General features: G+C 65.7%; 104 protein-coding genes, 2 tRNA genes, 1 other RNA gene and 1 pseudogene (2 of these 108 running past the window's edge). 60 read left to right on the top strand and 48 right to left on the bottom strand.

Annotated features, from left to right (window positions below):
• The 4 genes from NV382_RS14700 to NV382_RS14685 all read left to right on the top strand — a co-directional run.
• Positions 1-10 carry the 3' end of a DUF1810 domain-containing protein gene (locus tag NV382_RS14700; RefSeq protein ID WP_260597467.1) on the top strand. It extends 407 nt beyond the left edge of the window, so 10 of the gene's 417 nt are visible here — the last part of the coding sequence; the start codon falls outside the window, past its left edge; it ends in the stop codon at positions 8-10.
• Positions 11-66: 56 nt separating this feature from the next.
• Positions 67-516, top strand: a complete 450-nt coding sequence (locus NV382_RS14695) for a pyridoxamine 5'-phosphate oxidase family protein (protein WP_260597466.1) — start codon at positions 67-69, stop codon at positions 514-516.
• A gap of 82 nt (positions 517-598) precedes the next feature.
• The gene (locus NV382_RS14690; protein WP_260597465.1) at positions 599-1,300 is read left to right on the top strand and encodes an HAD family hydrolase; all 702 of its coding nucleotides are present in this window, start codon (positions 599-601) and stop codon (positions 1,298-1,300) included.
• A gap of 47 nt (positions 1,301-1,347) precedes the next feature.
• Positions 1,348-2,091, top strand: coding sequence for a phosphocholine cytidylyltransferase family protein (locus NV382_RS14685; protein ID WP_260597464.1), 744 nt, complete (start codon positions 1,348-1,350; stop codon positions 2,089-2,091).
• On the opposite strand, the gene NV382_RS14680 is transcribed toward NV382_RS14685, so the two are convergent.
• From NV382_RS14680 to NV382_RS14670, 3 genes are all read right to left on the bottom strand, one after another.
• Positions 2,088-2,525, bottom strand: a complete 438-nt coding sequence (locus NV382_RS14680) for an HIT family protein (protein WP_260597463.1) — start codon at positions 2,523-2,525, stop codon at positions 2,088-2,090. The two genes, NV382_RS14685 and NV382_RS14680, sit on opposite strands and share 4 nt — an antisense overlap.
• Before the next feature lies 1 nt (position 2,526).
• Positions 2,527-3,639 (bottom strand): CDP-alcohol phosphatidyltransferase family protein, encoded by a 1,113-nt coding sequence (locus NV382_RS14675; RefSeq protein ID WP_260597462.1) that lies wholly within the window; start codon positions 3,637-3,639, stop codon positions 2,527-2,529.
• Between the two features lie 369 nt (positions 3,640-4,008).
• Entirely contained in the window at positions 4,009-6,027 is a 2,019-nt protein-coding gene (locus NV382_RS14670; RefSeq protein ID WP_260597461.1) for a TonB-dependent receptor plug domain-containing protein, read from the bottom strand.
• Positions 6,028-6,164: 137 nt separating this feature from the next.
• On the opposite strand from NV382_RS14670, the gene NV382_RS14665 reads away from it, so the two are divergent.
• Positions 6,165-7,397, top strand: coding sequence for an NAD(P)/FAD-dependent oxidoreductase (locus NV382_RS14665; protein ID WP_260597460.1), 1,233 nt, complete (start codon positions 6,165-6,167; stop codon positions 7,395-7,397).
• 543 nt (positions 7,398-7,940) lie between these two features.
• A complete protein-coding gene (locus NV382_RS14660) occupies positions 7,941-8,858 on the top strand; it encodes a M48 family metalloprotease (RefSeq protein WP_260597459.1) in 918 nt (305 codons plus the stop codon).
• On the opposite strand, the gene NV382_RS14655 is transcribed toward NV382_RS14660, so the two are convergent.
• The 5 genes from NV382_RS14655 to NV382_RS14635 form a co-directional block, all read right to left on the bottom strand.
• On the bottom strand, positions 8,855-9,511 hold the full coding sequence (locus tag NV382_RS14655; protein ID WP_260597458.1) for a L,D-transpeptidase: 657 nt from the start codon (positions 9,509-9,511) through the stop codon (positions 8,855-8,857). The genes NV382_RS14660 and NV382_RS14655 overlap by 4 nt on opposite strands.
• Before the next feature lie 8 nt (positions 9,512-9,519).
• Positions 9,520-12,066, bottom strand: coding sequence for a two-partner secretion domain-containing protein (locus NV382_RS14650; RefSeq protein WP_260597457.1), 2,547 nt, complete (start codon positions 12,064-12,066; stop codon positions 9,520-9,522).
• A 52-nt stretch (positions 12,067-12,118) separates the two neighbouring features.
• Positions 12,119-13,783: a ShlB/FhaC/HecB family hemolysin secretion/activation protein gene (locus NV382_RS14645; protein WP_260597456.1), complete on the bottom strand. Its 1,665-nt coding sequence runs from the start codon at positions 13,781-13,783 to the stop codon at positions 12,119-12,121.
• Between the two features lie 509 nt (positions 13,784-14,292).
• Positions 14,293-15,342 carry a glycosyltransferase family 2 protein gene (locus NV382_RS14640; RefSeq protein ID WP_260597455.1) on the bottom strand — a complete coding sequence of 350 codons (1,050 nt, stop codon included), beginning with the start codon at positions 15,340-15,342 and terminating at the stop codon, positions 14,293-14,295.
• Entirely contained in the window at positions 15,339-17,846 is a 2,508-nt protein-coding gene (locus NV382_RS14635) for a DegT/DnrJ/EryC1/StrS family aminotransferase (protein ID WP_260597454.1), read from the bottom strand. Before NV382_RS14635 ends, NV382_RS14640 begins: the two co-directional genes overlap by 4 nt.
• A gap of 139 nt (positions 17,847-17,985) precedes the next feature.
• Here NV382_RS14635 and NV382_RS14630 point away from each other — a divergent pair, with 139 nt between their 5' ends.
• Positions 17,986-18,486, top strand: a complete 501-nt coding sequence (locus NV382_RS14630) for a YybH family protein (RefSeq protein ID WP_260597453.1) — start codon at positions 17,986-17,988, stop codon at positions 18,484-18,486.
• On the opposite strand, the gene NV382_RS14625 is transcribed toward NV382_RS14630, so the two are convergent.
• Positions 18,446-19,558 (bottom strand): alpha/beta fold hydrolase, encoded by a 1,113-nt coding sequence (locus tag NV382_RS14625; RefSeq protein WP_260597452.1) that lies wholly within the window; start codon positions 19,556-19,558, stop codon positions 18,446-18,448. The genes NV382_RS14630 and NV382_RS14625 overlap by 41 nt on opposite strands.
• Before the next feature lie 90 nt (positions 19,559-19,648).
• Positions 19,649-20,443, bottom strand: a complete 795-nt coding sequence (gene xth / locus NV382_RS14620) for an exodeoxyribonuclease III (protein WP_260597451.1) — start codon at positions 20,441-20,443, stop codon at positions 19,649-19,651.
• A 114-nt stretch (positions 20,444-20,557) separates the two neighbouring features.
• Here xth and NV382_RS14615 point away from each other — a divergent pair, with 114 nt between their 5' ends.
• From NV382_RS14615 to NV382_RS14540, 16 genes are all read left to right on the top strand, one after another.
• Positions 20,558-21,589 (top strand): potassium channel family protein, encoded by a 1,032-nt coding sequence (locus NV382_RS14615; protein ID WP_260597450.1) that lies wholly within the window; start codon positions 20,558-20,560, stop codon positions 21,587-21,589.
• A gap of 135 nt (positions 21,590-21,724) precedes the next feature.
• Positions 21,725-22,453: a 4-hydroxy-tetrahydrodipicolinate reductase gene (dapB, locus tag NV382_RS14610; protein ID WP_260597449.1), complete on the top strand. Its 729-nt coding sequence runs from the start codon at positions 21,725-21,727 to the stop codon at positions 22,451-22,453.
• Positions 22,454-22,466: 13 nt separating this feature from the next.
• Positions 22,467-23,141, top strand: a complete 675-nt coding sequence (gene nth, locus NV382_RS14605; protein ID WP_260597448.1) for an endonuclease III — start codon at positions 22,467-22,469, stop codon at positions 23,139-23,141.
• Positions 23,142-23,186: 45 nt separating this feature from the next.
• Positions 23,187-23,263, top strand: a tRNA-Arg gene (locus NV382_RS14600).
• Positions 23,264-23,814: 551 nt separating this feature from the next.
• Positions 23,815-24,552: a hypothetical protein gene (locus tag NV382_RS14595; RefSeq protein ID WP_260597447.1), complete on the top strand. Its 738-nt coding sequence runs from the start codon at positions 23,815-23,817 to the stop codon at positions 24,550-24,552.
• Between the two features lie 563 nt (positions 24,553-25,115).
• Positions 25,116-25,367 carry a hypothetical protein gene (locus tag NV382_RS14590; RefSeq protein ID WP_260597446.1) on the top strand — a complete coding sequence of 84 codons (252 nt, stop codon included), beginning with the start codon at positions 25,116-25,118 and terminating at the stop codon, positions 25,365-25,367.
• Entirely contained in the window at positions 25,364-25,561 is a 198-nt protein-coding gene (locus NV382_RS14585) for a hypothetical protein (RefSeq protein WP_260597445.1), read from the top strand. Before NV382_RS14590 ends, NV382_RS14585 begins: the two co-directional genes overlap by 4 nt.
• On the top strand, positions 25,558-25,980 hold the full coding sequence (locus NV382_RS14580; RefSeq protein ID WP_260597444.1) for a hypothetical protein: 423 nt from the start codon (positions 25,558-25,560) through the stop codon (positions 25,978-25,980). Before NV382_RS14585 ends, NV382_RS14580 begins: the two co-directional genes overlap by 4 nt.
• A gap of 61 nt (positions 25,981-26,041) precedes the next feature.
• A complete protein-coding gene (locus tag NV382_RS14575) occupies positions 26,042-27,280 on the top strand; it encodes a phage major capsid protein (RefSeq protein WP_260600430.1) in 1,239 nt (412 codons plus the stop codon).
• A 238-nt stretch (positions 27,281-27,518) separates the two neighbouring features.
• Complete coding sequence (locus NV382_RS14570; protein ID WP_260597443.1) at positions 27,519-28,124, top strand: HK97 gp10 family phage protein; 606 nt, start codon at positions 27,519-27,521, stop codon at positions 28,122-28,124.
• A 314-nt stretch (positions 28,125-28,438) separates the two neighbouring features.
• Positions 28,439-30,313 carry an AAA family ATPase gene (locus NV382_RS14565; RefSeq protein ID WP_260597442.1) on the top strand — a complete coding sequence of 625 codons (1,875 nt, stop codon included), beginning with the start codon at positions 28,439-28,441 and terminating at the stop codon, positions 30,311-30,313.
• Complete coding sequence (locus NV382_RS14560) at positions 30,314-30,670, top strand: LexA family protein (protein WP_260597441.1); 357 nt, start codon at positions 30,314-30,316, stop codon at positions 30,668-30,670.
• A gap of 447 nt (positions 30,671-31,117) precedes the next feature.
• Positions 31,118-31,474: a hypothetical protein gene (locus NV382_RS14555; RefSeq protein ID WP_260597440.1), complete on the top strand. Its 357-nt coding sequence runs from the start codon at positions 31,118-31,120 to the stop codon at positions 31,472-31,474.
• Entirely contained in the window at positions 31,471-31,653 is a 183-nt protein-coding gene (locus NV382_RS14550; protein ID WP_260597439.1) for a hypothetical protein, read from the top strand. The genes NV382_RS14555 and NV382_RS14550 overlap by 4 nt, the downstream gene beginning before the upstream one ends.
• Positions 31,654-31,734: 81 nt before the next feature.
• Positions 31,735-32,397, top strand: coding sequence for a hypothetical protein (locus tag NV382_RS14545; RefSeq protein WP_260597438.1), 663 nt, complete (start codon positions 31,735-31,737; stop codon positions 32,395-32,397).
• 172 nt (positions 32,398-32,569) lie between these two features.
• Positions 32,570-33,640, top strand: coding sequence for a tyrosine-type recombinase/integrase (locus tag NV382_RS14540; RefSeq protein WP_260597437.1), 1,071 nt, complete (start codon positions 32,570-32,572; stop codon positions 33,638-33,640).
• Positions 33,641-34,364: 724 nt separating this feature from the next.
• Here NV382_RS14540 and NV382_RS14535 read toward each other — a convergent pair.
• Positions 34,365-34,618: pseudogene (locus NV382_RS14535) on the bottom strand (hypothetical protein).
• A 98-nt stretch (positions 34,619-34,716) separates the two neighbouring features.
• Positions 34,717-35,133 (bottom strand): MerC domain-containing protein, encoded by a 417-nt coding sequence (locus NV382_RS14530; RefSeq protein ID WP_260597436.1) that lies wholly within the window; start codon positions 35,131-35,133, stop codon positions 34,717-34,719.
• Between the two features lie 189 nt (positions 35,134-35,322).
• Here NV382_RS14530 and NV382_RS14525 point away from each other — a divergent pair, with 189 nt between their 5' ends.
• From NV382_RS14525 to NV382_RS14505, 5 genes are read left to right on the top strand one after another with little or no spacing between them, the layout of a single operon-like run.
• Positions 35,323-37,479, top strand: coding sequence for a TonB-dependent siderophore receptor (locus NV382_RS14525; protein ID WP_260597435.1), 2,157 nt, complete (start codon positions 35,323-35,325; stop codon positions 37,477-37,479).
• A gap of 14 nt (positions 37,480-37,493) precedes the next feature.
• Positions 37,494-38,912 (top strand): DUF3526 domain-containing protein, encoded by a 1,419-nt coding sequence (locus tag NV382_RS14520; protein WP_260597434.1) that lies wholly within the window; start codon positions 37,494-37,496, stop codon positions 38,910-38,912.
• Entirely contained in the window at positions 38,909-40,315 is a 1,407-nt protein-coding gene (locus NV382_RS14515) for a DUF3526 domain-containing protein (protein WP_260597433.1), read from the top strand. Before NV382_RS14520 ends, NV382_RS14515 begins: the two co-directional genes overlap by 4 nt.
• A 12-nt stretch (positions 40,316-40,327) precedes the next feature.
• Positions 40,328-41,044 (top strand): ABC transporter ATP-binding protein, encoded by a 717-nt coding sequence (locus tag NV382_RS14510; protein WP_260597432.1) that lies wholly within the window; start codon positions 40,328-40,330, stop codon positions 41,042-41,044.
• Positions 41,045-41,058: 14 nt separating this feature from the next.
• On the top strand, positions 41,059-41,760 hold the full coding sequence (locus NV382_RS14505; protein WP_260597431.1) for an energy transducer TonB: 702 nt from the start codon (positions 41,059-41,061) through the stop codon (positions 41,758-41,760).
• 336 nt (positions 41,761-42,096) lie between these two features.
• On the opposite strand, the gene NV382_RS14500 is transcribed toward NV382_RS14505, so the two are convergent.
• Together NV382_RS14500 and NV382_RS14495 are read right to left on the bottom strand one after the other, a co-directional pair.
• Complete coding sequence (locus NV382_RS14500; protein ID WP_260597430.1) at positions 42,097-42,885, bottom strand: class I SAM-dependent methyltransferase; 789 nt, start codon at positions 42,883-42,885, stop codon at positions 42,097-42,099.
• 282 nt (positions 42,886-43,167) lie between these two features.
• The gene (locus NV382_RS14495; protein ID WP_260597429.1) at positions 43,168-43,488 is read right to left on the bottom strand and encodes a metalloregulator ArsR/SmtB family transcription factor; all 321 of its coding nucleotides are present in this window, start codon (positions 43,486-43,488) and stop codon (positions 43,168-43,170) included.
• Positions 43,489-43,570: 82 nt separating this feature from the next.
• On the opposite strand from NV382_RS14495, the gene NV382_RS14490 reads away from it, so the two are divergent.
• From NV382_RS14490 to NV382_RS14480, 3 genes are read left to right on the top strand one after another with little or no spacing between them, the layout of a single operon-like run.
• Positions 43,571-44,536, top strand: a complete 966-nt coding sequence (locus NV382_RS14490; protein ID WP_260597428.1) for an acyl-CoA desaturase — start codon at positions 43,571-43,573, stop codon at positions 44,534-44,536.
• On the top strand, positions 44,533-45,054 hold the full coding sequence (locus NV382_RS14485) for a hypothetical protein (RefSeq protein WP_260597427.1): 522 nt from the start codon (positions 44,533-44,535) through the stop codon (positions 45,052-45,054). Before NV382_RS14490 ends, NV382_RS14485 begins: the two co-directional genes overlap by 4 nt.
• A gap of 12 nt (positions 45,055-45,066) precedes the next feature.
• Complete coding sequence (locus NV382_RS14480) at positions 45,067-45,894, top strand: SRPBCC family protein (protein WP_260597426.1); 828 nt, start codon at positions 45,067-45,069, stop codon at positions 45,892-45,894.
• A 132-nt stretch (positions 45,895-46,026) separates the two neighbouring features.
• On the opposite strand, the gene NV382_RS19605 is transcribed toward NV382_RS14480, so the two are convergent.
• Together NV382_RS19605 and NV382_RS14465 are read right to left on the bottom strand one after the other, a co-directional pair.
• Positions 46,027-46,593 (bottom strand): thermonuclease family protein, encoded by a 567-nt coding sequence (locus tag NV382_RS19605; RefSeq protein ID WP_312026747.1) that lies wholly within the window; start codon positions 46,591-46,593, stop codon positions 46,027-46,029.
• A 315-nt stretch (positions 46,594-46,908) separates the two neighbouring features.
• Positions 46,909-47,679 (bottom strand): helix-turn-helix domain-containing protein, encoded by a 771-nt coding sequence (locus NV382_RS14465; RefSeq protein WP_260597425.1) that lies wholly within the window; start codon positions 47,677-47,679, stop codon positions 46,909-46,911.
• Positions 47,680-47,849: 170 nt separating this feature from the next.
• Here NV382_RS14465 and NV382_RS14460 point away from each other — a divergent pair, with 170 nt between their 5' ends.
• Positions 47,850-49,976: a marine proteobacterial sortase target protein gene (locus NV382_RS14460; protein ID WP_260597424.1), complete on the top strand. Its 2,127-nt coding sequence runs from the start codon at positions 47,850-47,852 to the stop codon at positions 49,974-49,976.
• Positions 49,973-50,566, top strand: coding sequence for a class GN sortase (locus NV382_RS14455; protein ID WP_260597423.1), 594 nt, complete (start codon positions 49,973-49,975; stop codon positions 50,564-50,566). The genes NV382_RS14460 and NV382_RS14455 overlap by 4 nt, the downstream gene beginning before the upstream one ends.
• A 183-nt stretch (positions 50,567-50,749) precedes the next feature.
• Here NV382_RS14455 and NV382_RS14450 read toward each other — a convergent pair whose 3' ends face one another.
• On the bottom strand, positions 50,750-51,142 hold the full coding sequence (locus NV382_RS14450) for a hypothetical protein (protein WP_260597422.1): 393 nt from the start codon (positions 51,140-51,142) through the stop codon (positions 50,750-50,752).
• A 759-nt stretch (positions 51,143-51,901) separates the two neighbouring features.
• Complete coding sequence (locus tag NV382_RS14445) at positions 51,902-52,210, bottom strand: ribosomal protein L7/L12 (protein WP_260597421.1); 309 nt, start codon at positions 52,208-52,210, stop codon at positions 51,902-51,904.
• 324 nt (positions 52,211-52,534) lie between these two features.
• Between NV382_RS14445 and NV382_RS14440 the strand changes: the two genes are divergently transcribed.
• Positions 52,535-53,557, top strand: coding sequence for an IS110 family RNA-guided transposase (locus NV382_RS14440; protein ID WP_260597420.1), 1,023 nt, complete (start codon positions 52,535-52,537; stop codon positions 53,555-53,557).
• Between the two features lie 337 nt (positions 53,558-53,894).
• On the opposite strand, the gene NV382_RS14435 is transcribed toward NV382_RS14440, so the two are convergent.
• Positions 53,895-54,800 carry a LysR family transcriptional regulator gene (locus NV382_RS14435; protein ID WP_260597419.1) on the bottom strand — a complete coding sequence of 302 codons (906 nt, stop codon included), beginning with the start codon at positions 54,798-54,800 and terminating at the stop codon, positions 53,895-53,897.
• Between the two features lie 111 nt (positions 54,801-54,911).
• On the opposite strand from NV382_RS14435, the gene NV382_RS14430 reads away from it, so the two are divergent.
• Positions 54,912-55,571 (top strand): SDR family oxidoreductase, encoded by a 660-nt coding sequence (locus NV382_RS14430; protein ID WP_260597418.1) that lies wholly within the window; start codon positions 54,912-54,914, stop codon positions 55,569-55,571.
• On the opposite strand, the gene NV382_RS14425 is transcribed toward NV382_RS14430, so the two are convergent.
• Positions 55,500-56,003, bottom strand: a complete 504-nt coding sequence (locus tag NV382_RS14425; RefSeq protein ID WP_260597417.1) for an RNA polymerase sigma factor — start codon at positions 56,001-56,003, stop codon at positions 55,500-55,502. The genes NV382_RS14430 and NV382_RS14425 overlap by 72 nt on opposite strands.
• Before the next feature lie 532 nt (positions 56,004-56,535).
• Between NV382_RS14425 and NV382_RS14420 the strand changes: the two genes are divergently transcribed.
• The 4 genes from NV382_RS14420 to NV382_RS19600 all read left to right on the top strand — a co-directional run bounded on the left by NV382_RS14420 (position 56,536) and on the right by NV382_RS19600 (position 59,643).
• Positions 56,536-56,898 (top strand): thiol-disulfide oxidoreductase DCC family protein, encoded by a 363-nt coding sequence (locus tag NV382_RS14420; protein ID WP_260597416.1) that lies wholly within the window; start codon positions 56,536-56,538, stop codon positions 56,896-56,898.
• Complete coding sequence (locus NV382_RS14415) at positions 56,895-57,389, top strand: DUF427 domain-containing protein (protein ID WP_260597415.1); 495 nt, start codon at positions 56,895-56,897, stop codon at positions 57,387-57,389. The genes NV382_RS14420 and NV382_RS14415 overlap by 4 nt, the downstream gene beginning before the upstream one ends.
• A gap of 16 nt (positions 57,390-57,405) precedes the next feature.
• Complete coding sequence (locus NV382_RS14410) at positions 57,406-58,749, top strand: ABC1 kinase family protein (RefSeq protein WP_260597414.1); 1,344 nt, start codon at positions 57,406-57,408, stop codon at positions 58,747-58,749.
• Between the two features lie 75 nt (positions 58,750-58,824).
• Positions 58,825-59,643, top strand: coding sequence for a cell wall hydrolase (locus NV382_RS19600; protein ID WP_312026746.1), 819 nt, complete (start codon positions 58,825-58,827; stop codon positions 59,641-59,643).
• Between the two features lie 64 nt (positions 59,644-59,707).
• On the opposite strand, the gene NV382_RS14400 is transcribed toward NV382_RS19600, so the two are convergent.
• From NV382_RS14400 to NV382_RS14385, 4 genes are all read right to left on the bottom strand, one after another.
• On the bottom strand, positions 59,708-60,511 hold the full coding sequence (locus tag NV382_RS14400; protein ID WP_260597413.1) for a SirB1 family protein: 804 nt from the start codon (positions 60,509-60,511) through the stop codon (positions 59,708-59,710).
• 80 nt (positions 60,512-60,591) lie between these two features.
• On the bottom strand, positions 60,592-61,548 hold the full coding sequence (locus NV382_RS14395; protein WP_260597412.1) for a DUF808 domain-containing protein: 957 nt from the start codon (positions 61,546-61,548) through the stop codon (positions 60,592-60,594).
• Positions 61,549-61,879: 331 nt separating this feature from the next.
• Positions 61,880-62,854 (bottom strand): cation diffusion facilitator family transporter, encoded by a 975-nt coding sequence (locus NV382_RS14390; protein WP_260597411.1) that lies wholly within the window; start codon positions 62,852-62,854, stop codon positions 61,880-61,882.
• A 103-nt stretch (positions 62,855-62,957) separates the two neighbouring features.
• Positions 62,958-63,611: a hypothetical protein gene (locus tag NV382_RS14385; RefSeq protein ID WP_260597410.1), complete on the bottom strand. Its 654-nt coding sequence runs from the start codon at positions 63,609-63,611 to the stop codon at positions 62,958-62,960.
• 218 nt (positions 63,612-63,829) lie between these two features.
• Here NV382_RS14385 and hrpB point away from each other — a divergent pair, with 218 nt between their 5' ends.
• Positions 63,830-66,364 carry an ATP-dependent helicase HrpB gene (gene hrpB / locus NV382_RS14380; protein WP_260600428.1) on the top strand — a complete coding sequence of 845 codons (2,535 nt, stop codon included), beginning with the start codon at positions 63,830-63,832 and terminating at the stop codon, positions 66,362-66,364.
• Between the two features lie 28 nt (positions 66,365-66,392).
• Positions 66,393-66,674: an ETC complex I subunit gene (locus tag NV382_RS14375; RefSeq protein ID WP_260597409.1), complete on the top strand. Its 282-nt coding sequence runs from the start codon at positions 66,393-66,395 to the stop codon at positions 66,672-66,674.
• Positions 66,675-66,916: 242 nt separating this feature from the next.
• Here NV382_RS14375 and NV382_RS14370 read toward each other — a convergent pair whose 3' ends face one another.
• From NV382_RS14370 to NV382_RS14355, 4 genes are all read right to left on the bottom strand, one after another.
• Positions 66,917-67,462, bottom strand: coding sequence for an NUDIX hydrolase (locus NV382_RS14370; protein WP_260597408.1), 546 nt, complete (start codon positions 67,460-67,462; stop codon positions 66,917-66,919).
• Positions 67,459-68,130, bottom strand: a complete 672-nt coding sequence (locus NV382_RS14365) for a TPM domain-containing protein (protein ID WP_260597407.1) — start codon at positions 68,128-68,130, stop codon at positions 67,459-67,461. Before NV382_RS14365 ends, NV382_RS14370 begins: the two co-directional genes overlap by 4 nt.
• Positions 68,130-69,026 (bottom strand): TPM domain-containing protein, encoded by an 897-nt coding sequence (locus NV382_RS14360; protein ID WP_260597406.1) that lies wholly within the window; start codon positions 69,024-69,026, stop codon positions 68,130-68,132. The genes NV382_RS14365 and NV382_RS14360 overlap by 1 nt, the downstream gene beginning before the upstream one ends.
• Before the next feature lie 73 nt (positions 69,027-69,099).
• Positions 69,100-69,684, bottom strand: a complete 585-nt coding sequence (locus NV382_RS14355) for a LemA family protein (RefSeq protein WP_260597405.1) — start codon at positions 69,682-69,684, stop codon at positions 69,100-69,102.
• 82 nt (positions 69,685-69,766) lie between these two features.
• Between NV382_RS14355 and mscL the strand changes: the two genes are divergently transcribed.
• Positions 69,767-70,204: a large conductance mechanosensitive channel protein MscL gene (gene mscL, locus NV382_RS14350; RefSeq protein WP_260597404.1), complete on the top strand. Its 438-nt coding sequence runs from the start codon at positions 69,767-69,769 to the stop codon at positions 70,202-70,204.
• An 84-nt stretch (positions 70,205-70,288) separates the two neighbouring features.
• On the opposite strand, the gene NV382_RS14345 is transcribed toward mscL, so the two are convergent.
• Positions 70,289-70,720, bottom strand: a complete 432-nt coding sequence (locus NV382_RS14345; protein WP_260597403.1) for an RrF2 family transcriptional regulator — start codon at positions 70,718-70,720, stop codon at positions 70,289-70,291.
• A gap of 42 nt (positions 70,721-70,762) precedes the next feature.
• On the opposite strand from NV382_RS14345, the gene ssrA reads away from it, so the two are divergent.
• Positions 70,763-71,114: a transfer-messenger RNA gene (gene ssrA, locus NV382_RS14340) on the top strand.
• 378 nt (positions 71,115-71,492) lie between these two features.
• Here ssrA and NV382_RS14335 read toward each other — a convergent pair.
• Positions 71,493-72,449, bottom strand: a complete 957-nt coding sequence (locus NV382_RS14335; protein WP_260597402.1) for a bile acid:sodium symporter family protein — start codon at positions 72,447-72,449, stop codon at positions 71,493-71,495.
• Positions 72,450-72,523: 74 nt separating this feature from the next.
• Between NV382_RS14335 and NV382_RS14330 the strand changes: the two genes are divergently transcribed.
• Positions 72,524-74,362: a DUF885 domain-containing protein gene (locus tag NV382_RS14330; protein WP_260597401.1), complete on the top strand. Its 1,839-nt coding sequence runs from the start codon at positions 72,524-72,526 to the stop codon at positions 74,360-74,362.
• Between the two features lie 227 nt (positions 74,363-74,589).
• On the opposite strand, the gene rfbA is transcribed toward NV382_RS14330, so the two are convergent.
• Genes rfbA through rfbB form a run of 3 tightly spaced genes read right to left on the bottom strand, consistent with a single transcriptional unit; the run spans position 74,590 to position 77,414 of the window.
• Positions 74,590-75,456: a glucose-1-phosphate thymidylyltransferase RfbA gene (gene rfbA, locus NV382_RS14325; RefSeq protein ID WP_260597400.1), complete on the bottom strand. Its 867-nt coding sequence runs from the start codon at positions 75,454-75,456 to the stop codon at positions 74,590-74,592.
• 3 nt (positions 75,457-75,459) lie between these two features.
• Complete coding sequence (gene rfbD / locus NV382_RS14320) at positions 75,460-76,356, bottom strand: dTDP-4-dehydrorhamnose reductase (RefSeq protein ID WP_260597399.1); 897 nt, start codon at positions 76,354-76,356, stop codon at positions 75,460-75,462.
• A complete protein-coding gene (gene rfbB / locus NV382_RS14315) occupies positions 76,353-77,414 on the bottom strand; it encodes a dTDP-glucose 4,6-dehydratase (protein WP_260597398.1) in 1,062 nt (353 codons plus the stop codon). The genes rfbD and rfbB overlap by 4 nt, the downstream gene beginning before the upstream one ends.
• Positions 77,415-77,588: 174 nt before the next feature.
• Between rfbB and NV382_RS14310 the strand changes: the two genes are divergently transcribed.
• Genes NV382_RS14310 through NV382_RS14300 form a run of 3 tightly spaced genes read left to right on the top strand, consistent with a single transcriptional unit; the run spans position 77,589 to position 79,948 of the window.
• Positions 77,589-78,155, top strand: a complete 567-nt coding sequence (locus NV382_RS14310) for a glycoside hydrolase family 16 protein (RefSeq protein WP_260597397.1) — start codon at positions 77,589-77,591, stop codon at positions 78,153-78,155.
• The gene (locus NV382_RS14305; protein ID WP_335342359.1) at positions 78,136-78,381 is read left to right on the top strand and encodes a glycoside hydrolase family 16 protein; all 246 of its coding nucleotides are present in this window, start codon (positions 78,136-78,138) and stop codon (positions 78,379-78,381) included. Before NV382_RS14310 ends, NV382_RS14305 begins: the two co-directional genes overlap by 20 nt.
• Before the next feature lie 46 nt (positions 78,382-78,427).
• Complete coding sequence (locus NV382_RS14300) at positions 78,428-79,948, top strand: cation:proton antiporter (RefSeq protein ID WP_260597396.1); 1,521 nt, start codon at positions 78,428-78,430, stop codon at positions 79,946-79,948.
• 152 nt (positions 79,949-80,100) lie between these two features.
• Here NV382_RS14300 and cyoD read toward each other — a convergent pair whose 3' ends face one another.
• The 4 genes from cyoD to cyoA are packed head-to-tail and all read right to left on the bottom strand — an operon-like array spanning position 80,101 to position 84,051.
• Positions 80,101-80,484 (bottom strand): cytochrome o ubiquinol oxidase subunit IV, encoded by a 384-nt coding sequence (gene cyoD / locus NV382_RS14295; protein ID WP_260597395.1) that lies wholly within the window; start codon positions 80,482-80,484, stop codon positions 80,101-80,103.
• Positions 80,481-81,122 carry a cytochrome o ubiquinol oxidase subunit III gene (gene cyoC, locus NV382_RS14290; protein ID WP_260597394.1) on the bottom strand — a complete coding sequence of 214 codons (642 nt, stop codon included), beginning with the start codon at positions 81,120-81,122 and terminating at the stop codon, positions 80,481-80,483. The genes cyoD and cyoC overlap by 4 nt, the downstream gene beginning before the upstream one ends.
• Positions 81,119-83,191 carry a cytochrome o ubiquinol oxidase subunit I gene (gene cyoB, locus NV382_RS14285; RefSeq protein WP_312026745.1) on the bottom strand — a complete coding sequence of 691 codons (2,073 nt, stop codon included), beginning with the start codon at positions 83,189-83,191 and terminating at the stop codon, positions 81,119-81,121. The genes cyoC and cyoB overlap by 4 nt, the downstream gene beginning before the upstream one ends.
• Positions 83,188-84,051: a ubiquinol oxidase subunit II gene (gene cyoA / locus NV382_RS14280; protein WP_260597393.1), complete on the bottom strand. Its 864-nt coding sequence runs from the start codon at positions 84,049-84,051 to the stop codon at positions 83,188-83,190. Before cyoA ends, cyoB begins: the two co-directional genes overlap by 4 nt.
• A 538-nt stretch (positions 84,052-84,589) precedes the next feature.
• On the opposite strand from cyoA, the gene thiD reads away from it, so the two are divergent.
• The 10 genes from thiD to NV382_RS14230 all read left to right on the top strand — a co-directional run bounded on the left by thiD (position 84,590) and on the right by NV382_RS14230 (position 94,423).
• Complete coding sequence (thiD, locus tag NV382_RS14275) at positions 84,590-85,465, top strand: bifunctional hydroxymethylpyrimidine kinase/phosphomethylpyrimidine kinase (protein ID WP_260597392.1); 876 nt, start codon at positions 84,590-84,592, stop codon at positions 85,463-85,465.
• On the top strand, positions 85,452-86,048 hold the full coding sequence (locus tag NV382_RS14270; RefSeq protein ID WP_260597391.1) for a ribonuclease HII: 597 nt from the start codon (positions 85,452-85,454) through the stop codon (positions 86,046-86,048). Before thiD ends, NV382_RS14270 begins: the two co-directional genes overlap by 14 nt.
• A 183-nt stretch (positions 86,049-86,231) precedes the next feature.
• The gene (locus NV382_RS14265; protein WP_312026744.1) at positions 86,232-87,359 is read left to right on the top strand and encodes a site-specific DNA-methyltransferase; all 1,128 of its coding nucleotides are present in this window, start codon (positions 86,232-86,234) and stop codon (positions 87,357-87,359) included.
• A gap of 123 nt (positions 87,360-87,482) precedes the next feature.
• Complete coding sequence (gene folP / locus NV382_RS14260; RefSeq protein ID WP_260597390.1) at positions 87,483-88,553, top strand: dihydropteroate synthase; 1,071 nt, start codon at positions 87,483-87,485, stop codon at positions 88,551-88,553.
• A gap of 1 nt (position 88,554) precedes the next feature.
• Complete coding sequence (locus tag NV382_RS14255; protein ID WP_260597389.1) at positions 88,555-89,259, top strand: response regulator transcription factor; 705 nt, start codon at positions 88,555-88,557, stop codon at positions 89,257-89,259.
• Complete coding sequence (locus NV382_RS14250) at positions 89,250-90,785, top strand: sensor histidine kinase (RefSeq protein WP_260597388.1); 1,536 nt, start codon at positions 89,250-89,252, stop codon at positions 90,783-90,785. Before NV382_RS14255 ends, NV382_RS14250 begins: the two co-directional genes overlap by 10 nt.
• The gene (folK, locus tag NV382_RS14245; RefSeq protein WP_260597387.1) at positions 90,782-91,297 is read left to right on the top strand and encodes a 2-amino-4-hydroxy-6-hydroxymethyldihydropteridine diphosphokinase; all 516 of its coding nucleotides are present in this window, start codon (positions 90,782-90,784) and stop codon (positions 91,295-91,297) included. The genes NV382_RS14250 and folK overlap by 4 nt, the downstream gene beginning before the upstream one ends.
• 16 nt (positions 91,298-91,313) lie before the next feature.
• Positions 91,314-91,389 (top strand) — tRNA-Lys (locus NV382_RS14240).
• A 16-nt stretch (positions 91,390-91,405) separates the two neighbouring features.
• Positions 91,406-92,173 (top strand): phosphatase PAP2 family protein, encoded by a 768-nt coding sequence (locus NV382_RS14235; protein WP_260597386.1) that lies wholly within the window; start codon positions 91,406-91,408, stop codon positions 92,171-92,173.
• Positions 92,174-92,299: 126 nt separating this feature from the next.
• Positions 92,300-94,423: a TonB-dependent receptor gene (locus NV382_RS14230; RefSeq protein ID WP_260597385.1), complete on the top strand. Its 2,124-nt coding sequence runs from the start codon at positions 92,300-92,302 to the stop codon at positions 94,421-94,423.
• Between the two features lie 96 nt (positions 94,424-94,519).
• On the opposite strand, the gene NV382_RS14225 is transcribed toward NV382_RS14230, so the two are convergent.
• Together NV382_RS14225 and NV382_RS14220 are read right to left on the bottom strand one after the other, a co-directional pair.
• Positions 94,520-95,521, bottom strand: coding sequence for a threonine aldolase family protein (locus tag NV382_RS14225; protein ID WP_260597384.1), 1,002 nt, complete (start codon positions 95,519-95,521; stop codon positions 94,520-94,522).
• Between the two features lie 163 nt (positions 95,522-95,684).
• On the bottom strand, positions 95,685-97,826 hold the full coding sequence (locus tag NV382_RS14220; protein ID WP_260597383.1) for a transglycosylase domain-containing protein: 2,142 nt from the start codon (positions 97,824-97,826) through the stop codon (positions 95,685-95,687).
• Between the two features lie 121 nt (positions 97,827-97,947).
• On the opposite strand from NV382_RS14220, the gene NV382_RS14215 reads away from it, so the two are divergent.
• Positions 97,948-98,964, top strand: coding sequence for a LacI family DNA-binding transcriptional regulator (locus NV382_RS14215; RefSeq protein WP_260597382.1), 1,017 nt, complete (start codon positions 97,948-97,950; stop codon positions 98,962-98,964).
• Between the two features lie 2 nt (positions 98,965-98,966).
• Here the strand turns inward: NV382_RS14215 and NV382_RS14210 are convergent, their stop codons facing one another.
• From NV382_RS14210 to NV382_RS14180, 7 genes are all read right to left on the bottom strand, one after another.
• Positions 98,967-99,995 carry a sensor histidine kinase gene (locus NV382_RS14210; RefSeq protein WP_260597381.1) on the bottom strand — a complete coding sequence of 343 codons (1,029 nt, stop codon included), beginning with the start codon at positions 99,993-99,995 and terminating at the stop codon, positions 98,967-98,969.
• Complete coding sequence (locus NV382_RS14205; RefSeq protein WP_260597380.1) at positions 99,992-100,435, bottom strand: response regulator; 444 nt, start codon at positions 100,433-100,435, stop codon at positions 99,992-99,994. The genes NV382_RS14210 and NV382_RS14205 overlap by 4 nt, the downstream gene beginning before the upstream one ends.
• On the bottom strand, positions 100,432-101,940 hold the full coding sequence (locus NV382_RS14200; RefSeq protein WP_260597379.1) for a sensor histidine kinase: 1,509 nt from the start codon (positions 101,938-101,940) through the stop codon (positions 100,432-100,434). Before NV382_RS14200 ends, NV382_RS14205 begins: the two co-directional genes overlap by 4 nt.
• A 57-nt stretch (positions 101,941-101,997) precedes the next feature.
• Positions 101,998-102,768: a 3'-5' exonuclease gene (locus NV382_RS14195; RefSeq protein ID WP_260597378.1), complete on the bottom strand. Its 771-nt coding sequence runs from the start codon at positions 102,766-102,768 to the stop codon at positions 101,998-102,000.
• Positions 102,769-103,103: 335 nt separating this feature from the next.
• Positions 103,104-104,486, bottom strand: a complete 1,383-nt coding sequence (gene pgmG / locus NV382_RS14190) for a phosphoglucomutase/phosphomannomutase PgmG (protein ID WP_260597377.1) — start codon at positions 104,484-104,486, stop codon at positions 103,104-103,106.
• A 99-nt stretch (positions 104,487-104,585) separates the two neighbouring features.
• On the bottom strand, positions 104,586-104,834 hold the full coding sequence (locus NV382_RS14185; RefSeq protein ID WP_260597376.1) for a J domain-containing protein: 249 nt from the start codon (positions 104,832-104,834) through the stop codon (positions 104,586-104,588).
• Positions 104,834-105,655 (bottom strand): division plane positioning ATPase MipZ, encoded by an 822-nt coding sequence (locus tag NV382_RS14180; protein ID WP_260597375.1) that lies wholly within the window; start codon positions 105,653-105,655, stop codon positions 104,834-104,836. The genes NV382_RS14185 and NV382_RS14180 overlap by 1 nt, the downstream gene beginning before the upstream one ends.
• Before the next feature lie 90 nt (positions 105,656-105,745).
• Between NV382_RS14180 and panC the strand changes: the two genes are divergently transcribed.
• Positions 105,746-106,588, top strand: coding sequence for a pantoate--beta-alanine ligase (gene panC / locus NV382_RS14175; RefSeq protein WP_260597374.1), 843 nt, complete (start codon positions 105,746-105,748; stop codon positions 106,586-106,588).
• Between the two features lie 80 nt (positions 106,589-106,668).
• A complete protein-coding gene (locus NV382_RS14170) occupies positions 106,669-106,965 on the top strand; it encodes a hypothetical protein (RefSeq protein ID WP_260597373.1) in 297 nt (98 codons plus the stop codon).
• A gap of 141 nt (positions 106,966-107,106) precedes the next feature.
• On the opposite strand, the gene topA is transcribed toward NV382_RS14170, so the two are convergent.
• Positions 107,107-109,710, bottom strand: coding sequence for a type I DNA topoisomerase (topA, locus tag NV382_RS14165; RefSeq protein WP_260597372.1), 2,604 nt, complete (start codon positions 109,708-109,710; stop codon positions 107,107-107,109).
• A gap of 94 nt (positions 109,711-109,804) precedes the next feature.
• Positions 109,805-112,991, bottom strand: the 3' portion of a protein-coding gene (locus NV382_RS14160) for a polysaccharide deacetylase family protein (protein ID WP_260597371.1). Its footprint extends 167 nt past the window's final position; only the last 3,187 of its 3,354 coding nucleotides appear in the window; the start codon falls outside the window, past its right edge; its stop codon occupies positions 109,805-109,807.

The following is a 112,991-nucleotide window of genomic DNA, read 5'->3' as shown; positions in this document are numbered from 1 at the left end:
CGCACGCTGAGCGGGAGCGATCCGGGCGGTTGGTCGTTGGGCTGTACGATCCCAAGGAGAAATACGATGCCAAAGACCCTGAACGAGATCGCCGAGGCGATGAAGGACATCGATTTCTGCATGCTGTCGACGCACACCGAGGGTGGTGCGATCGGGTCGCGGCCGATGAGCAACAACCGCGACGTGGAATATGACGGCGACAGCTGGTATTTCACGAGCGACGACACGCGGACCGTGCATGACGTGACCGCCAACCCGCAGGTCAGTCTCGCATTCCAGGCCAAGTCCGGGCTGCTCGGCATGCGGCCGTTCTTCGTCTCGATCGAAGGAACGGCGGCGGTTATCCGCGACAAGGCGCAGTTCGCCGAGCATTGGACGTCCGAGTTGGAGCGGTGGTTTCCGGAAGGTGTCGATACGCCGGGGCTGGTGCTGGTCAAGGTCACCGGCAAGCGCGCGCATTATTGGGATGGCGAGGACGAGGGCGAGATCGTGCTGAAGACGGGTGTCGCTGGCTGATCGAGGGCCGCTGGGTCGCCCGTTACATGGCAGGTGGCCCAGCATCGTTTTCCCGCCGCAATTCGCGCATAATGCAGCCGACATGACGCCGGTGACGCTTATCTCCGTGTTCGACGTGGATCGCACGCTCACCCGGCTGCCCACCTACACCTTGTTCCTGCTGCGCTCGGCGCTGCGCAACAATCCGCTGCGGTTGCTGCTGCTGCCGGCGCTTATTCCGGTCGCCTTGCTGAACGCGGCCGAGATCCTGACTCGCCGGCAGATGAAGATGGCGATGCACGCGGTGTTGCTCGGGCGACGCATTCCCGCGGGAACCGCGACCAGCCTGGCAGACACGTTCGCGCGGCACATCCATGCGCGCGGTCTGCTCCCCGAGGCAGTGCGGCGGATCGGCCGCGAACAAGCCGAGGGGCGGCGCGTCATCCTGGCGACCGCGGCGCCGGAACTCTATGCCCGCCCGCTGGCGGGGTTGCTGGACATCGACGATGTCGTGGCGACTCGCTGCACCTGGCAGGATGGCGATCTGCTCGCCACGATCCAGGGCGAAAACTGCTATGGCCCGGCCAAGCGCGACATGCTGGACGCCTATCTTGCGGAACATGGCCTGCCGCGAGAGGCGGTGCATATCCGCTTCTTTTCGGACCATGCGTCGGACCTGCCGATGTTCGACTGGGTGGATGAACCGATCGCGGTCAATCCGTCCGCCGCACTGACGGCGATTGCCAAGGCGCGCGGCTGGCCGCAGTTTGATTGGACCTCGAACCGGGTCCGTGCGAACGCCTGAACGCCGAAATGCTCCTGGCACTGCTTGATGGGACGAATGAGAATACGATGATCGAACACGCGATTTTGCTGAGCGCCGGCCAGGGCTCGCGCCTGCTGCCGCTGACCGCCGAACAGCCCAAGTGCCTGATCGACTTTTCCGGCCGCACGCTGATCGAGTGGCAGATCGAGATGCTCGCGCGGCAGGGGATCAAGCACATCCATGTCGTCACCGGCTTCATGGACGCGATGGTCGAGGCGGTGCTCGCCGGCATCGACGACCCGCGCGTGAAGGTGACCACCTTGTTCAACCCGTTCTACAAGGTGGCCGACAATCTGGGGTCATGCTGGATCGCGCGCACCGCGATGGAGGGCGACTTCCTGATCCTCAACGGCGACACCCTGGTGTCCGAAGCAATCGTCGAGCGGGTACAGCAGGGCTCCGCCTGGCCGATCACCGTGACGGTCGATGTGAAGCCCGATTATGACAGCGACGATATGAAGGTCGCGCGCAATGGCGATCGGCTGATGCGGATCGGCAAGACACTGACGGCAGACGAGTCGAATGCCGAGTCGATTGGTTTGCTCGCCTTTCGCGGCGAAGGCGCCGGCCTGTTCCGCGAAGCCGTGCGCGCGGCGATGCGCACGCCCGAGGGCGTGCAGCATTGGTATCTGAAGGTCGTGGACCAGCTTGCCGCGACGGGCAAGGTCGGCACGGTGTCGATCGAAGGGCTCGATTGGGCCGAGGTCGACTTCCTCAACGACATCCAGATCGCGCGGGCGCTGACCGACAAGTGGGTCACGCAGGGTTAGCCCTGCGCGACGAAGAACCCCTTCAGCCAATCGACCAATGCGGCGAGTTCATCGCCTGCCAGTGGGATCGCCGCGCCGAGATCGGGCACTTTCGGCCAGCCCGCGTCGGGGAAGGACCGCCCGTTCCAATCGCGCTGCCCGTCGTAGCGGGGCACGACGTGGAAATGCACTTCGCGGTCGGCCATCATCAGCATCAAATAGTTGATCTGGGCGTAGTCCACCGCCTGGCGCAGCGCGATCTCGATCGCCTTCGTCACAGTCGCCAATTCGGCATGCGCGCCCGGCGGCAGGTCGGAGAATGCGGTGGCCTGCGATCGTGCGGCCAGCACCAGGCTGCCCAAGGTAGGCTGGGCGGGGCGGGCAAGCACGACCCAATGATCGAAGCTGCACAGCAAGGTGCCGGGCCAGCCGAATTTCTCGATCGTCGCGTTCATGTCATGCTTCCGCGAGCCAGGAGGTGATCGTGCCGCCGCGGGCCTTGAGCGCCATTGCCTGGACCAGCCGGACCAGGTGGATCAGGCAACTCACCACCGTCCAGATCGCCACGGCGACCAGGCCGAGATCGGGGCGGGCGAACAGCGTGGAGACGAACAGGATCACCATGTTGGGGTTGCGCCGCGCGGTGATGAGGCGGAAGCGGCTGTCGAAGCGGCGCCAGACGTGGATGTGCATCATGCCGTTCTGACGCATGAACACGCCCTCGATAATGCGCTGCACGACATAGCCGCCCACGATCGCCGCCATGATCCAGGCGAATGCCGTGTTGGACAGCGCCAGCCCCCAATGCACCAGCCCGGTACCCCAGAACCAGAACCAGAAGGGCGGATGGACGATGTCGATGCCGTGATCGAAGATGTTGCCGATCGAGGTGGAGGTGACGGTGCAGCGGGCAAGCTTCCCGTCCACCGTGTCCAACACCATGAACACCAGCCCCAGCGCCATCCCGAGCCAGTAGCGGCCATCGGCAAAGGCGAAGGTGGCCACGACGCAGAAGATCGCGCCCACCGCAGTCACCATGTTGGGTGTGATGCCGAGCCGCGCGCAGATCCGCGTCAGCCACAGCGCCCATTCGGGCCACAGATATTTGGTTAGCAGGTCGGTGACGCCCTTATAGGCACCGAAATAGCTCGCCCGCTCGACCGCCGAACGCGTGTCGGGCGTGAGCGGCATGAGGAACGGCGTCTCGCGCTTGCGCAGCGCCTTGTTCTCGATCGTCGGGCCATCTTCGAAGGCGAGGACGTCCAGCCCGGAACTTTCATCCGCAGTGAGCGCGCGACCGTGCAGCATGGCGTCGCGCAGCTTGCCCGATTCCGCGGCATCGCGCGCATGCCCGAGCGCGGGGACGCCACCGAGCGTCAACACCAGGCCCGGGTGCGCGGCGACATGCTTCATCCAGGACGGATCGAAGGCGAAGGCGGCGTTGGCGAGGATGGTTGCCGGGGTATCTATCGCCAGGGCGTTGCCGGCGGCGATGCGGCGGACGCGTTCCGCCATCGTCAGCCCCCAGAGCGGGGTGGGGTTCGTGCCGACGCTTTCGACGCGGGACATTACATGCGCTTCATCCATGCGCGCGGGCTTAGCATTGCTTGGTTGATCTGCAAGTTGTGGTGCGCTTGCTTGAGGCGGGCCGTCACCCCGGGCTTGTTCCGGGGTCCACCGAGCGGCTTGCGGTGCGATAGTGCGTTGAGGGCAGAGTTTGCGGGACGGCGGACCCCGGAACAGGTCGGCAACTATCCCTTCAAACATGGTTGGTCATCCCCGCGAAGGCGGGGATCCATAGTGGCAGGCTTAGCGGTTAAATGCAGACGTTCGAGTATATGGATCCCCGCCTGCGCGGGGATGACGGCGAATTACTTGTTCGAGCCGTACAACTGCCGAACAGGTCCGGCGTGACGGGGAGGGTGACGGAGGCGCGCACTAGTTCACCCGCACGCCGATCCACAGCGTGCGCGGTGTGCCGAGATCGATCGAGCCTGCCTGGTTGCGGGTGACGACGGTCTCGTCGAAGACGTTTTCGGCGCGGCCGACCAGCGAGAGATGCTTCATCACCGGCACCCGCACGACCGCATCGACGGTCAAGGCGTCGGGGAGGACATCGGTCTCGAGATCGTCTTCATACTGCTTGCCGACATAGCGTACGGTGCCCGACAACGACCAATCCTGCTGCGGCGTCCAGCCCAAGGTGGCGCTGGCGGCGTGGCGCGGGCTCTGGGACGGGGTGAAGCCATCAAGCGCGCCCTCGTCGCGCACGTGCGAGTCGCTGAACGCGTAGGAGGCATCGAAGAATATCGGTCCACGCACGATGCCGGCCGTGATCTCCACACCTTTGGCGACCACCGCATCGACGTTGCGCCGCTCGCGGATGTTGGTGCCGATGGTGACGTTGGCGATGGCGCCTTCGAGCCGGTTGTAGAAGGCAGTGACGCCGATCCGCACCCCCGTGGCCGGCGTGAAATCGACCCCGCCCTCGACGCCGCGCAGCTTTTCCAGGCCGAGGTCGGGGTTGGCATTGGTGGTGACGGGGAAGACGACGAAGGGACGGTAGAGCTCGTTCAAGGTCGGCAGGCGAAAGCCGGTATAGCCGGCGACGCGGAGTGCCACCGCATCACTGGCCTGGAACAATGCGCCGGCGCGGCCCGTCGCCTCCGCCCCGTCGCGGTCGGCGAATCGCTGGCTGCTCGCCGCCAGCGCACCGGCGGCGTTCCGTTCGGTGAAGAAGCCGTCGCTGATCGTCCAGCGATCACCGCGCACGCCGCCGGTCAGGATCAGCTTGCCGATCGTCCAGTCGTCCTCGACGAAAAGGCCGGTGGTGCTCGTCCGGCCACCGGCGTTGCGCCGGGCGGTGACCAGGCCGGTGGTGGTGCTGTAGGCATCCTCGAACAATTCGCCGTCGGCAATGCGCGCGTCGATGCCGATGCGCAGCACATGATTCGGGCTGATCGGCGGCCGGATCTCGATCTTGCCCCCGGTCCCGGTCGACGGCGTGTTGCGCTGGTCTAGCGTCAGGCGGAAATTGGTGCTGCTGATCACCTTGTTGGTGAAGTTGCGCGCCTGGACATAGGCCAGCGCATCGACCTGCCACGCGCCGCGGTGGACGAGCCGGATGCTGGCATCCTCACCCTCCGACGAACTGTCCGCGCCCTTGAAGCGGAGCGTGCGATCGTCGCCGAACACCAGGCCACGGAACTGCACCTCCGTCTCGGCATCGATCGGGGCGACGGCGCGCAGGCCGGCGGACCAATCGCGGTACCGCCCGCGTGATGTGGCGGCGACGCGCTGATTGTCGGGCGTGGTGAAGAAGCCATCGCCACGTTCGAACCGGCCCGACAGCGTGGCATATCCATCGCCGAGATCGGGCGACACGGCGCCGGCCACGCTCATCGCGTCGTTGCTGCCATAGAGGGCGCTGCCCGAATTATTCGGCAGATCGGCCCGCGTCGCGCTGACCAATTCGACCGTTCCCGCCACCGCACCGGCGCCGAACGGCCCTGCCCCGCCGCCGCGGGTGATCCGCACGCCCGACAGCCGATCGCCCGACAAGGCGGTAAACGGGATGTAGCCGAAGAAAGGATCGGCCAGCGGCACGCCGTCGAGCAGGACGAGCGCGCGGCTGGAGGCGTTGCCGCCCAACGCGCGCAGCGTGACGCCCTGCGCCGAAGGGTTGGCCGAGCGGCTGTCCGAGCGGCGGAATTGCTGGAAGCCGGCGACATCCTTCAGCACGTTCTCGACCCGGTCGGAGGCTTCGTCGGTCAGCCGCTCGCGATCGATGATCGACGATCCATAAGCCGGCGTGCCGGGCGGCAGTGGCAGCCCGGTACCCAGCACGACGATGTCCGGCCCGATCTGCGGCTCCGTCTGCGGCGGGGCCGCATCCTGTGCAAATGCGACCGCCGGCAGCATCAGGGCGACGAGGGGTAGTGCGAGGATGTGGCGCATTGTCTTGAAACCGATGATGGGAGGAGGAGCCGGCGCCCGCCCCTTAGCCGTAAATGCCCCGCCATGTTGGAAAAAGGGGATTTACCCGCGCGCAGGCGCTAGGAGCGCGGCTGCAGGCAAGCGAGAGAAGGGCAAGGATGGACAGCAGGTTCGACGTTCTGATCGTAGGCAGCGGCCATGCCGGTGCACAGGCGGCGATCGCGCTGCGCCAGGGGAAGTTCGACGGCACGATCGCGATCGTCGGCGACGAGCCCGAATTGCCCTACGAACGGCCGCCGCTGTCGAAGGAATATCTTGCCGGCGACAAGCCGTTCGAGCGGCTGCTGATCCGGCCAGCCGCCTTCTGGGCGGAGCGCGCGGTGGCGATGCTGCCCGGGCGGCGCGTGGTCGCGGTCGATGCGGCGGCGCGGGCAGTGACGCTCGAGGATGGCGGCACGATCGGTTATGGCGAGCTCATCTGGGCGGCGGGCGGCGCGCCGCGGCGGCTGGTCTGCGCCGGGCACGATTTGGCCGGGGTGCACACGGTGCGCAACCGCGCCGATGTCGATCGCATGATGGCCGAACTGCCGGCGGCCCGGTACGCCGTGGTGATCGGCGGCGGTTATATCGGCCTGGAGGCCGCGGCGGTGATGACCAAGCTTGGCAAGCATGTGCGCCTGCTGGAAGCGCTGGACCGCGTGCTGGCGCGCGTGGCCGGCGAGCCGCTGTCGCGTTTCTACGAGGCCGAACACCGGGCGCATGGTGTCGACGTGCGGCTGGGGGCAATGGTTTCCTGCATCGAAGGCGATGGCAGCCGCGTGACCGGCGTTCGGCTGGCCGATGGCGAACTGCTCCCGGCGGATCTGGTGGTCGTCGGCATCGGCATCGTGCCTGCGGTCGAGCCGTTGCTGGCGGCGGGTGCCGTAGGGGGCAACGGCGTGTCGGTGGATGGCCAGTGCCGCACCACCCTGCCCCATGTCTTTGCCGTCGGCGATTGCGCGCTCCACGCCAACCGCTTTGCCGAGGGCGCCGATGTTCGCATCGAATCGGTTCAGAACGCCAATGACCAGGCGAGCGTCGCATCCAAGACCATTCTCGGCCAGGCGGTGGCCTATTACGCCGTGCCGTGGTTCTGGTCCAACCAATATGATCTGAAGCTGCAGACCGTGGGCCTGTCGACCGGGTTCGATGCGACCGTTTTGCGCGGCGATCCTGGGGCGCGGAGTTTTTCGGTCGTCTATCTCAAGCAGGGCCGCGTGATCGCGCTCGATTGCGTGAACGCGACCAAGGATTTCGTGCAGGGGCGCAAGCTGGTGCTGGAGCGGGTTGTGGCGGAGGTCGCGCCGCTTGCGGATGTTGCGCGCCCGCTGGCCGGGCTCGTGCGCGGGTGAGGCTGGGGTCGGGCGCTTGCCCCGCGTTAGCTGATAAGGATCGGCATTAGCCAAGCCGGCACCCCGGACCTGTTCGGTGATTGTACCGCTTAGACATGTACTACCACGTCATCCCCGCGCAGGCGGGGATCCATACCGGTTTGCTTTCCGCCTGAAGTCCTGACCCCCGAGTTTATGGATCCCCGCCTGCGCGGGGATGACGAATTATGCTCGAACGGGATAGTTGCCGACCGGCGCCGGGGTCCACCAAGCGGCTTTCGATGGGGATCGTACTTGAAGGCAGAGCATGCGCCACGGTGGACCCCGGAACTAGTCCGGGGTGACGTTCTGGGGTGAATGGGCTGAACAAGGCACGTTCGAGCGCTTTATGATTAACAACACGTTACATCGTGTCGCAGCGGCACAGCCCGAATTTACAGCGGCGCGCCCGGTTACGAGGCGCCGAGAACTACCGTAACGTTAGGAATGCGTTTACCATTTCCTGTAGCTTCCGCGATTCTCGTCGGGCGTGCCGTCTTCTATTGTAGACATGCCGTACTTGCCTTGGTCGCGTTGACCTGGAGTGGCTCGGCTGCCGCATCTTCCCCGAACCGGTTCGACAATCTGCGCATCCAGCAGGCCCGGGTAGCGAGTGTCGCGTACAAGCTCGCCATCGCGAACCGACCGCTTTGCCGCGCGGCGGCGGCGCCGCAGGCCGGGTTCATGCCGCACGATCTCGCGCAATATGCGCCCCTCGACCGCCCGGGCGCGGCAAACGCTTATGAGCTGGGGTCGCGGATCGGGGTGATGGCGGTGGCAGGCAGCAGTCCGGCGGCGAACGCCGGATTGCGCGCGGGGGATCAGTTGGAGGCGGTGAACGGCCGGCCGCTCGCCACCGTCGTTACTCCGGAGGGTGCGCCAACCATGGCATTCGTGGACCAGGCACGGCGGGTCATCGATGAAGAGCTGCGCCACGGGGCCGTTACGCTCAGCGTCATCTCAGGGGGAATGCGGCGGGACATACACTTCACGGGGGCGCTAGGGTGTCCGTCCGACGTCCAGCTCGTTCCCGGTGCGGACGTGAACGCCTGGGCCGATGGCGCGCGCGTGATGGTGACCGACGCGATCGTTGCGCGGTGCCCGAGCGATGACGATCTCGCTTTGGTGATCGCGCATGAACTGGCGCACAACCTGCTGCATCACCGCCGACGGCTGGCGCTGGCCGGGGTCTCGGAAAACACGTTGCTGCCGGTCTCGTCGGTCGGCCTGGCGGCGGTGCGGGCAGCGGAGGTGGAGGCGGATTCCTACGCCGTGCGCATGACGGGTGCCGCGGGGTACGATCTGGGTGGGGCCGCGTCGTTCATGGCCGGCTTGCTCAAGACCAATGGCATGGCAGGGGCGCTTGCCTCGACCCATCCCGAGGCAAGGCAGCGGCTGGCCTTGCTGACGGCGGCGATCGCGCGGACGTCTGCGCTGCGCTAGTTGCTTGCCGGCACCGGCAGGACGGCGCGCAGCGGCTTGGTTTCCGGCAGGATGTAGACGATGCCGACCGTGCCGGTGAAGGCGGGCATGACAACCTTGTCGTAGAAGGGCGCCGGCACGTTGATGCAGCCAAAGGAGATACGATTGTCGAGCGGGGTGGCGGAGGCTAGCCGCCCGGCGCGATTGTCCTTGGGATTGCCGACGATCACGCGGTGCAGCGACAGCGCGGCATCGTAATCGATCCACAAGATGTCCTGTTCGAAATCGTGGCCGAGCGAGGCCTGGAAGCGGCCGGCGGGTGTCGTGCGCTCCTGCGGCGTGATCGTGGCGAGCTTGCGCTGGCCGATGCCGGGCACGCTGTCGTCGCCATGGCTGATGCCGAGCAACGCGGCCGACGCGCCGAGCAGGCGGCCGGCGGAATCGAACATGAAGACCTTCGCCGCGACCTTGTCGATGACGGCGAACGGCAGGCGCTGGGCATCGCCCGCCACCGCCCATGCGGCAACATCCCGCACGTCGCCCGAGGCCGCTTCGCCGCGGAAATCGGCGCCGCTTTGAGCGGCAACGGCCGACGGCCCCGCAACCGGCGCTGATTGCGCCGCCACGGGGCCGGAGATCGACAACAAGGCGCCGAGTAACGCGGTGCTCAGCATGCGTGGCCTCAATGGCGCGCCTGCTTGCGCGGATAGACCGGGACGGCGGGCGCGGGCAGGAACGCGTTACCCTGACGGGTCGGGCTGACCCGATCGACCGGGCGTTCGTCCACCGCCTGCGCCTGCTCGACCGGCACAGGCAGCAAGGAGACTTGCTGCGCCGTCGGCACGAACACGCCCGTACCGATGACCGCGAGCTGCGGCAGCGCCGCGATGCCGACCACGGCCGGTGCGATCCCGACCAGCGGGCGTGACGCCGGGCCGACCGGCGCGGGGACCACGACCACTGGCACTTCGACCGGCGGGATCAGGATCGGCACGTCGACCGGAGGCACCACGACGACCGGCGGGATCTCGGCGACAGGCGGCACCACGACGACGGGGGGCACTTCGACTGGCGGTATGACGACAACCGGGGGAACCTCGACCGGTGGCACTTCGACCGGGGGTATGACGACGACGGGCGGTACTTCGACCGGGGGTATCACGACGACCGGCGGCACTTCCTCCGGGGGAGTTACCACCACGGGAGGCACCTCGACCGGCGGCACCACCACGACGGGCGGCACGACGACCACCGGGGCGGCCGTGATCGTGCCGGTCGTTGCCTGTGTCGTGACGCAGCACGATCCGGCGAGCGCATATTGCCCGGCATTGGGGCCGCCCAGCGTATAGCCGCTATAGGAGATGGCGATGCCCGTGCCGGCCTCGGCCTGCGCGAACGTGGCGGTGGCATTCGGGCCGGCGACCAAGGTCACGCCGTCGGGCAATCCGGACGTCGCGGTCGTGTTGAACCCGGTGAGCACCGCATTGGTCGTGCCGTCGGCAACGCGGTCGCCGTTCGGGAAGAGCAGCATGCGCTGCGTCAGCGCGGCGCCTTCGGTCAGCACGAAGTTGGTCGAAAAGTCAGTCGGCGCGGCATAGGAGACCGGGTTGTAGTTGATCGTCACCGGTGCCGCCGTGACGGTGGTCGGTGGCGCGAGCGGCGCGAAGATGATCGTGCCGCCGCCGACACCCGGCCCGACGCCCGAGGCGCCGGCGATCAGCTGCAGCCCGACCGGCAGGCCGAGGCTCTGCGCCGGGATAGTGCTCCCGCGCGTCAGCGTCACCGCGTCGTCGATGTGCACGTCGTGCCCGGCGCACAAAGTGATGTTGCCGTCGGTCGTGGTGATTGCATGGTAGACGAAGATGTCGCGGCCGGCGTTCAGCAATACGCTGCCGTTGGTGGTCGTGATCGGCGCATTGACGTTGATGTCGCGGCCGCAGCACACCACGACATTGCCGTTGGTGGCGGTGATCGCGGCATCGATGTTGACGTCGCGATTGCCGTTCATGGTCAGCGTCGTCGGCGTGCCCGACGCGGTCCAGGCGACCGCATCGTTGACGAAGATGTCGCCGACGCCGCCGGTATTGTCGCCCGGCACCGGCAATGTGCTGATGACGACGCTGTTCGTCACCAGCTGCGCCGACAGGGTTGCGCCCGAAATGTTGCCGCCGGTCGCGGCGATGGTGAAGTCGGCCGGATCGATCAGCCAGGTGCCGGTGGCGCCGGTCGCGGCCGCCGTCGTCACCCGGATGCCGTCGGCGATGTTGACGGTGGCGGCGGACGTCTCGACGAAGCCGCCATTGCCGCCGCTCGGCGCGCTGGCATCGAGCACGCCAGCGGCATTGACCGTGCCGCTCTGCATGTCGCCGAGCAGCACGATCCGCCCATTGCGATTGTCGAGCGTGCGCGCTTCGATCACGCCGGTATTGTTGACGACGGTGCGCAGCAATTGCCCGGCGGCCTGCGCGGTGAGCAGCACGTGCCCACCATCGGCGCGGATCATCCCGCCATTGCTGACCAGGGCGTTGACCGCGCCCTTGTCGATCGTGACGTTGAGCAGCCCGTCGCCGGCAACGTCCAGCGTGACGCCCTGCCCGGCGGCAAGCGCCACCGTGCCGAGCCGGGCGACGATCGTGCCCTGGTTGCTGACGTCGGCGCCGAGCAGCGCGACATAGCCGCCGTCAGCCGCAGTGATCGACCCGCGGTTGAGCACCGCCGCGCCGCTCGTGCCGCTGAAATTGTACCGGCCGGCCATGAAGTCGGCGTCGGTCAGGTTCAGCGTGGAGGCGACCAGCCCGCCGACATTGACCTGCGCGGACTGCCCGAACAACACGCCGTTGGGATTGACCAGGAAGACCCGACCATTGGCGTTCAAGTTCCCGAGAATCACCGAGGGGTCGCTGCCGATGACCCGGTTGAGCGCGACCGACTGGGCGTTCGGCTGGCGGAAGGTGACGCTGTTGCCCTGCGCGATGCCGAAGGCATCCCAGTTGATTGCCGCGGCCTGGCTCGACTGATCGATCGTCACCGTGCCTGCGCCGTTGGATATGGTGGCGGCGCCCGCCGTCACGGTGCCGCCGCTCGGCAGGCTCTGCGCGTGTGCGGACGCGAGCGCCAGCGATCCGCCGAGACCCAGCAGGACGAGCCTGGCGAAGCCGGCCAGCGCCGTCGAGCCGGACAGGCGGATGCGGCTACGGGTGGCGGAATGAGTGTTGCGGGTGTTGATCATGCTGACGGTCCTTGCGTGCGGTACGGTACGGCGCGGGGGTGCGCCGCGGCCGTCAGAAAAGTTTGACGATCTGGAACCAGAAGCGGCCCTTGTGATCGGGGCCGGAGGTCACGCGCTGGTCGCCGAGCCGGTGCGCATAGCTGCCCTTCAGCAGGAAGCCCTCGGGCGCCGCCCAGCTGAGCCCGCCGCCGACGCCGCTCCGGTTTGCGTGATTGGAGCCGGTGAACCACGCATCGTGCGCATATTGCACCTCGCCCACATCGACGAAGGCGATCGCCTGTAGCTGGCCGGGGAAGCTGTCGACCCAGCGGCTGAGCGTCAGCCGTGCCTCGGCGGTGGCGATATAGCCCTGGTCGCCATAGGATTCGCCTTCGGGATAGGCGCGGACACCGTAGGCGCCGCCCAGTTCCATCTGCTCGGACGTATCGAGATTGTCGAATGCGAGCTGCCCGCGGATCGAGCCGTAGAGCGACAGCGGGCCACTGACCGTCTGCAGCCGGGCCGCAGCGAAATCGAACTTGCCGAAGCCGCCATCGCGCCGCGCGGTAAGCGCGTCGATCGCGCGTTCCAGCGGGCTTTCGATGTCGAAGTCGCCATAGCTGAAGCCGCCCGACACGTTGGTCCAGCCACCGCCGCCGAAATCATCGTGCGAATCGCCGGACAGGCCGATCGTCGCGACGCGGCTCTTCTTGTTGGAACGCGACGAGACGAGGCCGATCCGATCCTCGAACCATTTCGCCTCGAGCGACCCGATCGCGTAGAGATTGACGTCGCGCGAGCGGACCAGCGGGTAGCTGGCATAGACGCTGGCAATGTCCGCCGTGCCATCCGCATCCAGCCCCTTGAATTCACGTCCCAGCTCGTAGCGGATGTGCGAATAGGCGACGCCGAGCGTCAGGTTGGCGATCGGCGCCTGATAGGCGACGCGGCCATAAGCAAGCCCGCCGGTCGAGGCCAGGATGCGCAGGCTCAGCAGGTCGCCGTCGCCCATGGGATTGTTGATGTTGACCGTGCCACCCGCCCGATAGGTGCCGGTATAGCGGTTGCCGGCATTGTCGGCCTCTATGTTGCCGCTGATCAGACGGCCAGGTGTGAGTTCGACCGCGAGGTCCGAGGTGCCGACGATGCTGCCGGGCGCAAGCGTCGAGCGAACCGTGCTGCCGGGAAGATCGGACAGCAACAGCAAGCGGCGCTCCAGCGGGGCGGCCGTGACGATGTCGCCGCTATCGATACCCTTCAGGATGCCTTTGGCGACGCCGCTCGACCGGCCGGTATCCGGGCTGAGCGCAACCTTGCCATAGCGCCCTTCGATGACCGCGATGGTCACCGATCCGCCGCTGATTTCCTGCGCGGGAAGATAGGCCTGGGCCAGGAAGTAGCCGCGCTGATGATAGAAAGCCGAAATGCGCGCGGCCATCGCGCGCAAGTCCGACAGGCTGCGCTCCTGCCCTGGCGCGAAGCCGGCCGCATCGCGTAGCGCCGCGGCGTCGAACACGGTCGCCCCGGTCACGGTCAGCGCATCGATGCGGACGGTGGCACCCGGCGGCCCGGCATCGGGCTGCTCCGGCACCGGCTGGACTTGAAGATCCAGCGGCGCGCGCGGCGCCTGCGGCGTGGGCGGGATCTGCTGCAGCTGCGCACCGGCATTGGTGGACTGCGCATAAGCGGCTGGCGCGACCGTCAGCAGCGCGGCCGAGATGATTCCTGTTTTCAGCACTATTGCCTCGATAATCGGCCGCGAAATGGAAACGCCGGCGACCACCCGCAGCGAGCAGAGGAAGCAAGTAGCTGATGTTTTTCGGATGCTTATTTGGTTTTGAGCACCGATATTCGAAATCTTCTTCATCGAAGAATTACCGGTACGGCCTTAATTAAGCAATAATATTTGAAATATTCTTGAACGAATACAGACATTTCCCATGTCGTATTGATTTTTACAAAGAACCATTACGGGTTTTTATCGACAATGTTGCGGCGGATCATCAGACGGCATGGATCATCATCTTTGATAGCCTGGCCCTTCTGGATTTTTGGTCCCGAGCGCGCGCGGTAGGTGATTGTACCGCTCGGACATGATCCACCACGTCATCCCCGCGCAGGCGGGGATGACGGACTATGATCGAGAGGGCAGCCGCCGACCATGTCCGGGAATTACGCTGCTACCGCCGCAGTCCGCGCCGGAATTACCCTGATTCCACCCTTGGTCGTGCCGGAAGCGTTGCGCGCTTAGGTTCGGGCTGCCCGCCGCCGGACTGCCCGCACGCCGCCGATAACCTGGCTCGCGACCAGATCGACCGTACGGCCAAGCGCCAGCGGCGTCGGCCGGCTGCGCAACGCGTGATGCAGCAACAGCGTGCCCGAGCGAACGCCGGTCCGGCACAGTCGCCACCAGAGTTGGCCGATCGCGCGATCGACCGCGTCCAATGCCGCGGATTCGTGGGGCACACGCCCAAATTCGGTGCGCAGCATGGCGATCCCGGCGAACAAGGCGTTGAGCGTTTCGATATTCGGCACGGGTTCGCCCGCCATCACATGGCGCACCAGCAATGGCGCAATGTCGATCGCGTCGCCCAGCAGCGCACGATGCCGCTCGCGCAGCAGCAGTTCGGCATTGGCGCGCATGATGTGGTTGTAGACCTTCGACGCGCCGCCCGCATGGCAGCGGTACAGCAGCAGCACCTCGTCGATCTGCGCCACCCGCCCATAAGCGCGGATGCGGTGGTAGAAGTCGAAATCCTCGACATAGCGCATGATTGGTCGCTCGAACGGCTCCAGCCGGCGTGCTTCATCGGCGCGGAACATGACCGACGACCAGGCGATCGGGTTGCGCAGCAGCATCAGCCAGTCGATCATGACCGGCGCCAGCGGCCGGGGCCAATTGCCCGCGACGCGCCGCCCGTCGATCAGATAGTCGGCGGCACTGCTGACCAGCACCGTGCCCGGATCGGCATCCAGAAACGCCACTTGGCGGGCGAAGCGATCGGGCAGGCAGATATCGTCCTGGTCCAGCCCGGCGACATAGCGCCCGCGCGCTTCGACAAAGGCCCGGTTGCGCGCCACCACCGGCCCGCCATTCTCGGTCGAGCGGATCACGCGGATGCGCGGATCGCCGATGCGCTCCAGCACGGCGACGCTGTCGTCGCCCGAGCAATCGTCCACCGCGATCAGCTCCCAGTCGGCGAGCGTCTCCGCGCGCAGGCTGGCGATCGTCTCGGGCAGCAAGGCGGCACCGTCATAGACCGCCATGATCACCGAGACGGTCGGGCGATCGGTCACGCGACCGCCCGCACCGGCGCGTCGAGCAATTGATCGACGATCATCTGGCCGATATCGTTCTGCCACAGCCACAGGCCATTGGCCTTGCCGCCGAAGCTCGATTCGCCGCCGAGCTTGCCGTCGGGAAGATGGCCCGATGCCAGACCCAGCCCGAACACGCCGGGCACGGGATTGCTGGCCATGTCGATCACGCGACATTGCTGATCCACCAGCCGCGGCCGTCCCGGGGCGTGCGCCGCCAAGGCGATCACGCTGCCCTCGACATCGAACAACGGCAAGGCGCGGGAGCGATAGCCGAGCGCGCCGATGACGACGTCCGCCGCGTGCAGCTCGGCCCGGACAGCGGCATCGTCCTCACCCGTTATCTGCCTGAGCGCCAGTCGCGGATCGGACGCGCGACCGCCGACGCCCAGCATGCGCAGCACGAGTTCGCGTGCCTCCAGCCGGAAGCCGGCCAACCGGTACACGAAGCCCGATACCGGGCAGATGTCCTCCGGCCCAAAGTCGGTGAAGCCATCGTCGTGCGCTTCCTCGGCCGAGCGATAGAAGGGTCGTAGCGGCCGGCGATGATATACCGCCAGCGCACCCGCACCGAGCGGCAGCGCCGGCGCTGCCTTCAGGATCAGGGCAGCCGCCGCCATCGCGCTGGTCGATCCGCCGAGGATCGCGATGCGCGGCGCCCGCTTGTCCGCGATGCGCTCGCGGAGCCGATCGAGCCCGCCGATCTTGAGGAAAGCGTCGCCCAGCATCAGCCGCTCGCCGGCAAGCTCGCCGACCGTGGCGCCGGCGAGCTGCTCGGCCGCGACATGCTCGCGCGTCTGGTAGCCTCCGGTGGCGATCACCAGCCGCGCGGTGCGCATCACCCGCTCCTCGCCAGTCAGCAGGTTGCGCACCCGCGCCGCCCACAGCCCGTCCTTCGTCCGGCGTGCGTCGACCACCTCGCTGCGCGTCGCGACGATGCCGCCATTGCCGGCAACGATCGCGCCCAGTTCGGCCCCGGTCGCCTCCAGCAGCGGCGTGGCGCGCGCCAGTGGCACGCCGAGCCGGCCGATATGCAGTGCCACTTCCTGCGCGCCGTGATGTCGCGTCAGCGCCGCGAGCCCCTCATGCCGATTGTCCTTCACCGCGGTCAGGAACGTCTCGGCCGTGCTGTCCGAGGTGATCGCATAGCTGCCGATTTGCCCGCGCCCGAGCACCGCGTCGCGTTCGACCACGGCCAGGCCGCTGCGCGCCAGGGCGGTCAGCGACCCCGATTTGCTCGCCGCGGTCAGCAAGGCGGTGCCCGCAGGGCCCCCGCCGACGATCAACGCGCCATGCACCCCCTGCCCGCGCCGCTCCCGGCTCAGGCCGCTCAACCCCGACCGCGCGCACGCATCGATCAGCGCGCCGCACACATGCTCGACGTCCGTCACGGTCATGCCGTCGGTCACCGGCAGCGACAGGATACGCCCGGCGACATCGTCGCTCGCCGGCAACGCGTCGAACACGCTGTGCGCGCGGAACCAGGGCTGTTCGGCCAGATGCGGGCTGAAATAATGCGCCGCGCCGATCTGCTTTTCGGCCAGCATGGCAATGATCGCGCGGCGATGCCCGGCAAAGGCCCGTGGCAGCAGCAGCGACTGGAATTGCAATGCGGGCCGGCTGCCGCGCAGGTGCTGGAGCTGGAAACCGCGCTCGGAGGCAAAACCACCCAGGATCGATCGATAGGCGGCATCCAGCGTCATGCGGTGTGCCGCGACCGCCTCTATCTCCGCCAGCTTGGCCGTGGCGGCGAGCCCCAGCACTTCCGGCAGTTTCGCGTTGATCCCCGGCCCCTTGGCGGATCGTCCGCCATCGAAGCCGAAATTGCTCATCCGACGCAGCGCTTCGATCAGCTGCGCGTCGCCCGAATGGATCAGCCCACCCTCGGCCGTCGCGAACACCTTGGTCGCATGCATCGAATAGACGATCGCGAACGGCGCTCCCGCCCCGAATTGGCCGCCATCAGAGTCGAGCGCACCGAGCGACGCTGCCGCATCCACGACGACACCCACGCCGCGCTCGGCATAAGCGCGATAGCGGGCCAGATCGATGCCCATCCCGAACGCGGCATAGGGCACCACCACGGCAATCCGGTCGCCATAGCGCTCGAACGCCTTGGCCTCTTCCGCGGCGCTCGCTGCCCAGTCATCCGGATCGATGTCGCACAGCAAGGGCGTCAAGCCGGCCCATTGCGCGGCATGGGCCGTGGCGGCGAAGGTGAAGCTCGGGATCAGCGCGAACGCCCCCGTCCCCGCGCGCGGCCCTGCCGCGTGGCGGATCGCCAGCATCAGGCCGAGCGTCGCATTGCCGACCGCCAGGCAATCGCCCGCACCGCCGAACAGCCGCGCCGTCGCCTTGGCCTCGAACCCGCGCACCACTGGCCCGCCATTCGAGTAGATCCCGCGCGCCTCGATCGCACGCAGTCCCTCGGTCATGTCGCTCAGACGCGGCGGACGCGGTGCGATCAGCGGCAATCGATCCATCTCATCCCGGTTCCCGAAGCCCGACATGCGGACGTAACGGCACCGAGGATGCCAACGTTCGCCTTCTATTTGGTAAACGGGGCATACCGGGCGGAGTCGACGCTTGATCTTCGATGGCAGATGGCGCCTGATCCGCCGCATGAAGATCATGAAGTGCGTCATGGCTGCAGTGTCGCTTACCGCTGCGATGCCCTCCCAGGCCGGCCCCGTCGAGGATCGTGCGGCGATCCTGCAGATGATTGCGCAGATGGAGCGATCCTGGAACAGGGGCGATTTCAAGGGCTATATGGCGGGCTTCAAGAATCCCGACGTCGTCTTCGTCTCGGGCGGCAAGTTTCAGGATGGCTGGCAGGGTACGCTCGATCACTATGTACGCGATTACGGCGCGTCGCCGGCCACGCGCGGCACGCTGCACTTCTACGACATGAAGGTCGACATGCTATCGAACGATGCGGCGATGCTCGTCGGCCGCTATCATCTCGACCGGGCGGGACGCTCGACCGAGGGTGTGAATACCCGATTGTTCCGCAAGGTCGACGGGCGCTGGCGCATCACGCTGAACCACGTCTCCGCCTATGATCTGCCAGCCACCCCGGCTGCTACTCCGCTGGCGCCTCGGTCTGCGCCAGCAGGTCGGTGAGATCGCCCTTCCAGTTAACCGCCCAGGTATGGGTGCCATGGCCGTGCGTGTCGGCCGTTTCGGGCACCAGGCGGAAGCGCGCCTTCTTCATCTGCCGCACGGCTTGCGCGGGGTAATCCAGATTGTGCGGGTTGATGAAATCGTCCGCCGAGTTGATCCAGACGAGCGGCGCGGTGATGCGGCCGAGCTTTGCCGAGGGATCGTAGGTGCGCGAGGCATCGACCTGGTAGATCAGGTCGTTAGCGTCGAGCTGCTGGATCGCCTTAGCGACGCGGTCCCGCGCAAAGGCGGCGGCTTTGTCGCGATCAGGATAGAGCGCCTGCAGATTGAGCGGCGCCGCGCCGGCGATGAACAAGGCGGTCTGCGCGGTGCGCAAACCCTGCAGCGGCTGCGCCTTGTACGCGCCACCGGCCCAGGCCGGATCGGCCTTGATGCCGTCGATCAGCAGTTGCCGCCACATGCGGTTCAGCCCGGCGATCGCCACCGGCTCGCACCCGAGCGGCATCAAGGCTCGGGCGAAATCGGGATGCGTTTCGCCCCACATGAGGCCGTGCATGCACCCCATCGACGTGCCCATGATCAGCCGCATGCGCCGAATGCCGAGCCCGTCGTGTAGCAGGCGATATTGCGCCTCGACCATGTCGCTATAATCGTACCGCGGAAAGCGCATCCGCAGCCCGTCCGAGGGCTTGGAGGATTTGCCGTGCCCGATGCCGTCGGGCAGAATGATCCAGTAGCGGCGGATATCGAGCGGCTGCCCCGGCCCGTACAGTTCGTCGGCGAATTGCGGCGCCAAGAATTGCCGGCCGCTGCCGCCGGTGCCATGCAGGACCATTACCGCATTGTCGATCTCACCGCGCGCGTTGCGGTGCGGCTTGCCCAGCGTCGAATAATGGATGCGCAGCGTGGGCAGTTTCTCGCCAGACGTGAACCGAAAATCATTGATTGAGAAATCGGCTTCCTTCGTCCCCCAGCGCTGCGCAGCCGCTTGCCGCGGCGTGGATGCGGCAAGCGGCGGTTGCTGGGCGGGGGCGGCAGCCTGGGCGGCGAGCATCAGCAGTAGCGAGAGCATGACGCCCTTTGTGCCCGCAGCAGATGGTGCTGCCAAGCCATTACGGATAGACGAATATCCGCTCCATCCAGACTAAAGCGTTCCCCTACGTCAGCGGCGTTTGCGCTTGGCCTTGTCGGCGAGCTCGATCCACACCGGCGCATGATCGCTGGTCTTGTCCCAGCCGCGCACGTCCGCGTCGACCTGCGCATCGACCAGGCGATCGGCAAGCGCGGGGCTGAGCAGCAGGTGATCGAGCCGTAGGCCCGCATTGCGGCCATAGGCGTTCCGGAAATAGTCCCAGAAGGTGTAGACCGTCTCGTCGGGATGGATCGTGCGCAGCGCATCGGTCCAGCCCTGCCCGGTCAGCCGGAAGAAGGTGTCACGCACTTCCGGCGCAAACAACGCGTCGTCCACCCAGCGTTCGGGTTTGTAGACATCGCGCTCGGTCGGCATGACGTTGAAGTCGCCGGCCAACATCACCGGAAGGCCGGATTCGAGCAGCCCGGCGGCATGATCGATCAGTCGGTCGAACCAGCGCAATTTATAGTCGAACTTGGGGCCTGGCCGCGGATTGCCGTTCGGCAGGTACAAGCCCGCGATCAGGATGCCGTTGACCGCCGCCTCGATATAACGGCTCTGCGACGGATCGGGATCGTCCGGCAGCCCACGCCGCGTTTCGTGGATCTCGCCGACGCGGCTCAGCATCGCCACGCCGTTCCAGCTCTTCTGCCCGTGCCAGATCGCCTCATAGCCAAGATCCCGGATGGCTTTTTCCGGAAACTTCTCCTGCGGCGCCTTCAACTCCTGCAGGACGACGATGTCGGGCTGGCTTTCGCCCAGCCAGCGCAGCAACACGGGCAGCCGCCCGTTGACGCCGTTCACGTTGTAGGTCGCGATCTTCATCGGCACACCCTACAGCGTTGGACCGCACGGGCCAGCCCGGGATGCAGACCGCGCCGACTGGAGCGGACGGGCGACAGCATGGCTCTGCGGCGCGAAGGTCGCTAGACCCGCGCGATGCGCCCCAGAGTATCCGATCACGATCTGACGCTGCATCGCAAGAGCAGCACCCCACCCTGGGCGGCGTTGCTGCTGCGCGTGGCGATCGCCTTTGCGCTAATCGGTATCGTGCTCGGCATCTTCTGGTTCGATCGGCTGGGGCTGCGCGATCAATCGGACGGGCAGATCAGCTTCACCGACGTGCTGTATTTCACGATGATCACCATCACCTCGGTCGGCTACGGCGACATCGTGCCGGTCACCACGCAGGCGCGGATGATCGATTCCTTCCTCGTCACGCCGATCCGCCTGTTCGTATGGCTGATCTTCCTTGGCACGGCCTATGATTTCCTGCTCAAGCGGGTGTGGGACAGGTGGCGCATGAACGATATCCAGCAGAAACTGACCGGGCATCTCGTGGTCATCGGCTATGGCACCAGCGGTGCCGAGGCGGTGCGCGAGTTGATCCGGCGCGGCGCCCCGCCGGCGCAGATCGTCGTCATCGACGATGATCAGGATGCGCTCGACGTGGCCGGCGATTGCGGCGTCACCGTCATCCGCGCCGATGCCACGCGCAACGCCTCGCTCGAGGCGGTCAGGCTGGCGATGGCCAAGGCAGTGATCGTCGCTGCCGGGCGCGACGACACCTCGATCCTGATCGTGCTCACCGCGCGCGCGCTGGCGCCCGACGTCCCGATCAGTGTCATTATCCGCTCGGCCGACAATGAGGCGCTGGCGCGACAGGCCGGCGCTACCACGGTGATCAACCCGGCAAGCTTTGCCGGGCTGTTGCTCGCCGGATCCACGCACGGGCCGCACATCGCCGATTATGTCGCCGATCTCGCCGCCTCGGACGGCCGCGTCGCGCTGCACGAACGCGCGGTGGCACCCAGCGAGATCGGCAAGCCGCTGGGCGCGCTGACCACCGGGCTTGGCGTGCGTGTGTATCGCGGCAACGACTGCTATGGCTTCTGGCAGGCCGAGGCGGCGGCGCTGAAGGCCGGCGACATGCTGGTGGAGATCATCCCCCGCGACGAGGACCGTAGCTGAATCGACCGGCAGCGCTAAAAACCGCTGTCCTCTAAAAGCCCTTTTGTGGCAGCAGCGCGGCATGTCGCTGCACCTTCCCATCGATCCTGCCGCCGCCGCCGTGCGCGGCACCGTCACCGATTTCGGCCGGCACGCATGAGCCGCATCGGCGTGATCGGCAGCGCCGGGCGCATGGGCCAGGCGCTGTCCTCGGTCATTCCCGACATGGGTGCGACGCTGGTCGGCGGCATCGACGCGGGCGGCGATCCGCACATATTGGCGCAGGGTGCCGACGTGCTGGTCGACTTTTCGGCGCCATCGGCGCTGGAGGCATCGCTTCGCGCGGCGCGGCAGGCGGGGATCCCGATCATGATCGGCACCACCGGCCTGACCCCGACGCACCATGCGATGATCGACGAGGCCGCGACCGACATCGCCGTGCTGCAGACCGGCAACGTCTCGCTCGGCGTCACCTTGCTCGCGCGGTTGGTGCGGGAAGCGGCAGCGGCACTCGGCACCGACTGGGACATCGAGATCGTCGAGATGCATCATCGCCACAAGGTCGACGCGCCATCCGGCACTGCCTTGCTGCTCGGCGAGGCGGCCGCGGCCGGGCGCGCCACGACCCTGGCCGAGACCCGCGTCGCCGACCGGGCGGGCCTCACCGGCGCGCGCAGCGAAGGCACGATCGGCTTCGCCTCGCTGCGCGGCGGATCGGTCGCCGGCGATCATCAGGTGATCTTTGCCGGCACCGGCGAGCGGATCGAGATCGGCCACCGGGCGGAGGATCGCACGATCTTTGCCCGCGGCGCGATCACCGCCGCCTTGTGGCTCGTCGGCAAGGCACCCGGCCGCTACACGATGGGCGAGGTACTGGGCCTGTGAGCCCGAGCGGCACGTGAAGCGGGCGGACATCGTCGAGTTCTACGCGCGACTGGCGGCCGACAACCCGCATCCCGAAACCGAACTCGCTTATAACAACACCTACCAGCTGCTCGTCGCGGTGACGCTGTCCGCGCAGATGACCGACAGCGGCGTCAACAAGGCGACGCGGGCGCTCTTTGCCGAGGTCGAGACGCCCGCGCAGATGGTCGCCTATGGCGAGGAAGCGCTGCGCCAGCAGATTCGCAGCGTCAATTTCTACAACACCAAGGCCAAGAACGTCTTCGCGCTCAGCCAGATGCTGGTGCACGATCATGATGGCGTGGTGCCCGAAAACCGCGAGGCGCTCGAAAAGCTGCCCGGCGTCGGGCGCAAGACCGCCAATGTCGTGCTCAATTCGGGCTTCGGGCACGAAACCTTCGCCATCGACACGCACATCTTTCGCGTGTGCAACCGCACCGACCTGGCGCCGGGCAAGGACGTGCTGGCAGTCGAGGCGAAGCTCGACCGCGTGACGCCGCAGCCGTTCCGGCGGCACGCGCATCACTGGTTGATCCTGCACGGCCGCTACGTGTGCAAGGCGCGCAAACCCGAATGCTGGCGCTGCATCGTCCGCGATCTGTGCGCCTATCGCCCCAAGACCCCCGCGCCCACCGACCCGCGCGCCACCGACAAAGACGGCACGCGTTAAACGGCTGGCGCAGGCCCTGGACCTTTGCTAACTGGATAGCCACCGGCACCCGTAGCTCAGCTGGATAGAGCGCTGCCCTCCGAAGGCAGAGGCCACTGGTTCGAATCCAGTCGGGTGCACCAGCTTTTCAGCCATTTTTGGGGTCAATCGATGACCCCGCGCCGGCCCAGTGGGCGAGTAATGGGCGCGTAACCCTATTTGGACGGCTTAACGCCGATCCTGATTTAGGGCGGGCGAGCGCTTGATTATCGCCCGACTCACCGTGCGTTGGCGATCAGCCGCGTGCCGGCGTGGCCCGCTATGGCCGCCGAGCCTCATTATTCCCCCACTCTACCGGCGATGGCGAAGTCGTGGCCCGCCTTGAGCGCTGATCAGCGCCCTCTTTCATCCCCGTACGTCTCGCGACGGCCGAACGCGTTTCAGCCGGCGCATTCGTGCGCCCATCGACTTCCCAGCCGGGAGCCGACGCGATGTCGAATATCCTATCCTCCGCGCCGTTATCGCGCGACGTTCATACCATTCTGAAACGCTTTGGGGCGCAGCTCGCCAGCGAGGTTCGGATTTCTGCTCATGCCGCCGATCGGCGGGTTCCCCGTTGCCACAGCTACGAAGAAAACGATGCGCCCGACGGCCGAGCTGATCGCGCTCCTGTAGCGCGCACAGGCGGTGCGCTTTGAGCGTCACCGCATTTGGCGCAGTGGCAAACCGCTTGGTCGGCCGCCGCAAGAGCAAGGGCGACCCAGAGTGCCCGACCGATCCGGTGCGCTCCTACAGCTACGACGTCGACGACCATCGAGCGAACCCGGGCAAGCCGATCGGCGACGGCTCGGCCGGACAAGGCTGGGCGTTCAAGCAGGCGTTGATCGGGACGCTGAAGGACCTGTGCACCATGCATAAGACCAAGGGATACGAGGGGCCGCACAAGGTGCAGCCGAGTTACCTGCGTACATTTGAGAAGATGCTCGACTTCCTCGACCACAAGACCGGCGATTTTTTCGTGAGCTATAAGCGGATCGTGGACGATACCGGACAGAGCCGCGGCAACGTCAGCGCGATGATCGAATGCGCCGAGCATTGGGGCTTTATGGATCACGTGCGCCGCAGCGAGAAGGTTGAGCGCGCCGCTGGCCAGCCCGGGCCGCGCCGCAAGCAGGCGTGCAACAGTTATCTGTTCAACTGCGAACGCCGCATGGAAAAGCCGCTATGGGCCATCTTCTGGCGACGTCTCATGTCGAACCTCAAGCGACTACAGGGCGCCGCGGTGCGCGCCGCGGCCTTCCTAAAGCGATCGTTCAATACGGTCGCCCAGCCTGCCCCCAGGGCCGTTGGCAAGGAGCTGGCGCAGCAGCTCGTTCTCTTGGACCAGGCCGTCGCTAGGCGCGACGTCGTAGGAAGCAGCGCGAGTCCATAAAACGATCACTACCCGGAGCGAAGGTTATAGAATGAAAGGAATCGCTACGCGATACGATGATTTGATTGCCCCCTGACCCCGAAACGGCCTGCTGCCCAAGCACACGATCGCCAAGCCCCGGCAGTCGGAGCGGTCGGCTGCGCCTCCCTTGTGCTATCGAGGGGGGCGAGCACGGAGCGTGCCATGACATGGCGGCCGGCGCGCTTGCGGCTCCGTCCAGAAAGGCTTGCGCAAGATCCACATGGCGATCGATCATCGGGCCTAACGTCATGTTAGGCTGGCTCTATCATCCTACCCCCCCTTCGTAAGTTAAACCGGGGTGCCACAGGACACCGACACCGAGCACCGTGCGCACTGAGAGCAAATTTTGACCCCCCACCCTTTCAGGAGACAGCCCGTGCCACTGCCCTCGTGCGAACGCTGCGGCGCCGCTGTCATTCCGCTGCGCGAACCACGCGAAGGTGTGCCACCGAAGCGGTTCTGCTCGTCGCGTCGCCAGCTCGCCGCGCAGAAAACGCGATGGAAAGCCCGGCGACGTGCCAACGACGGTATGGAGAAGACCGATGCCACAGCATGACGATGAATTCGCCCGCATCCAGCCGGTAATCGAGCTGGCGCAACGCCTCCACAGCTCGCTTCACGGCAAGCTCATGGAGAAAGGCGTGGCGCCGATCGACGCGGCGATCGCGTCGGCCTACGCAACGTACCAGCTCGCAACGACCGTGCACGGCTCGCCGGCGGCGGCCATCGAGTGGATGCGCGACGTGATCAACACGATCGAGCGCCAGCTACTTGACCAGGCGAACGCGCGGTGACGGCAGCGCGCAAGCTAGCGGCGCTCACGCCCGAGGCCCAAAAGGCCGTCCTGGCCGCCCTGGACGAGATCAGCACGCCCATGACGAAGATCGAGATCGAGGATGCGCTGGCGCCTTGCCTGTCGCGGTCGATCCGCCGGCCGGTTGCGAGAGCATTGGCGGAGTTCGATATCATCGTCTTGCGCCGTCGATGACGATGCCGCGCGCCATTGCCCGCGTCTACGCAATGGCGCGGCCCGGGCGGCCGGCCGGCGAGCGCGCAGCCGTTATTGCTGCCGCATCCGGCTTCACGGGGTCGATCGCGCAACGTGCGCGCCGGATCGGCCGAGCCGTTGCGGAACAAGCGATGCGAGACCTGGACGGCGACTCCGCAGAGCGCATCCTATTGTTGCTTGCCTCCCTCGATGCGTCGCCGGTAGCTCGGCTGGCAACCGATCCCGATATCGATACCGCGGCGATCATACGAAGCGGCCGCGCGGCGTTGATGGAGGCGCGGGGCTGGCGCCGTCCGACAGAGCAGGAGTGGGACGCCGATGATCGGCGGTTGATAGACGCGACGGCCAGAAAGCTCGCCAAGCGATACGCTCGCCACCTCACCGGATTTCAGCCGTAAACCCCTATATCCGGCCACGGCATGGCCGCACCGTCACCTCGACTTAGCTGAAGGAGTGACGATGAAGATGGCCCGAATTGCCCCGGCGCCGCGCGCGCTATCCGGCCGGATACGTGCAGACGCGGACCCTGCCAGACTGATTGGCGAGATTAGGACCGCTGTTCTAGATATGCGAGCGGACAGCGATCGCCGATTTAGCGCATTGGAAGAAGTCCACAACGCTGCGGCGTTGCAGGGAGCGGCGGCGCTGATGGGCGGCAGCGGCGACGGCCAGGCGGTCGATCCCGAGTACCGCAGGACCTTCGCAAGCTACGCCAGGCGCGGAGCCCCCGATGCCGAAGCGACGCTGAAAGCGGCCAATGCGACGGGCGAGCGCGCATCGATCCAGGCAGCGATGTCGGAAGGCGACACATCGAGCGGCGGCTACCTCGCCCCGGTGGAATGGGACCGGAAGGTGCAGAAGGCACAGCGGGCGCTATCGCCTATGCGACGATTGGCTCAGGTGGTGACAACCGGCCGGGCCGCCTACTCCACGCTCTGGAGCAACGATCAGTTCGGTAGCGGCTGGGTAGGTGAGACGGCGACACGCCCGGCGACGACAACGGCCACCTTTACCCCGCTCGTCATCCCAGCCGGCGAGATCTACGCCATGCCTGCCGCGACACAGCGGCTGCTCGATGATTCGGCGATCAACCTGGAGGAGTGGCTAGGCACCAACCTCGCCGACGAGTTCAGTAGGCAGGAGGGTATCGCCTTCGTCGGCGGAAATGGTCTCGAAAAGCCAATGGGCTTCCTCCAATACGCTCCTGGCAATCTCGCAGAGGCGGCCCATCCGGGCGGCGCGCTGAGTGTCACGCCAAGCGGGTCGGCGGATGCGGTGGCGAATGCCGACGCCCTGATTGACCTGAAGTATGGGTTGGCAGCACCCTACCGCCAGAACGCAACGTGGGTCATGAACAGCTCGACGGCCGCGGTGATCGCCAAGCTTAAGGACGGCCAGGGCGGGTACATCTGGCGCGAAGCCCTACTTGCCAGCGAGCCGGCGACGCTGCTGGGCAGACCGGTCGAAATCGACGAGAACATGCCCAACATCGCAGCGGCCGTTGACGGGAAGGCAGCACTGCCGATCGCCTTCGGCGACTTCCAAAAGGGCTACATCATCAACGATCGCGTTGGGGTTCGCATCCTCCGCGATCCTTACACCAATAAGCCCTTCGTGATGTTCTACGCCACCAAGCGAGTAGGCGGCGGGCTGCTCGACCCGCGGGCGATCCGGCTGCTCAAGATCGCAACGAACTAAACCCTCCCCCTCGATCGGCCGCTACGCGTAACGCGTGGCGGTCAGTCGCCGGCGGCAGCCTGAAGCGGCCGGTGATGACGGGGTATCGGAGGGGTATCGGTGCTGTCCCTGCCCGCTAGAAAGGGCGGAAAACAGCCATTTTTGCAGCACCGCGGCGGAGGACGTCTCCGCCATCGTCGGGCTCCGCCGCCCGGGGTGCATGGTCGGACCTGTCCCTCTTCCGAGATGGAGCATTAGCATGGCAACGACAAAGGGCCGAGAAGCGGTACAGCTCTACCTGGCTAAGGTGCAGGAGGAGCTGACGAGATCAATTTACCCCGGTGCCGCGCGAGCCGCGGCCAAGGTGGTTGCCGCGCAAGTCAAAGCGAACCTCGGCAGCAAGAGCGCGACGAACGCCAACGGGCAGAAGGTGCTGATTGCAGATGCCGTAAAGGTCAAAGTTCGCCGCGTGGACGGAAAATATGTCGCGGCAGTACAATTGGAGGGCGAAGGTGCGTACGTCGCCCGCTGGTTAGAATATGGCACCGATCCGCATTTCATCAGCGTCGACGACTCAGTGCGTGAGGGCCGTTCGACCAGGCGGATCAATCACCTCGACAGGAAAGCGGCGAAGGAAGGACACGATGGTCCCGGCCGATCGCTATTCATCAACGGCAAAGCAATCGGAACGACCGTCCATCATCCTGGTGCGACACCACATCCGTTCCTGCGCCCAGCGCTCGATATGATGGGTGACGAAGCCAGGCAGGCGGCGCGCGAGTACATCGCTCGACGGCTGAAGAACGTGACAAAGGGCATCGGTCACAACGGCGGCCCAGGGCTCGACGATGATGACCAGGAGTAGAGCGGGTGCCCAAGCTAACGGACGAAGCGATGCTCCGATCACACCCGACGAACTGGCGTTGAATGACGAGCTGCTAACACTCTTGCTGGAGCGAACGCTTACCGACGGCGATGTGCTCGGCCAGCTGGTCCTCGCCGGAACTCGAGTAATGGCCCAGCACATGGAGCCGACCAGGGCCGGCGAAGCCTTCCTAGAGGTGGTCCGCCGCACAATGGCGGAAATGCGACATTGATGGAGCGGTACCAGCCGAACAGTCGTTTACTCGTTGACCCCGGACAGCTTGCGTGCAGACGCCGCGTCGCTAATGTCGCGCAATGCGCTTTTTATCTTTCACCATCAAAAACTTCCGCGGTGTTCAGAACGCGAGAATTGATCTGATACCGCAAGGTGCCGGTGTTTTTACCCTGATAGGTCTCAATGAGAGCGGCAAAACGACGGTGCTGGAGGCTATCGGCACGTTTCAGCTTTATGGAGGCGACGAGAAATCGCTGTACCAAGCGAAGCCATCGCAAGTGGAACCGTCTACTTACGTACCCAAAGATGCCAAGGCCACCTTCACGGGTGATATCACGGTTGCCGCCGTGATAGAGTTCGAGGATGGAGACAAGGCTAGCTGTATAGCGTGGGCCGAAAAGGAAGGAACCATCAAAGTCGACTCCGACAGCGTTCCGGATCGCATTACAGTCACCAGAGGGTATAGGTTCAAAGACGGCGACTTAGTCGAGCCTATTCATGATTGGAGCATGATCTTGCTCGGCAAAGAGAAGGGCAATCGGAAGTTTACACCGATCGCTATCAACCATCTCGCCTGGAGAGCCTTCACGGCAATGGTTGCTGCAAAGCTTCCAGAGGTGGTATACTTCCCCACATTCCTGTTTGAACAGCCGGAGAAGATTGTTCTTAACCCTCAAAAGGGCGAGCGGCCGGCAGATCGCGTCTACAGAAAGATTATTGAGAACGTCGGAGCCTCATTAGAGCGGCCCATAAACGTGACCAATAATATTGTGAACAGGATCACCAGCCCGGAAACCGCCGGAGAGATATTTAGCGGCCTGTTCTCTTTATCCAATAACAGGCAACAGCAGATCGAATCTGCCATTAGCCAGATGTCTCACCACCTTTCACATACCGTTCTAAACAGATGGTCGAAGATATTTGGCGGCTCCACCTCAGACAAGGAAGTTCGCCTTAAACTTGGAGTAGACAAACACCCGGATGGAGAACCAAGGGTATACGTTCAGTTCAGCCTCCGCGACGGCACCCAGCCATACGATATATCCGAGCGGTCTTTGGGCTTTCGCTGGTTCTTCTCCTTTTTGCTGTTCACCCTTTATCGCTCAACGGGATCTAAAGGCCGAAAAACCCTATTTTTGCTGGATGAGCCTGCGTCTAATTTGCACGCTGGAGCGCAAACACAACTCCTAGAAAGCTTCCCAAAGATCGCCACCGCCGGAAGCCTTATTATGTATTCGACCCACAGCCATTACCTGATCAACCCGGAATGGCTTGATCAGGCGCTTATCATCTCGAACGACGCTGTGGATTATGATGACTTGAAAGCTGGGATGTACGGTGGCCATCGAACATCTCATGTAACTGCGGAGCGTTACAGATCCTTTGTGGGCTCAAATCCTGACAAGACGACATATTTCCAGCCCGTGCTTGATCGCTTAAAGGTTGTCCCAAGTAGGTTAGACGCCTTGAAGCCGTCTGTCCTCGTTGAGGGGAAGGGTGATTATCTAATTCTCGCTTATGGGCTTTGGTTGGCAGATATTGCCGGAGCTTACGCCGTCATTCCCACACGTGGGGCAGACCATTTTGATGAACTTGTGAGCATACTTCTAGGTTGGGGAGTGAACTTTGCGCTTTGTTGTGATGATGACACCCCCGGCCGTAAGGCCGTCACCGAATATACTCAGAATTGGGGACTGCCGGTGGACAAGGCATTTACCCTAGCCAAGCTCGACCCACAGCTTTCGGGAAAGACGATCGAGGGTTTCCTAGATCCTCAGGATATCGACTTGGTGAAGCAACACTTTGGACTAGTCGAGGCCCCGTCTAAAAGTCAAATTCAGCTGTTCTTCAGTGAGAAACTGGCGTCTGCTAGCAGAATAGAAGTTTCGGACGGTTTCAAGGCCAAGATTGTCAATTTCGACCGGGCAGTGCGCGAGGCTCTTACCATTAATTAGATGCTGCTCGGGAAGACATACCGCCGCGACGAAGCGCTCGCGTTTATCGTTGACCGCATCGCGATCACCGGGATCTGTCCCACCCTGGACGAGATCGCCCAGGAACTGGACGTCAGCAAGCAGCGGGTGCGCGAGCTGGTCGACCAGCTCGTTGATGCCGGCGCCGTCGAGCGGACTGTGGGCTCGCAGCGCAACCTGCGCGTGCGCAATGTCGTTCAATGCCGCTCGATGCTTGAGGTATCGTTGCAGCGTCTCGGATGGACGAGGTTCGAGACGATAGGTGAACTGGAGCCGGCTCGGTCGACCATATGCTTGCCGATGCTCGCGCCATTCGAGCATCTTCCCGACGTCGACTGACCTGCGGGCTGCCCTGACCGTGATTGAACGATGCCCGCCGCGGCCGCGGCTAAGTTACCGCGGCGAACAGCTGACGGCGTAGCGAGCTGCCCTTGAAGCGTCTAGCAGAGCGGCCTTGCGATCGGCACCGGCGAGGGCGCGGTAATCGGCGTTGGCTAGCCTCTAAGCAGCTCGACGGTCGAGTGCGACGGCGAGCAGCTGGCGGATCGCTTCAGGACGCGATGGCGAGTCAGCTTGGCGGCCGATCCAGGCGTCTACCGCTGCGAGCTGTTCCGGCTGCAACCGCAGGTTGATTGACGTGCCAACGCCAGTGGGCGCCGGACCACGACGTTTCTTTGGTGCCAGAGTATCTTGACCGTCCAGATTAACCATGGCACCAGAATAGCGAGCCGAGCGGAGGGTGCAACCTCCACCCGGCTCTGACCAACCCCGTTCTGGAGAACGAGTATGGCTTCCAACGCCCCTATCACGGGGGCGCGAACGCGCGCACCCCATATCCCTGCTGACGATGTACCGCCGCAGAACCCATCTGCGCCCGGTCCATTTCTGACCGACCTTCATGAAATTCAAATGGCAGCCGAGGCGATTAAAGCCGTGATTTTCGTGGTGGAGCTGATGCTTCAAGATCAGCGCCGCGTCATGCAGGAAGAGAACGCTTACAGCTTCCTGCATGAGAATGAGCTGTGGGATGGCACGAGAACGCTGCTCGCGATGGCGAGCGAGCGAGCAACCACAATCGGCGAACTCGGCGAGTTGATGGAGATGGCGGAGATGCGGGTGTCTGACGCACCAGCTGCGGTATGAGCGCCGATCCTCGGCTGGAAGCCGCCGCGACTCGCACGGCGAAGCTGGCGGACCTGCTAGACGCATTGGCAGATGTGGCTGCGAGCAATCGCCTGAAAGATGGCGCGCTGACCATTGCGGCCGCGTGGGCGAGTGAAACGTACCTCAAGCTCATTGAGATCGTAGACGAGCAGCGCTGATCACTATCGCTTATCAAGAGGGCTTGCCACATGATCAAAGGTCACCTAACTCCAGGTGACTTAGGGTCACAAGGAACCCCCATGCAGTCCAAGGAGCCGCTTTCCCGCAGCGGCATGACTTTCCACGCTGCTATCCCGAACGACGTTATGACGTTCTGGATTCGTCGTGGGTTGGTGCGTCCGATCGAGGCACCTTCGGGCATGGGCCGTCACCTACGGTTTGAGTGGTACGAAGCGAACATAGCGGCTCTCATGGGCCAGCTGCGTCAGTTCGGCGTGCCGATCGACGGGCTGCTTTCCATTACTGCCACGTTCCGCGACGCGATCGCTTGGGCGGACAAGTACGGCCTCTCCCGTGACGACGTGATGGCGCTATGGGCGACGTTCACCGCCCATGCTCTCAACACGAACGGCGAGGACCTTGTCGCCAGCCTGGACCTATGGAGCCACGAACGCCACGGCGCCACCCGCATCACGCCGCGCATCCGGGCGATTCACGCCTCGATGTCGACGGAGGAATTTCATCAGCACCACGACGCCTTCCTGACGATTTTCGAGCAGCCCGGGCCCGATGATCGCCGGGGGCAATATGAGCCCGATATGAGCTACTTCTGGCGTGCCGGCGATCGGTGGAGGTTTAGGCACGGACAGGGCGCTCCCCACGAGGCCCGGAACGACGGCGCGCTTGCGACCATCGCCGTTGACGTGTCCACCGTGATCTTCGACGTTTGGAACCGGCCATGAGCAGGCTCATGACGGCGAAACAGGTCGCGAGCGCGATGCTGCCCGCTGGTGCCAGCCCTCGCACCGTCGACTTCATGCGGCAGAAGGGCTTGCCCGCGGTGAAACTCGGCAAAGCGTGGCTGTACGATCCCGCTGACGTGGAGCGTTTTATCCAGGAGGCGAAGATAACAGCATGCCCCGACCGAATAGCGGTGCCTACCTCACCTTCCGCGCCGATCGCGGCTGCTATTACATCAACTGGACAGAAGACGGCCGCTCGCGACGCCGCAGCGCAGGTACGAGTGAGCGTGCAGCAGCTGAAGCGTCGCTCGCCGAATTCATCGGCGAGCGCCACAGGCGCTCGCGCCCAGCTGGCCCCCGTCATCCCGCTCAATTCCCGATCACCGAGGCCCTAGACCTCTATGCACAACAACATGCCCTTACGACGGCCGCTCCGGAACGAATCGCCTACGCCATCGAGGCGCTGCTACCCTATTGGCAGGAAAGTGCGGTCGGCGACGTTACCGACGAAACGTGTCGCGGCTACACGAGCTGGCGTGCCCGATCGGCAGGCACGGTGCGCAAGGAGCTTGGGGTGCTGCGCGCAGCCATCAACTTCGCGCAAAAGCGCGGTCGTATCACCACCGCGCCGCATGTGCTGCTGCCTGACAAACCGGAGGGTCGGCAACGATGGCTAGAGCCTTGGGAAGCCGCGCGCCTGGTCGCGGCCGCGCGGCGGGTGCGATCGATAGCAGGGAAGGACTACGCGACCAGCGCGCGGGGCTACCTGCCGCTATTCATACTGCTGGCGCTCTACACCGGGGCGCGGAAGGAAGCGCTTCTCTCGCTGCGTTGGCCGCAGGTGGATCTCGACCGGCGGCAGATCGACTTCAATCCGCCCGGCCGCAAGCGCACGAGCAAGGGGCGAGCGGTCATTCCCATTCCCCGGCGGTTGATGGTGCTGCTGCGCCTCGCGCGGCGGCGGGGGACGGACCTCGGCTACGTGCTTCAACAGGACGGGGAACGAATCCTGGACGTGAAGCGGAGCTTTGCGCGAGCGTGTCGCGACGCGGGCTTAGCCGGGGTGACACCGCACACGTTGCGGCACACGTGCGGGACGTGGAAGGCGCAGGACGGCGTGGATTTGTGGCAGGTCGCCGGTTGGCTCGGCCAGTCCCACGCTCGCACGACCGAGCTCTACGCGCACCATCACCCGGCCTATTTCGAGGCGGCATTAAAGGCCGCCGATCGGCGGCGAAAGTGACCGTGGGCGAGTTATGGGGGCGTTACGTACGTCGATTCACGGCATGTTCCCGCTTTGTAACGTGTCCAACGGGGCAAGAAACCGCAGAAATCCGCGCGACTGGTGTTCTCCGAAGGCAGAGGCCACTGGTTCGAATCCAGTCGGGTGCACCAATTTTATCAGTCAGTTACAGTTAGACGAGGCGACGCTTTTAGCGTCAACTCACCAAATACTCACCGAAGACGGTGGTAAAGCAGAGCGAATCGTAGCAGCCTAGCGCGGAAGGTCCGGGTACGGATTGGCCAGATATTGAACTTCAGTCATTCCAAAGGCTGGAGAGCAACCAGGCATCACGAAGATCTGTGTCTGCCGGACTGCCAAAGCAGCCGAAAGGCAGCAACTTTAAAGCAATGCCTCGTTCTGAGCTAACTATCTTCGTACGCGGATTGCGGGCAAACGCTCCGACGACTGACGGAAGCGGAATTCAACGCGTAGCTCAGCCAATGACGTTAATGGGTGGAAAGCAGCCTGGCCGCTTTCGGACGGCGAGCCAGCCTAAGCGGACCTTCGTTCAAGCGGCGGGCCGTGAGCTCTAGCGCTTGTCACTCGGTGAAAAATATCGCCCGTCCGCTTTCGGGTGCGCAGATGATGTTATCGGCCGTTTGTTCAGGCTCACCCGGTCGGCGGTGATGCAGTATGATGGTTCTCAATCGAGTGGTTCGCAGATGGCGAAGACCACTGCACTTCAAGAGTCAGTGAGTTCGACAACCTCGAATTTAAAGCCCTCCAGCCGCGCTGCTTTGCCGCCTCGTTTGTCGCCGACTGTTTACGACCCGCTTCCTTGAGCGAGCCGCAGTGACCCCAGAAAACCTCGGTGTTGCCGTTCTGAAGATGGGCGACGATCCGCCAGAAGTGGGTAGATGGACCGGCAGTGGGAGCGATTGTTTTCACAAAACCATCGGCCATAGTCGCGGTCAGATAGCGCTTCTTCTTGGCCATCGTGCATCATAGAACCAATGCCGTTTGCGGCTAGCCTTTTTGCATCCAAGGATGCCGCCTGCTCCGTAACTACCGGTGCCCGAAAGCTCGCTTGCCATTCATCCGTGGCGCATCCGCCAATTGAACACATGAGCTGACGCAAGCAGCAGGCTTCCAGCGACCGTGATCGGAGTCTCGAGCGACGAAGCACCCAGCATGAACGCGGCAACGACAAGGAACACCAGACCAGTAGCGCCGAGCATTGCAGGGAGGACGCCTCCGTGCGCGGCCATTCCCTTGATGAGGGCCAGACTGGATGCTGGCACGGCGATTGCCACCATGAACCCGTGAAAGCTCTGGGGGAGCGATATGAAGCGTGATAGCGCTGGCAAGGCGGCGAGCAATAGCGGCAGCGCGAGGCAGTGTACTAAGCAAGCAAGCGACGCTCCGACAGCCGCGCGTTCCAGCCAATCGATCTTGCCGTCTGCCGTTAGTTTTGCCTGTATCATTGTGAAACCATCCTTTGTCCGGCGCATGATACAATATATCATCTAAGGCAAGGGATATTGGTTGATGCCGGTAGGTCGCGTTCAACAGCATCGCTGTGTGTCCGCTCAACGGCATGGTGACGACAGAAAGCCCCGACGAGCCAACGCTCCGATCGAGAGATGTTGTATTATTACATTGAACACGATAGCGAGCGCCCGGGTTTAAGGGGCAAAGCAATGACGACATCGAAGATTGGCCGTGCGCGCACAGCGTCCCGGAGTGGAATCGGCATCACCGCAGTGATCGCCTCGCTCGCGGCGTCGGGTGCCGCGGCACAGAACAAGGCCGAGGAACAAAACTCGTCGCCCACAGGCCGTAAGCTCGGCGGCGTCACGGTAACCGCGAGCGAAATAGACGATTCCTACGCGCCGGAGGCAGCCTCGGTCGCGGGCAAATCGCCGACGGCGCTAATCGACATTCCGCAATCCGTCAGCGTGGTAACGCGCGAGCAGATCGAGGACCGAAACTTCTTCACGATTGGCGAAGCGGTGCAGCAGGTGACCGGAGTAACGGTGATGCCGTTCGACGGATCGAACCCCGATTATCGCGCCCGTGGGTTCGTGCTCGATTATGCCTATGACGGTATACCGTCGACCTTCTCGTCGGGTGTGCAGGAGTTCGACCTGTCGATCTACGAGCGGCTGGAGATACAGCGCGGGCCGACCGGCCTGTTCCGCGGCTCGGGCTCGCCCGGCGGCACGATCAACCTAGTGCGGAAGCGCGGGCTTTCGGAATTTGCCGTCGCGACCGCACTGTCGGCGGGATCGTGGAACAACTATCGCGGCGAGTTCGACGTCGGCGGGCCGGTAGATGCGGCCGGACGGCTGCGAGTACGCGCGGTCGCCACGTATCAGGATCGCGAGTTCTTCCAGGAAAAATCCAACACGCAAAAGCTCGTCGCCTATGGTGCGATCGACTTCGATGTGACGCCCTCCACAACAATCGGCGCCTCGCTGACGTATCAGGACAATGTGGCGCACACGCCGCAAAATGGCCAACCCGCCTTCAGCAACGGTCAGTTCCTGAACTTCCCGCGCTCGTTCCAGCACCTGCCGAGCTGGAACCTGTTCAAGGACAACACGGTGGAATATGCCGGCGAGGTCGAACAGCGGGTCGGCGCCTGGTCGCTACGCGTGCGCGGCCTGCAGCGCGATGGTGAGAAATTCTACACTGACGCCTTTGTCAGCCCTGGCACTGGCGTCGACCCGAAGACGCTGACCGCCACATACAATCGCCGTCGGGCGGAAGGTGAGGGCGACAAAACCGCGCTCGATGCTTATGCGACGGGACCGTTCAGCCTGCTGGGGCGCCCGCACGAACTTACGGTCGGCTACAGCTACGACCGGCGCTACGGTACCAATTACTTCCTCAACGGCACGCCCGTGCGCAATGTCTCCATCTTCAACCCGGAGGTGGTCCCGCTGCCGCTCGATCCCTATGCCACCGGCTCCATCAGTGTGGTCGAGCAGAGCGGATTCCACGCGCAGGCGCGGCTCAACATCCTGAAGCCGCTGACCATCGTAATCGGCGGGCGGATCAGCGATTACACCAACAAGAGCAGGAACGTCGCGCCCTCAACGCCAACCGCGTACAAGACAAGCTCGCAGGAGAAGGGGCAGTTTACGCCCAGCGTCGGCGCGGTGCTGCACCTGACCGGCAACGTCACCGCCTATGCCAGCTATTCCGACATCTTCATCCCCCAGTCCCAGCTGCAGCGTGACGGGACGGCACTCGATCCGCGTGTCGGCGCGCAATATGAGGCCGGGCTGAAGGGCCGCTTCCTGGATGGCAAGCTCAACACCAGCGCTGCGGTCTTCGGCAGCAAGGATAAGAACCGCGCGCTCGTCGATGCTGGTGCTACCGGCTTCTTCCTGCCCGCCGGTGAAGTCAGCATAAAGGGCTTCGAGTTCGAGGTCGCCGGCAGCCCCGTTGCAGGCATGGACATCAATCTCGGCTACACCAACCTCAAGACCGAGTTTGAGCTGGGGACGGCGGCGCAGACCGGCGCGATCTTCGACACCTTCGAGCCGCGTCACCTGTTCAAGGGCTATATCCGTTACGAACCGCCAGCACTCGGCGGGGTCTTCGCCGCGGCCGGCGTGAACGCGCAGAGCAAGGTCCTGGGCGGTGACACGACCGGCGTGCGCCAGCAGCGGGCGTTCGCCATCGCTAATGGGCAGGGCGGTTTCCGCTTCAACGATGGGCTCAGGCTTTTCGCATCGGTCAACAACCTGTTCGATCGCAGATATTACGCGCGGATCGGATCGCTCAACACCTACAATTTCTATGGCGAGCCACGAAACGTGCTGGTGACGCTCAGGGCGCGCTATTGATTATGGCGGCCAGCATGATCCCGGTCGTCGCGCACCAGCAATGGCGATTGCTGGTGCGCGACAGCCGGCTTGCGATTCTCGGCTGCGCTTTGCTCATCGTCCTGCTGACGGTGCTCGCCACGGGCGCTGCCGGCACGGTGGCACGGGAGGCGGAGCGGGCGGTCGCGCAAGCGGAGGAGGCGCGGGTCTGGGCATTGCAGGGCGACGCCAACCCGCATGGCGCGGCTCATTTCGGGCGATACATCTACAAGCCCCGCTCGCCGCTGGCGGCGCTCGATCCCGGGCTGCTGCCTCAACTGGGCTCGGCATTGCGGCTGGAGGCGCACGCGCAGAACCCCGCGAGCATTCGTGCGATCGATGGTGGGGTCGCACTCGATCGCTTTTCCGGGCTTACGCCTGCGACGATGCTCCAGGTGCTCGCGCCGTTGCTCGTGATTCTCGCCGGGTTCGCCGCCTTTGCGGGGGACGGCTCGCGCGCGCTGCTCAAGCAGGAACTGGCGTCCGGAACCGCGCCGTCAGTTCTCCTGGCCGGAAGGCTGATCGGGCTGGCAGGCATGATCCTGCTGGTGATCGCCATCGTCTTCGCGACCGGATTGGTCGCGGTGCTGGTCTCGGGTGGCGCTGTGTCCGACGTGGCTGCGTTACTGCTAATGAGTGCGGGTTATGCATTCTACCTCCTGATCTTCGCGGCACTGACTTTGGCAGCCTCCGCTGCGCTGCCATCCGGCCGTACGGCGCTAGTGGCGCTGCTGACTTTCTGGGCTGTGGCGACGTTGTTCGTGCCCCGTATTGCGCCTGCCATCGCCGAGAGCCTCCGCCCGACGCTTTCCGGCCCGGCCTTCGAGGCTGCGGTGACTGAGGAGGTGCGGAAAGGGCCGAGCGGCCATGACCCTATGGACGCGCGGCTGGAACGGCTGAAGGCGGCGACGCTGAAGCATTATGGCGTCAACAAGGTCGAGGACCTGCCGGTGGATTTCGGCGGCATCTCGCTCTTGCATGGTGAGGCGCTGTCAACCTCGATCTACCGGCGCTATTTCAACGCACTCTACGGTGGATATGCGGCACAGGCTCGGATCGCCCGTGCCTTCGCCGCTATCTCGCCAATGATGGCGATGAAGCCGCTGTCGGCGGCGCTCGCGCGCAGCGATCAGGCCGCGCATCGCAGGCTGCTGGAAGAGGCCGATCGCTACCGCTTCGATCTGGTACAGCGCCTCAATCGCGACATCATCCGCAACCGCAAGACGCTCGATACGCCATATATGGCGAATGTCGCCGCGATCACGCAGCATGCGCGGTTCACGCCTCGGCCCGAGCCGCTGTCGACGGTCGTGCTTCGGCAGTTGCCCGATTTGGCGATCCTGGCGACATGGGCGCTGTTCGCGACGCTGCTCGCGCTCGCTGCAAGCCGCCGACTGCGGAGGGCGGGGGAATGAGTCCGCTGCACACAATCGCCCGGCTCGAGTTGAAGCGCAGCTTTCGCGACCGTGCAGTCGCCGCGCTGATCGTGGTCTTCGCGCTGCTTGCGGCCTACGCTGTTCACGGCGGCGCACGCTGGGCCTCGACCCGCGCCGCAACCATCGCCACGGCAGTGAACGAGGCGGACGAGACGATGGCGCTGCGCCGCGCCGATTTCGTTATGAAGGTCGCCGCAGGGGAGAAGCCTGCCTTCGGGCTGATCTATGCCACGGCGCTTCCGTTTCGCGCTGGCCTTCCTAATGCTCCACTCGCCGCCTTGTCGGTAGGCCAGGCGGAGACCTATCCCGCGGCGGCGGTGATCCAACCTTTTATCGATCCCGCGACGATCTTCGATCGCTTCAGGACCGGACTGGAAAGTCCGGCGGTGCTGAATGCCGGACGGTTCGATTTGGCATTCGTGATTGTCTTCCTGCTGCCGCTGCTGCTGCTCGCCGGCACCTATGATCTCTGGGCGCGCGATCGGGAGAGTGGCAGCGCGCGGTTGCAGCTTGCCCAGCCGGTGCGCCCGCTTGCGCTGCTTGCCCTGCGCGCGGGCATTCGTGGCGGTGTCCTGCTGTTGCCGATGACAGTGATTGCCACGCTGCTGCTCGGTCTGTCGAGTAGTCGGGACCCGCGGGGGCTCGCGGGCTTTGCGGTCGTCGTCCTCGTCTATGGCGCCTTCTGGGTGCTGCTCGCGCTTGCCGTGAACGTGTTTGCACGCACCTCGACCGCGGCGGCTCTCGCCTGTGGCACGGCCTGGCTCGTGATCGTGCTACTGCTTCCGGCACTTGCGGCAACCACGACATATCTGCTCGCGCCGCCACCATCCGCGCTCAAATACACCAACGATGTCCGTGCCGAGGGGCTGGCAGTACGCGCGCGCAACCTCGCAGCGGCAAGCGCTGCGGCGTCGCGAGCAGCGGTTACATCAGCCGAGCATGCCTATCCCGAGCTGTTGTGGAACCAGCGGCGCGAAATCGGCGAGCGCGATGCTCGACTGGCGCCGATCCATGCCGCGTTCGCTCGGGCGCACACTGCACGGCGGGGGGCGGGCAACGCCGCGCGTTTCGTCTCGCCCGCGGTGGTGGCGCAGGACGCGCTTGATCGTCTGGCTGGCACCGACGCCGATCGCGCGGTCGCCTTCCAAACGCAGGCCACGACTTTTGCGGCCGCCACGCGCGCGCTGGCGTTCGACTGGATGGATCGCGATCGGCTGATGACGCTCGCCGATTACGATGGCGGCTTGCCGCGCTTTACCTTTGTCGAGCGCTCGAGCGGACAGATGCTGGCGCTCGACCTTGTCGCAATCTCGGCCTGCTGCGCGCTCGCCTTCGCCATCGCGGCGCTGGGCCTCCGCCGACCCGGCTTCATCGGCTCATGACGGACAATTCACATGCTTGAAGCTATCGCGCTCACCAAGGATTTCGGCACACATCGGGCGCTCGACGGCCTCGACCTGACCGTTCTCGCCGGAGAGATCATCTGCCTGCTCGGCGCCAACGGCGCGGGCAAGACGACCACGATCAACCTCTTCCTTGGCTTTCTGGAGCCGACGTCGGGCGAGGCGCGCGTCGATGGCGTCGATGTCCGCGCTGATCCCGTCGGCACCAAGCGCAAGCTTCTCTATGTGTCCGAGCAGATCGCGTTGTTCGGCGACCTGACGGGACACGAGAACCTTGCCTATTTCGCGGCATTGTCGGGCATCGAGGATGGTTCCGCCGCTCGACTGCGCGAATGCCTATTGCAAGCCGGCCTACCGGCGGAGGCGATCGATCGCCGTGCATCGGGGTATTCGAAGGGCATGCGGCAGAAGGTGGGAGTCGCCCTTGCGCTGGCCAAACGTGCGCGCGCGTTGCTGCTCGATGAACCCACGTCGGGGCTGGACCCGCAGGCGTCGGCGGATTTCCATGACCTGCTGGTCCGCCAGCGTGACGCTGGTGCTGCGGTGCTGATGGTCACACACGACCTGTTCCGTGCGCGCGAAGTCGGTACCCGGATCGGGCTGATGCGGGAGGGACGGCTGCAACGCGTCGTCGTCGCCGCCGACATTACCGCCGCCGAACTGGAGGACCTCTACCTGGAAGAGATGGGCCGCCGGGCGGCGGCCTGACGAAGTTCGGCCGCATGTCAGATCACACGCTACTCGGAACGCAGGAGCGCTATCAGCCGCAGCGATCGGAACGTCTGCCCATGCTGATCGCGGTCGCTGCCTTGCATGTCGCGCTCGTCTCAGTGCTGGCCCGACTGCTAGTCGTCGACGCGGCACCGCCAGCACGAACAGCACCCCTCGTCATGGAGTTGATCGCGCTAGCGCCACCGGCATCATCGCCCGACAGCCTGCCCACGCCGGCCACTCCGCGATCGGTCGCGCCGATTGTCTCCCCGCCGCTGATCGTGCCGGTACCGCAGCCACTTCCCCAAGTGGCGACTGCGTCCGCGCCGCAACAGTCCCTGGCCACGAACGCGTCTCAACGTTCACCTGCGCCTGCCGCAGCGCCCGCATTCACTGCTGCCCCGGCATCGGCTCTACCAGCGCCGATCGTCCCACCTGACGCCTTCGCCGCTGGATTGGACAACCCCGCACCCCGTTATCCGCTGGAGTCCCGCCGCCTCCACGAACAGGGCACGGTCGTGCTCAGCGTCGAGGTGACATCGCAAGGCCGCGTCGCCAGCGTCAATATAGCTCGCAGCAGCGGCCATATCCGCCTCGATCAGGCAGCATTGAATATCCTCAGGTCCTGGCGCTTCCAACCCGCGACACAGGCAGGCAAAGCCGTGAGCGCGCACGGTATTGTAGAGATACCATTCGTGCTCACTCGCAGGTGACGGATTTGCCGTCGAGCTTTGCGGATGTGAGCGACCACGGAGCCATTGATGATCCATCAGGCCGTGGACAACGCCAGCTACTTTCCGCCAGACATTGTCATCAGGCGGCGAGCGCAATCCGTGACGCTTTTAGAATGGCAGTATGCCTTGATTGAATCTGAAAGCCGACAGTCAGCGGCCAGCTCCAGCCCCACCTGAACCAGCGGCCGGTGTTGGGAAGTGCTCATGCGTTCGCGAATGTCCGGCACTGGGGTCGTCGGGGCGAAGCTTCCGGCCCAGTCACGCTCCAAAGTCCATCGTCTAGCTCGCGCCCTCACCCGCCTTGATGCGAACGTTTCAACGGGAGACCGACTGGACGCGAGCCGCGACTAAGAAGGCTAGGTCCCAAACGATCGTACCACCAACGGCGTGATGCTCGTCCGCGATCCGCTGCGCCAGCGTCTCGGAATCGATCTGCTCAACGGTAGCGATGCCGCGCTCAACTATTCGCGGCAACATCGCCTGCGTGAGTGCCGGCAGGAAGGAGGGCTGATTAGGATGGAGCAATATGGCCTCGCCGCGCACGTCCTCGACGGAGAGCCCCAAATGCTGCATCAGTTCGGCGAGCCGGAGCGCCAACCCCACATCGCCTCCCTCCGCTGCAACCGTGCTCCAGTTCCAATCGTACAGCTGACGGTGCAACGCGAGATTCCCAAGTCCCGCGGGGAGGCCGGCACGTGCGTGTTCCTGAAACGCCAGAACCGCGTTTGGGTTGGCGAGCGCTGCCAACCGCTCCAGGGTCGTGGCGGCATCCGGCAGGTACATCAGCACCCGACGCCCGACGATTGCATCGAAACGGCCTAGGTCGGGCAAGTCGCTTGAAAGATCGACCGCCCGGTACTCGATCTGCGCGGCACCCGAGTGCGCGTCGATCTTCTGCGCCATCGCCAGCGCCTGTTCGCTTCGATCGATCGCGACGACTTTGCCGCCTGGTCCGGCAAGCTCAGCCACATACCGAGTGAGGTCACCGTTGCCGCAACCGACATCAAGCACCCGCGCACCGGTAGTGATGCCGATGCCGCCGAAGAAGTGGGCGCTGGGAGCATTGGCCGGGTTGGGCGCGGAGCGCAGAAGTGCGTGAGACATTGTCTCATCATACCGAAGGCTCCGCGCAAGCCAAGTGCATTAGTCCGGCAGAGCGACCGCCAAAGGTGGACATCACATTGTGAACGCCCGCTCTTCGCTTTGCTCGCTCGAGAAGCGCCTGACGGCTAGTTGCCGACCTGCGGCGCACAGTCGGCACGTTGGGATATTAAACCGGTCGTAGTTCCCAAGATGAACAAGCGTCGGAAGTTGGGTAGCGGCAAACCTGCCCTGAGTGGCGGATTGTGGGTCTACGCGACCAACTTTTGTGCCACCGTAAGTGACCTAATCAGGGGTTCGAACCCGTTCCCGCGCTACCTCGGCACTCTCGGCTTTTAGAGGTCGTGATACTGGGCAAACCTCCTGCACAAAGCCGTGCAGCGTATTGGTCAGATTATCCGGCACCAGTCGATAGTAGACGAACTGCCCACGCTTCTCGCTGCTGACCAGGCCTGCGTTCTCCAGCACCGACAGGTGCTGCGACACTGCCGGCTTGGACATCTCGAAACGCGACGCGATCTCCCCGGCGCTGAGTTCGGCGTGGGCGAGATACGCGAGGATCTTGCGGCGCGGAATAGACGCCAGGGCTTCAAACACCTTCTGCATACCGGCAATTAAGCTATAAGCTAACCGCTTGACAAGTCTGATCGTGTATTTAAGCCGTGAGCTAATTACTAGGAGGGCCTGAATGAGTCACGATCATGATCGCTGCAACGTGAACACGTTGGTCGAGACACCGGGATGTAGTCCCGTCGCGGGAGCGGTGCGCTGGGACCCGGTTCATTCCCTTTGGAACGGCGGCATGATGGCCGCGTCTCTGCTCCTCGCACCCATCCTGTTTAGCTGGACCGGGCTGCTGGTCTTCGTGGTTTTGACCGGCGCCACGCTGCTCTTGGGCCACAGCGTCGGCTTCCATCGCCGGCTAATCCATCGCAGTTTCGATTGCCCATTGTGGCTGGAGCGCACGCTCGTCTGGACAGGCACGTGCGTCGGCATGAGTGGGCCGCTGACGATGGTGCGCACGCATGATCTGCGTGACTGGGCGCAGCGGCAGTCTGACTGTCATGATTATCTCGCCCACCGCAGTAGACCGCTGGTCGATGGGTGGTGGCAACTCCATTGCCGGCTCGAGCTGGCGCATCCACCGGTGTTCAACCTGGGGCGAGTAGGCTGCGATCGGTTCTACCAGTTTCTGGAGGCGACTTGGATGGCGCAGCAGCTTCCGATCGCGCTGCTGCTGTTTGCGGGAGGCGGCTGGAGCTGGGTCGTATGGGGCGTATGCGTCCGTGTCACCGCGTCGGTTACTGGCCACTGGTTCGTCGGTCATCTGGCGCATCGAACCGGGCCGCAGAGCTGGCTGGTGGCCGACGCTGGCGTCCAGGCGCACGACGTACCTTGGGCGTCGATCCCGACAATGGGCGAGGCCTGGCACAACAACCATCACGCGTTTCCGGGCTCGGCGCGGATCGGGCTCTATCCGGGTCAGAGCGACTGGGGCTACGCGTTCATCCTGTTGCTGAAGCGTCTAGGCCTTGCCTGGAGCATCGTGCTCCCCGAGCATCTAGCGCGGGGAAAGGCGCTGACCCACGTCGGGCCGGCGAACCTTCACGTGTCGGGCGTTTCGACTGTTAACGGCGAAGGCCTGAGCGCATGACAAGGCTCACCTCATTTGGGGGCCGCACCGCGCCGGTCACCTATGCCCTTACAGCACCAGCGCTACTGGCGTCGCAGCATCTTGCTGTGATGCTTGCGTACCAGCTGGGGGGCTGGCCATTGGTCGTCGACACCGACTTCTGGGTGCTGCCACTCCGCCGGCTAGCATTGATGCCGAACCTCTCGGCAGGGGCGGCGGCACTGACGTTCGCGTTCAGCTTGCTGGTTGCCTGGGGGCTAGCGCTGCTGTCCTTCCGGCGCGCTCGATGGTCGGGCAAGGGCTACTTGATTGCCGCGCTGGCGATCGTGCCAGGCGTGCAGGCGGCGGCGATCCTGCTCCTTGCCCTGCTACCGCGGTTCTCCAACGCGCGGAAGCGGATCGGCTCGGACACCGTGCCGGAGAGCGAGCTGGAGACCGGGACGGATGTTGCGCACGTCGTGCAGGGCGTGCTCGCAGGCGTCACCATCATCGTGGCCGCTGTGCTTGTATCGGCGGTGACGTTCAGCGCTTACGGCTAGGGCCTTTTCGTGATGACGCCGCTGCTCGTCGGGATCACGACAGGGTTTCTCGCGAACCGGCGGACCGTCATGAGCTCGGGCCGCACTCGCCTCGTCGTGCTGGCGGCGGCGGCGCTCGGCACGGTGGCATTGGTGATGTTCGCGCTTGAAGGCGCAATGTGCATTCTGCTCGCGGCCCCGCTCGGCGCGGTCGCGGCGATGATCGGCGGCGCAATAGGGCGAGCGATTGCGCGGACGAGGCAGTCCGGGAACCAGCCGCTGATGGGCGTGGCCCTCCTCCCTGCTCTTTTCGCGATCGAGGCCGCGATACCACCTGCTGTGCCCATCACCGGCCGGGCTACGATCGACATCGATGCACCGCCTTCCGCGGTATGGGACGCACTCACCAGCAGCGCACCGATTGCTGTCGGACCCGGCCTCATCGGTGCGACGGGCCTCGCCTATCCGGTTCGAGGGCGTCTGCTCGGGGCCGGCGTCGGGGCGATCCGACTGGGCGAGTTTTCGACGGGCATCGCCCGTGAGCAAGTCACCCAGTGGGTGCCGGGCCGTCGCCTCGCGTTCGTGGTGCTCCGCCAGCCACCAGCGATGGAAGAGATGAGTCCATACCGCCGCGTATATGCGCCGCACGTCAGGGAATACTTCGATACCGGCGAAACGCCCTTCTCGCTCATTCCGCTACCTAGCGGCGGCAATCGGCTAGGAATCACGTCGGTGCACCTGCTGCACATCGACCCAGTACTCTACTGGCAACCGATCGCGCAGCTGGCGATCCGCCTCAACTTGTCGCGAGTTCTAGACGACGTTCGAATAAAGGCAGAGCGTAATCCAGTCGCCCGCTGACCTGAATGAACGTCCGAAGCTGGGCACCGGATAAGCGGCCCGGAATGTCGGTTTGTGGGTCGTTACTGACTTTCGGACGTCATCAATTAACGGCGGGTTGCGGCCATGCCTAAGCGATGACGATCAGATCAGCTATCGCCTGAACGGCTCGCATGCAACGCCGTCCCCATCCCCGTCCATGTGAGCGCCATAGCCTGATTGCCCGCGCCGCAACGGAGTGGCGCCAGCCCGGCGAGCCTCGGCACAGTTGCGATAGCTCCAGCCTGCCCCCGTCGCTGGTGGCGCTGGACGAGTGGCGCGGAAACTTGTCCGACGAGATGAATTCGGAGCACCTTTAAGCGGCTTGGCGATACCACATTCCGTCCCGATCTCACCGAGCAGGTCCCAGTCAGAACGGTAAATTGCGTGCCCGCCGGCAAGCTGCGCGCAGGACAGATCTACGCCATTGACCCGCACCCGAGCCAGTGTGCGATCGTAGCGATCGTAACCCTGGCGGTCGATCTCCACCATTCCACGGGATGCAGCTGCCAGTGCCGCCATTGACGCCATCGGGTCTCCGGGAGCGCAACTCCGCTCTTCTTGGCAGTGGCCGGGCAATTCGGGCGCATCGATGCCGATCAGGCGAATTCGCTCCTCACCACAGCGTAGGGTATCGCCGTCAACAGCGATCAGTGTGCAGGCGAGCGCAAGGAACAACATAATGGTGATACTGGCAGGTCGGTCTTAACGGGACGTGTGATGTGCCGGACGAGCCGCATAAGTAAGCCAGGAGGGTTGGCTGGCCCCTCCCGGGTCGCAGGAAACGACATAGATTGCGGGGACGGTTAGGTCCGATGTTTGGAAGCGGTCGATTTCGCGTACCGGCCGGCCATACGCCCGGCTGGGCCATACGCCCACGTGAATGGATGTCTGGTTGCGGAGAGAATCGATACGCGGCTGAGTGTCTGCAACTGGGTCGGAATAGCATCCGAGACCACCGAAGGGCTGTCCCGGGCATTCGCCGCGCCGCGGCTTTTATGAGCCGTTGTGCTTTGCGCCGATCGGGTGGAACCGCACGAAGTCTTCGCCGATCGCTCGACCGAGCATCTCGCTGTATGCTACGTATTCCGCAGTACCTGGCGCGATCAGCCCCGTCGCCGGCGTCTCGTTCGCGGCCACCTTGCGCAAGGCGACCGGGCAGCTCGCGGGGATCAATTGTGCGCCCTGGCCCGACTGTAACGTGGTCAGCAAGCCGTAGAGAATTGCCTGGGCGTTCGGCCGCGCCAGGATCATCAGGCGGTGTTGGCCAAGCGTGTTGGTGACCAGATAGATATAGCCCGACAGGTTGGGCATCGAGACGTTGCCACTCTGTTCGAACCGCGCGTCGACCCGTTCGGACTCGGCGAAGGCCAGATGGCCTTGTTCGTCGAGCCAGCGGACGGTGGTGACATAGGCATAGACCGCGCCAGCCGTGCCGAAGCTCGGGCGCAGCGTGAGATAGCGCCCCTCGACCCAGCGCACGGCCGACCGGGCATAGGCGCCCATGCTTTCCGGCGCGGTGTCGGGGGCAGGGGCGATCGTCGCCCGGGCGGACGGCCGCAGCATCAGGTCTAGCGCCGCTTCGATCCTAAGCGTCGTGGCGAGCGTGAAGGGGCGCGTGCCGACCAACGCCTTTTCCAGCGTCGACAGGCTGATCCTCGCCATGTCGGCGAGCGCCTGGCGCGACAGGCGGCGGCGCGCGATCTCCTCGCGCACGCGCTGCCCCACCGCGCGGCTTTCCGTCTCGATCAGGTCGTCGTCGCGCATCGTGCCTCCTTACCGGACAAATCCGCACATACCAACACGGCGTGCCCGCGCAGCGCGGACACGCGCGCACCGCACGGCGGCGCGTGGCGGAAAGAGGTCGATCTTGCTCGTGGCTGTCCGGCATCGGCTGCGCATAACGACAAGGCTCTCACCGAAGATGGAGCCCCGCAATGTCTCGCTTGTCCACCCGTTCCACCCTGATCCCCGCCATCGCCTTGCTCGCGACCACGCCCGTGGTGACCGCCGCCTGGGCTGGCGCCCCGGCCGCCGAAGCGCAAATCGACGACGACGGCCCCGGCGCCGGCACGCTGATGCTGCGCGGGTTGAAAAGCAGCGCGACGCCGCCCGCTGTGCGGCTCGGCACCGACATGGATGTGACGATCACCGGATCGATCGCCCGCGTCCGCGTGACGCAGGCGTTCCGCAACACGTCCAGCGACTGGATGGAAGCGGTCTACCTCTACCCGCTCCCCGACGAGGGCGCGGTCGACAGCCTGAAGATGGTGGTCGGCCAGCGCGTGATCGTCGGCCGGATCGAGCGCCGCGCGGCAGCCCGCGCCCTATACGAGAAGGCCAAGGCGCGCGGCCAGAAAGCCGGACTGGTCGAGCAGCAGCGGCCCAACATGTTCACCAACAGCGTCGCCAATGTCGGCCCGGGCGAAACCGTGCTGATCAGCATCGAATATCAGGCGCCGGTGCGCGAACTGGACGGCGCCTTCTCACTGCGCCTGCCGCTGGTGGTCGGCCCTCGCTACACGCCGCCGCATACGCTGCTGACCGGCGCGGCGGTGGCCGATGCCAATGCGGTGACGTCCGCCCCGGTGTTTGATCCCAAGGCCGGCACACTGAACCCGGTATCGATCGCCGTGCATCTCGCGCCCGGCTTCAGGCCCGCCAATGTGCTCAGCCCCTATCACCGCGTATCGGTGACCGGCGTGGGCGAGGAACGGACGATCACGCTCGCACAAGGGACCGTGCCCGCGGACCGGGATTTCGAGCTCGACTGGCGCTCCGCCTCGGCCGATCCGACGATCGGCCTGTTCCGCGAGCAGGGCGATGACGGTGCCTATGTCATGGCCACGATCACGCCGCCGGCCAATTTGGCCACACAAGCGACGCCGCCGCGCGAAATGGTGTTCGTGATCGACAATAGCGGGTCGATGGGCGGTGAATCGATGCGCGAGGCGAAGGCCGGCTTGCTCTATGCATTGAAGACGCTGCGGCCGCAGGACCATTTCAACATCATCCGCTTCGACGACACGATGACGCAGTTGTTCACCCACAGCGTCGCCGCAACGCCCGACCAGATCGCGCTCGCGACACGCTTCGCCGCCGGGCTGGAGGCGACTGGCGGCACCGAGATGGTGCCGGCGCTGAAGGCCGCGCTGGCCGATGCCGGGGCGAACGGCGGGCCGAATGCGCTGCGGCAGGTGATTTTCCTCACTGATGGCGAGGTATCGAACGAACAGGAGATGCTGGCGACGCTCGGCCAGGATCGCGGCCGCTCGCGCGTGTTCTTCGTCGGCATCGGATCGGCGCCCAACACGTACCTGATGAACCGCATGGCGACGCTCGGCCGCGGCGCCTACACCAATATCGGATCGGCGCAGGAGGTCGCCGCCAAGACCGCGCGCCTGCTCGACATGCTCAGCCATCCCGCGATGCGGGATATCAAGGTAAGCGTGAACGGCGGCACGCTGGACCTCACGCCCAAGCTGCTCCCCGACGTCTATGCCGGGCAACCGCTCGTCCTCGTCGGCAAGACCGCCAGACTGTCGGGCACGCTGACCGTCAGCGGCACGATCGGCGGCGCGCCATGGCGCCAAAGCGTCGACCTGACCACCGCCAGGCCCAGCCCGGCGATCGCAAAACTGTGGGCGCGGCGGCGGATCGACGATATCGAAGCGGATCGCACCTTGGGCAAGATCGAGCCCAACGCTGCCGACGAACAGGTCGCCGAACTCGGCATCGCCGCTTCGCTGGTGACCAGCCAGACCAGCCTGGTGGCGATCGACGAGACCCCGACTCGTCCCGCCGGTCAAAGCCTGGTACGCGAGGACCTGCCGATCAACCTGCCCGCCGGGTGGGACTTTGCCGGGCTGTTCGGCGGCGAGAGCGGCGCCGCCGCGGCGCGCAACGCCAACACGCTCGCCGCCCGGGCCGCCGAGCAGGCACGCGGACTGGACCTGCCGCAAACCGCGACCGGGTTCGTCGCCACGCTGTGGGAGGGTCTCGCGCTGCTGCTCGCCGGGATTGTCGGATTGTGGTGGCAGCGTTGCCAGGGGCGGGCGGCATGATCTGGCTGATAGGGCCAAGTCCCGTACTCCGGCGCCGTCTGGTGACCTTCCTGTGCATCGCCTTCGCCTGCGCCGGTGTCGTTCGCCTCGCCGCCGGCGCGATCGTCCCGGCCAAGGCGGTCGTGGCGCAGATCCTGCTAGAGCGCGCGTTCGACCACAGCATTGCTACCCATGCACCACAAAAACCTTGGCCGTGGGCGGACCTGGCGCCGATCGCCCGGATCAGCATCAAACGGCTGAGCGTGGACCGGATCGTGCTGGACAGCGGGTCGGGGCAGGCAATGGCGTTCGGGCCGACGCTGCTGGCAGGTGGGGCACGGCTCGGTGCGCGCGGTGTCGCGGTGCTGGCGGCGCACCGCGACACGCACTTCCGCTTCCTCGAACGGGTCCGCGCTGGCGATGTGATCGATGTCGAGGCGCTGGACGGGGCAGTCCGTCACTACCGCGTGACGCGCGCAGCGGTCGTCCGCTGGGATCGCTTCGCCCTCGCTGACACGCCGGTTAGCCAGTTGGCGCTGTCGACCTGCTATCCGTTCGGCGCCATCGCGCGCGGACCGCTGCGCTACATCGTATATGCGGATGAGGCTTGATTGTCGTCGCTGCACCCTGGGCTTGGGCCAGCGCAGATCATTGCATCAGCATGAACAAACGACCGCTTTTCGGAAACCTATCAAACGAATGTCGGGTTCTGGGTCTTGTAGTTGCGGGGCAGGGAAGCGCAGAATTAGATAGACGTTATCTGCAATTTTCCGCCCTGGAGCCGGACGGACACCTCACCGTTTCCTGCTGGGCCTGAGCGGGCCAAAGAAGCCGCTCCACTCCATGCCCATCGCATGCGCCCGCCGGCCGATTTCGATGAATGCTGTGATGCCGCTGATCAGCGGAAAGCCGACTGGATCATTCAGCACGCGAGCGATCGCACGCCCGTCCCACCACAGCAGCGCGATCATGATGATCAGCATGCCGAGCATGCCCCAAGTGCTGATGTCCTCTCCGCCGATGATGACGCCGTATGGGGGTGACAGAGCCGTGCTAAGGTAGCTCAGCCCGACAGCGACGGGGATGAACAGCACCGCCGCGACGAACAGATGGAGGATGAGGCGACGGTAGAGGGCGAGAGCCAGATCGAGTTCGGCGACTGTTGAGGAACGAAGCTGCTGGTCCACACTAATCTCCCACTTCTGTCCACACTGGTTGGCTCGTCGTTCCTTCGCGAGGACGGGCCCATGTCCAAACGCGTACCGGCAAAACGGGTGCGTCCGCCAGTGGCTTTACCCGATGTTTCGCCGACTCAATCCTGCGGCTGTCTGGCGCGTCACGTTTGCGGCGGCCGGGCGCACGCGTTGCGGCAATGACCCTGCATGCGATTGCGCCTCCCCAGGAACCGGGTGGTGAGGCAACCTTCGGGCGCTTATGGTCCGGACTGGTTGCCGTAGTTATTGGATTGCTGCGTCGATGACCGGCCGTCTAAAGGCGGAACTCGAAAGAGAGGGTTTGTGCAAAGTTCTCGTAAGGCTTTCTTGACCGCCATTGGACTCATATTCGGCGGCGTCGCGCTTTTCTTCCTCTTCCTTTTTCTGACTGGTCACGATCCCGACGAACGCCCGTTGACCTTGGTTGAGTGGGTGCTCGGCGGGGCCCTGATAGGCCCAGGATTCGGCTACCTCATCAACTGGAGGAGGTCGCGGCCTTGATGGGGCGAGCGTCGGACGTGGGCGATTCTCGATCGCATAGTTCCGCGTAGAAACGGGATGAACGAGTGACTGCTGTTGGGACGCCCTCGAGAGCTTGTGGGTCGCTTCAAGTGGATCTCGTCTGCCGAGCGGAGAGCCGCGTAAGCGCGTGATAATGTGATCGCTCGAGGCTGGCCGGAGATTGGTGAAGCGGACCCCGTTCAGTTGCCCCGCTGGCGGTCACCTGTGTGGTTATCCAAGCGCGTCCACAAGGTCCTTGCATTCCTTCAAGCCGAGCCGCGTTGTGTCGCGGGTCAGCTTGATCGCGTCGATCTTCCGCCCCGCCGCAATCAGCAATCGAACCTGCGCCTCCGTCTCAGGGGGCAACTCGGCAAATGGTGCGCTCGGCGAGTCGTTCCGTGGAATCGCCTGCTTCGAACCGACGGCTGGCGGCAGACTGCCTAACAGGGGATCGCGTTCGGACCGCCGACGTATGATCAGACCGACCATCAGGAGGAGGGTGAAGCCAACAACAATCACGATCGGGAGTGGCACAAACATCGCTGATCCTGTTGTTGAAGGCATGCGGGGCGGCGTTGGATCGGACGGTAGCCGATCCGCGGGGTTCCTGCAGCACAATCGAACTCGCGACGTAGTCATACCGATGTATCCGACACGGCTCTCGTCCGCCATCAGCGAGCTGGTAAGCGGAAGGAGCTGAGAGGTGTACCCTTGGGACTTTACGGGTCAGATTAACGAACATGGGGTAATTGCGGGAGCGAGTTACCTCGATCAGCGATGGCGCGGAAGGTGGCTGTTCCCCGATAGATGAAGGCGCGGGCTCACGACTGGTAGCCGGGCCCATACATCGCACGGAGAACAACCATGGGTGAGTATATCGGGTTAGATGTTTCGCTGAAAGAGACAGCGGTATCCATTCGACGTAGGGGCAAGCGTGTTTGGCGTGGCAAGTGCTTGTCGGACCCAGCGGCGATCGCCGCGTTGATCCGCAGGCATGCTCCATCAGTCGAGCGGGTGGTGTTCGAGACGGGGCCGCTCTCGGTCTGGTTCTACCATGCTTTGAGCGCGGCCGGACTGCCAGCGATCTGCATCGATGCTCGCCATGCCAAGGCCGCGCTCGACATGGCCGCCAACAAAACGGACGCCAATGATGCGGACGGCTTGGCGCACCTAGCCGAGGTCGGCTTCTACCGTGAAGTCCGGGTCAAGGGCTTCGACAGCATGCTCTCGCGTACGCTGGTTGGGGCACGCACCAAGCTCGTTCGGGCGACGCTGGACGTAGCGAACCAGATCCGTGGGTTGATGAAGACGTTCGGGCTGATCGTACCACGTGGCATAGGCGGCAAGTTCGAGGCGAACGTCCGCTCGCTGCTCGCCGAGCATGTCGATCTCGCGCGGATCATCCTGCCTCTGCTAGAGGCGTGGCGGAGCCTGCGCATCCAGGCGACCGAGCTAGGGCGCCAACTCCTCGCAGAGGCACGCAGGAACCAACAGTGTCAGTTGCTGATGTCGATCCCCGGCGTCGGTGCGATCACCGCTACTGCTTACCTGACCGCAGTCGAGGATCCCGCCAACTTCAGCCGATCGCGCTCGGTGGGCGCCTGGCTCGGGCTGACCACGCGGCGCTATCAATCAGGCGAAGTGGATTACGATGGCCACATCTCCCGACGTGGCGATGCACATGTCCGCTCGCTGCTGTATGAGGCGGCTGTCGTGATCCTTACCCGCTGCCACGCCGATAGTGATCTGCGGGTCTGGGGTATGAAGCTCCGCGAGAAGGTCGGCTTCAAGCGTGCCGCGGTCGCCGTTGCCCGCAAGCTCGCGGTCATCATGCATGCGATGCTTCGCTCCGGCGAACTGTTCACCAGGACGGCCGCGGCCGCCTGACCCAAGAGCTCGACAGCGCCAGATGGCGTAACGAGGCGTCCCTGCCGGGACGTAGGCTGGTCCATTCCGCTTCGGACGTTGCATCACGAGCCCGGCTCGGAGCGTGCGTAACGAACATTGGAAGATCCATCCCGCGAAGCCCCATGATGCGGCGGCTCATGCCGACCGCGAAGACGACCGTGCCCCGGCAAACACGTCCGACACCAAAAGGCTTGCAAAGCCCGCCATTAGACGACGTCCGACATTAGGGCGCGACCAAGAGCGGATGAACGTCCGGCATTGGGTCAAAGGCCGACGAGGAGGGAGCGCACGTTCCCCGGACGCTGCTGGTCGGGAGCTATGCCCTCTTGCCAAGGTCTTCCCGCGGAAAGCCTGCGGCCAAATGGTCGATCAGCGAGCGCACCGCGGGCGGCAGGCCACGCCTTGTCGTAAAGACGAGATGCACGTTGCCTTTAAGGCCATGCCACGCCGGCAGAACCCGCACTAGCTGCCCAGCGTCCAGCGCTTCGCGGCAGACGTGGTCCGGCAGGATTGCGGTGCCAAGACCATCAATGGCCGCGTCGCGAACCGTTGCCATGTCCTCGCATCCCATGCGGGGCTGCACGCGAACAACGTGCTTGCGACCGTCGTCCGCCTCAAGGTGCCACTCGAGGTCGTCCGCTGCATCGTTGGTCGCAAGCGCCGGCAGATCTGCGAGTTGCTCGATCCGAGCCACCTGACTGGCGACTTGGGGGCTGGCGACCAGGATGCGCGTTGAGATGCCGAGCGAGCGCATCGTCAGGGCAGCGTCCGACGTGAAGCTGCCACGTACGCGCAGGGCGAGGTCGATGCGCTCCTCGATCAGGTCCACCGCGCGATCCGTCGCCACGAGTTGAAGGCGAACTTTGGGGAAGCGGTTCAGGAAGGACGAGAGCAGGCTGGCGACCGGAGTCAGCATCCCCGTCGGACAGGCAAATCGGATGCGACCGTGAGGCTCGGCCTGCGCCTGCAAGACCAGTGCCTCTGCCTGTTCCGCCTCTGCAAGCATCGCGCGGCATCGCTCGTAGAAGGCCTGACCCGTGTCGGTCACTCGGAAGCGCCGGCTCGATCGCTCGATCAGCCGCAGGCCCAACCGCTCCTCGAGACCGGCGATCCTCCTGCTAAGCTTTGATTTGGGTTCGCGCAGCGCCCGTCCCGCCGCAGCGAAGCCGCCATGCGCCACCACCTCTGCGAAATAGCCGTAGTCATTCAGATCGATACGCATCAGCGTTCCTTTGATGGAACGCTAAGTGTTATTTTTGCCTTCTACAAGGGTCATCGTTCCTCAGCTATCTGGGTGGGGCAGCGGCGCTTCGCCGTCATGAGGAGAATGACAATGACTGATCAGTTCAAGAATAAGGTCGTGGTGGTGACCGGCGGCTCAAGCGGAATCGGTCTGGCTGCGGCGCAGGCCTTCGCGGCGAGGGGCGCCTCGGTCTTCATCACGGGCCGTCGCCAGGATGCGCTTGATGCCGCCGTGAGACAGATCGATGGTCGCGTCACAGCGGTCCGCGGCGACATGTCGGCTCTGACAGACATCGATCGGCTGTATGACGCGGTACAGCAGAAGCACGCTCAGATCGACGTGCTGTTTGCCAACGCGGGCGGCGGTGAGATGGCACCGCTCGGCGAGATCACCGAAGAGCATTACCAGCGTGCCTTCGACACGAACGTGAAAGGCGTATTGTTCACGGTGCAGAAGGCGCTGCCGCTCCTGAAAGACGGCGCATCGATCATCCTGACAAGCTCGACCACCAGCATTTCAGGCACTCCAGCGTTGAGCATCTACTCGGCGACCAAGGCGGCCGTACGCAACTTCGCCCGCAACTGGATGCTCGACCTCAAAGACCGGCACATCCGCGTCTCTTCGTCGGTGGTCATCGTGCCGGCATCGAGGCGCACCGCCCAGCGTGCCGCCTGCTCGTCAAGCGCGCTCGGTGTGGCGTCCTGTGCCATTGGGCTTCGCTTGGTTCTCAGAGTCACGACCCATAGATGACGTGAGGCGACCATTTCCGCCACGACCAATTGCATCGGCCAGTGATGCAAGTGCCTTGACCAGGTGCTTCTCGACCGTGCTCTCGGCGATCCCCAGCCTGGTAGCCACCTCACGCTGGGACAAACCGTGCAGCTTACGCAACGTGAACACCTCGCGGCAGCGATCGGGCAGCGCACCGATCAACGCCGCCACTGCTGCAAGTTCCTGCCGGTCCGCCGCCACTCGCTCTGGCGTAGGTCCGTCCTCGGGAATCTTGAGGATCTCGGCGTTCAATTGAGCATCGATGGCAACGACGCGCGACCGCCGCAACGATTGCAACACGACCGACTTTGCGACTTCGAAGAAGTAGTTACGCGGCCGCTGGATGTGATCGACCCGGTCGAGTGCGGCCAGGATCGCGTAACTTTCCTGCACCAAGTCCTCGATGTCCATGCCCACGGCCCCAGGCCCGCCGCGAAAGCCATTGCCGCAGCGCCGCCTCCTGCGGAAAGATGTGACGTCCCAGCCAGGCTGCACGTTCGCGGGTCACCGTCATAGTCGCGGCTGCTAGTCGGGCGGCGTGACAGTTTGAATACAAGGCAGGAGGAAAAGGCGTTCAGGGCTGCGCTGACATAACCGGGTCGCGTCATCTCACGGCCGGGTCGTGCGAGCGGGTCGGATCGGCCCTTTGTCAATGGAACCGCGTCTTGCATTTCGGTCCCTGAACCTGCCCGCCTGCAATGCCATTGCAACCATAATCGAGATGTGGATGAGCGGCAGGTTGTGGGGAGCGGGTAACGCCGCCTGAATGTCACTTGTCCCCTCCAATGAACCCCGACCAACAGCGATGCTCGCGCATTGCGGTCCCCCAAGCGATCACGCCGTCGGCGGTTGTCGCTCATTTCGGTCCAGCCAGAAACTCAGCACCCGAAATGGCTTCGGCTTCGTTGTCGATCGATATGCCCCATTCAAACTTCATGATCCTGTGACTGGCCTGACCGTCTGGCACGATGGCGGGTGCCCGCTGTGTCGCCGCGAGATCGCCTGGATGCGCAGGCTCGATCGCGTGGGCGCGATTTCGTTCGTCGATGCCTTGGATACGGACGACGCCTCGTGCCCGATCGATCGCGCCGCGCTGCTGGCACGTTTCCATGCGCGCGAAGACGGGCAGCTGCTGTCGGGCGCGGCGGCGTTCGCGGCGATGTGGCGCGCAATCCCAGTGCTGCGCCCGATCGGGTTGCTGGCCCGCAATCGGCTGATCCTCGCCGTGCTGGAACGCAGCTATCGCGCGTTCCTGCGCGCGCGCCCGGCGCTGCAGCGGGTCGCGATCCGGATGGAGCGCAGATGAGGCCGCGGCCCGATCCCGTGGCGCCGGGGCAGCAAAGCGTATGGTCGTTCCCGCGGCCCGCAATCGCGGTACCGACCGCCGTCCATATCGTCATCGAACATGCCGGCCTGGTGCTCGCCGATACCAAAGCGAGCATCAGCACGCTCGAGACCAGTCACCCGCCGACCTATTACATCCCGCGTGCCGACATCGCCTCCAACGCGCTGCGCCGCGCGGAGGGCACGTCGTTCTGCGAATGGAAGGGCGCAGCGGTGTATTGGGATGTCGTGCTGGGGGACACGGTGCTGCCGCGTGTCGGCTGGAGCTATCCGACGCCGACCGCCCCCTTTGCCTCGCTGAAGGATCACGTCGCTTTCTATGCCGCGCCGTTCGATCGCTGCAGCGTCGACGGCGAGACGGTCGTGCCGCAACCGGGCGGCTTCTACGGCGGCTGGATCACCAGCGCGGTATCCGGCCCGTTCAAGGGTGTTCCAGGCAGCCGCCTGTGGTGAGTATCGGACTAAGAGCATGAGCGACGATCGTAAACCAGGCGGCCGATCCGTCCCCAGCGGCAGATTGTCCCGGCTCGGCGTGTTCGGCAAGCTGGCCGGCGGAGTCGCTGGCGGAGTCATTGCCGAGGGTGCGCGGCGGCTCGCCGATGGGCAGCGGCCGCGCATGAGCGACCTGCTGCTGACCCCGGGCAATGCCACGCGCGTCGCGGATCAACTCGCGCATCTGCGTGGTGCCGCGATGAAGCTCGGCCAGATGATCTCGATGGACGCCGGCGACATGTTGCCGCCCGAGCTGACGCAGATCCTCGCCCGGCTGCGCGACAATGCCCACCATATGCCGCCGCGGCAGCTCGATGAAATGCTGGCCGGCGAATGGGGGCGGGACTGGCGCCGTCGCTTCCGGCATTTCCAGGCGCACCCTGTCGCCGCGGCCTCGATCGGCCAGGTCCATCGTGCCGAACTGCCCGATGGGCGCATATTGGCGATCAAGGTGCAATATCCCGGCGTCGCGGCCAGCATCGATGCCGATGTCGACAATGTCGCGACCCTGCTGCGCGTCTCCGGCCTCCTGCCGCGCGAGCTCGATATCGCGCCGCTGCTCGGTGAGGCCAAACGCCAGCTTCATGAGGAAGCCGATTATGCGCGCGAGCTGGCCATGCTCGATCGGTATCGCGCGTTGATCGGTGACGACCCTGCCTATGTCGTGCCGAGCGCCGAACCCGAGCTCAGCACCGGCCGCGTGCTGGCGATGCAGTTCGTCGATGGCACACCGATTGAAGCGTTGAAAGATCGCCCGCAGGAAGAGCGGGATCGTGCGGCACAGGCGCTGATCGCCCTCGTGCTGCGCGAGTTGTTCGCCTGGGGCTATATGCAGACCGATCCCAATTTCGCCAATTATCGCTGGCAGGCGGATTCGGGTCGCCTGGTGCTGCTCGATTTCGGCGCGACGCGGTCGATCGCGACGGAGACGCGGGAGGGCTACCACGGCCTGCTCATGGCCGGGCTGGACGGCAACCTCGACCAGCTCCGCGACGCCGCCGTCGCAGCGGGATTTCTGGGGGCGCGTGCGGTCGAACGGCATCGCGAGAGCATCGACCGGATGATCGGCGTGATCCTCGGCGAACTGAACCGCCCGGGCCCGCTCGACTTTGGCGACCGGACGTTCGTCGCGGCACTGCGTGACGAAGCCACGATCGTCGCGGAAGACCGTGCGACATGGCATCTGCCACCGATCGACACGCTGTTCGTGCAACGCAAGATCAGCGGTACCGCATTGCTCTGCGCGCGCCTGAAAGCCCGCGTGGACGCCCGGTCGATGATCGAGGCGTACCGCGTCACCCCGGCACCGGAACTGGTCTAGCGAGCGCCGTGTATCTTTCGCGCGCCACGGCGCGTGGCTTCTCTGCCCGTGAAGCATTGGCTACAGGGCGGGACGATGGCGCCACGACGTTCTCCCGCCCGGCGCGCAGCCTCGGCCACCGTGCGCGATGCGGCGTCGGAGGCCTGGCTGCTGCTGCTCGGCATCGTCGCCGTCATCATCGTGGTGTTCTGCACACTCGACCCGTGGGCGTACGCACCGCCCCCCGATCGCGCCAGGCCGATGACCATGGCGCAGGCGCGCGCATCGAACGCGGCGGTGCCGATCGAGGCACGCCGCCGGATCCGTGCCGCACCGTTCCGCTTCGCGGGCAGCCCGGCCGCACGGGCGCAGGCCGCCGAATGCCTCGCGACCGCCGCGCTGTACGAAGCCGGCGATGATCGACAGGGGCAGAGGGCGGTGATCCAGGTGATCCTGAACCGGGTGCGTGCGCGCGGCTTTCCGCGCACGATCTGCGGCGTGGTCTATCAGGGCTATGCGCGTGCGACCGGCTGCCAATTCTCCTTCACCTGCGATGGCTCGTTCGATCGACGGCCGGTGCATCTCGGCTGGGGCGCGGCGCGCCGATCGGCGCGCCGGGCGTTGGCAGGCCGCGTGTTCTCCGATGTCGGCGGCGCCACGCACTATCATGCCGACTGGATGGTCCCTTACTGGCGCGATTCGCTCACCAAGATCGCGCAGGTCGGCTCCCACATCTTCTATATTCGCAATGATGCATGCCGCGGCATCGCCCACAGCCGTCACCCCGGACCTGTTCGGCAGCTATACCGATCGCCAGGTGATCGTCATTCCCGCGCAGGCGGGAATCCATACTGGCTTATCCAGCGCCGAAATCATCAACGTCCCGACTATGGATCCCCGCCTGCGCGGGGATGACGTTAGTCACGTGGCATAAAGGATCGCCGCCGACTGACCACATCGGCGGACCGAGGGCGATCCGCTAGGGCGCGACAAGCGAAGCAAGCGTTTCGGTCACGCGGTGGCGCAGTTCGGGTTCGCGCGTGATCTCCAGCAGCGACGTCAAGCTGCTCCTGGCCGCGGCCACGTCGCCATCGACGAGTTCCAGCCGCGCACGTTCCCACCATGCCGGCCCATAAGCCGGGGCCATCGCGGTCATCCGCGCGTACAGCTCCAGCGCACGGCGCCCCTTGCCTGCTTGCTCGGCCCTCGACGCCTGGTTGAGCAGCAGCCTGACCAGCACCGCCCGGTTCGGCATGGCGGCCACGTGGCGGACGGCAGGCGAAGACCCGGTGCTCGCCGCCATCACCAGGGCGGCAAGCTGGTCGCGCTCCACCAGGATGCCGCCGCGGAACGGGTCGACGATCACCGGCGCGGCATCCTCGCCGATCAAGACCAGCACATGGCCCGGCACGTCCAGCACATTGGCCGTCCAGCCCAGCCGTCGCGCCGCCGACACGTACAGGATCGACAGGCTCACCGGCAGGCCGCGCCGCCGGTCGATGACCTGCATCAGATCGGCATTGGCCGGATCGTCATAGGTCTGCTGGTCGCCCTCGAAGCCGAATTCGTCGGCCAGCACCGCGGACAGCGCATCGGCACGCTCGCGCGCGCTCGTCGCATGCCCCGCGACGGCTTCGAGGCGGATCGCCACTGCCTCGAGCAGGTCTTCATAGGGGGCCGTGTCCACGCCCGGGTGATCGAGCAGCGCCAACGCGAGCGCGCCCTCGTCGAGCACGATCTCGTCTTCGTCGATAAGCCCCAGGTGGATGAGATCTTCGGTCATGTCAGCTAGATGGGGGTGGCACCGCGCTTCGCCAAGCCAGGGGTCGCCGATGAGCACCGGCCGGACATGCCGTATAAGCGTCAGCCGCCGTGCTGGTTCACCGCGGCGTGCTTGCGACCGGGCAAGACGTGCATGACGCCCACGATCACGCCGCCCACCACCAGTCCGACGATCGCCGAGCAGATCGCGGTCACCAGCCATTCGACGATCGCGCCGGCTGCCGGCAGCGCCTTGGCGCTCGCCTCGGCAAGATGATGGACCGCCTGTGGCAGGGCTTCCATGCCGAACGTCTCCAGCCCATGCACCAGAATGCCGCCGCCGACCCACACCATCGCCGCGACGCCGATATGGGACAGCGCCTGGAGGAGGATCGGCATGCCGCGGACCAGCGCACGCCCGGTGATGCGTGCGGCGGACGAGGCACGGCGGCTGAGGTGCAAGCCGATATCGTCCATTTTCACGATGATGCCGACCACGCCGTAGACCCCGGCCGTGATCGCGACCGCCACCGCGGCAAGCGCGGCCGCACGCGTCATCAGCGACAAATTGGGCAGTTCGGCGAGTGAGATCGCCATGATTTCGGCCGACAGGATGAAATCCGTGCGGATCGCGCCGCTGACCTGGCGCGCCTCCAATGCCGCCGGGTCCTCGATCGTCGTTACTTCCTCGGCATGGTGGTTGCCGCTCAGCGCCTCCCAGATCTTCTCGGCCGCCTCGAAGCAGAGATAGGCGCCGCCGATCATCAGCAAGGGCGTGACCGCCCACGGCGCCAGCGCGCTCAGCGCCAGCGCTACGGGAAGGATGATCAGCAGCTTGTTGCGCAGCGAGCCGATGGCGATCTTGCCGATGATCGGCAGTTCGCGATCCGGCGACAGACCAACGACATAGCGCGGCGTCACCGCCGTATCGTCGATCACCACGCCGGCCGCCTTCACCCCCGCGCGACCCGCCGCCGCCGCCACGTCGTCGACGGACGCCGCGGCAAGCTTGGCCAGCGCGGCAACGTCGTCCAGCAATGCCACAAGGCCACCCGGCATGTTCTTCTCCCTAGATCGTGCCGCATGGCGCTAGCGTGTATCTCGATCGGAAGCATCATTTGAGTGCTCCCGCGTTTCCTGGAGCGGCTTCCAGCTGTCGCGCAGTTGATGCCAGCAGCCGTCACCCTGGACTTGTTCGGTGATTGTACCGCTCGAACATGGGTCCACCACGTCATCCCCGCGCAGGCGGGGATCCATACCGGCTGGCTTCGCGGCTGAAATCCTGACGCACGAGTTTATGGATCCCCGCCTGCGCGGGGATGACGAACTATGCTCCAAAGGGATTAGCGCCGAACAAGTCCGGGGTGACGGCTTGGATGGCTTGAACCCCTCAGATCCGCCCCTCATCCCCCATCGAACAATCGCCCGCGCCGGTTTCGACCTGCAAGGTCGCATGGCCGATGCCGAACCGGTCGTGCAGCATCGCACGGGCGCCGCTCAGGAATGCATCGCCGGGCTGTCCGCTGGGCATCACCAGATGTGCGGTCAGCACGGGTTCGGTCGTGCTCATCGGCCAGATATGCAGATCGTGGACGCGCACCACGCCCGGCAGCCCACACAACGCCTCGTCCACCCGGTCGAACTCGATTCCGCGCGGCACCGCACCCAGTGACATCTCGACCGATTCGCGCAGCAGCCCCCAAGTCTGCCAGAAGATCAGCGCGGCGATCACCAGGCTGACCAGCGGATCGATCCAGCCGATCCCGGTCTGCCAGATGATCAGCCCCGCCACCACGACCCCCGCCGAGACCAAGGCGTCAGCCGCCATGTGCAGGAAGGCACCGCGAATGTTGATGTCGCCCTTGCGGCCGCGCGCGAACAGCCAGGCGGTCACGCCGTTGACCGCGATGCCCACGGCCGCGACGATCGCCACCGTGGGGCCGATCACCGCGCTCGGCTCGGCGAAACGCTGCACCGCCTCCAGCACGATCGCACCCAGGGCGACCATCAGCAGCAATGCATTGAGCAACGCCGCCAGGATCGACGATCCCCGCAGCCCATAGGTGAAGCGCTTCGATGGCGGCCGCGCGGCGAGGGCCGCCCCGGCCCAGGCGACGGCAAGCCCCAGCACGTCGGACAGATTGTGCCCGGCATCGGCCATCAACGCGACCGAATTGGCCGCGAAGCCATAGCCCGCCTCCACCACCACGAACGCCAGGTTGAGCGCGATGCCGATCGCGAACGCGCGGCTGAAATCGGCAGGCGGGGCATGATCGTGGCCGTGATGGCCCTGACCATGCGTATGTCCGTGTGTATGACCGTGATGATGATCGTGAACCACGCGGATCTCCGTTGCGCCGTACATCCGCCTACCATCGCGAATGCGTGAGATACTAGGACGTGAACGAACACCGGCAGCGGCAGCGGCCGGGGCTGCCGCTAGAGCTGTAGCGTGCCGGCGCTACCACTCAGTCCGGCAGCCGTCGCAGCGCCGCGACCGAGGTCGCACCGGCGATCGACGCACGCGTAGAGGCCGCTTCATCGATGGCGAACGATCCCGCCCCGCGGTCCCAGCGCAGGATCACCGGCTCCAGCGGCTCGGCATTGGGGGATGCCGCCTGGTAGATCACCCCGATCCGCACGGAATTGCCGGCATCGAGGATCCCGACCGCGCTGGTCGCCAGGCAGGTCTCCGCCTCCCACGCCCCGCTGCCGATCGTCGGGAGCACGGTGGCGCGCCCATCCCGCACGAGCGCGGCGAAGCAGCCCGCGTTGGTCGCATCAGGCGCCTTGCCTTCGCCCGCCACGAACGTCGCCACCTGCTGCCCGCCCTGCATGATCTTGAACGACTGGGCGGCAGTGATCGTGATGTCGGTCAAGCGATCCGCCGCCCGGCGCACCGCCGCGATCGCGGCGGGATCGGCCGGCGCGGCCAGCTTGAGCGGCGGTTCTCCGGCCGCCCACTTGGCAGGAGAGGCCGCTGTCCGGCCGGCCGGCGACGGGGAGTCAGCCGTGGTGGTCGGACTTGCGTCTGCCTCATTGCCCGGGCCGCCGCTCGCCGCGCTGCACGCAGCCACGGCAATCGCCACCAGCGGAATCCACAGCTTGTACCCGGTGACCATGTCGTTCCCCATTCTAGCTTCGCCGCGTCGATCGACGTCCGCCCGTATCGCAGGCTAAATCTTTCCTGTCCTATGCCACGTGCTTTATGGCAGCGGGTGACGATGTCGTCCCCGCGTGCCTGCAGATCCGATCCGCCAGCTTCGGCCAGCGCAATCACGCGCCGAGCACGCTTCTGCTGCAAGCGGTGCGACATGCGCGCCTCGGTGGTGAGCGGGCGATGACGTTGCCGATCCACGCGGTACTGCCCGACCTGCTGGTCGCATTGCGCGAGACATCGAATGCCGTGCTGGTCGCCCCGCCCGGTGCGGGCAAGACGACGGCGGTGGCCCCGGCGCTGCTGGGTGAAGCCTGGTGCACGGGCGAGATCCTGCTGCTGTCGCCGCGCCGGCTCGCCGCGCGCGCCGCGGCGGAGCGCATGGCGGCGCAGGCCGGCGAGGCGGTTGGCGGCACGTTCGGCTATGCCACGCGGATGGACAGCAAGAGATCGGCGGCGACGCGCGTGACGGTCGTGACCGAGGGTATCTTCGTCAACCGCATCCAGGCCGATCCGGAGCTTGGCGGCGTGTCGGCGGTTCTGTTCGACGAGGTGCACGAACGTAGCCTGGACAGCGATTTCGGGCTCGCGCTGGCGCTCGACGTGCAGGGCGCACTGCGCCCGGACCTGCGGCTAGTGGCGATGTCGGCGACATTGGATGGGGCACGCTTCTCGGCCCTGATGGAAGACGCCCCCGTTGTAGAGAGTGAGGGCCGCTCCTACCCGCTGACGCTGCGCCATGTCGGTCGGGCGGCCGAAGCGCGGATCGAGGATGCGGTCGCCGCGGCGGTGCGCACCGCGCTGCGCGACGAGCAAGGCGGCGTGCTCGCTTTCCTGCCCGGTGTCGCGGAGATCGAGCGCACGGCGGAACGGCTGGAGGGGCTGGGAGATGGCATCATCCTCCACCGCCTGCACGGCAGCCTCGATCCGCAGGCACAGCGGGCGGCGATCCAGCCCGACGCACAGGGACGGCGCAAGATCGTGCTCGCCACGTCGATCGCCGAGACCAGCCTGACGCTCGACGGCATCCGCGTGGTGGTCGATTCAGGGCTCGCGCGGCGCCCGCGCTACGATCGCGCCGCCGGCATGACACGGCTCGTCACCGAACGCGCTTCGCAAGCCTCGGTCACGCAGCGCGCCGGCCGTGCCGCGCGGCAGGGGCCGGGCGTCGCCTATCGCCTGTGGGAGGAAGCGGCGACCGCCGGGCTGCCGCGGTTCGACCCGCCCGAGATCCTGGAGGCGGATCTCTCCGCGCTGACGCTGGATTGCGCCTTGTGGGGCGTGGCCGATCCGCGCGCGCTGGCCTGGCTCGATCCCCCGCCGATGGCAGCGGTCGCCGAGGCTCGCAGTCGCCTGACCGCGCTGGAGGCGATCGACGCGGACGGCCGCCCGACGCCGCATGGCCACGCCATCGCCAGGCTGCCGCTGGCGCCGCGGCTCGGCCACATGCTGGTGCGCGCGGGCGAGATCGGCCTGGCGCAAACCGCGGCGGAGATCGCCGTGCTGCTGGGGGAGCGCGGCTTGGGCGGCAACGATGCCGATCTGGAGGCGCGGCTGCGGCGCTGGCGTGGCGAACGTGGGCCCCGGGCAGAGGGCGGGCGGAAGCTGGCGAACCGGTGGGCACAACTTGCTCCCCTCCCTGGAAGGGAGGGGTTGGGGGTGGGTTTTGAGACTCAGAACCGTTCCTCAAAGGACCGACCCACCCCCGGCCCCTCCCTTCCAGGGAGGGGGGAAGACGTCGGCATCTGCATTGCGCTGGCCTTCCCCGATCGCATCGCGCGCCGCCGTGACGCCAGCGGCGAGACCTGGGCGTCGGTCGGCGGGCGCGGTTTCAAGCTCGATCCCGCCACCGCGCTCGCGCGCAACGACTGGCTGGCCGTCGCCGAGACGCAGGGCATGGCCGCAGGCGCCCGCATCCTCTCCGCCGCGGCGATCGACCAGGCGAGCGTCGAAGCGCAGTTCGGCGATCGGATCGAAACGCGCCGCACCGTCAGCTTCGACCCCGCCACCGGCGGCGTACAGGCGACGCGCGAACGCCGCCTCGGCGCGATCCGCCTGGCCAGCGGGCCGGACACCGCCGCCGATCCGGACGCGGTTGCCGCAGCGCTGCTGCAGGGCTTGCGCGATCATGGCCTGGCGCTGCTGCCGTGGAGCGATGCCGCGCTCGCGCTGCGCCACCGCGCCGCCTTTGCCGCCGATCATGGCGGCAGCGATCTCGCGCTGGACGACGCGGCGTTGCTCGCCCGCGCGGACGAATGGCTCGTGCCGCTGCTGGTCGGCAAGCGCCGGCTCGGCGCGATCGAGCCCGGCGCGCTGGCAGAGGCGCTGCGTACCCTGATCGGCTGGAACGATCTGCGCACGATCGATGCCCTGGCCCCGGCGCAGTTCGACAGTCCGGCCGGCAGCAGCCACGCCATCGACTATGCCGCCGAAGGCGGACCACGCGTCGACCTGCGCCCGCAGCAACTGTTCGGGCTGGCCGCGCATCCGATGATCGGCGGCGGTCGCGTGCCGCTGGTGCTGAGCCTAACCTCTCCCGCCGGGCGACCGATCCAGACGACGCGCGATCTGCCCGGCTTCTGGGCGGGCAGCTGGTCCGACGTCGCACGCGAGATGCGCGGTCGCTACCCGCGCCACCCCTGGCCCGACGATCCCGCGGCCGCGCCGCCTACGATGCGCACGAAAAATGCGGATGCACGGCGCCTGCAACCGCGATAGAGGTGCGCACGACCAGAAGGACAGACCCATGCCGACCGCCCGCATCTTTCAGCACCCCAAGAACTCCACCCAGTCCGGCCGCGCGCGTACCGACGCCTGGGTGCTGGAATTCGAGCCTGCCGAGGCCAAGAAAGCCGATCCGCTGACCGGCTGGGCCGGCTCCGGCGACACGCGCGGACAGGTGAGGCTCGGCTTCCCGACCGCCGAGGCCGCGATCGCCTATGCCGAGCGCGAGGGCCTGGCCTTCACGGTCACCGCCGCCCCGGAGCGCAAGCTGAAGCTGCAATCCTATGCGGATAATTTTCGGTAGGTTCGCGCGCAGTTCCCCGGCGAAGGCCGGGGTCCAGTAGTGGAACATCAGAGAGCAGGGTGGCCGGGTTCGTCTCGTCTCCGTTCGTGTCGAGCGAAGACGAGACACCGAGCCGGGGGCAGGTGTCTCGACGTCGCTCGACGCGCACGGGTGGTCGTCAAAAAAACGAGCGCAGCGCGCTGTTACCGCCACCTGTCCGCCTGGACCCCGGCCTTCGCCAGGGAACACTCATCGGTCTGGCCTCAGCCCAGCAACGCAGGCGCCAGCAGCAGCAACAGCTTGACGTCGATCGCCAGCCCCTCGCGGCGCTTGGCGGCGACGAAATCCGGTAGTTCGCTCAGCTTCACCCGGCGAACGACGATATCCTCCTCCGGCGTACCGCCGCCATCGCCGATCTTCGTCAGATCGGTCGCGCGCACCAACGTGAAGCGTTCGCTGCTGAGCCCGGGGGTGGAATAGAATTCCCCCAGCGATTCGATGCGCCCCGCGCGATAGCCGGTTTCCTCCTCCAGCTCGCGCGCGGCGGAATGCTCGACGGTCTCGCCCTCCTGCTCGTCGCCCACCAGCCCGGCGGGCAGTTCGAGACACACCTGCCCCAGCGGCACGCGATATTGCTCGATCAGGATCACGCAGTCGCCGTCTGCGTCGGCGTCGATCGCCACGATGACGGCGGCCTGCAGCCCGCGGCTGCGCTCGACATATTCCCAGCTGCCCTGCCGCCGGACGGCGACGAAGCGCCCTTCCCAGACGGTCTCGACCGGTGCCGATCTGATGGAGTCATCGCTCATAATTCGATCAACCTGTCTGGCAGTTCATTGCGATCGTCGCCGGCGCGCGGGAAATGCTCGGCGAGCACGACGCCGACCTGCGCCACCGCATCGGCCAGACCGTCCCCGGGCCGGTCGTCCTTCACCGCGACGATCAACGCCGCCATCGCCGCGCCCCATGTCTCGGGCGTGACTTTCGAGTGGATCGCGGCATCGGCGATCAACTCGGCGCGATGTTCGTCGAGGCTGAGATAGATCAGCACCCCGGTCGCGCCGGCGGTGCGCTTCTCGGCGCTGGTGCGAAACAGATCGAGCGCGCGCGCCCGCACCCGCCGCGCCTTGGTCGCCCCGGGCGTGAGCGCGATGCGCAGCGGCAGCGAGGCGAGCGCATAGCGGCCGATGAGGAAAGCGAGCGCACTCAGGATCAGCGCGATCCCGAACAAAGTGCCGTCATGCGGCGCATCGCTCCACGGATCGTAGAACAGCGCGTGGAGCCGCTCGGCGATGCCGGGCCAGACCGACAATGCGGCGAGCATCAGCAACATCGCCAGCACGCCGGCATGCGCCGCCACGTCGTTATATTTGTCCGATCGGCGCGCGACGACGGTGACGATCTCGCCGGCGGTGCGCAGTTCGGCCGCGGTCACCGCCGCGGTGACCTTGGCGTGATCCTGTTCGGTCAGGCGCATCACCAGCTCCCCGAGGCGCCACCGCCCCCGAATGATCCGCCGCCGCCGCCGGTAAAGCCACCGCCGCCCCAGCCGCCACCGCCGCCGCTCGAACTACCGCCACCCCAGCCGCCGCCACCACCGCCGCCGCCGCCGCCGCCACCGCGCATAGCGCTGTTAGCGATCGACCAGAGAACGATCGGCAGCAGCCCACCATCGCCGCCACCGCCGCGGTAGCGCTGCCCGCGCCCGCCCCGGCGCAGGAACGACAAGGCGACGAAGCCCAGGATCATCGCCCAGAAGATCAGCCCCAGCGGAATGCCGCCGCCGCCGCTTTGCTGACGCGCGCGCGGCTGCGCCTTGTCGAACGCCGCGACTGCTGCATCCACCTTGGCCTGCGCCTCTTCCGGCGAAGCGCGCAATTGCGCGACGACCGCATCGGTGCCGGCGGTCATCGCGCCGGCGACGTCGCCGCCATTGCGCAGACGCGGCATCATCTCGTTGTTGATGATCACGCTGGTCAGCGCGTCGGTCAGGATCGGCTCCAGCCCGCGCCCGACCTCGATCCTGGGGCCGCGCTGCCCGGCGGGGTTGTTGGGCGCCACGAACAGGATCACGCCATTATCCGCGTTCTTCAGCCCGACGCCCCAGGCCCGGCCCAGCTTGTAGCCATATTCCTCGAGCGAATAGCCCTGCATATCGCCGATCGTCGCGACGACGACCTGCCGGTTGGTATCCTTCTGCAGCGCCTCCAGCTTGGCCGTGAGGTCCGCCTCGACCGCCGGCGGCAGCACGTTGGCGTCGTCGACGACCAGACCGGTGAACTTGGGGAAAGTCTGCGCCTGAACCGGCAGTGAGACGAGGCACAGCAAGGCAAGCGCGATCCCCGCCCACCATCGCTGCACGATGACGGACATTGAACTCAAAGCCGCTGGACGGTGCACGCTTGGCCTTCCCCTGGAGAGAGGGGCCGCACGACGGCGGCCCGGATCAGTTGCTGTTACCGAAATTGACCGTCGGCGCGGTCTCGGCACCCGGCGTGGTCGCCTGGAACGGTACCAGCGGCTTGGCGCCGTAGAACACCTTGGCACCGATCGCGTCGGGGAAGGTGCGGATGCGCGTGTTGTACGCCTGCACCGCCGTATTATAATCGTTGCGGGCGATGCCGATACGGTTCTCGGTACCTTCCAGCTGGCTCATCAGCGTGGTGTAATTGCCCTGGCTCTTGAGCTCGGGATAGGCCTCCTGCAGGCGCTGCAGCGACAGTGTGACGGCGCTCTGCGCGCGCTCGAAATTGGCGACGGCGGCGGGATCGCTCAGTTGTTCGCCCGACAATTTCACCTGGCTCGCGGCGCCGCGTGCCTGCGTCACCTGGACGAGGATGTCCTTCTCCTGCGCGCCCGCGGCCTTCACCGTCGACACCAGATTGGGAATCAGATCGGCACGGCGCTGATACTGGTTCTGCACGTCGGCCCAGCGCGCCTTGGCATTCTCCTCGGCGGTCGGCACGCTGTTGATGCCGCAGCCGGACAATGTCGCGGCCAAGCCGATAAATGTGATGGCACGAAACTTCATCGACGTGATCCTCCAACGCTTGTGCTGCCGTCCTACCCGACTAGCATAAGCACGCGGAAGTCAAATCGGAAGGACGTGGGTGATGCTCAAGGAGTTCAAGGCGTTCATCGCGCGCGGCAACGTGCTCGATCTCGCCGTCGCGGTGATCATCGGCGCGGCTTTCGGGCGGATCGTCACCTCGCTGACCGACGACATCATCATGCCGGTGATCGGCTGGATCACCGGCGGGCTGGATTTCTCCAGCTATTTCGTCGTGCTCGGCAAGGTACCCGCCGCACTTGCCGGATCGTCCGATTATGCCGCGCTCAAGAAGGCCGGCGTGTCGGTTTGGGGATATGGCGCGTTCATCACCGCCACGGTCAATTTCGTGATCCTGGCCTTCATCATCTTCCTGCTCGTGCGCCTGGTGAACAGGATCGTGCCGCGGCCGGAGGAAACGCTGACCAACGAACCCAGCCCGGAACCGGCCGACGTCACGTTGCTGCGCGAGATCCGCGACGAGCTGAAGAAGCGCGCCTAGTTCTCCTGCGAACGCAGGAGCCCAGGATCACAAGCGCTAAGTTTCGGGCTCTGGCCCCCTGCTTTCGCAGGGGAACTGATCAATTTAGGCTGCGGCCAGCTCATCGGCGGCGGCATCCGCCAGGCTGGTGCCGTCCAGGATCCGCGCGGTCTCGTCGCGCACGCGCATCATCGCGTGCCGGATCGCGCAGGTCGCCTCGTCGTGGCAATCGCCACACGAGCGATAGGCCGTGCGGCTGACGCACGGCACCAGCGCCAGCGGGCCTTCGATCACGCGGATGATCTCGCCGAGCGAGATCAGGTGCGTCGGGCGCGACAGCACATAACCGCCCATCTTGCCACGATGGCTATGCAGGAAGCCCGCCTCGCGCAGGTCGGCCAGGATCAATTCCAGGAACTTGCGCGGCACATTGGCCTGTGTCGCGATCTTGTTCATCGGGATCGGCGGGCCACCGGCCGGTGCCTCGGCGAGGAACAGCATGGCGCGCAGGGCATAACGGGAACGCTGGGTGAGCATGATATCTTAGCCCATGCACAGTTTTTGTGGCAAGGAAAAGGCGGGCTTTGCAAAAGCTTCGTGGTTTCCTATATCGGGCGTGTCGTAAGGGGCTTGCCCCGGAGACTATGGTGATAAATGGCAGTGCATAATAGACGCAACGGACCCGGGGGCAGTACCCGGCGGCTCCACCACAACCGGCCCTAGCGGACCGGTCTTGACGGGGCCGAAGCAGGATCGACGTGTGTTCAAAGGCGCTGTTTTTGCCACGGCTGAGTAACCGTTTATAGGCTCAAAACCACAAGTGCTAACGACAACGAAGCACTCGCGATTGCGGCGTAAACCGGTCCTAACGGACTAGTTTACTAACGACAAAAGCGCGGTTGGACCGCACCGGGCAACAGAAGCGGATTCCGGCGGTACGGGGGGCACCGAGCAACAGAAGCTCCCCACTTACCCCACAGGGCGGATCAACATTCGCACGGTCGGCTCGCCATGACTGTCACCCCGGACTTGTGCGGTGCCTATACCGGCCGAACATGTAACCGCCGTCATCCCCGCGCAGGCGGGGATCCATAGTCTTGAACGGTAACGATTTTCTCCACCGCGTGAGCCCGTATGGATTCCCGCCTGCGCGGGAATGACGATCACATGCCTGAGCGGCATAGCCATCGACGTGTGCAGGGGTCCACCGTGCCGAACGCCGGTACTCAATGCACGATCGCCCTCGAAAGCCGCTTGGTGGACCTCGGAACAAGTCCGGGGTGACGGCGGTGGGTGACGGCGAGCTGCCCTACTCGCCCGCCCGCGCCGCATAGCGCTTGGCGATCACCGCGCAGGCGATCAGCTGCAATTGGTGGAACAGCATCAACGGCAACAGCACCACCCCGACCTGCGCCGCCGGGAACAGCACCCCTGCCATCGGCACGCCGGACGCGAGGCTCTTCTTCGAGCCACAGAATTGCAGCACGATGGCATCCTCCGGCGGCAGGCCGATCAGCCGCCCGAGCGCCCAGGTCGCCGCCAGCACCACCCCCAGCATCACGGTGCAGAAGGCGAAGACGAGCGCCAAGTCGCCCGGCGACAGGCGATGCCACAGCCCCTCGACCACCGCCGCGCCGAACGCGCTGTACACGACCAGCAGGATCGATCCGCGATCGACCAACGACAACGCGCTCTTGTGCCGCGCGACGATCCCGCCGATCCACGGGCGCAGCAGATGCCCGGCGACGAACGGCACGAGCAGTTGCGACACGATCGTCTCGATCGATGCCAGCGAGATGCCGCCCGCGCTATGCATCAGCAACGCGACCAGTAACGGCGTGAGCAGGATACCGAGCAGGTTGGAGAAGGACGCGCTGCACACGGCGGCGGCGACATTGCCGCGCGCGATCGCGGTGAAGGCGATCGACGATTGCACGGTCGAGGGCAGCAACGTCAGGAACAACAGCCCGGCCGCCGCCGGCCCCGCCCAGGGTAGAGCCGCGACGCCCAGTCCCAGCAGCGGAAACAGCACGAAGGTCGTGCCGAGCACCGCCAGATGCAGCCGCCAGTTGCGCGCGCCATCGACGATCGCCTGCCGCGACAGTCTGGCACCATGCAGGAAGAACAGCAGCACGATGCCGGCATCGGCGGCGCCCGAGAAGACCGTCGCCCACACGCCCCCCGCCGGCAACAATGTCGCCAGCAGCACGGTGCCGAGCAGGATCAGGATGAACGGTTCGAACAAGGCGAGGAAACGACGGATCATCCCCGGCCTGTCCGCCGCCACCGATTTTCGGTCAAGCACTTGCCGCAAGGCGGGCGGCGACATAGGCCTCTACCATGATCATCTCCCGTTCGCGTCTCGCCGCGCTGCTCAGCCTCCCGCTCCTCTCGATCGCCGTCGCGGCGCCGCTTGCCGCCGCTCCGCCGCAGCAGGCGGCCAAGCCGGTCGCCCTGCCCGGCGACGGGCCGGAAGATGCCAAGCTGAAGCAGCTGTTCCACGAAAGCGACGAACGCGACCTGAAGCTGCATCCGATCAATGCCCTGTTCCGCGGCGACCTGCGTTATGCCGATCGGCTGGGCGACTTCTTCTCCGACCGGCAGATCGCCGCCGAGCGCGCCGCGAGCGAAGCGGATCTGCGCGGCCTGAACACGATCGACCGCACCAAGCTGACCCCGGTCGACGCCATCGCCTATGACGTGTTCCGCTACAGCACCGAGCGCAGCATCCGCGGGTCGCAGCCCGATATCGTCGCGCTCACCTATGTCCGCCCGCTCGATCACTTCAACGGCATCCAGGGCTTCTACCCCGATATCGCCTCGGGCCAGGGTGCAGCCCCGTTCAAGACCTTGCTCGATTACGAGAACAACCTGAAGCGCAACGCGCAATATGCGGCACAACTCGACGCCGCGATCGCGCGTTTCCGCGAGGGCATGAAGACCGGCGTGGTGCAGCCCAAGCTGACCGTGCGCAACATGATCGAACAGTTCGACAACCTGATCGCGCAGGGCGTCGAGGGATCGACCTTCTACGGCCCGGTCAAGACTTTCCCCGCCGGGATCTCCTCGGCCGACGAGACGCGGCTGCGCGCCGCTTATGCAGCGCAGATCAGGGACGTGATGATCCCGGCGCACCAGCGGATGCGCGATTTCCTGTCCGGCACCTATCTCGCCGCGGCGCGCGACAGCGTCGGCCTCTCGGCGATGCCGGGCGGCGCCAAGCTGTACGATTATCTGATCGAGGGCAGCACCACGCTGCCGCTCAAGGCCGAGGAAGTTCATCAACTCGGCCTGTCCGAAGTCGCGCGCATCCTGAAGGAGATGGAAGCGCAGAAGGTCAAGGTCGGCTTCAAGGGCAGCCTGGCCGAATTCTTCACGTTCCTGCGCACCGACAAGCAGTTCCAGCCGAGTTCGGCCGAGCAATTGCGCCTGGGCTACGAGGCGATCGGCCGCCGCATCGACACCCGCATCCGCGAACAATTCTCGCTGATCCCGCGCAGCAAGCTCGAGATCCGCCCGGTGCCGGCGTACAAGGAGAAGACCGACGCCGGCGGATCCTATCAGGACGGCACGGTCGACGGTTCGCGGCCCGGCGTGTTCTTCTACAACACCTACGACCTACCCTCGCGCTACATGTGGGAGATGGAGACGTTGTTCCTGCACGAGGCAGTGCCGGGGCATCATTTCCAGGTGAGCCTGGCGGCGGAAAACGAGAAGCTGCCGGCGTTCATGCGCTTTGGCGGCAACACCGCCTATATCGAGGGCTGGGCGCTGTATGCCGAGACGTTGTGGCCCGAGCTCGGGCTGGAGACCGACCCGTACCAGCGCATGGGCGGGCTGTCCGACGAGATGCTCCGCGCCATGCGGCTGGTGGTCGATACCGGCATTCATGCCAAGGGCTGGAGCCGCGACCAGTCGATCAAGTACATGCTAGACAATTCGCCGATGGGCAAAACCGACGCTACTGCCGAGGTCGAGCGCTACATCGCCATTCCGGGACAGGCGCTGGCGTACAAGATCGGCCAGCTGACGATCCTGCGCTGCAAGGCCAAGGCCAAGGCCGCGCGGGGTGCCAAGTTCGACCCGCGCGCCTTCCATGCCGCGGTGCTCGATGCTGGCGCGCTGCCGATGCCGGTGCTGGAGAAGAAGATCGACGACTGGATTGCGGCGAGCAAGTGAAGCGGCTCCAGCCTAGCTGACGCCTCAGTTGATGAACCAGGGTAGTACGATTACCCCTCCGTTCGTCCTGAGTAGCCATCGAGTAGCGCGAAGCGCGTATCGAGAGGGCGTATCGAAGGACACGCGACACCGCGCTCCAAAGTGCTTCGATACGAGCCCTCGATATGGCCTGCGGCCTGCTCGGTCTCTACTCAGCACGAACGGTGGAAGTGGATCACCCCCCGGACTCACGCCGTCAGCAGCGCCCGCAGATACCCCGCATAATCGCTCTTCCCCAGGCGTACGGTGCAGCGTTCCAGCCCGGCATCGTCGATGAATCCCTTGTGCCAGGCGATCTCCTCTGGGCAGGCGATCTTCATGCCCTGACGGCGCTCCAGCGTGGCGACGAACTCTCCGGCCTCGAGCAAGCTGTCGGGCGTGCCGGTGTCGAGCCACGCATAGCCGCGCCCCATCACCTCGACCGACAGCTTCTCGCGCTCCAGATAGACACGGTTGATGTCGGTGATCTCGAGTTCGCCGCGGGCCGAGGGACTGAGGTTTGCCGCGATGTTCACGACCTCGGCATCGTAGAAATACAGGCCGGTGACCGCCCAGTTCGATTTGGGCGCCTCGGGTTTCTCCTCAATGCTCAAGGCACGCATCGTCTTGTCGAATTCGACCACGCCGTAGCGCTCGGGGTCGGCGACGCGGTAGGCGAATACGGTCGCGCCTTCGCCGCGGCTGCGCGCGCTGTTCAGGACGTTGGGCAGACCCTGGCCGAAGAAGATATTGTCGCCCAGCACCAGGCAGGAGGGGCCACCGGCAACGAAATCGGCGCCGATCGTATAGGCCTGGGCCAGCCCCTTGGGCTCGGGCTGCACGGCATAGCTGATCGCCATGCCCCATTGCGACCCATCGCCGAGCAGGGTGCGGAAGTTGGCCGCATCGTGCGGCGTGGTGATGATCAGCACCTCGCGAATGCCGGCCAGCATCAGCGTGGTCAGCGGGTAATAGATCATCGGCTTGTCATAGACCGGCATGAGCTGCTTGGAGACCGCGAGGGTCATCGGGAACAGGCGCGAGCCGCTGCCGCCGGCAAGGATGATGCCCTTCATGTCTTAACGCTCCATCTGATAGTCGGTGAGGCGCGCGACGACCGCGCGCACGGCGCCCTGCCAGTCGGGCAGTCGCACGCCGTGGCGGTCGTCGAGCAGCGTGCAATCCAGCCTGGAATTGGCCGGGCGCGCGGCGGCAGTCGGATAGTCCGCCGTGGCGATGGCGCGCACCATGGCCGAGGGGCCGCCGCTCGCCGCCGATGCGGCAAAGATCGCCTCGGCGAACTCCGCCCAGCTCGCCTCGCCGCTCCCGGTCATGTGGAAGATACCCCGCCGGGCAGGCGCCCGATCGGCCGCCAGGTTCGTCGCGACGGCGATGATGCCGTCGGCGATATCCAGCGCACTGGTCGGGTTGCCGCGCTGGTCGGCAACGACGCTCACCTCGTCGCGCGTCTCGGCCAGGCGCAGCATCGTGCGCACGAAATTCGCCCCGAACGGACTGTATACCCAGGCGGTGCGCAACACCGCGCTGTTCGGCTGCGCAGCCAGTACCAGTTCCTCGCCGGCCAGCTTGGAGGCGCCGTAGACGCCGGTCGGCCCCGTGGCGTCGCCCTCGACATAGGGCGTCGGCTTCGCGCCATCGAACACGTAATCGGTCGACAGGTGGACCAGCGGCACGCCGATCGCGCAGGCCGCCGCCGCCACCGATTCGGCGCCGGTAGCGTTGATCGCAAAGGCCAGGTCGCGCTCGCTCTCCGCGCAATCGACGGCGGTGTAGGCGGCTGCCGACACGATCATGTCGGGCACCGCGGCGGCGAGCGCATCCTGGATCGACATGGCGCGGGCCGTTAGGTCGAGCGCCGGCCGCCCAAGCGGGATCACCTCATGCCCGGCCGCCGCGCCGCGCTCGATCAGCGCCTGCACGACCTGCCCCTCGCGCCCGGTGACGGCAATCCTCATGCCGTCTTGGCGCCCGCATCCAGCCCGAGCCGCTGGCCGTCATAGGCATCGCGCAGCGGCTGCCACCACCAGCGATTGTCGAGATACCATTGCACCGTCTTCTCGATCCCGCTGTCGAAATCCTCCTGCGCGCGCCAGCCGAGCTCGGTTTCGAGCTTGGTGGCATCGATCGCGTAGCGCGCATCATGGCCCGGCCGGTCGGTGACGAATTCGATCAGTTCCTCGCGCGGCTGGTTGCCCGGCGACAGGCGGTCGAGTGCCTGGCAGATCCGCCGCACGACATCGATATTGCGGCGTTCGTTGCGGCCGCCGACATTGTACGTCTCGCCCACCCGGCCGCGTTCGGCGATCAGGTCCAGCGCGCGGGCATGATCCTCGACATACAGCCAGTCGCGGACATTCTCGCCCTTGCCGTAGACCGGCAGGCGCTGCCCGGCGAGCGCGTTGAGAATGGTCAGCGGGATGAGCTTTTCGGGAAAGTGGAACGGCCCGTAATTGTTCGAGCAATTCGAGACCACGATCGGCATGCCGTAAGTGCGGTGCCATGCCTTGGCGAGCTGATCCGACGCCGCCTTGGAAGCCGAGTAAGGCGAACTCGGGTCATAGGGTGTCGTCTCCTCGAACAGACCCTCGTCGCCGAGCGAACCATAGACCTCGTCGGTCGAGACGTGGAGGAAGCGGAACGCCGCGCGCCCGGCCGCATCTAGCCCCGACCAGTAGGTCCGCGCCGCCTCCAGCAAAGCGAAGGTGCCGATCACGTTGGTCTGCACGAAATCGGCAGCACCAGTGATCGAGCGGTCGACATGGCTTTCGGCGGCCAGATGCATGATGCGGTCGGGCGCGAACTCGGCCACTGCCTGCGTCATCGCCGCGCCGTCGCAGATGTTGGCCTTGAGGAAGCGATAGTTGGGCAACGCCTCCACCATGCTCAGCGACGCGAGATTGCCGGCATAGGTCAACGCATCGACATTGAGCACGTCATAGCCTTGGTCGAGCACGAGATGGCGAACGAGCGCCGATCCGATGAAGCCGGCGCCGCCGGTTACGAGGATGCGCATGTTCAATCTCTTCGGCAGCGGAGGGATGGACGTGTAGGTATCAGGTGATCCACAAGGTCCACGCGTTTAAAGATAAAGCCGGCGATTTCAACCTGCCTGCGGCGTGCCTATGACGGGAGCCGATCGGGTCTACCGAGCGGCTTCGCCTGCCCGCTGCATTGCAGGAGAGAATCGATGCGCCTGTTCCTTACGCTTGCCCTGCTCTCCACCGCCGCCGCGCCGTCCGCGGCGCGAGTGCCGGGCGGCTACAAGCTGGTCTGGTCGGACGAGTTCGACACGGCGGGACAGCCCGATCCGGCCAAGTGGGTGGCGGATACGCATGCCAACAAGACCGGCTGGTACAATGACGAACGGCAATATTATTCGGCCCGGCGGCTGGACAACGCGCGCGTGGCGGACGGCAAATTGATCATCACCGCGCGGCGCGAGACGCTGCGCAATGCGGCCGATTTCGGCGGCCAGCGTTATACCTCCGCGCGGCTGATGACGCAGGGCAAGGCGCGCTGGACCTATGGCTATTTCGAGATCCGCGCCAAGCTGCCGTGCGGGCAGGGCACCTGGCCGGCAATCTGGATGCTGGGCGAGGGCACATGGCCGGACGGCGGCGAGATCGATATTATGGAGCAGGTCGGCCAGAGGCCCCGACGAGCTGCTCGGCACGATCCACAACCGCGCCACGGCCGGCACGCCGGGCGATGGCAGCCGCATCGACATGCCGGGCATGTGCACGGCGTTCCATGATTACCAGCTGACCTCGACACCCGAGGCGCTGAAGATCGCGGTCGATGGCCGGCCGGTCCACACCTACGCCAAGGCGGGGAAGACGGCGGCGGGCTGGCCGTTCGATCAGCCGCAATATCTGCTTCTCAACCTGGCGGTCGGCGGCGTGCTGGGCGGCGCAATCAAAAACACGATCTTCCCACGCTGCTTCGAAATAGATTATGTCCGGGTATATCAGCGAGGCTGATCCATGTGCCTTCCCATAAGTATTGGAAGCGCATAGGCTTTTGCACGTGACCTTCTTCGAAAGCCTCCTCGCGCTGCTCTTGGCGGCGATCGTGCTGCTGCAATTCGCGCGCCGCCTGTCGCTGCCCTATCCGCCGATGCTGGCCCTGGCCGGCGTGGTGGTGGCCTTCGTGCCCGGCGCGCCGACGATCGTGCTCGATCCCAAGACCGCGCTCGCCTTGTTCATCGCGCCGATCCTGCTCGATGCGGCATTCGATTTCCCGGCCAAGGTGGTGTGGAAGCTGTGGCGGCCGTTGGTCCTGCTGGCGCTGGTCGCCGTATTGGTGTCGACCGCAGTGGTCGCGTGGATCGGCTGGCAGTTCGCCGGCCTGCCGATCGCTGCCGCAATAGTGCTGGGCGCGATCGTTGCCCCGCCCGATGCCGCTGCCGCCACCGCGGTGCTGAGCAGCGTATCGCTGCCGCGCCGCACGGTCGCCGTGCTGAAGGGTGAGAGCCTGTTCAACGATGCCTCCGCACTGTTGCTGTTCAGCGGCGCGCTGGCGGTGCAGGCGAGCGGCGGCTTCACCGGCGGGGTGGCACTGCAGCTGACGCTCGCGGTGCCGGGCGGACTGTTGCTCGGCATCGCCTTCGGGCTGCTGACGCGGCGGATCAACCGTTATGTCGGGGGAACGCTCGGCGGCACCTTGCTGCAGTTCGTCGATGCCTTCGTCGTGTGGCTCGTGGCCGAGCATCTGCATCTCTCCGCCGTGCTGGCGGTGGTCGCCTGCGCGATGACCGTCGCGCGCTCGCCCGAGGTGATCGGGTCGCCGCGCGAGCGCGTCCATTCCTATGCCGTGTGGACGACCGTCGTGTTCCTGCTCAACGTGCTCGCCTTCCTGCTGATGGGCATGCAGGCGCGCACGATCGTCGGGCGGATGCCGACCAACCGGCTGTACGAGGCGCTCGGCGTCGCGGCGATGGTCGTCGTCGCGGTCATCGTCACGCGGTTCGTGGTGGTGATGGTGTGGAACCGCCTGTCGCGCAGTATCGAGAGCCTGCGTGACGAGAGCAAGCCGCCGACGGTGTCGCAGGGCCTGATCGTCAGCTGGGCCGGGATGCGCGGCCTGCTCACCCTGGCGACCGCGTTCGCGCTGCCCAACGATTTCCCACAGCGCGACGTGGTGGTGCTGATCGCGTTTGCCGTGGTGCTGGCGACCTTGGTCTTCCAGGGGCTGACGCTCACCCCTTTGATCAAGCTGCTGAAGCTCGATGCGCTGGAGGACCCGGCCAAGCAGCTGGTCAAGGCGCGCGCCGCGATCGCCAAGACCGGGCGCGACGCGCTGGCCGGCAAGGAGGGGCGCGAAGCCGACAATCTGCGCGACAGCTACGACATCGATTGCGGCGACGACACGCGCCAACGCTACCGCGTGCTGGGGCTGGAGGCGGTGCGCGCGGAACGCACGCACCTGATCGAGATGCGCGACGACCACCGCATCAGCGTGGAAACCTACCAGATCCTCGAAGAGGAACTCGATTGGCGCGAGATCACGCTACTGCCCGACGAAGAGCGCCAGATCGAGGAGAGGTGAGGGCCTATTTTACATCGTCACCCCGGCCTTGAGCCGGGGTCCCGCTTCTGCTCGCGCGTCAGGCAGCGCGACCCGGGTCGAGCCTGGGCTGACGGTTAGAGCACGAATATGCTGGCTTGATCCTGTCCCATCCGTTGAGGTAGCGTCCCGCCCTACCGCTGCATCGCCCGCATCATGTCCGGCGACATCAGATTGTGGTTCAGATGCGCCATGATCCACAGCGATCCGACCATCACCAGCAGCACGATGAGCACGCCAAAGGCCAGCGCCAGCACGTTGTTGGTATTGTCCGGCCCGGTCGTGATGTGGAGGAAGAAGACGAGGTGCACGCCCATCTGCGCCACCGCCAGCGCGACCAACGCGACGGGGATCGCCGGCGCCCAGATCAGCGAACTGTGCAGCACGTAAAAACTGGCCCCGGTCAGCGCCGCCGCCAGCACGAGCCCGATGACATAGCCGCGCACGCCGGCCGCGACCGAGCGATCGTGCCGCTCGCCCGTCGCCTTGTCGTCCGGGCTGCTCGTCTGCTCGCTCATGCGCCCGATCCCAGCAGGTATACCATGGTGAAGATCGCAACCCAGATGATGTCCAGCGCATGCCAGAACAAGGCGAAGCACAGCATGCGCCGCTCGATATCCTCGCGGAAGCCCTTGGCCCAGACCTGCGCCATCATCGTCGTCAGCCACACCAGGCCGAGCGCCACGTGCAAGCCATGGCAGCCGACCAGCGCGAAGAAGGCCGACAGGAAGGCACTACGCCCAGGCCCGGCGCCTTCGCCGATCAAATGCGCGAATTCGTAGAGTTCGAGCGCCAGGAATCCTGCCCCGAGCACCGCGGTCACCGCCATCGCAATCTGGAACCAGCGCACGTTCCGGGCCATCATCGCGATGCCCGCCATCCCGCAGGCAAAGCTCGACAGCAGCAGCAAGACGGTTTCCGCAGCTACCAGCGGCAGCTCGAACAGATCGCGCCCGGCAGGGCCCCCCGCCGTCTCGCCCGACAGCACGGCGTAAGCGGCGAAGAAGCCGGAAAACAGGATGAAGTCCGACAGCAGGAAGATCCAGAAGCCGTAGGATACGACGATGCGCTTGGGCGCCGGGCCCTGCTCGCTGATCGGCACCGCATCATGGCCGAGATTGTGCGGGTCGCCATGACCCTTGGTATCGGCGCTCACGCCGCGGCTCCGGGTGTGCTGTCGAGCGTCGCTTCGTCGAGCCCCAGCAGCTTGGCCTTGCTCGTGCGACGTGCGCGGTCGTGCGCCTCCAGATCATGCGCCTGGACCTCATATTCGGTTCGGTCGCGCCACGCGAACACGATGAACGTCGCCCAGGCACCGATGAAGCCCAGGATCACCAGCCACCAGATGTGCCAGATCAACGCAAAGCCCATCACGGTCGCAAAGAAGGCGGTAACCACGCCGGTCGGCGTGTTCCGCGGAATCTCGATATCCTGGTAATCGGGCTGCTCGCTCAATTTCTGATTCTCGCGCGCGGCGGTCTTCAGCCCCCAATAGGCTTCCTCGCCCTCGACATCGGGCAGCACGGCGAAATTATAGGCCGGCGGCGGCGAGGTGGTGATCCATTCCAGCGTGCGCCCATCCCAGGGATCGCCGCCGACATCCGCCAGATCGTGGCGACGGCGGATGCTGATCGTGATCTGGATGATCTGGCACGCGATCCCGCCAGCGATCAGCAGCGCGCCGACACCCGCCGCGATCAGCCAGGGCTGCCATTCCGGCACGTCATAGCGCTGCAACCGCCGCGTCATGCCCATCAGGCCGAGCACGTAGAGCGGCATGAAGGCGAGATAGAAGCCGGTGATCCACAGCCAGAAGGCGCGCTTGCCCCAGGTTTCGTCGAGCTTGAAGCCGAATGCCTTGGGCCACCAATAGGTCGTGCCGGCAAAGGCGCCGAACAGCACGCCGCCGATGATCACATTGTGGAAATGCGCGACCAGGAACACCGAATTGTGCAGCTGGAAATCGGCCGGCGGCACCGCCAGCAATACGCCGGTCATCCCCCCGATCACGAAGGTGCACATGAAGCCGATCGCCCACAGCATCGGCGTCTCGAACCTAATGCGCCCGCCATACATGGTGAACAGCCAGTTGAAGACCTTCACGCCGGTCGGCACCGCAATGATCATCGTCGTCACGCCGAAGAAGCCGTTGACGTCGGCGCCCGCGCCCATGGTGAAGAAGTGATGCAGCCACACCATCCAGGAGAGGATGCAGATCGCCATGGTCGCCAGAACCATCGAGCGATAACCGAACAGCGGCTTGCCCGAAAAGGTCGAGACGACCTCGGAGAAGATCCCGAACGCCGGTAGGATCAGGATGTAGACTTCCGGATGCCCCCATGCCCAGATCAGGTTGACGAACATCATCTGGTTGCCGCCAAGCTCGTTGGTGAAGAAGTGGAAGCCGAGATAGCGGTCGAGCGTCAGCATCGCGAGCGTGGCGGTCAGGATCGGGAAGGCCGCGACGATCAACAGGTTGCTGGCCAGACTCGTCCAGCAGAACATCGGCATGCGCGTATAGCCCATGCCCGGCGCGCGCAGCTTGAGGATCGTCGTCACCAGATTGACGCCGGACAGGAGCGTGCCGACCCCCGATATCTGCAACGCCCACAGATAGTAATCGACCCCGACGCCGGGCGAGAAGCGCAACTCGCTGAGCGGCGGATAGACCACCCAGCCGGTCTTGGCGAACTCGCCGATGACCAGGCTGATGTTGATCAGCAGCGCGCCGCTCGCCGTCAGCCAGAAGCTGACCGAGTTGAGCGTCGGGAAGGCGACGTCGCGCACGCCCAGTTGCAGCGGCACCGCAAAGTTCATCAGCCCGATCATGAACGGCATCGCCACGAAGAAGATCATGATCGTGCCGTGCGCGCTGAACACCTGGTCGTAATGGTCGGATGGCAGGTAGCCGCCATTGCCCATCGCGATCGCCTGTTGCGACCGCATCAGCAGCGCATCCGAAAAGCCGCGCAGCAGCATCACGGCGGCAAGCAGGCAATACATCACGCCGATCCGCTTGTGATCGACCGAGGTGATCCATTCGCGCCACAGATAGGGGAAATAGCCCTTGCGCCACACCCAGGCGAGCACGCCGAGGATGGTCAATGCGACCACCGCCGAGGCGACGATCGGGATCGGCTCGGACCAGGGGATCGCGTTCCAGCCGAGCTTGCCGAACACCAGGCTCACCGGCGCCGTTTCCGGCATGGTATCCGACACGCTCATTGTTCCCGCCCGTCGAGTGCATGCTTCATCGACAGCGTCCCGCTTTCCTTGACCACGGCATCGAACAGCCCGGGCGCCACCGCACGATAGCTATACGGCGGCACGTTCTCGCTATCCTTGAGCAGTTCGAGATAGGCGCTGCGATCGAGCGCCCGGCCCGATTGCCGCGCCTGCGCCAGCCAGCCGGCGAATTGTTGCGGCGAGACGGCATGGGCGCGGAACGTCATGCCCGGAAACCCCTTGCCGCTGTAATGCGCCGACAGCCCATGGTACACGCCCGGCCGATCGGCCTGCAGGTTCAGCCGCGCGGTCATCCCCGACATGGCGTAGATCTGGCTGCCGAGCTGCGGCACGAAGAAGCTGTTCATCACGGTGGCGGACGTGATGCGGAAGCTGACCGGCGTGCCCACCGGCACGACCAGCCGATTGACGCTGGCGACGCCTAGATCGGGATAGATGAACAGCCATTTCCAATCGAGCGACATCACCTCCACGCGCAGCGGCGCCGCGCGGCCGACGAGCGGCTTGGCCGGATCGAGATCGTGGCTGGCGATCCACGTCATGCCGCCGAGGAAGATCACCACCAAGGCCGGCACCGACCAGACGAGCAGTTCGAGCCGCCCCGAATAGGACCAATCGGGCAAATGCCGCGCCTTCACGTTGCCGGCGCGGAACCACCAGGCAAAGGCCAGCGTGGCGAGGATCGTCGGCACGACGATCGCCAGCATCACGCCCAGCGAATTGAACAGCAGCGTCCGCTCCCCCGCCGCGACCGGCCCGGCCGGATCAAGCACCCCGCCCGAGCAACCGCCGAGCAGCGTGACGGCAGCGGCCGGGGGGATGAGGCGGATGCGGTTCACGCCGCGACGTTAGGCGCTGCGGCGACGACCCGCCAGCGCGATCGGCCAAGCACAACGCGTTTTATTCTGACAGAATTTCTCCGTTCGACCCAACCGTTTGTCCCACCTCACTCGTCCCGGCCCCCGTTCGCCGCAACCCGTCCACCCCCGTTCGTGCTGAGTAGAGACCGAGTAGGCCGCAGACCGTATCGAGGGCTCGTATCGAAGCACCTTGGAGCGCATGCCGCATGTCCTTCGATACGCCCTCTCGATGCGCGCTTCGCGCTACTCGATGGCTACTCAGGACGAACGGGGGGGCAGATGCGCGCCCAACCGCATCTTTGCCGGCCGATACGCAAAGCGCTGTCCTACAACCCGCCCGCTATGGCATAACCCTGCGCATGCCCCTCGCCACCCTCGACATACGCGCTCGCCCGCCGCGCGAAAACGCGCCGGCACCTCTACATCCTCAACATTCGACCCCCGTCGCCGCCCAGAAACCCATTCCTGGCACCACATTCTCAACATTCGCGCACCTCGTTCAACCAAACGGTAGACTATGAAGACCCCGCGCATCCTGATCATCGCCGGATCCGATTCGGGCGGCGGCGCGGGAATCCAAGCGGATATCAAGACCGTCACCATGCTCGGCGGCCACGCCATGACCGCGATCACCGCCATCACCGCGCAGAATACGCTGGGCGTACAGGCAGTGATGCCGGTGCCGGCCGAGATGGTGCTCGCGCAAATCGATTCGTGCGTGTCGGATATCGGCGTGGATGCGGTGAAGATCGGCATGATCGGCTCGGCGGCGACCGCCCATGTGGTGGCGGAGCGGCTGGAGCGGCTGGACGTGCCGATCGTATTCGATCCCGTCATGATCGCGACCAGCGGATCGGTGCTGGCGGATGCGGCAACGATCGCCGCCTTCGCCCGGCTGATGCGGATCGCAACGGTGATCACCCCGAACCTGCCGGAGCTTGCTGCGCTATCCGCACCCCTCCCCCCGGTTCGTGCTGAGCCTGTCGAAGCACGTGCCGCAAGCGCAGCCCCCGCCACACGTCCTTCGACAAGCTCAGGACGAACGGAGGGAGAGGAACTCGCGGCTGAATTCGGCACCAATGTCCTGATCAAGGGTGGCCATGCCGATGGCCCCCACGTGACCGACATCCTGGTCGGTGCCGCCGGCGAGATCGCACGCTGGACCAACCCCCGCCTCACCACCCGCCACAGCCATGGCACCGGCTGCACCCTGGCCAGCGCGATCGCCACCGGCCTCGGCGCCGGCCGGCCGCTCACCGCGGCGATCGACCGTGCCATCTCTTACGTTCGCGCCGCGCTGGCCAACCCGCCGGGGCTGGGGCAGGGACACGGACCGATGGGCCACGCACTCGGCCTCGATCCTTTCGAACTGCTGTCCCATGCCAAGCCTTAAACACGAAAAGCTCTGCCTCGCGCCGGTCGTAGGCGTGGACGAGGCCGGCCGCGGGCCGCTCGCCGGGCCGGTGGTCGCCGCCGCCGTGATCCTGCCGGCCAAGGGCGTGCCGCGCGGCATAAATGACTCCAAGAAGCTGTCGGCGACCGAGCGGCTGCGGCTGCACGATCGCCTGCGCGGCTGCGCCACGATCGGCGTGGGGATCGTCGAGGCGGACGAGATCGACAGCCTCAACATCTATTGGGCGACGATGAAGGCGATGACGCTGGCGGTGGAAGCGCTTGGCTGCGCGCCCGGCCATGTGCTGGTCGACGGCAACCGCCTGCCGCGCTGGGGCTATGCCGCGACGCCGATCGTTTCGGGCGATGCGATCAGCCTGTCGATCGCCGCCGCCTCGATCATCGCCAAGCACACCCGCGACACGATCATGATCGCGCATGCCGAATCATATCCGCAGTACAATTGGCACTCGAACAAGGGCTATGGTTGCCGCGTTCACCTGTCCGCGCTGCGCGAACATGGCCCCTCCCCGCTCCATCGGCGAAGTTTCGGGCCGGTCGCACAAGCATCTCTCGATCTGTGAGTCTTTTGCGCCACAACACCATGGCTTGAGTCCAGCCACGAACCGGGACTCAACATCTGGGGCGGCAGAGACATTGCCCGCCACGCTGCAGCAGATGCCGGACGTTTCGGTTAACCAATGATCGCTTGACCGGAGTCTCGCCATCCGCAGACAAGGCAGACACACGACGGGGATACAGGTTCAATGGGGGTTATCGACAAGGTTCGCGCGGTGCGACAGACAACGGTTGCGCCCGCGCCGGTGCTGCCGCTCGACCAGATCATCATCGGCGAGTGCATCGCCACGATGCGGTCGCTGCCGGCCAAATCGGTCGACCTGATCTTCGCCGATCCGCCGTACAACCTGCAGCTGGGCGGTGACCTGTCCCGCCCCGATGGCAGCCATGTCGATGCGGTGACCGACGAATGGGACAAGTTCGATTCGCTCAGCGCCTATGACAAGTTCACCCGCGAATGGCTCGCCGAGGCCAAGCGCATCCTGAAGGACAATGGCGCGATCTGGGTGATCGGGTCGTACCACAATATCTACAAGGTCGGCGCGTCGATCCAGGATCTGGGCTATTGGATCCTCAACGACATCGTGTGGCGCAAATCCAACCCGATGCCCAATTTCAAGGGCACCCGCTTCACCAACGCGCACGAGACATTGATCTGGGCGTCGATGGGCGAAAAGGCGCGCTACACCTTCAACTATCGCAGCATGAAGACGCTGAACGACGAACTGCAGATGCGCAGCGACTGGGAATTCCCGGTGTGCGGCGGGCAGGAGCGGCTGAAGAAGGATGGCGTGAAGGTCCATCCGACGCAAAAGCCCGAGGCGCTTATCTACCGCATCCTGCTGGCCTGCACGAAGCCCGGCGACGTGGTGCTCGATCCGTTCTTCGGCACCGGCACGACCGGCGCGGTGGCCAAGCGCCTGGGGCGGCGTTGGATCGGCATCGAGCGCGAGACTGATTATGTGGCGGCAGCGCGCGAGCGCATCGAAGCGGCGCTGCCGCTCGACGAATCGGCGCTGAAGACGATGCAGAGCCCCAAGGCCGCGCCCCGCGTCGCCTTCGGCACGATCGTGGAAAATGGCATGCTGGTGGCGGGCGCGGTCTTGGTCGACGCCAAGCGTCGGTACAGCGTGACGGTGCGGGCGGATGGCTCGGTCCTGTCGGGGGACCTCACCGGCTCGATTCACAAGCTCGGCTCCACCCTGCAAGGCGCGCCGGCGTGCAACGGCTGGACCTTCTGGCATTACGAGACGCCGGATGGCTTGAAGCCGATCGACACGCTGCGGCAGCGCTACCTGCTGGCGACGCAGATCTAACGCGACCAGATGAGACGTCACCCCGGACTTGTTCCGGGGTCCACCGTGCCGCAAAGCAATGCGCCAGCGTGCATGTTGCCCGGTGGGCCCCGGAACAAGTCCGGGGTGACGGTTGAGGGTTGAATGACCGATCACACGCTCCACCTTCGACCTGTGCAGTTCGTCGACTCCCCAGTCGGCTATGACGGGGAAGTCGCCCGGCTCGCCGGCGGCCTGCAATGGTTCGCCGCCTATGAAGTGAGCGAGCAAGGCACGCGCCGCACCGTTGCCATCGCTGATTTCGCCGCAGAACTGGGTACGAGCGAACGCGCCGCCAAGCTCCACGCCGCGATCACCGCACCCCGCCCACCGCTGACACTGGGCGATCGCATCCTCCGCTTCGACCAGCCCAGCGTCGCCGGCATCCTCAACATCACCCCCGACAGCTTCTCCGACGGCGGCGCGCACGTGAACGACCCCGCCGCCGCGGCCGGCGCCGGCTTCGACATGACGGTCGCGGGCGCGGCGCTGATCGATGTCGGCGGCGAATCGACCCGCCCGGGCGCCCCGGCGGTGTGGGAAGGCGACGAGATCAAGCGGATCGTGCCCGTCATCGAGCGGCTCGCCACCGGCGGTGCCTTGGTCTCGGTCGACACACGCAAGGCGGCGGTGATGGAGGCGGCGCTCGCCGCCGGTGCCGCCATCGTCAACGATGTGTCGGCGCTGCTGTGGGACGATCGCTCGCTGGAGCTGGTCGCCCAATCCGGCTGCCCGGTCATCCTGATGCATTCGCCCGATCCCGCCAAGGGCCCGCACGGCGGCCACGGCTATGCGAACGTCTTGACCGACGTGTTCGACTGGCTGGAGGCGCGCATCGCGGCCGTCGTCGCCGCAGGCGTACCGCGCACGCGGATCATCGCCGATCCGGGCATCGGCTTCGGCAAGTCACTGCAGGACAATCTCAGGCTGTTGAACGGGCTGGCGATGTTCCATGGCCTGGGCGTGCCGGTGATGTTGGGGGCCAGCCGCAAGCGGCTGATCGGCGCGCTGTCGAACGAGGCACCGGCCGCCGATCGTCTTGGCGGTTCGTTGACGCTGGCACTGAAAGGTGCCGAAGCAGGCGTGCAGCTGCTGCGCGTCCACGATGTCGCCGAGACGGTGCAGGCGCTCCGCGTGTGGCGCGGGCTCAAGGACCAGGCATTGGTCGGCGGCTGACATGGGCCACATTCTCCTCGTCGACGATGATCCGCATATCCGCGACCTGCTGTCCTTTGCGCTGCGCCAGGCGGGGATGACGACGCGCGAGGCAGGGGACGGCGAGGAGGCGTACGCCGCGATCCAGCACGAACTACCCGACCTGATCGTGCTCGACATCAACATGCCGCGGCTCAACGGCCTCGATCTCTGCCGCCGGCTGCGCGAGCATGGCGGGCTGGCCGCCCAGGTGCCGATCCTGTTCCTGTCGTCGCGCGACGATGCGATCGACCGCATCGTCGGAATCGAGCTCGGCGCGGACGATTATGTCGTCAAGCCGTTCAGCCCGCGCGAAGTGGTCGCGCGTATCGGCGCGATCCTCAAGCGCGGAGCCCCCTCCGCGGCGCCGCCGCCCGCGCCGTCTGCGCACGTCGCCCACCACAAGCTGACGCTCGACAGCGATGCCTGGGAAGCGCGCTGGGACGGAACGCTGATCGCCACCACGGCGACCGAGTTCCAGTTGCTGCTCGCGCTCGCTGGCACGCCCGGCAAGGTGTTCACCCGCGACGCGCTGATCGATCGGCTGCGCGGCCCGGGCTTCGCGCTCACCGACCGCACGATCGACAGCCATATCCGCAACCTGCGCGCGAAGTTCGCGGGCGGCGGCTGCACCGACCTGATCGAGACCCGCGCCGGGATCGGGTATCGCATCGGCGGATGCGCTTGAAGGCGTTCCTCAAGCGGCATTGGCCCGCTTTGTCGCTGCGCACGATCCTGTTCAGCACGCTCCTGTTCGTCGCCGCACTGCCCGGCGTCGCTGCACTGTCGCTCCGCGTGTACGAGAATACCTTGGTACAGCAGACCGAGGCCGAGTTGATCGCGCAGGGCGCGGTGCTTGCCTCGGCCTATCGCATCGCCTGGGGCTCGTCGCCGGGCAACGGGCGCAGCACGGGGGTCGACACGCCGCAGATCGATCTGCGGACCAACACGATATGGCCACGCCAGCCCGACGCCGTGCGCGGCCAGCCGCCCGAGCCCCACGCGGTCCGTGTCGCGCACCTGCTCGCGCCGACCATCGCCGACGCGGTGGATGCGACTCTTGCCGCCACTCGCCTGCTGGACGGGCACGGCGTGGTCGTCGTGGGGCGAGGCGATCGTGGCCTGAGCTACGCCGCACTGCCGGAGGTTCGCCGGGCACTCGCCGGCCGCAATGCCACCGTGCTGCGCCAACGCATCGTCAATCCGTACGGCTTCTCATCCTTGCTTGAGCTGCTCAGCCCGGCCTCCGCGATCCGCGTGCATCACGCGCGTCCGGTGATCGTCGGGGGCCGGGTGGTCGGCGTGGTGATGCTGTCGCGTTCGCCGCGCGGGCTGTTCCGCGGCATCTACCAGGATCGCGGCAAGATCGCGCTCGGCGCGGGGACGATCTTCGCCATTCTCGTGGTGCTGGCCGGGCTGCTGTCGCGCGGTATCGCCCGGCCGATCCGCGGGCTGACGCTGGCGACCGAACATGTCGCCAGCGGGCGTATCGACATTCCCGCGCCGCCGGCGACCGCCGCGACCGAGATCCGCGAACTCTACGTCAACTTCGCCTCGATGGCGCGCCAGATCGATACCAGAGCACGCTATCTGCGCGATTTCGCCGCCGCCGTGTCGCACGAATTCAAGACACCGCTCGCTGGGATCAACGGCGTGATCGAGCTGCTGCAGGATCATGGCGACACGATGCCGCGTGCCGACCGGCTGCGCTTCCTGGACAATGCCGCCAAGGACACCGATCGCCTGTCGCGTCTCGTCCAGCGCCTGCTCGACATGGCCCGCGCCGACATGCTGAGCATTGCGCCCGACGTGCGCAGCGATGCCGCCGCTGTCGCCCGGCGGATCGATGGTGGTGGCCTGCACATCGTGGTGACGGCGCCACACGATTTGCCGCAGGCGCGGATCGCCGACGACGTGCTGGAAACCGTGCTGACCACCCTGGCGGAGAATAGCCGCCAGGCCGGCGCCACCGCGCTGACGATCGCGCTCCTGCCCGCTCCAAGCGGGATCAGCATCACCGTGGCGGACGACGGACCGGGAATCGACGCCGATCGCGATCGCCTGTTCGAACCCTTCTTCACCGGCAACCGCGCGGCGGGCGGCACCGGGCTCGGGCTGCCGATCGCCCGCTCGCTGCTCGCCGCCACCGGCGGAACGATCGACATCGCGCCATCCGGCCGCGGTGCGGCCTTCGTGATCATGATTCCCGCATGAGCGCTGGAGCGATTCCGACTGGGCAAAGCCACGTGCCTTATCGGTACGCCATCGCGATCGGATCGAATCGTCGCGGCCGCCACGGCTCGCCGGAACGCGAGGTCGCCGCGGCGCTATCCGCCCTCGCCCCGCTAAGCGCCTCGCCGATCATCGTCAGCGCACCACTCGGCCCGTCAATCCGCCGCTTCGCCAATGCGGTCGCGCTGATCGACAGCGCCGAGCCGCCGCCGGTTCTGCTCGCCCGCCTGAAGGGGCTCGAACAGCGTTTCGGTCGTCGATCTGGGCAACGCTGGGGCGCGCGGGTGATCGATCTCGACATCATCCTGTGGTCGGGCGGTATCTGGCGGAGCACCGGGCTGTCCGTGCCACATGTGGCCTTTCGCGCGCGGCGCTTCGTGCTCGATCCGCTCGCCCGCATCGCCCCCGATTGGCGCGATCCGCAGACCGGCCGCACCGTCCGCCAGCTTGCCGCACGCGCGCGAGCGGTTGACCGCCGCCCCCACCGCTCGTAACGCGCGGGACTTGGTCGGGCCCGTAGCTCAGTTGGTAGAGCAACGGACTTTTAATCTGTAGGTCTCGGGTTCGAATCCCGACGGGCCCACCAAATACGGTTGTTGAGTATGACTGCCGATCCTCTCCCCTCCACCGATCCGCTGCACGCCCATGGCGCCGACACCCGCGGCGTGGTGCCCGGCAACGTGCGGCATCCGCCGTGGCTGCTGATCTCCGCCGCCGCACTCGCGATCGCCATATTGTTGGTCGGCGCGGTGGGCGCCTCGATCGATCATGGCTGGCAATTCGGTGTCGAGCGGCAGATCATGTTGTGGACCCGTCATGGGACGATGCACGGCGCGGCGATTGGCCCCGCATGGCTCAAGGCGGCGATGATCGACATCACCGCGCTCGGTGGCGTGACGGTGCTGACACTGGTGACGGTGATCGTCGCCTTGTTCCTGGCACTGCGGCAATTGTGGCTGACGATGCTGCTGGGGCTCGGCGGCACGATCAGCGGCGCGATTGCGGTCGCCGTCGCCAAGTCGCTCGTCGCCCGCCCGCGGCCCGACGTGGTCGATCACCTCGTTCAGGTCTCGTCGGCCAGCTTCCCCAGCGGCCATGCCACGAGCAGCGCGATCGTATACCTGACGCTGGCCGCCTTGGTGATGCAGATCGTGCCGGGACGCGTCGTGCGCGGCTATATCATCGTCGTCGCGGCGCTGATCGTCGGTGCGATCGGTTGCAGCCGCGTCTATCTCGGCGTGCATTGGCCAAGCGACGTGCTGATCGGCTGGAGCTTCGGCGCTTTGTGGGCGCTGATGTGGTGGGGAATCGGCGCGTCGATCCGCATCCGCCGCGCCGGCCAATCCGTGCTGAAGTCGTCCCAGTCCTGAGGCAGCTCTAGCAAAGTAACGCGCGCGACCAACGCTGACGAAGTGGCGCAAAAGCGCGCCGAAGCGGCTTGTGACTTTGTATCATCACATCTATTGCGCTGCACAAGACAATAGAAGGGTCGCACCATGATTCGTTACCTCCTGCTCGCCGGCAGTGCAATGTCCGTCGCTCTTCCAGCAGCGGCACAGAGCACCTCACCCGCACCAGCGGCCAGCACAACACCGCAAGACGTGATCGTCACCGCGCCGGTCCGGCAGAGCGAGGCGGACGTCCTGCAGGGCACGTCGATCCTGACCGGTGAAGAACTGACCCGCCAGCTGCGCCCGACGATCGGCGAGACGCTGGCGCGGCAGCCGGGTGTGTCGGCCTCGTCCTTCGGCCCGAACGCCTCGCGCCCGATCCTGCGCGGCTTCCAGGGCGAGCGCATCCGCGTGCTGACCGACGGGATCGGCTCGATCGACGTGTCGAACACCTCCGCCGATCATGCGGTGATCATCGATCCGCTGCTTGCCGAGCGCATCGAGGTGCTGCGCGGCCCTTCCGCCTTGCTGTTCGGATCGTCGGCCGTAGGTGGTGTGGTCAACGTGGTCGATACGCGCATCCCGCGCAGCGTGCCGGAAAACGGCTACCGGCTGAACGGCATTGCCAATTATGGCTCGGCATCGGACGAGCGATCGGGCGGGATGGCCGGCGACGTGGCGGTCGGTGAGCATCTCGTGCTGCATGCTGACGGATCGTATCTCAAGACCGGCGACCTGCACATCGGCAAGGGCTACCTGCTGTCCAAGAGCGCGCGCGCCGCGGCACTGTCGCAGGTAGGATTGCCGCAGGACACCGACGAGCCGATCGACTTCGCCGCCTCGGCCAATCTGCGCAACCGCCTGCCGAACTCCGCGGCCGAGACCTGGACCGCCGGCGTCGGCGCAGCGGTCATCACCGACACCGGATCGCTCGGCGTCTCCTACAGCCATTATGACAGCCTGTACGGCGTGCCGATCCGCTATGCGACCGAAGTCGGCCAGGAGCAGGAAGCCCCGCGGCTCGACGTGGTGCAGAACCGCGTCGATGTGCGCGCCGAGGTGAATACCGGCGGCGGCTTCCTCGACAAGATCCGTTTCCGCGCCGGCCAGGCGAGCTACCGCCATTTCGAGCTGGAGGAAGACAATTCGGTCGGCACCGCCTTTTACAATAAGGGCATCGAGGGGCGGCTCGAACTGGTTCAGGCCAATCGCGGCGGCTGGCAGGGTGCCTCGGGCGTGCAATTCTTCAACCGCATCTTCGACGTGAAGGGCGACGAGGCGTTCCTGCCGAAGAACGAGACCAACCAGACCGGCCTGTTCACGCTGCAACAATATAGCTCGGGCGCGTTTAAGGCCGAGGGCGGCCTGCGCTACGAGTCCACCGATGTCGCCGCGCGCACCCCGACCGACGATCCCCGCTTCTTCCGTGGCGACCGGCACTTCAATGCCGTGTCGGGATCGATCGGCGGATCCTACGGCGTCAGCGATGCGGTGCGCTTCGGCATCAATCTGTCGCATACCGAACGTGCGCCCTCGGCCGAGGAATTGTTCGCCAATGGCGGACATGCCGGTACCCAGGCCTATGAACTGGGCAGCCCCGACTTCCGCATCGAGAAGTCGAACGGCGCGGAACTGACGATGCACGTGCATGGTGACGGCTTCAGCCTGGATGCCTCGGCATATTACACCAAATTCTCCAACTACATCTCGGAGAACCAGGTGGCGCAGGGCGTCTGCGAGGCCGAGTCATCGGGCCGCACGGTCGACCTGCCCTGCTTCCAGTATCAGCAGCAGGATGCGCGCTATTACGGGTTCGAGGCGGATGCCTCGGCGCGGCTGGCGACGATTGGCGGCTATACGATCAACGCCGACGTGCTCGGCGACTATGTCCGTGCCAACATCATCGATCAGGGCAACGTGCCGCGCATTCCGCCAGCCCGCGTGCTGGGCGGGATCGAGGCACAGGGCGATCGGCTGCAGGGCCGGGTCGAGGTGGAACATGTGTTCGACCAGAACCGCATCGCCGCGTTCGAGACGCCGACAGACGATTACACGATGGTCAACGCCTCGATCGGCTTCTCGCCGTTCGGCAAGGGCAGCAAGACCAGCGTGCTGATCAGCGCCAACAACATCTTCGATGTCGAGGCACGCCGCCATGCGAGCTTCCTGAAGGACTTCGCGCCGCTTGCCGGGCGGGACATCCGCGCCACGCTGAGGTTTGGGCTGTAACCTGATTCATCTCCGGAAGGGGACCGCTAGCGGTGGGCGGGCAGCCTCGAGCGGAGCGCTATTGGCTGCCTCACCATTCGCGGGAGGAACTAGAAGTTACAGCGAGGCAATAGCCTGGGCTAGCGGCCGGATTTGTTCCGGCTGCTGGTCCCACGATGTCACCAGGCGGATCTCGTCTGCCGCCCAATCGTAGAAGTCGAAGCCTTTCGCGCGCAACGATGCCGCTTCCTCCGCCGTCGCCCGCAGGAACACCTCGTTTGCTTCTACCGGGTGCAGCAGGCGATCGCCGGCCCCCTGCGCGAGCAACGTCGCGCCGGCATTGGCGGCGCGGCCATTGTCGAGCCACAGATCGTCCTGCACCATCGCCAGCAATTGCGCGGCGAGATAGCGCCCTTTGGACAGCAATAGGCCCGCACGCTTGCGGCGCATCAGCGTCGCGGCCGCGAGATCGCGCTTGAAGAAGACCAGCGCCTCCGCGCTCATCCCGCCATTCTTGACGAAGCCGAAGCTCAGCGCATCGACGCCGGCGCGCCACGTGACGTCCGCGGGCGTGCAACCGAGATGCGCGACGGCATTGGCGAAGCGCGCGCCATCCATGTGGAAGCCGAGCCCCCGCGCCTTGGCAAGGTCGCCGATCGCAGCGACTTCGGCCGGCGTATAGACGCGGCCATATTCGGTGGCGTTGGTGATCGACAGCGCACGCGGCTGGACGCGGTGGACGTCGTTGGCGATGCTGTCGAGCAACGTGGTGATCGTGGCCGGGGTCAGCTTCGCGCCCTCGCCATCGGCCAGCATCAGCTTGGCACCATGCGTGTAGAATTCGGGCGCGCCGCATTCGTCGTTCTGGATATGCGCGTCGCGGTGGCACACCACGCCGCCATAAGGTGGGCAGAGTGCGGCAAGCGCCAGGCAATTGGCGGCGGTGCCGGAGGGCACCCACAGCGCCGTGACCTCGGTTTCGAACAGCGCGGAAAAGGCGCCGTCCAGCCGCTTGCTCAAGGCATCGCCGTCATAGGCAGTGTCGAGCACATCGGCATTGCCGATCGCGGCAAGGACAGCGGGGTGCATCGGGGCGGCGTTGTCGGAGAAGAAGCGCATGAGGTGGGCTTTGCGGCGGGGCGCGGTGTGCGTCAACCACTCCCACACCCGTCATCCCGGACTTGATCCGGGATCCAGCTGGCCGCGAGCGCGCCGGTTCGCTTGGCTCCATCGCGAGCGGCAAAGCTGGATCCCGGATCAAGTCCGGGATGACGAACAGTCGCTAGAACTCATCTTCCGCCGGTTCGTCGTCGCGTGGCGCGCGGTCGTCGCGCCGGCGGTCGTCGCGACCCTCGTCGCGCTCGCGATCGCGGGCGCGGTTGACCTGGATGCTGCCGTCTGGCCCGACGCGCAGATTGAGGCCCAGCCCCTCCACTTCGCCCTCGGGCAATTTCACGCCGTCAATGCCGAGATCGTCGATACCAAAGCCGTTGCCCGCGTCCGGATCGACCACCGCCGGTTCCGGCTCGGGCGCTACCGCCGGGCCGACGCCCAGCGCCCGCATCATGAAGTCGCGCCAGATTCGCGCCGGTATGCCGCCGCCGGACAGGCCGGCATTGGGGGTGTTGTCATCATTGCCGACCCAGACGCCGACCACGAGGTCGCCGGCGAAACCGACGAACAGCGCATCGCGGTTATCCGAGGTGGTGCCGGTCTTGCCATAGGTCTTGACCGACAGCGCCGCCTGCCGCCCCGTGCCCGTCTCGGCCGAGGCGGACAGCAGGTCGAGCATGCCTTCGCGCAGCGTGCCGGACAGCGGATGCGAACGATCGGTCAGGCTCTTGTACCAGCTGCGCTCGCCCGCTTCCTCGATGCCGCGCGCGCGCACCGGATATGCTTCGGCGGCAACCGCGGCATAAGCGGCGGTGAGTTCGAGCAGCGACATGCTCGAACTGCCGAGCGCGATCGTCGCCTCGTTCGGGATCGGGGCGGTGATGCCGAGATCGCGCGCGGCGCGGATCACGTTCTTCACGCCGACCTGCTGCGTCAACCGCGCCGCAGCCACGTTGCTCGATTTGGCAAAGGCGCGGCGCAGCGTGATATTGCCGGCATAGCGGCCGTCGCTGTTCTTGGGGCTCCAGTCGGCGATCGTCACCGGCTCGTCCTCGATCATCGATTCCGGCGTCAGCCCACTGCGCAGGGCTGCAAGATAGACGAACAGCTTGAACGTCGATCCGGGCTGACGCTTGGCCTGTACGGCACGATTGAAGGGACTGGCGGCGTAATTCTTGCCGCCGACCATCGCCACCACGCGACCGTCCGGACGCATCGCCACCAAGGCGACCTGCGCATCGCGCAACCCGGCACTGCGCACCACGCGTTCGGCCGCGGTCTGCAGCCGACGGTCGAGCGTTGTCTTGACCGTGGTTTCCTGCGCGATCTCGCCGGCGCGGTCGCGTGCCTCGGGCAACACCCAGTCGGCGAAATAGGTGCCGTCGGGCAATGGCTTGATCCGGTTGGTGGCGAGCCGCGCGGGGCGCACCTCTGCGGCTTCCGCCGGGGTGATGAAGCCGCCCGCCGCCATGGCCGCGACAACCAGCTTTTGCCGATCCCGTGCGCCGGACAGGTTGACGGTCGGCGCCAGCTTAGACGGCGCCTTGACCAATCCGGCGAGCATCGCCGATTGCGCGATCGACAGATCCTCCGGCGACCGGTTGAAGTAATGCTTGGCCGCCGCGCTCAGCCCGTAGACGTTGTCGCCGAAATAGACGTTCGACAGATAGCGCGACAGGATCTCGTTCTTCGACAGCCAGGCCTCCAGCCAGAAGGCGATCAGCACTTCGCGGATCTTGCGCCCTGCCGTGCGGTCCGAATCGAGGAAAGCATTCTTGGCGAGCTGCTGCGTGATCGTGCTGCCCCCCTGGTTGCGGCCGTCGCTGGTGACGTTGTGCCAGAAGGCGCGTGCGATGCCGCGTGGGTCCACCCCCCAATGCGAGTTGAAGCGCCGATCCTCGATCGCGAGGAAGGCGTTGGTGACGTCGCCGGGCAGTTTGGCGGCATCCACCGGCTTGCCGATGATCGCGCCACGCCGGGCGATCGGCTTGCCGTCCGACGCAAGCAAGGTGATGCTTGGCGGCGTCAGCGGCTCGAGCGACTTGGACAAGGGTGCGGTGAACACCAGCCAGATGACGGCCAGCACGAACAGGATGACGCCGACCCCGGCAATGCGCAGCAGCCAGCGCCAGCGCGAGCCGCGATACGCGACCGGCAGGTTGGTGGTGTACTCATCCGGCTCGTCCGGATCGGGCGTAGGCACGCGCGGCGGCAGCGCGCCGAAATCGAGCGGCCGATGCGGATCGGTGGGCGGCACGTTGGCCCCCGATGTCGATGGCGCCGTCGCGGGCGAGAAGGGATAGGGGCGCATCGCTGGTTTTCCGGATCAATCGGCCCGCCGTACGGCAGCATGGTGTATTATAGCAATATGACAGCTCGGGCAAGCTGCTGGACGCTCGTGATGGGCTGAGGCACATGTCGGACGACCTGCCATGCCGGAGCAAGATTTGCGCGCGACCATCACCGACGTATCCCGCGAAGCGGGGGTATCGATCAAGACGGTATCGCGCGTGCTGAACAACGAACGTTATGTCGGATCGGAGACGCGCGCGCGGGTGCAGGCCGCGGTCGCGGCGCTCAACTTTCGGCCCAATGCCGCGGCACGCTCGCTGGCAGGGCGGCGCAGCTTCCAGATCGCGCTGATCTGCGACAATCCCAGCCCCTATTACGTCTATGACATGCAGTCAGGCATTCGCGATCGCTGCGTCGCCGCTGGCGTGCGGATGATCGCCCAGCCTTACGACCGGGGCTCGCCGACCTTGCTCGACGATATCGAAAGCCTGGTCGATGCGATCAATGTCGACGGGCTGATCCTGACGCCGCCGGTGACCGATTATCCCGCCGTGCTGGAACTGCTCGCCAAACGCGGGGTGCGCTTCGTGCGCGTGTCGCCGGGCGGCGATCTGGACCTGACCCCATCGACCTTCATCGACAATGCAGGCGCCGCGCAGGCAATGACCGCACATCTCATCGGCCTTGGTCACAGGCGGGTTGGGTTCGTGCGCGGGCATCCCGATTTCGCCACCAGCGGCCAGCGTTTCGAGGGCTATCGTGCGGCACTGGCAGCGGCCGGGATCGCCTTCGATGCCGCATTGGTGCGAGAGGGAAGCTACGACTTCGCCTCGGGATCGAGCGCGGCGGATGCCTTGCTCGACCTAGCCGCGCCGCCGAGCGCGATCTTTGCATCGAGCGATGACATGGCGGCCGGCGTGCTGGCCGCGGCGCACCGCCGCGGCATGCGGGTGCCCGAGCAATTGTCGGTGGCCGGGTTCGATGACACGGCGCTGGCAGGCGTGGTGTGGCCGCCGCTCACCACGATCCGGCAGCCGACGCGCGACATGGGCTATGCCGCGGCCGATCTGCTGCTGTCGGACGCCAGCGACCCGCACGAACGGCGCGAACTACGCTTCGAACTGGTAGTGCGCGGTTCGACCGGGCCGGTCGGCTAGCGCTACAACGCCGCGCGCAGCACCGCGCGCACGCCGGCGCGTTCGGTATCGTATTCGACGATCGACTGCAGGCTCTGCGCCATTGCGCGGATCAACTTGGTGCCAAGGCCGGTGCCGCGCGGCACGGCGCCCGGCACCATGCCGACGCCGTCATCCTCCACCGCCAGCACGAAATGCCCGTCGCCATCCTGGTTGAGCGCCACCCGCACTTCGCCGGCACGCGCCGGATAGGCATATTTGCAGGCATTGCTGACCAATTCGGTGACGATCACGCCCAACGACACCGCACGGTCGGTGGTCAGGCGGATCGGCTCGGCACTGAGCGACAGCGTGCGCGGCGCATCCGGCGTGGACCAGGTCTCGCCCAATTCGGACACCAGGGCGCCGAGATATTCCTGCATGTCGACGCTCTCGACCTGATTGGACGTGTAGAGCCGCCGGTGGACCTGCGCGATCGCGGCGATGCGGCGCTGCGTATCGGCCAGCGCATCGCGCGCCGCACCGTCGTCGAGTACGCCCGCCTGCATGCCGACCATCGCCGACACCAGCTGCAGGCTGTTGGCGACGCGGTGATTGACCTCGCTCAGCAACGCCCCGAGCCGCGCATTGCTCGCGCGCAACTCCTCTTCCGCTGCCGTCTTGGCCTGTTCGAGTCTGGCGCGCGCGAGCACCTGTTCAAACGCGCTGGCCAGCAGGTCGAAGAAATCCTCGCCGATCGTCTTCACGACATAATCCGCAGCGCCCGCTTTCAGCGCGGCGATCGCGATGCGCCCTTCTTCGGACCCCGTGACGTACACGACGGGCGGGACGGCCGGCAGCATCCGCAGCCGTTCGAGCGTCTCCAGCCCATCCATGCCCGGCATGTAATGATCAACGACGACCAGGTCGTACGGCTCGGCGGCGGCCATCTCGCACCCCGGCGCGCCGCCTTCGGCCAGCGCAACCTCATATCCACGCCGCGCCAGCGCCTTCGCCGCCAAGCGACGCAGACCGGCATCGTCGTCGATATACAGGACGCGCGGCTTGCTCACTGCTCGGCGAGATCCGGTACCTGGATGACCGACAGGAACAGCCCGAGCTGGCGGATCGCCTGGGCGAAGCTTTCGTAATTCACCGGCTTGGTGATGTAGACGTTGCAACCCAGATCGTAGCAGCGCTGGATCTCGACCTTGTCGTCGGTCGTCGTCAGCACCACGACCGGCGTGCGCTTCAATGCCGGCTCGCTCTTGATCTTGGCCAGGATATCCGTGCCGCTCATATCGGGCAGGTTGAGATCGAGCAGCACCAGGGCCGGGCCGTTGAGCGCCGGGCCGTGCTGGTGGTTGAACAGATAATCGAGCGCCGTCGTGCCATCGGTGAAATGGGTGATCTCGTTCATGATGCCGGCACGGCGGATGTTCTTCTCGATCAGCCGGGCATGACCCTCGTCATCCTCGATCATCACGATGCTGACGGATCGTGTCTCGTTCATATCTTGCCCTCTATCTCGCTGAGCGTTGCCGGCAGCGTTAGCCGAAAGGTGGCGCCCTTGCCCAGTTCCGAGCTGACGTCGATCACGCCGCCCAGCCTATAGGCCAGCGCGCGGACATGTGCGAGGCCGATCCCCTCGCCCGGCTGATCCTGGTTGCCGGCGCGGCGGAACAGGTCGAACACGCGCTGGTGATCGGTCGGGCCGATGCCGCGACCATTATCTTCCACCTCGAAGGTGACGCGCGCACCATGGCGCTGCGCCCGGACCACGATCCGTCCCGGCCGCCCGGGTTGCAGATATTTCACCGCATTCTCGATCAGGTTCGAAAAGATCTGCTCGATCGCGAGCCGGTCGGTGACGATCTCGGGCAGCTCGCCTTCCGTCGTCAGCGTCGCATCGCGATCGTCCATCATATGCTTCAACGATCGGCCGATCGTCTCCACCAGCGCGACCATGTCGACCGGCGCCGGCGCGATCACCCGCCGGCCTTCGCGCGACAGCTTCAGGATCGCGTTGATCAGCCGGTCCATCTTCTGCGTCGAGGTGCGGATGAAGCCGATCGCCTCCGGCAGATCCTCACGCGCCGCCAGCCTGGCGTCTTCGGTGACGATGTGCGGCGCTTCTGCCTCGGCCCGGTCGATCAGATCGGTGATGGATGCGGTAGCGGCATCGAGTTCGGCGGTGAAGCCCATCACGTTGACCAGCGGACTGCGCAGATCGTGGCTGACGATATAGGCGAAGCGCTGGATCTCCTCGTTCGCGCGGGAGAGATCGGCGGTGCGCTCCGAAACCAGCTCCTCCAGGCTGTCGGCGAAGTCGCGCAGCGTATCGCGCGAGGCGGCGAGATCGCGCGTGTAGCGCAGGATCGTGGCGACCGATGCCAGGGCGACCAGCAGCAATATTACGCCGGCAGCCGCCAGTATGAGATAGAATAAGCGGACATTGTCCTGCTGCTCGGCGTCGCGCACCTTCAACAATTGTTTTTCGCGATCCCGCATTGCGATGCCGAGCTCGCGCAGCCGGATCATCCGCCTGGCATTGGCCTCGCCGTCGAATTCGGTGAACGCCAGTGCAAGCTGCCCGGTGCGGGCGAGCGCGATGGTGCGGTCGCGGCGTGCCTTTAATTCGGCGATCTGCGCCTCCAACCGAACGATGTTCGCCTGCTGCGCGGCATTGTCCTGGGTCAGGCCACGGACCCGCGCGATCGCCACCGGCAGCTTGGCCGCCACCTTGTCATACGTTTCGAGATAGGATTGCTGCCGCGTCAGCAGGTAGCCGCGGCGGCTGGTTTCGCCTTGCTCGATCAGCAGGCCGGCCTCGGCGATCGCGATCTCCACCTCATACGTGTGGTTGACCCAGCGGGTATGCTCCTGATTGCGCGATGTCAGCCACGCCGCGCCGATACCGGCCACGATCAAGGCGGCGAAGCCCAGCACCATGCAGGCGATCAGGAAGCGACCGAGCCTCTTGCCGGTGCCGATCCGGCGGACGATTTTACCAAGCATCGGGCGCTTGTTACGCAAACGTTGCGATAAGCGCCAGCCATGCCGAATTGAGCGAGATCAATCGTCCCACAGCAAGCTGCCCTGCAGCGTCGGCCGCCCGACCAGCCCGCCACCGCGCCGCCGCGCCAGCTCGGTTTCCGCCGTGAAGCGCACGTCGATATCACGGTCGCCGAGGAACTTGTGCAGGCTATCCTCGTCGATCTCCTGCCACGTCTTGCCCCGATCCAGGCCGAAGCGCACGCGCGGCAGCAGGCCCGGCTGGTTCGACCAGTCGATCAGCTGCGCCAGACTCGCTTCGTTGAGCATGTCGCGCAGGTGGAAGGCAGTGACATAGGCATCGGGAAAGGCCCGGTGCGCGGGCAACCCGCGTTCATGCTCGATGCCGTGAGGTTTACGCCAGTAACGCAGCACCTGGTTGGAGAAACTGGGGCTGTCGGGCCATAGCCTGAGCGCGCATTTCCACGTGCAGATCCAGTCCGCGCCGCGAGTCAGTGCCGGCGTACAATATTGTTGCTCGAAATCCGCCCGGTGCGCCGCCAGTGCCAGGCGGCGGGGATAGGGATCGAGCACCGGCCGCGCGACATCCTGCCAGAACGGCGCATCGGCCACCTGTTCGTCGAGGATATGGTGGATCGCTTGGGTGATCGGCGGGATCGGGCGCCCCGGATTGACGTAGCGCTGCCCGCCCTCGCCGTGCAGCTCCCAGCGCCCGTCGGTACCGAGCGCGACATCCTGCCAACCGACCTCGCACACGCCATGCGCCGGCGGCGCCTGGCCCGTGGTTTCAAGATCGACGACGCGGATGATGGAAGGTTGGGGAGGGGGCATTCCCGCCTAAGTGGCGGTTCGGGGGGAGAAAAGCCAGCCTTGTTGCAACTTGCCCACGCCGGTGGGCCAGGGCTCGTCCCCCGCAGAAAACCTTCAATCCGAGTTGGCTCGGTCGCACTAAGAAACATTACAGTCACGTTCTCCCGCGAAAGCGGGAGCCCAGGGTTCCAAACGCCGGCGCTCGTGGCCTTGGGCCCCCGCTTTCGCGGGGGAACAAGAGATACATCTTCGAAGATTTAAGCCTAGGAACAAGTCCGGGGTGACGGCTTGGGTGATGCAAACACACACCCGCACCGACATCCCCAGACCTGGCCGTTGCCGCCCGCAGCCGTGCCTCAGTGCCCCGCCTGTTCCCCGCGCACCAGGCCGCTTGCCGCCAATTGCGCGTCGATCTGCGCCAGCAGGCGGTCGAGCGCCGCCTGATCCTTGGCCTCGGCGCGCGCGACCAGTACGTCCTGCGTGTTCGATGCGCGCAACAGCCACCAGCCGTCGGGCGTGTTGACGCGCGCACCATCGGTCCGATTGACCTCGGCACCCTCGGCCTCGAGGCGCTCGAGCACTTCGTCGATCACCGCGAACTTGCGGGCTTCATCGACCTGGAAGCGCATTTCCGGCGTGTTGACGAGCGCCGGCATTTCGCCGCGAATCTCCGTCATCGACTTGCCGATCATGTGCACCGCGCGGATCAGGCGCACGGCGGCATATTGCGCGTCGTCGAAGCCGTAATAATCGTGCGCGAAGAAGATGTGGCCGCTCATCTCGCCGGCCAGCGGCGCATGCGTCTCCTTCATCTTGGTCTTGATGAGCGAGTGGCCGGTCTTCCACATCAGCGGCTCGCCGCCCAGTTCGGCAATGCGGTCGTACAGCATCTGGCTCGCCTTCACGTCGGCGATGATCGTGGCGCCGGGCAGTTCCTTGAGCACCGGTACCGCCAGAATGGACAGAAGCTGATCGCCCCAGATCACACGGCCTTGGCCGTCAACGGCGCCGATCCGGTCACCGTCGCCATCGAAAGCCAGTCCGAAATCGAGCTGCTTGTCGGCGACGAGTTGTTTCAGATCGGCAAGGTTCTTCTCTTCGGTAGGATCGGGATGATGGTTGGGAAAATCGCCGTCCACGTCGGTGAACAGCAGGTGATGCTCACCCGGCAGCAATTGGGTGAGCTTCTCGATCACCGGGCCGCTGGCGCCGTTGCCGCAATCCCAGCCGATGCGGTATGCACCCCCGGCATAGCCGGCGATCAGGCGCCCGACATAATCGTCCTCGATGTCGGCGGCGGTGACCGTGCCCTCGCCTTCTTCCCAGTCGCCAGTCTCGGCAAGGCGCGCCAGATCCTGAATGTCAGCCCCGAAAAACGGCAGATGCTGCAGCACCATCTTGAAGCCATTATACTCGGCGGGATTATGGCTGCCGGTTATCTGGATGCCGCCATCCACTTCTAGGATGGCCTCGGCATAATACAGCATCGGCGTCGGCCCCATGCCGGTGCGCACCACATCCACCCCGCCCGCGGTGAGCCCTGCGACCAAGGCGGCTTCCAATTCGGCAGAGGAATGGCGGCCGTCTCGGCCGACGGCAACACGCGTGCCGCCCACGCGCCGCACACGCGTCGCGAAGCCGCGGCCGATCGCGGTCGCGTCGGCGGTCCCGAGGGTCTTACCGACGATGCCGCGAATATCGTACTCGCGCAGAGACGTGGGGTCGAAACGATGCGTCATCGGGGCTCCTGTCGGATGATTGGTTCGGATGCGTAATCGTCGACGCCCGGAATTGGTTCAATTCCGCGCCAGCGGACGAAAACTCAGCAGGCGAAGCTGCTACCGCTTGAGCAGCACGTCGCGCGCTGCGTTGATCCGGCGTGTCAGATCGGCCGACCCGCCTTTGTCCGGATGGACCGCGTTCAGCAGCCGGCGGTGCGCGGCGCGAACCGCATCGGCATCCGCGGTCGCATCGACCCCCAGGATGGCACGTGCCTCGGCCTGATCGATCAGCTGCTTGGGCTGCGTCCGCCGCAGCAACAGCCAGCCGGCGAACATAATCAGCGCAAAAAGGATCAGCTTGGACATCAGGCGGGCTGCGGCTGGCGCGCATCGCGCTGCGCCGCCTCGGGCAGAGCGAGTGCCGCCATCATCTCGCGCAATTCCTGTCGTGCGGCGACATGGCTGAGCCCCATCCCGCCGAATTCGCCGGCGTCGAGCATGGTCAATCCCTTGGGGAACAATTCGCGGTAGATCACGCGTTCGCCCAGCCCCGGAATGATGCGGAAGCCGACGCGCTTGGAGAGTTGGTCGAGCGCCTCGGAAACGCGCCGCATGTTGCGCGCCTCGATATGCTGCACGCGGTTGCGGAGCACCACCCAGTCGATCGTCGATCCATCGGCCTTGGCGCGGGCCTTGCGCGCATCCCAGATCAGCTCGGCATAGAAGCTCGGCCGCGTCACCTTGTAAGTGTCGGGATCGACCTGCCCGATCAGATCGAAATCGACGAAGCTGTCGTTCATCGGCGTGACCAGCGTGTCGGCACGCTGCGCAGCCAATCGTGCGAAGGGATCGTCGCGGCCGGGCGTGTCGATGACTAGGAAATCGCTCTCCCCGCTCAGCCGTGCGAACGTCTCTTCGAACCGCTCCAGGCTCTCGCCGTCATGCGTGGCATGGCGCGGAATGGGCAGTTCGCGTCCGGTGCGCTTCTGCGTCTCGGCGCGATTGTCGAGGTAGCGGCCGGTGGTGCGCTGGCGGTGATCGAGATCGAGCGCCGCGACGCGGGCGCCACGCGCCTGCAGCGCGATCGCCACGTGCACCGCCGTCGTCGACTTGCCTGTCCCGCCCTTTTCATTGGCGAAGACGATGATGTGTGGCTTTTGCGCAACCGTCGCCAAGTGCTTGACCATCCTATGTTGATCGGCCGGACCGCGGCCCATAGAAGGCCCGTCCGTCCCCGCCCATCTATTCCGATCGCCCTTACCGAAGGCCTAGCCCCCGTGCAAACCATCCGTCAGCTCGACCTGCTCCGCAGTGGGATCGCCGACCTCCGCGCCGGGGGCGACCGTATCGCCTTGGTGCCAACGATGGGTGCGTTGCACGCCGGGCACATGGCGCTGGTCGAGGCGGCAAAGCGGCCCGGCACGCGCGTCGTCGCGTCGATCTTCGTCAACCCGCGCCAATTCGGACCGAACGAGGATCTCAGCCGCTACCCGCGCAAGGAAACCGCCGATACGCGGATGCTGACCGAAGCCGGCTGCGACCTGTTGTGGCTACCCCCGGTCGAGGTGATGTACCCGGCGGGCTTTGCCACCAATGTCAGCGTCGGCGGGGTCAGCGACGGCCTGGACGGGGCATCGCGCCCGGGCCATTTCGATGGCGTCGCCACCGTCGTCACCAAATTGTTCAACCAGGTCCGCCCCGACATCGCCTATTTCGGCGAGAAGGACTTCCAGCAGCTGGCGGTCATCCGCCGCATGGTCGCCGATCTCGACATGGGGATCGACATCGTCGGGGTGCCGACGCAGCGCGAGGATGACGGGCTCGCGCTCTCCTCACGCAACATCTATCTCGACGAGGCGGAGCGCGCAAAGGCCGTGGCGTTACCGCGCGCGCTCGGCGTCGCTGCGCGTGCCATTCACAAGGGCGATGATCCGGAAATTGCGCTCGTCGTCGCGCGCGACTCGCTGTTCGCCGCCGGGTTCACGATCGATTACGTCGAGCTCGTCGATGCCGAGACGCTGGGCGCGCCCGATCCGCTACGCGCGCGCTATCTGGTCGCGGCGGCACGACTCGGGCAGACCCGGCTGATCGACAACCTCGCCGTCGATCCAGGGGAGTAAGGCTAAATTGCCGTTAACCAATTGTTGACCTCGGCTTGGCATGGTCGGTTCAACGACAATGGTTAACAGGGATTAAGAGCATGGGCAGCAGCCTGAACAATGCACATTTCCCCTTCGACAGCCGCATCGCGGATGCCGCTCGGGGCAATATCGACGCCTATCTCGATCTTGGCATGGCCTATTCGAGCGGCGCCTCGGGCATGCGGATCGACCTGATCGAAGCGCACAAATGGTTCAACCTCGCCGCCGTTGCCGGCAATGAGGAAGCGCAGGCCTGCCGATCAGAAATAGCCGAGGACATGAGCGCGCGCGAAATCGCCAGCGCACAGGCCGCGGCACGCGCCTGGCTACGCAGCACGCAACGCGAGGCGGCGTAGCGTTACTCCTCCCCGGTACGGGGAGGAGTAACGCTCGGCTTCTTCAGCCGAGTGGTGGAGGAGGCCCTCCACAAGCGGTGCCGTTACCGGCCCACCCCCTCCGTCAGCCTGCGCTGCCACCTCCCCGTTTCGGGGAGGAGTTTACGCCATGGCCTTCTTCGCCGCTGGCTTCTTTGCGGCAGGCTTCTTCGCCGCGACCTTCTTCTCCGGCGCCGTGCCGTCCGACATCGCGGCAGCTGGCTTCTTCACCGCGGCCTTCTTGGCCGGCGCCTTCTTCTTAACCTTTTTCGCCGGGGCCGCCGCAGCGCGCGCGTCGATCAGCTGCGCCGCTTCTTCCAACGTCAGCGCGTCCTTCTCGATCGACTTCGGCAGGGTGGCGTTGGTCTCGCCATCGGTGACGTAGGCGCCGTAGCGCCCTTCCATCAGCTTGATCTCCGCCTCGGTGCGCGGATGCAGGCCAAGCACCTTGAGCGGTGGCTGCGCCCCGCGCTGCGGCCGCCCGCCGCCGGCCGCCGCTTCGGCGAGCTTGACCACTGCCGTGTTCATCCCCGTCTCGAACACGTCCGCTGTCGAGGTCAGCCGCGCATATTTGCCGGCATGCGCCAGATACGGCCCATAACGCCCGATCGAGGCGGTGATCGGCTCGCCCGTTTCAGGGTGCGTGCCGACCGTGCGTGGCAGGCTCAGCAGCTTGATTGCCCATTCGAGATCCAGCTCGCCCGGCAGATCCTTTGGAATCGATGCGCGCTTCGCCTCCTTGCCTTCGCCCAGCTGAATATAGGGCCCAAACCGCCCCGACTTGCGCTCGATCGGCAAGCCGGTCTCGGGATCCTGGCCCAAGGTTTCCGGCCCGGTATCCGCACCGTCCTCGCCGCCGGGCTGCCCAAAACGCCGCGTATATTTGCACTCAGGATAGTTCGAGCAAGCGACAAACGCGCCGAACTTGCCGCCGCGCAGGGCCAGACGCCCCTCGCCGCAATTGGGACACAGCCGCGCATCGCCACCATCAGCGTGTGCCGGGAATAGGTAGGGTTCAAGGAAGATATCAAGCTCGGCTGTTACTTCCGACGGCTTCTGATCCATCACCTCGGTAGTGCGCGGCTTGAAGTCCTGCCAGAACGCGGCAAGCACTGCCTGCCACTCCGCGCGCCCGCCCGACACTTCGTCGAGTTCGTCTTCCAGACCCGCGGTGTAATCGTAGCCGACATAGCGCTCGAAGAAGCGTTCAAGAAACGCCGTTACCAGCCGGCCCGACTCCTCGGCAAAAAAGCGGTTCTTCTCGACGCGCACATACGCGCGATCCTTCAGCGTCTTGATGATCGAGGCGTAGGTCGATGGTCGGCCGATGCCGAGCTCCTCCATCCGCTTGACCAAAGATGCCTCGGAAAAACGCGGCGGCGGCTGCGTGAAATGCTGCTCGGCATGCACCGCCTTCTTCGCCGGCGCATCGCCCTCGCGCAGGCGAGGCAGGCGCTTGGCGTCCTCGTCCTGGCTGTCGTCGCTGCCCTCTTCGTACAGCGCCAGATAGCCGGGGAACAACACCACCTGGCCGGTGGCCCGGAGGCCGGTATGCCCCGAGCCGTCAAGCAATTCTACCGTGGTCCGCTCCATCCGGGCGCTCGCCATCTGGCTGGCCAGCGCGCGCTTCCAGATCAGGTCATACAGCCGCGCATGATCGCCGGCGCCGACCTTGTCCTTGCCGAAATCAGTCGGGCGGATCGCTTCGTGCGCTTCCTGCGCGTTCTTGGCCTTGGTGGTGTAGACGCGCGGCTTATCCGGCACGTAGCTCGCGTCGTAGCGATTGGCGACGGCAAGGCGGGCGGCCGAGATCGCACTCGAATCCATCTGCACGCCGTCGGTGCGCATGTAAGTGATGGCCCCGTCCTCGTAGAGGCCCTGCGCGATGCGCATCGTGTGATCCGCCGAGAAGCCGAGCTTGCGCGAGGCTTCCTGCTGTAGAGTAGAGGTGGTGAACGGCGGCGGCGGGTTGCGCGAAGCGGGCTTGGTCTCGACCGTCTGAACGCTGAACCGCCCTTCCTCGACCGCAGCCTTGGCGCGCAGCGCAGCGCCTTCTTCGCCGATCGACAGCCGGTCGAGCTTCTTGCCCTCGAACGTCACAAGGCGCGCAACGAACGGCGTGCCGTCATGTTCGAAATCGGCGGTTACCGACCAATATTCCTGCGCCCGGAACGCTTCGATCTCGCGCTCCCGGCTGACGATCAGGCGTAGCGACACCGATTGCACGCGTCCTGCCGACTTGGCACCCGGCAGCTTGCGCCACAGCACCGGCGACAGCGTGAAGCCGACCAGATAATCAAGCGCACGGCGCGCGCGGTACGCGTCGATCAGATCGTCGTCCAATTCGCGCGGATGCTTCATTGCCTCGGTCACCGTCGCTTTGGTGATCGCGTTGAAGGTCACGCGCTGCACGTCTTTCGGCAGCGCCTTGCGGTTGCGCAGCACTTCCTGGACATGCCAGCTGATCGCCTCGCCCTCGCGATCCGGATCGGTCGCCAGGATCAAGCGGTCGGCGGTCTTGGCGAGATCGGTGATCGCCTTCAGCTGCTTCGACTTGTCGGCGTAATTTTCCCATTCCATCGCGAACCCCTCGTCGGGGTTCACCGAGCCGTCCTTGGGCGGCAGATCGCGGACATGGCCGTAGGAGGCGAGGACGCGATAGTCCGAGCCTAAGTATTTTTCGATGGTCTTCGCCTTGGCGGGCGATTCGACGATGACGAGCTGCATGGGGTGTGCTTGTGTCCTTACGTGTACGCGCGAGGGTGGCAACGCCGGGGGAGCGCCGTCAATAGGGGGCGCCAACGATCGGCGGCAAGTGCGCTCACGCCCTTGGCGCCGTCACGCGCCCGCTGCGCTCCAGCTTGCCCCAACCGACCACCACGCCGCGCACCGCCGCACCCAACGCCTTGAGCACGACATAATACATCACCTGGCGGTAGCCGATGCGCTGCGGGATCAGTAGCCAGAGCAGCCGCCAGCGCTCGCGCCGTTCCAGCGCAAAGGCGATGACGGCGGCGAGAAGGTCGATCGCGGTGAAGATCAGCCAGTAGAGCGCCATCGTCTCGACATCACCCGAACTCTGCGCCCAGCCATGCGCGCGCACCGTGAGCCAGGTGCCGATCAGACCGATGATCAGCGCCAGATCGATGATCGGCGAGATCGAGGCGAACAGGATCTGGAACAGGATCGCTTGCGGCAGGCCAACGCGGGCGAGGCCCTTCGGCCGACCCTGCGCAATTATGCCGCGATGCTTCCACAGGCATTGCAGCGTGCCGAACGCCCAGCGGTACCGCTGCTTGGCGAGTGCGCGGAAAGTCTCCGGTGCCTCGGTCAGGGCGACGGCATATTGGTCGTAATGCACAGCCCAGCCGAGCCGCTGGATGGCGATCGTCAGATCCTGATCCTCAGCCAGCGTATCGGCGGGATAGCCCCCCGCCTCGGCGATCGCCGCACGCCGCCATGCGCCGACCGCTCCGGGGACCACCGTGATGGCATCCAGCCGGGCCAGCGCGCGCCGTTCGAGGTTTTGCGCGGTGATATATTCCAGCGCCTGCCAGCGCGTGACGAGGTTCACGCGGTTACCGACCTTGGCGTTGCCAGCCACAGCGCCGAGCTTTGGTCCGAGCACCGGGTCGCCAAACCAGCGCGCGAGCCGGGCAATGGTGGTCGGCTCGAACTGGGTGTCGGCGTCGAGCGCGATGACGATCTCGCCGCTGGCCAGTTCCAGCCCACGATTGAGCGCGTGCGCCTTGCCGCCATTGGCGAGCGTCATCAAGCGGACGCGGGGCTCATCGGCAAAAGCCTCCGTCACCACCGCCGACGTACGATCGCGCGAGCCATCATCGATCACGATCACTTCCAGACGGACGTCGCTGCTCTCCAGCACCCGGCGCACGGCGCGCTCGATCACGCGCTCCTCGTTATAGGCAGGGATCAGCACGCTGACGAACAGGTTGGGGTCGAGCGGCGGGAACAACGTACGGGCCTCGCGTCGCGCCTGCCACAAGGCCAGCCCCGACAGCAGCAGCGCGCGAACGATACCCAAAGTGATGGCGATGCCGAACAGCCAGCCGAGCAGGATCTGCACATCGCCAAGCGCGGTGAACAGGCCGAGATCGATCCACGCCGCGACGCGATCGCCGGCCGAGATCGGCGGCATGACCGCCTCGTGACTTAGCCCGGCGAGGCGCGACACCGGCACGAAGGTAAAGCCCCGCGCGCGGAGTTCGCGGATGATAAGCGGCAGCGCCGCGACGGTCTGTGCGCGATTGCCGCCGGCGTCGTGGAGCAGCACGACCTGCGCGCTACGCTCGGCATCGCCGGCGGTGACCTGATCGACGGTGCGCTGAACGATCGCGGCGACGCCAGGCCTCTTCCAGTCATCCGGATCGACATGCAGGCCGACTGACAGATAGCCGAGTTGCTGCGCCTGCGCGACGGGCGAAATTTCGTCTGCGGTGGTCGGTTCGGCATCGCCGAAATAGGGCGCGCGGAATAGGCGCAGCGAATGGCCGGTAAAGGCCTGGAACAGCCGCTGGTTGGCGTTCAGCTCCAGCGTCGTCTGGCGATCGGTGGCGTTGGCCAGATTGGGGTGGGTGTAGGTGTGGCTGCCCACCTCATGCCCCTCGGCCACTTCGCGTACCAGCAGTGCGCGCTCTGTCAGCGCATTCTCGCCGACCATGAAAAAGGTCGCCGGCACGCCTTCGGCCTTGAGGATGTCGAGCACGCGCGGCGTCCACTGCTTGTCGGGCCCGTCGTCGAAGGTCAGCGCAATGAGGCCCGGTCGATAACCGGTTCGCTGGATCTGGTATGGCAAGGGTAGCCGATCGAACGTCACGTCGGCGATGCTGCCATCGGCGGCGACGCTCACCCGCCGCGCGCCATCCACCGGCGTCGCGCCGATGCGCAGGATCTCGCCGCTGCCCTCGATATCGACATTGGTGCTGGCGGAGATCGCGCTGATCGCCCCGGCTTTGGGCAACGCCCGATGCGATCGCCCGAATAGCTGCCACAGCGCCGGATCCTCCGCGCCCAATCGCCACAAGGCCACAGCCTGCAGACCGTTGCCGGACAGCCATTTCAGCTGGTTGTAGGCCGACGCTGCATCCAGCATCCACACGTCATGCGTCCGACCGGCCTCGGCATACGCGAAATGGCTGTTGCCGCTCTGTTTGTCATACACCGGCTTGACCGCGGAATCGTGGGCCGCCAGCCACGCTTCCTCGATCGACGGCGCATCCGTCGTGCCGCCGGCGGTCCAATCATAGGCGTAATTGCCGAACGCCACGACGAGCTTGCCGCGCGGTATGCCTTGCGCCGAGCGCGCGACCTGCTCGATGAACCAGCGCTGCGACGCGATCGGGCCCGCCTCCCCGCCCTGATAATGCTCGTCATAGGCCATCAGGAACAATCGGTCGGACACTGCGGCGAAGGCCGGCAAATCCCAGCCGGGATTGCCGACCGGTGCGGCCAGCGCCACCACCAGCCCGCGGGCGCCGAACCGCGCCTTCGCCTCGCGCAGGAACAGCCGATAGTTCGACAACGCATCGCCCGGCAGATCCTCGAAATCGAAGAACACGCCGCCTGCCTGGTTGGTACGCAGCATCGCGTCGATCTGCCCCAGCGCCACTGCCCGCGCGCGCGGATCTGCGAGCAGCGCCGCCATGCCTGGACCGTCCCAGTCGCCGTCCTTGGCATTCTGCACCATCGGCAGCAGCTTGGGCCGGTGCGCCGCTGCGCTGATGATCGCCTTGCCCGCCGCGTCGGGGAACATCGTCACCGCATGGTTGCCCCCGGTAATCGACATCCAGCCTGGGATCAGCCAGTCGAGCTCACCGATATGGCGGCGTAGCGAGGCCGTGCTGGCATCGTCCCAGGGCGCGTGGAAGGCAATGGCGAGCGGCGCCTCGGCCGGCTGCGTTCCGAGCATTCGCCGCGCGTAGCGCAGCGCATGGCGCAGCTTCGGGCCATGCTGCCCCGCATTCGCCTCGGCCCCAAGCCCATGGACC

This window comes from Sphingomonas endolithica, assembly GCF_025231525.1.
Taxonomy (GTDB): Bacteria; Pseudomonadota; Alphaproteobacteria; order Sphingomonadales; family Sphingomonadaceae; genus Sphingomonas; species Sphingomonas endolithica.
The sequence above is the reverse complement of the archived record's forward strand: the minus strand, read 5'-3'. Positions and strand labels throughout refer to the sequence as shown.

What these genes read in the sequence shown, in the direction of transcription:
- NV382_RS14695 (WP_260597466.1), top strand. Translation starts at nt 67, where the DNA reads ATGCCAAAGACCCTGAACGAGATCGCCGAGGCGATGAAGGACATCGAT.
- NV382_RS14690 (WP_260597465.1), top strand. Translation starts at nt 599, where the DNA reads ATGACGCCGGTGACGCTTATCTCCGTGTTCGACGTGGATCGCACGCTC.
- NV382_RS14685 (WP_260597464.1), top strand. Translation starts at nt 1,348, where the DNA reads ATGATCGAACACGCGATTTTGCTGAGCGCCGGCCAGGGCTCGCGCCTG.
- NV382_RS14680 (WP_260597463.1), bottom strand. Translation starts at nt 2,525, where the DNA reads ATGAACGCGACGATCGAGAAATTCGGCTGGCCCGGCACCTTGCTGTGC.
- NV382_RS14675 (WP_260597462.1), bottom strand. Translation starts at nt 3,639, where the DNA reads ATGTCCCGCGTCGAAAGCGTCGGCACGAACCCCACCCCGCTCTGGGGG.
- NV382_RS14670 (WP_260597461.1), bottom strand. Translation starts at nt 6,027, where the DNA reads ATGCGCCACATCCTCGCACTACCCCTCGTCGCCCTGATGCTGCCGGCG.
- NV382_RS14665 (WP_260597460.1), top strand. Translation starts at nt 6,165, where the DNA reads ATGGACAGCAGGTTCGACGTTCTGATCGTAGGCAGCGGCCATGCCGGT.
- NV382_RS14655 (WP_260597458.1), bottom strand. Translation starts at nt 9,511, where the DNA reads ATGCTGAGCACCGCGTTACTCGGCGCCTTGTTGTCGATCTCCGGCCCC.
- NV382_RS14650 (WP_260597457.1), bottom strand. Translation starts at nt 12,066, where the DNA reads ATGATCAACACCCGCAACACTCATTCCGCCACCCGTAGCCGCATCCGC.
- NV382_RS14635 (WP_260597454.1), bottom strand. Translation starts at nt 17,846, where the DNA reads ATGGATCGATTGCCGCTGATCGCACCGCGTCCGCCGCGTCTGAGCGAC.
- NV382_RS14630 (WP_260597453.1), top strand. Translation starts at nt 17,986, where the DNA reads ATGAAGATCATGAAGTGCGTCATGGCTGCAGTGTCGCTTACCGCTGCG.
- NV382_RS14625 (WP_260597452.1), bottom strand. Translation starts at nt 19,558, where the DNA reads ATGCTCTCGCTACTGCTGATGCTCGCCGCCCAGGCTGCCGCCCCCGCC.
- xth (WP_260597451.1), bottom strand. Translation starts at nt 20,443, where the DNA reads ATGAAGATCGCGACCTACAACGTGAACGGCGTCAACGGGCGGCTGCCC.
- NV382_RS14615 (WP_260597450.1), top strand. Translation starts at nt 20,558, where the DNA reads ATGCGCCCCAGAGTATCCGATCACGATCTGACGCTGCATCGCAAGAGC.
- dapB (WP_260597449.1), top strand. Translation starts at nt 21,725, where the DNA reads ATGAGCCGCATCGGCGTGATCGGCAGCGCCGGGCGCATGGGCCAGGCG.
- NV382_RS14590 (WP_260597446.1), top strand. Translation starts at nt 25,116, where the DNA reads ATGCCACAGCATGACGATGAATTCGCCCGCATCCAGCCGGTAATCGAG.
- NV382_RS14580 (WP_260597444.1), top strand. Translation starts at nt 25,558, where the DNA reads ATGACGATGCCGCGCGCCATTGCCCGCGTCTACGCAATGGCGCGGCCC.
- NV382_RS14575 (WP_260600430.1), top strand. Translation starts at nt 26,042, where the DNA reads ATGAAGATGGCCCGAATTGCCCCGGCGCCGCGCGCGCTATCCGGCCGG.
- NV382_RS14570 (WP_260597443.1), top strand. Translation starts at nt 27,519, where the DNA reads ATGGCAACGACAAAGGGCCGAGAAGCGGTACAGCTCTACCTGGCTAAG.
- NV382_RS14565 (WP_260597442.1), top strand. Translation starts at nt 28,439, where the DNA reads ATGCGCTTTTTATCTTTCACCATCAAAAACTTCCGCGGTGTTCAGAAC.
- NV382_RS14560 (WP_260597441.1), top strand. Translation starts at nt 30,314, where the DNA reads ATGCTGCTCGGGAAGACATACCGCCGCGACGAAGCGCTCGCGTTTATC.
- NV382_RS14555 (WP_260597440.1), top strand. Translation starts at nt 31,118, where the DNA reads ATGGCTTCCAACGCCCCTATCACGGGGGCGCGAACGCGCGCACCCCAT.
- NV382_RS14550 (WP_260597439.1), top strand. Translation starts at nt 31,471, where the DNA reads ATGAGCGCCGATCCTCGGCTGGAAGCCGCCGCGACTCGCACGGCGAAG.
- NV382_RS14545 (WP_260597438.1), top strand. Translation starts at nt 31,735, where the DNA reads ATGCAGTCCAAGGAGCCGCTTTCCCGCAGCGGCATGACTTTCCACGCT.
- NV382_RS14540 (WP_260597437.1), top strand. Translation starts at nt 32,570, where the DNA reads ATGCCCCGACCGAATAGCGGTGCCTACCTCACCTTCCGCGCCGATCGC.
- NV382_RS14530 (WP_260597436.1), bottom strand. Translation starts at nt 35,133, where the DNA reads ATGCGCCGGACAAAGGATGGTTTCACAATGATACAGGCAAAACTAACG.
- NV382_RS14525 (WP_260597435.1), top strand. Translation starts at nt 35,323, where the DNA reads ATGACGACATCGAAGATTGGCCGTGCGCGCACAGCGTCCCGGAGTGGA.
- NV382_RS14520 (WP_260597434.1), top strand. Translation starts at nt 37,494, where the DNA reads ATGATCCCGGTCGTCGCGCACCAGCAATGGCGATTGCTGGTGCGCGAC.
- NV382_RS14515 (WP_260597433.1), top strand. Translation starts at nt 38,909, where the DNA reads ATGAGTCCGCTGCACACAATCGCCCGGCTCGAGTTGAAGCGCAGCTTT.
- NV382_RS14510 (WP_260597432.1), top strand. Translation starts at nt 40,328, where the DNA reads ATGCTTGAAGCTATCGCGCTCACCAAGGATTTCGGCACACATCGGGCG.
- NV382_RS14505 (WP_260597431.1), top strand. Translation starts at nt 41,059, where the DNA reads ATGTCAGATCACACGCTACTCGGAACGCAGGAGCGCTATCAGCCGCAG.
- NV382_RS14500 (WP_260597430.1), bottom strand. Translation starts at nt 42,885, where the DNA reads ATGTCTCACGCACTTCTGCGCTCCGCGCCCAACCCGGCCAATGCTCCC.
- NV382_RS14495 (WP_260597429.1), bottom strand. Translation starts at nt 43,488, where the DNA reads ATGCAGAAGGTGTTTGAAGCCCTGGCGTCTATTCCGCGCCGCAAGATC.
- NV382_RS14490 (WP_260597428.1), top strand. Translation starts at nt 43,571, where the DNA reads ATGAGTCACGATCATGATCGCTGCAACGTGAACACGTTGGTCGAGACA.
- NV382_RS14485 (WP_260597427.1), top strand. Translation starts at nt 44,533, where the DNA reads ATGACAAGGCTCACCTCATTTGGGGGCCGCACCGCGCCGGTCACCTAT.
- NV382_RS14480 (WP_260597426.1), top strand. Translation starts at nt 45,067, where the DNA reads ATGACGCCGCTGCTCGTCGGGATCACGACAGGGTTTCTCGCGAACCGG.
- NV382_RS19605 (WP_312026747.1), bottom strand. Translation starts at nt 46,593, where the DNA reads ATGTTGTTCCTTGCGCTCGCCTGCACACTGATCGCTGTTGACGGCGAT.
- NV382_RS14465 (WP_260597425.1), bottom strand. Translation starts at nt 47,679, where the DNA reads ATGCGCGACGACGACCTGATCGAGACGGAAAGCCGCGCGGTGGGGCAG.
- NV382_RS14460 (WP_260597424.1), top strand. Translation starts at nt 47,850, where the DNA reads ATGTCTCGCTTGTCCACCCGTTCCACCCTGATCCCCGCCATCGCCTTG.
- NV382_RS14455 (WP_260597423.1), top strand. Translation starts at nt 49,973, where the DNA reads ATGATCTGGCTGATAGGGCCAAGTCCCGTACTCCGGCGCCGTCTGGTG.
- NV382_RS14445 (WP_260597421.1), bottom strand. Translation starts at nt 52,210, where the DNA reads ATGTTTGTGCCACTCCCGATCGTGATTGTTGTTGGCTTCACCCTCCTC.
- NV382_RS14440 (WP_260597420.1), top strand. Translation starts at nt 52,535, where the DNA reads ATGGGTGAGTATATCGGGTTAGATGTTTCGCTGAAAGAGACAGCGGTA.
- NV382_RS14435 (WP_260597419.1), bottom strand. Translation starts at nt 54,800, where the DNA reads ATGCGTATCGATCTGAATGACTACGGCTATTTCGCAGAGGTGGTGGCG.
- NV382_RS14430 (WP_260597418.1), top strand. Translation starts at nt 54,912, where the DNA reads ATGACTGATCAGTTCAAGAATAAGGTCGTGGTGGTGACCGGCGGCTCA.
- NV382_RS14425 (WP_260597417.1), bottom strand. Translation starts at nt 56,003, where the DNA reads ATGGACATCGAGGACTTGGTGCAGGAAAGTTACGCGATCCTGGCCGCA.
- NV382_RS14415 (WP_260597415.1), top strand. Translation starts at nt 56,895, where the DNA reads ATGAGGCCGCGGCCCGATCCCGTGGCGCCGGGGCAGCAAAGCGTATGG.
- NV382_RS14410 (WP_260597414.1), top strand. Translation starts at nt 57,406, where the DNA reads ATGAGCGACGATCGTAAACCAGGCGGCCGATCCGTCCCCAGCGGCAGA.
- NV382_RS19600 (WP_312026746.1), top strand. Translation starts at nt 58,825, where the DNA reads ATGGCGCCACGACGTTCTCCCGCCCGGCGCGCAGCCTCGGCCACCGTG.
- NV382_RS14400 (WP_260597413.1), bottom strand. Translation starts at nt 60,511, where the DNA reads ATGACCGAAGATCTCATCCACCTGGGGCTTATCGACGAAGACGAGATC.
- NV382_RS14395 (WP_260597412.1), bottom strand. Translation starts at nt 61,548, where the DNA reads ATGCCGGGTGGCCTTGTGGCATTGCTGGACGACGTTGCCGCGCTGGCC.
- NV382_RS14390 (WP_260597411.1), bottom strand. Translation starts at nt 62,854, where the DNA reads ATGTACGGCGCAACGGAGATCCGCGTGGTTCACGATCATCATCACGGT.
- NV382_RS14385 (WP_260597410.1), bottom strand. Translation starts at nt 63,611, where the DNA reads ATGGTCACCGGGTACAAGCTGTGGATTCCGCTGGTGGCGATTGCCGTG.
- hrpB (WP_260600428.1), top strand. Translation starts at nt 63,830, where the DNA reads ATGACGTTGCCGATCCACGCGGTACTGCCCGACCTGCTGGTCGCATTG.
- NV382_RS14375 (WP_260597409.1), top strand. Translation starts at nt 66,393, where the DNA reads ATGCCGACCGCCCGCATCTTTCAGCACCCCAAGAACTCCACCCAGTCC.
- NV382_RS14370 (WP_260597408.1), bottom strand. Translation starts at nt 67,462, where the DNA reads ATGAGCGATGACTCCATCAGATCGGCACCGGTCGAGACCGTCTGGGAA.
- NV382_RS14365 (WP_260597407.1), bottom strand. Translation starts at nt 68,130, where the DNA reads ATGCGCCTGACCGAACAGGATCACGCCAAGGTCACCGCGGCGGTGACC.
- NV382_RS14360 (WP_260597406.1), bottom strand. Translation starts at nt 69,026, where the DNA reads ATGTCCGTCATCGTGCAGCGATGGTGGGCGGGGATCGCGCTTGCCTTG.
- NV382_RS14355 (WP_260597405.1), bottom strand. Translation starts at nt 69,684, where the DNA reads ATGAAGTTTCGTGCCATCACATTTATCGGCTTGGCCGCGACATTGTCC.
- mscL (WP_260597404.1), top strand. Translation starts at nt 69,767, where the DNA reads ATGCTCAAGGAGTTCAAGGCGTTCATCGCGCGCGGCAACGTGCTCGAT.
- NV382_RS14345 (WP_260597403.1), bottom strand. Translation starts at nt 70,720, where the DNA reads ATGCTCACCCAGCGTTCCCGTTATGCCCTGCGCGCCATGCTGTTCCTC.
- NV382_RS14335 (WP_260597402.1), bottom strand. Translation starts at nt 72,449, where the DNA reads ATGATCCGTCGTTTCCTCGCCTTGTTCGAACCGTTCATCCTGATCCTG.
- NV382_RS14330 (WP_260597401.1), top strand. Translation starts at nt 72,524, where the DNA reads ATGATCATCTCCCGTTCGCGTCTCGCCGCGCTGCTCAGCCTCCCGCTC.
- rfbA (WP_260597400.1), bottom strand. Translation starts at nt 75,456, where the DNA reads ATGAAGGGCATCATCCTTGCCGGCGGCAGCGGCTCGCGCCTGTTCCCG.
- rfbD (WP_260597399.1), bottom strand. Translation starts at nt 76,356, where the DNA reads ATGAGGATTGCCGTCACCGGGCGCGAGGGGCAGGTCGTGCAGGCGCTG.
- rfbB (WP_260597398.1), bottom strand. Translation starts at nt 77,414, where the DNA reads ATGCGCATCCTCGTAACCGGCGGCGCCGGCTTCATCGGATCGGCGCTC.
- NV382_RS14310 (WP_260597397.1), top strand. Translation starts at nt 77,589, where the DNA reads ATGCGCCTGTTCCTTACGCTTGCCCTGCTCTCCACCGCCGCCGCGCCG.
- NV382_RS14305 (WP_335342359.1), top strand. Translation starts at nt 78,136, where the DNA reads ATGTGCACGGCGTTCCATGATTACCAGCTGACCTCGACACCCGAGGCG.
- cyoD (WP_260597395.1), bottom strand. Translation starts at nt 80,484, where the DNA reads ATGAGCGAGCAGACGAGCAGCCCGGACGACAAGGCGACGGGCGAGCGG.
- cyoB (WP_312026745.1), bottom strand. Translation starts at nt 83,191, where the DNA reads ATGAGCGTGTCGGATACCATGCCGGAAACGGCGCCGGTGAGCCTGGTG.
- thiD (WP_260597392.1), top strand. Translation starts at nt 84,590, where the DNA reads ATGAAGACCCCGCGCATCCTGATCATCGCCGGATCCGATTCGGGCGGC.
- NV382_RS14270 (WP_260597391.1), top strand. Translation starts at nt 85,452, where the DNA reads ATGCCAAGCCTTAAACACGAAAAGCTCTGCCTCGCGCCGGTCGTAGGC.
- NV382_RS14265 (WP_312026744.1), top strand. Translation starts at nt 86,232, where the DNA reads ATGGGGGTTATCGACAAGGTTCGCGCGGTGCGACAGACAACGGTTGCG.
- folP (WP_260597390.1), top strand. Translation starts at nt 87,483, where the DNA reads ATGACCGATCACACGCTCCACCTTCGACCTGTGCAGTTCGTCGACTCC.
- NV382_RS14255 (WP_260597389.1), top strand. Translation starts at nt 88,555, where the DNA reads ATGGGCCACATTCTCCTCGTCGACGATGATCCGCATATCCGCGACCTG.
- NV382_RS14250 (WP_260597388.1), top strand. Translation starts at nt 89,250, where the DNA reads ATGCGCTTGAAGGCGTTCCTCAAGCGGCATTGGCCCGCTTTGTCGCTG.
- folK (WP_260597387.1), top strand. Translation starts at nt 90,782, where the DNA reads ATGAGCGCTGGAGCGATTCCGACTGGGCAAAGCCACGTGCCTTATCGG.
- NV382_RS14235 (WP_260597386.1), top strand. Translation starts at nt 91,406, where the DNA reads ATGACTGCCGATCCTCTCCCCTCCACCGATCCGCTGCACGCCCATGGC.
- NV382_RS14230 (WP_260597385.1), top strand. Translation starts at nt 92,300, where the DNA reads ATGATTCGTTACCTCCTGCTCGCCGGCAGTGCAATGTCCGTCGCTCTT.
- NV382_RS14225 (WP_260597384.1), bottom strand. Translation starts at nt 95,521, where the DNA reads ATGCGCTTCTTCTCCGACAACGCCGCCCCGATGCACCCCGCTGTCCTT.
- NV382_RS14220 (WP_260597383.1), bottom strand. Translation starts at nt 97,826, where the DNA reads ATGCGCCCCTATCCCTTCTCGCCCGCGACGGCGCCATCGACATCGGGG.
- NV382_RS14215 (WP_260597382.1), top strand. Translation starts at nt 97,948, where the DNA reads ATGCCGGAGCAAGATTTGCGCGCGACCATCACCGACGTATCCCGCGAA.
- NV382_RS14205 (WP_260597380.1), bottom strand. Translation starts at nt 100,435, where the DNA reads ATGAACGAGACACGATCCGTCAGCATCGTGATGATCGAGGATGACGAG.
- NV382_RS14200 (WP_260597379.1), bottom strand. Translation starts at nt 101,940, where the DNA reads ATGCTTGGTAAAATCGTCCGCCGGATCGGCACCGGCAAGAGGCTCGGT.
- NV382_RS14195 (WP_260597378.1), bottom strand. Translation starts at nt 102,768, where the DNA reads ATGCCCCCTCCCCAACCTTCCATCATCCGCGTCGTCGATCTTGAAACC.
- pgmG (WP_260597377.1), bottom strand. Translation starts at nt 104,486, where the DNA reads ATGACGCATCGTTTCGACCCCACGTCTCTGCGCGAGTACGATATTCGC.
- NV382_RS14185 (WP_260597376.1), bottom strand. Translation starts at nt 104,834, where the DNA reads ATGTCCAAGCTGATCCTTTTTGCGCTGATTATGTTCGCCGGCTGGCTG.
- NV382_RS14180 (WP_260597375.1), bottom strand. Translation starts at nt 105,655, where the DNA reads ATGGTCAAGCACTTGGCGACGGTTGCGCAAAAGCCACACATCATCGTC.
- NV382_RS14170 (WP_260597373.1), top strand. Translation starts at nt 106,669, where the DNA reads ATGGGCAGCAGCCTGAACAATGCACATTTCCCCTTCGACAGCCGCATC.
- topA (WP_260597372.1), bottom strand. Translation starts at nt 109,710, where the DNA reads ATGCAGCTCGTCATCGTCGAATCGCCCGCCAAGGCGAAGACCATCGAA.